General features: G+C 71.4%; 95 protein-coding genes, 1 tRNA gene and 1 riboswitch (2 of these 97 only partly in view). Of the genes, 66 read left to right on the forward strand and 30 right to left on the reverse strand.

What is annotated here, in order from left to right:
• The 5 genes from LNW73_RS19720 to LNW73_RS19740 form a co-directional block, all read left to right on the forward strand.
• Positions 1-371, forward strand: partial view of an ABC transporter ATP-binding protein gene (locus LNW73_RS19720; protein ID WP_138356083.1) — the end only. Its footprint begins 421 nt before the window's first position; only the last 371 of its 792 coding nucleotides appear in the window; the start codon falls outside the window, past its left edge; its stop codon occupies positions 369-371.
• On the forward strand, positions 368-2,935 hold the full coding sequence (locus LNW73_RS19725; RefSeq protein WP_250990807.1) for an ABC transporter permease: 2,568 nt from the start codon (positions 368-370) through the stop codon (positions 2,933-2,935). Before LNW73_RS19720 ends, LNW73_RS19725 begins: the two co-directional genes overlap by 4 nt.
• Before the next feature lie 187 nt (positions 2,936-3,122).
• Complete coding sequence (gene mfd, locus LNW73_RS19730) at positions 3,123-6,683, forward strand: transcription-repair coupling factor (protein ID WP_250990808.1); 3,561 nt, start codon at positions 3,123-3,125, stop codon at positions 6,681-6,683.
• Positions 6,684-6,847: 164 nt separating this feature from the next.
• Positions 6,848-7,861: a glycosyltransferase family 2 protein gene (locus tag LNW73_RS19735; protein WP_250976223.1), complete on the forward strand. Its 1,014-nt coding sequence runs from the start codon at positions 6,848-6,850 to the stop codon at positions 7,859-7,861.
• Positions 7,861-8,289 carry a GtrA family protein gene (locus LNW73_RS19740; RefSeq protein WP_250976222.1) on the forward strand — a complete coding sequence of 143 codons (429 nt, stop codon included), beginning with the start codon at positions 7,861-7,863 and terminating at the stop codon, positions 8,287-8,289. The genes LNW73_RS19735 and LNW73_RS19740 overlap by 1 nt, the downstream gene beginning before the upstream one ends.
• Here the strand turns inward: LNW73_RS19740 and LNW73_RS19745 are convergent.
• Positions 8,270-9,700, reverse strand: coding sequence for a DUF2079 domain-containing protein (locus LNW73_RS19745; RefSeq protein WP_250990809.1), 1,431 nt, complete (start codon positions 9,698-9,700; stop codon positions 8,270-8,272). The genes LNW73_RS19740 and LNW73_RS19745 overlap by 20 nt on opposite strands.
• 316 nt (positions 9,701-10,016) lie before the next feature.
• On the opposite strand from LNW73_RS19745, the gene LNW73_RS19750 reads away from it, so the two are divergent.
• The 15 genes from LNW73_RS19750 to LNW73_RS19825 all read left to right on the forward strand — a co-directional run bounded on the left by LNW73_RS19750 (position 10,017) and on the right by LNW73_RS19825 (position 26,250).
• Positions 10,017-10,664, forward strand: a complete 648-nt coding sequence (locus tag LNW73_RS19750) for a hypothetical protein (protein WP_250990810.1) — start codon at positions 10,017-10,019, stop codon at positions 10,662-10,664.
• Positions 10,665-10,720: 56 nt separating this feature from the next.
• On the forward strand, positions 10,721-12,226 hold the full coding sequence (locus tag LNW73_RS19755) for a protein kinase domain-containing protein (RefSeq protein WP_250992973.1): 1,506 nt from the start codon (positions 10,721-10,723) through the stop codon (positions 12,224-12,226).
• Between the two features lie 68 nt (positions 12,227-12,294).
• Positions 12,295-13,011 (forward strand): HNH endonuclease family protein, encoded by a 717-nt coding sequence (locus tag LNW73_RS19760; protein ID WP_250990811.1) that lies wholly within the window; start codon positions 12,295-12,297, stop codon positions 13,009-13,011.
• 125 nt (positions 13,012-13,136) lie between these two features.
• On the forward strand, positions 13,137-13,766 hold the full coding sequence (locus tag LNW73_RS19765; protein WP_250990812.1) for a SurA N-terminal domain-containing protein: 630 nt from the start codon (positions 13,137-13,139) through the stop codon (positions 13,764-13,766).
• Positions 13,767-13,847: 81 nt separating this feature from the next.
• Complete coding sequence (locus LNW73_RS19770) at positions 13,848-14,819, forward strand: nucleoside triphosphate pyrophosphohydrolase (RefSeq protein ID WP_250990813.1); 972 nt, start codon at positions 13,848-13,850, stop codon at positions 14,817-14,819.
• 79 nt (positions 14,820-14,898) lie between these two features.
• Positions 14,899-15,600 carry an endonuclease V gene (locus tag LNW73_RS19775; protein ID WP_250990814.1) on the forward strand — a complete coding sequence of 234 codons (702 nt, stop codon included), beginning with the start codon at positions 14,899-14,901 and terminating at the stop codon, positions 15,598-15,600.
• Positions 15,593-16,918, forward strand: a complete 1,326-nt coding sequence (locus tag LNW73_RS19780; RefSeq protein ID WP_250990815.1) for a cytochrome P450 family protein — start codon at positions 15,593-15,595, stop codon at positions 16,916-16,918. The genes LNW73_RS19775 and LNW73_RS19780 overlap by 8 nt, the downstream gene beginning before the upstream one ends.
• Positions 16,919-17,126: 208 nt before the next feature.
• Positions 17,127-18,101, forward strand: a complete 975-nt coding sequence (locus LNW73_RS36030; protein WP_285391374.1) for a LysM peptidoglycan-binding domain-containing protein — start codon at positions 17,127-17,129, stop codon at positions 18,099-18,101.
• A gap of 260 nt (positions 18,102-18,361) precedes the next feature.
• Positions 18,362-18,534: riboswitch (cyclic di-AMP (ydaO/yuaA leader) on the forward strand.
• A 4-nt stretch (positions 18,535-18,538) separates the two neighbouring features.
• Entirely contained in the window at positions 18,539-19,237 is a 699-nt protein-coding gene (locus tag LNW73_RS19795; protein WP_250990816.1) for a LysM peptidoglycan-binding domain-containing protein, read from the forward strand.
• 358 nt (positions 19,238-19,595) lie between these two features.
• Positions 19,596-20,879 carry a phosphopyruvate hydratase gene (gene eno, locus LNW73_RS19800; protein WP_138356096.1) on the forward strand — a complete coding sequence of 428 codons (1,284 nt, stop codon included), beginning with the start codon at positions 19,596-19,598 and terminating at the stop codon, positions 20,877-20,879.
• Between the two features lie 115 nt (positions 20,880-20,994).
• Positions 20,995-21,498 carry an FtsB family cell division protein gene (locus tag LNW73_RS19805; RefSeq protein WP_250990817.1) on the forward strand — a complete coding sequence of 168 codons (504 nt, stop codon included), beginning with the start codon at positions 20,995-20,997 and terminating at the stop codon, positions 21,496-21,498.
• A 94-nt stretch (positions 21,499-21,592) separates the two neighbouring features.
• Entirely contained in the window at positions 21,593-22,090 is a 498-nt protein-coding gene (locus LNW73_RS19810; RefSeq protein ID WP_250992975.1) for a DUF501 domain-containing protein, read from the forward strand.
• Positions 22,087-23,031: a Ppx/GppA phosphatase family protein gene (locus LNW73_RS19815; RefSeq protein ID WP_250990818.1), complete on the forward strand. Its 945-nt coding sequence runs from the start codon at positions 22,087-22,089 to the stop codon at positions 23,029-23,031. Before LNW73_RS19810 ends, LNW73_RS19815 begins: the two co-directional genes overlap by 4 nt.
• A 309-nt stretch (positions 23,032-23,340) precedes the next feature.
• Positions 23,341-24,750 carry an NAD(P)/FAD-dependent oxidoreductase gene (locus LNW73_RS19820; RefSeq protein WP_250976207.1) on the forward strand — a complete coding sequence of 470 codons (1,410 nt, stop codon included), beginning with the start codon at positions 23,341-23,343 and terminating at the stop codon, positions 24,748-24,750.
• 174 nt (positions 24,751-24,924) lie between these two features.
• Complete coding sequence (locus LNW73_RS19825; RefSeq protein WP_250990819.1) at positions 24,925-26,250, forward strand: class I SAM-dependent methyltransferase; 1,326 nt, start codon at positions 24,925-24,927, stop codon at positions 26,248-26,250.
• 63 nt (positions 26,251-26,313) lie between these two features.
• Here LNW73_RS19825 and LNW73_RS19830 read toward each other — a convergent pair whose 3' ends face one another.
• Positions 26,314-28,860, reverse strand: coding sequence for an ABC transporter permease (locus LNW73_RS19830; RefSeq protein ID WP_250990820.1), 2,547 nt, complete (start codon positions 28,858-28,860; stop codon positions 26,314-26,316).
• Positions 28,861-29,042: 182 nt separating this feature from the next.
• Positions 29,043-29,813, reverse strand: coding sequence for an ABC transporter ATP-binding protein (locus LNW73_RS19835; protein WP_250976204.1), 771 nt, complete (start codon positions 29,811-29,813; stop codon positions 29,043-29,045).
• Between the two features lie 424 nt (positions 29,814-30,237).
• On the opposite strand from LNW73_RS19835, the gene LNW73_RS19840 reads away from it, so the two are divergent.
• Both LNW73_RS19840 and LNW73_RS19845 read left to right on the forward strand, forming a co-directional pair.
• Positions 30,238-30,319: transfer RNA gene (locus LNW73_RS19840), tRNA-Leu, on the forward strand.
• A 117-nt stretch (positions 30,320-30,436) separates the two neighbouring features.
• Positions 30,437-31,354 carry a Bax inhibitor-1/YccA family membrane protein gene (locus LNW73_RS19845; protein WP_250990821.1) on the forward strand — a complete coding sequence of 306 codons (918 nt, stop codon included), beginning with the start codon at positions 30,437-30,439 and terminating at the stop codon, positions 31,352-31,354.
• 90 nt (positions 31,355-31,444) lie between these two features.
• Here LNW73_RS19845 and LNW73_RS19850 read toward each other — a convergent pair whose 3' ends face one another.
• A complete protein-coding gene (locus tag LNW73_RS19850) occupies positions 31,445-31,675 on the reverse strand; it encodes a DUF4287 domain-containing protein (protein WP_250976202.1) in 231 nt (76 codons plus the stop codon).
• A gap of 89 nt (positions 31,676-31,764) precedes the next feature.
• Here LNW73_RS19850 and LNW73_RS19855 point away from each other — a divergent pair, with 89 nt between their 5' ends.
• Entirely contained in the window at positions 31,765-32,124 is a 360-nt protein-coding gene (locus LNW73_RS19855; RefSeq protein ID WP_374117282.1) for a hypothetical protein, read from the forward strand.
• Positions 32,125-32,175: 51 nt separating this feature from the next.
• Here LNW73_RS19855 and LNW73_RS19860 read toward each other — a convergent pair whose 3' ends face one another.
• The 3 genes from LNW73_RS19860 to LNW73_RS19870 all read right to left on the reverse strand — a co-directional run bounded on the left by LNW73_RS19860 (position 32,176) and on the right by LNW73_RS19870 (position 35,684).
• Positions 32,176-32,988, reverse strand: coding sequence for a hypothetical protein (locus tag LNW73_RS19860; RefSeq protein WP_250990822.1), 813 nt, complete (start codon positions 32,986-32,988; stop codon positions 32,176-32,178).
• A gap of 317 nt (positions 32,989-33,305) precedes the next feature.
• Positions 33,306-34,526, reverse strand: coding sequence for an acetyl-CoA C-acetyltransferase (locus tag LNW73_RS19865; RefSeq protein ID WP_250976200.1), 1,221 nt, complete (start codon positions 34,524-34,526; stop codon positions 33,306-33,308).
• Positions 34,527-34,655: 129 nt separating this feature from the next.
• On the reverse strand, positions 34,656-35,684 hold the full coding sequence (locus LNW73_RS19870; protein WP_250990823.1) for an SGNH/GDSL hydrolase family protein: 1,029 nt from the start codon (positions 35,682-35,684) through the stop codon (positions 34,656-34,658).
• 197 nt (positions 35,685-35,881) lie between these two features.
• On the opposite strand from LNW73_RS19870, the gene LNW73_RS19875 reads away from it, so the two are divergent.
• Together LNW73_RS19875 and LNW73_RS19880 are read left to right on the forward strand one after the other, a co-directional pair.
• Positions 35,882-37,261 carry a cystathionine beta-synthase gene (locus LNW73_RS19875; RefSeq protein WP_250980187.1) on the forward strand — a complete coding sequence of 460 codons (1,380 nt, stop codon included), beginning with the start codon at positions 35,882-35,884 and terminating at the stop codon, positions 37,259-37,261.
• Positions 37,262-37,457: 196 nt separating this feature from the next.
• Positions 37,458-38,177 (forward strand): hypothetical protein, encoded by a 720-nt coding sequence (locus LNW73_RS19880; protein WP_250990824.1) that lies wholly within the window; start codon positions 37,458-37,460, stop codon positions 38,175-38,177.
• 382 nt (positions 38,178-38,559) lie between these two features.
• On the opposite strand, the gene LNW73_RS19885 is transcribed toward LNW73_RS19880, so the two are convergent.
• Entirely contained in the window at positions 38,560-38,988 is a 429-nt protein-coding gene (locus tag LNW73_RS19885; protein WP_250976197.1) for a hypothetical protein, read from the reverse strand.
• Between the two features lie 210 nt (positions 38,989-39,198).
• Here LNW73_RS19885 and LNW73_RS19890 point away from each other — a divergent pair, with 210 nt between their 5' ends.
• From LNW73_RS19890 to LNW73_RS19900, 3 genes are all read left to right on the forward strand, one after another.
• Positions 39,199-40,575 (forward strand): acyl-CoA synthetase, encoded by a 1,377-nt coding sequence (locus LNW73_RS19890; RefSeq protein ID WP_250990825.1) that lies wholly within the window; start codon positions 39,199-39,201, stop codon positions 40,573-40,575.
• A 116-nt stretch (positions 40,576-40,691) separates the two neighbouring features.
• A complete protein-coding gene (locus LNW73_RS19895; protein ID WP_250990826.1) occupies positions 40,692-41,636 on the forward strand; it encodes a MurR/RpiR family transcriptional regulator in 945 nt (314 codons plus the stop codon).
• Between the two features lie 95 nt (positions 41,637-41,731).
• Entirely contained in the window at positions 41,732-42,247 is a 516-nt protein-coding gene (locus tag LNW73_RS19900) for a hypothetical protein (protein WP_250990827.1), read from the forward strand.
• 407 nt (positions 42,248-42,654) lie between these two features.
• Here the strand turns inward: LNW73_RS19900 and LNW73_RS19905 are convergent, their stop codons facing one another.
• On the reverse strand, positions 42,655-43,989 hold the full coding sequence (locus LNW73_RS19905; RefSeq protein WP_250992976.1) for a diaminopimelate decarboxylase: 1,335 nt from the start codon (positions 43,987-43,989) through the stop codon (positions 42,655-42,657).
• A gap of 118 nt (positions 43,990-44,107) precedes the next feature.
• On the opposite strand from LNW73_RS19905, the gene hutU reads away from it, so the two are divergent.
• From hutU to hutI, 4 genes are read left to right on the forward strand one after another with little or no spacing between them, the layout of a single operon-like run.
• A complete protein-coding gene (hutU, locus tag LNW73_RS19910) occupies positions 44,108-45,772 on the forward strand; it encodes a urocanate hydratase (RefSeq protein ID WP_250990828.1) in 1,665 nt (554 codons plus the stop codon).
• Positions 45,773-45,783: 11 nt separating this feature from the next.
• Entirely contained in the window at positions 45,784-46,974 is a 1,191-nt protein-coding gene (locus tag LNW73_RS19915) for an allantoate amidohydrolase (RefSeq protein WP_250992977.1), read from the forward strand.
• Positions 46,965-48,302 carry a formimidoylglutamate deiminase gene (locus LNW73_RS19920; RefSeq protein WP_250990829.1) on the forward strand — a complete coding sequence of 446 codons (1,338 nt, stop codon included), beginning with the start codon at positions 46,965-46,967 and terminating at the stop codon, positions 48,300-48,302. The genes LNW73_RS19915 and LNW73_RS19920 overlap by 10 nt, the downstream gene beginning before the upstream one ends.
• A gap of 28 nt (positions 48,303-48,330) precedes the next feature.
• Positions 48,331-49,506: an imidazolonepropionase gene (gene hutI / locus LNW73_RS19925; protein ID WP_250990830.1), complete on the forward strand. Its 1,176-nt coding sequence runs from the start codon at positions 48,331-48,333 to the stop codon at positions 49,504-49,506.
• Between the two features lie 42 nt (positions 49,507-49,548).
• On the opposite strand, the gene LNW73_RS19930 is transcribed toward hutI, so the two are convergent.
• Positions 49,549-50,439, reverse strand: coding sequence for an RNA polymerase sigma factor SigF (locus LNW73_RS19930; protein ID WP_164296770.1), 891 nt, complete (start codon positions 50,437-50,439; stop codon positions 49,549-49,551).
• 292 nt (positions 50,440-50,731) lie between these two features.
• Between LNW73_RS19930 and LNW73_RS19935 the strand changes: the two genes are divergently transcribed.
• The 7 genes from LNW73_RS19935 (at position 50,732) to LNW73_RS19965 (ending at position 57,740) form a co-directional block, all read left to right on the forward strand.
• Positions 50,732-51,100: an STAS domain-containing protein gene (locus LNW73_RS19935; protein ID WP_250990831.1), complete on the forward strand. Its 369-nt coding sequence runs from the start codon at positions 50,732-50,734 to the stop codon at positions 51,098-51,100.
• A 123-nt stretch (positions 51,101-51,223) separates the two neighbouring features.
• On the forward strand, positions 51,224-51,703 hold the full coding sequence (locus tag LNW73_RS19940; RefSeq protein ID WP_250990832.1) for an ATP-binding protein: 480 nt from the start codon (positions 51,224-51,226) through the stop codon (positions 51,701-51,703).
• Between the two features lie 104 nt (positions 51,704-51,807).
• Positions 51,808-52,509: an LPXTG cell wall anchor domain-containing protein gene (locus LNW73_RS19945; protein ID WP_250990833.1), complete on the forward strand. Its 702-nt coding sequence runs from the start codon at positions 51,808-51,810 to the stop codon at positions 52,507-52,509.
• 238 nt (positions 52,510-52,747) lie between these two features.
• The gene (locus LNW73_RS19950; RefSeq protein WP_250990834.1) at positions 52,748-54,055 is read left to right on the forward strand and encodes a DUF4175 domain-containing protein; all 1,308 of its coding nucleotides are present in this window, start codon (positions 52,748-52,750) and stop codon (positions 54,053-54,055) included.
• A gap of 39 nt (positions 54,056-54,094) precedes the next feature.
• On the forward strand, positions 54,095-55,174 hold the full coding sequence (locus LNW73_RS19955) for a WxL protein peptidoglycan domain-containing protein (RefSeq protein ID WP_250990835.1): 1,080 nt from the start codon (positions 54,095-54,097) through the stop codon (positions 55,172-55,174).
• Between the two features lie 5 nt (positions 55,175-55,179).
• A complete protein-coding gene (locus LNW73_RS19960; RefSeq protein ID WP_250992978.1) occupies positions 55,180-56,364 on the forward strand; it encodes a hypothetical protein in 1,185 nt (394 codons plus the stop codon).
• Positions 56,361-57,740, forward strand: a complete 1,380-nt coding sequence (locus LNW73_RS19965; protein WP_250990836.1) for a hypothetical protein — start codon at positions 56,361-56,363, stop codon at positions 57,738-57,740. Before LNW73_RS19960 ends, LNW73_RS19965 begins: the two co-directional genes overlap by 4 nt.
• A gap of 83 nt (positions 57,741-57,823) precedes the next feature.
• Here LNW73_RS19965 and LNW73_RS19970 read toward each other — a convergent pair whose 3' ends face one another.
• Positions 57,824-59,353, reverse strand: a complete 1,530-nt coding sequence (locus LNW73_RS19970) for a peptide MFS transporter (RefSeq protein WP_250990837.1) — start codon at positions 59,351-59,353, stop codon at positions 57,824-57,826.
• 344 nt (positions 59,354-59,697) lie between these two features.
• Here LNW73_RS19970 and LNW73_RS19975 point away from each other — a divergent pair, with 344 nt between their 5' ends.
• Together LNW73_RS19975 and LNW73_RS19980 are read left to right on the forward strand one after the other, a co-directional pair.
• Positions 59,698-60,372, forward strand: a complete 675-nt coding sequence (locus LNW73_RS19975; RefSeq protein ID WP_138356121.1) for a response regulator transcription factor — start codon at positions 59,698-59,700, stop codon at positions 60,370-60,372.
• Positions 60,373-60,395: 23 nt separating this feature from the next.
• Positions 60,396-61,682, forward strand: a complete 1,287-nt coding sequence (locus LNW73_RS19980) for an ATP-binding protein (RefSeq protein WP_250990838.1) — start codon at positions 60,396-60,398, stop codon at positions 61,680-61,682.
• Between the two features lie 10 nt (positions 61,683-61,692).
• On the opposite strand, the gene LNW73_RS19985 is transcribed toward LNW73_RS19980, so the two are convergent.
• The gene (locus LNW73_RS19985) at positions 61,693-62,214 is read right to left on the reverse strand and encodes a GtrA family protein (protein WP_250990839.1); all 522 of its coding nucleotides are present in this window, start codon (positions 62,212-62,214) and stop codon (positions 61,693-61,695) included.
• Between the two features lie 157 nt (positions 62,215-62,371).
• Between LNW73_RS19985 and LNW73_RS19990 the strand changes: the two genes are divergently transcribed.
• Genes LNW73_RS19990 through LNW73_RS20000 form a run of 3 tightly spaced genes read left to right on the forward strand, consistent with a single transcriptional unit; the run spans position 62,372 to position 65,281 of the window.
• The gene (locus tag LNW73_RS19990; protein ID WP_250976178.1) at positions 62,372-63,511 is read left to right on the forward strand and encodes a 5-(carboxyamino)imidazole ribonucleotide synthase; all 1,140 of its coding nucleotides are present in this window, start codon (positions 62,372-62,374) and stop codon (positions 63,509-63,511) included.
• Positions 63,508-64,083, forward strand: coding sequence for a 5-(carboxyamino)imidazole ribonucleotide mutase (gene purE, locus LNW73_RS19995; protein WP_250990840.1), 576 nt, complete (start codon positions 63,508-63,510; stop codon positions 64,081-64,083). The genes LNW73_RS19990 and purE overlap by 4 nt, the downstream gene beginning before the upstream one ends.
• A gap of 13 nt (positions 64,084-64,096) precedes the next feature.
• Positions 64,097-65,281 carry a dipeptidase gene (locus tag LNW73_RS20000; RefSeq protein ID WP_250990841.1) on the forward strand — a complete coding sequence of 395 codons (1,185 nt, stop codon included), beginning with the start codon at positions 64,097-64,099 and terminating at the stop codon, positions 65,279-65,281.
• 242 nt (positions 65,282-65,523) lie between these two features.
• Here the strand turns inward: LNW73_RS20000 and LNW73_RS20005 are convergent, their stop codons facing one another.
• Positions 65,524-65,886 (reverse strand): VOC family protein, encoded by a 363-nt coding sequence (locus LNW73_RS20005; protein WP_250990842.1) that lies wholly within the window; start codon positions 65,884-65,886, stop codon positions 65,524-65,526.
• A gap of 91 nt (positions 65,887-65,977) precedes the next feature.
• Here LNW73_RS20005 and LNW73_RS20010 point away from each other — a divergent pair, with 91 nt between their 5' ends.
• Entirely contained in the window at positions 65,978-66,535 is a 558-nt protein-coding gene (locus LNW73_RS20010; protein ID WP_250990843.1) for a CGNR zinc finger domain-containing protein, read from the forward strand.
• Positions 66,536-66,562: 27 nt separating this feature from the next.
• Here LNW73_RS20010 and LNW73_RS20015 read toward each other — a convergent pair whose 3' ends face one another.
• Entirely contained in the window at positions 66,563-67,501 is a 939-nt protein-coding gene (locus LNW73_RS20015; RefSeq protein ID WP_250990844.1) for an alpha/beta hydrolase family protein, read from the reverse strand.
• A 71-nt stretch (positions 67,502-67,572) separates the two neighbouring features.
• On the opposite strand from LNW73_RS20015, the gene LNW73_RS20020 reads away from it, so the two are divergent.
• A complete protein-coding gene (locus tag LNW73_RS20020; RefSeq protein ID WP_250990845.1) occupies positions 67,573-67,956 on the forward strand; it encodes a MerR family transcriptional regulator in 384 nt (127 codons plus the stop codon).
• Positions 67,957-68,052: 96 nt separating this feature from the next.
• Here LNW73_RS20020 and LNW73_RS20025 read toward each other — a convergent pair whose 3' ends face one another.
• Positions 68,053-69,396, reverse strand: coding sequence for a UDP-glucose dehydrogenase family protein (locus LNW73_RS20025; protein ID WP_250990846.1), 1,344 nt, complete (start codon positions 69,394-69,396; stop codon positions 68,053-68,055).
• Positions 69,397-69,502: 106 nt separating this feature from the next.
• Between LNW73_RS20025 and LNW73_RS20030 the strand changes: the two genes are divergently transcribed.
• Both LNW73_RS20030 and LNW73_RS20035 read left to right on the forward strand, forming a co-directional pair.
• Positions 69,503-70,762: an LCP family protein gene (locus LNW73_RS20030; protein WP_250990847.1), complete on the forward strand. Its 1,260-nt coding sequence runs from the start codon at positions 69,503-69,505 to the stop codon at positions 70,760-70,762.
• Between the two features lie 93 nt (positions 70,763-70,855).
• Positions 70,856-72,031: an acyl-CoA dehydrogenase family protein gene (locus tag LNW73_RS20035; protein WP_285369590.1), complete on the forward strand. Its 1,176-nt coding sequence runs from the start codon at positions 70,856-70,858 to the stop codon at positions 72,029-72,031.
• An 80-nt stretch (positions 72,032-72,111) separates the two neighbouring features.
• Here the strand turns inward: LNW73_RS20035 and LNW73_RS20040 are convergent, their stop codons facing one another.
• The 3 genes from LNW73_RS20040 to LNW73_RS20050 form a co-directional block, all read right to left on the reverse strand.
• A complete protein-coding gene (locus LNW73_RS20040; RefSeq protein WP_250990848.1) occupies positions 72,112-73,356 on the reverse strand; it encodes an acyltransferase family protein in 1,245 nt (414 codons plus the stop codon).
• A gap of 204 nt (positions 73,357-73,560) precedes the next feature.
• Positions 73,561-74,769, reverse strand: coding sequence for an LCP family protein (locus LNW73_RS20045; RefSeq protein ID WP_250976169.1), 1,209 nt, complete (start codon positions 74,767-74,769; stop codon positions 73,561-73,563).
• 82 nt (positions 74,770-74,851) lie between these two features.
• The gene (locus tag LNW73_RS20050; protein WP_250990849.1) at positions 74,852-76,486 is read right to left on the reverse strand and encodes a hypothetical protein; all 1,635 of its coding nucleotides are present in this window, start codon (positions 76,484-76,486) and stop codon (positions 74,852-74,854) included.
• Between the two features lie 269 nt (positions 76,487-76,755).
• Between LNW73_RS20050 and LNW73_RS20055 the strand changes: the two genes are divergently transcribed.
• Entirely contained in the window at positions 76,756-77,988 is a 1,233-nt protein-coding gene (locus LNW73_RS20055; protein WP_250976167.1) for a cytochrome P450 family protein, read from the forward strand.
• Between the two features lie 58 nt (positions 77,989-78,046).
• Positions 78,047-78,601, forward strand: coding sequence for an acyl-CoA thioesterase (locus LNW73_RS20060; RefSeq protein WP_250990850.1), 555 nt, complete (start codon positions 78,047-78,049; stop codon positions 78,599-78,601).
• Between the two features lie 21 nt (positions 78,602-78,622).
• Here the strand turns inward: LNW73_RS20060 and LNW73_RS20065 are convergent, their stop codons facing one another.
• Complete coding sequence (locus tag LNW73_RS20065) at positions 78,623-80,164, reverse strand: LCP family protein (protein ID WP_250990851.1); 1,542 nt, start codon at positions 80,162-80,164, stop codon at positions 78,623-78,625.
• A 110-nt stretch (positions 80,165-80,274) separates the two neighbouring features.
• Here LNW73_RS20065 and LNW73_RS20070 point away from each other — a divergent pair, with 110 nt between their 5' ends.
• On the forward strand, positions 80,275-81,306 hold the full coding sequence (locus LNW73_RS20070) for a glycosyltransferase family 2 protein (RefSeq protein ID WP_250990852.1): 1,032 nt from the start codon (positions 80,275-80,277) through the stop codon (positions 81,304-81,306).
• Positions 81,307-81,365: 59 nt separating this feature from the next.
• Here LNW73_RS20070 and LNW73_RS20075 read toward each other — a convergent pair whose 3' ends face one another.
• The 5 genes from LNW73_RS20075 to LNW73_RS20095 all read right to left on the reverse strand — a co-directional run bounded on the left by LNW73_RS20075 (position 81,366) and on the right by LNW73_RS20095 (position 89,079).
• The gene (locus tag LNW73_RS20075; protein WP_250990853.1) at positions 81,366-83,111 is read right to left on the reverse strand and encodes an LCP family protein; all 1,746 of its coding nucleotides are present in this window, start codon (positions 83,109-83,111) and stop codon (positions 81,366-81,368) included.
• Positions 83,112-83,116: 5 nt separating this feature from the next.
• A complete protein-coding gene (locus LNW73_RS20080; protein ID WP_308407693.1) occupies positions 83,117-84,853 on the reverse strand; it encodes an LCP family protein in 1,737 nt (578 codons plus the stop codon).
• 92 nt (positions 84,854-84,945) lie between these two features.
• On the reverse strand, positions 84,946-86,619 hold the full coding sequence (locus tag LNW73_RS20085; RefSeq protein ID WP_250990855.1) for an LCP family protein: 1,674 nt from the start codon (positions 86,617-86,619) through the stop codon (positions 84,946-84,948).
• Positions 86,620-86,838: 219 nt separating this feature from the next.
• Positions 86,839-88,146, reverse strand: a complete 1,308-nt coding sequence (locus LNW73_RS20090) for an LCP family protein (RefSeq protein ID WP_308401958.1) — start codon at positions 88,144-88,146, stop codon at positions 86,839-86,841.
• Between the two features lie 177 nt (positions 88,147-88,323).
• Complete coding sequence (locus LNW73_RS20095; protein ID WP_250990856.1) at positions 88,324-89,079, reverse strand: TIGR03089 family protein; 756 nt, start codon at positions 89,077-89,079, stop codon at positions 88,324-88,326.
• 128 nt (positions 89,080-89,207) lie between these two features.
• Between LNW73_RS20095 and LNW73_RS20100 the strand changes: the two genes are divergently transcribed.
• From LNW73_RS20100 to LNW73_RS20110, 3 genes are all read left to right on the forward strand, one after another.
• Complete coding sequence (locus LNW73_RS20100; RefSeq protein ID WP_250990857.1) at positions 89,208-90,590, forward strand: N-acetylmuramoyl-L-alanine amidase; 1,383 nt, start codon at positions 89,208-89,210, stop codon at positions 90,588-90,590.
• A gap of 189 nt (positions 90,591-90,779) precedes the next feature.
• A complete protein-coding gene (locus LNW73_RS20105) occupies positions 90,780-91,862 on the forward strand; it encodes a sugar phosphate nucleotidyltransferase (protein ID WP_250976157.1) in 1,083 nt (360 codons plus the stop codon).
• Between the two features lie 81 nt (positions 91,863-91,943).
• A complete protein-coding gene (locus LNW73_RS20110; RefSeq protein ID WP_250990858.1) occupies positions 91,944-92,867 on the forward strand; it encodes a DNA-3-methyladenine glycosylase family protein in 924 nt (307 codons plus the stop codon).
• A gap of 202 nt (positions 92,868-93,069) precedes the next feature.
• Here LNW73_RS20110 and LNW73_RS20115 read toward each other — a convergent pair whose 3' ends face one another.
• Genes LNW73_RS20115 through LNW73_RS20125 form a run of 3 tightly spaced genes read right to left on the reverse strand, consistent with a single transcriptional unit; the run spans position 93,070 to position 95,898 of the window.
• Positions 93,070-94,398, reverse strand: a complete 1,329-nt coding sequence (locus LNW73_RS20115; RefSeq protein WP_250990859.1) for a coenzyme F420-0:L-glutamate ligase — start codon at positions 94,396-94,398, stop codon at positions 93,070-93,072.
• A complete protein-coding gene (gene cofD, locus LNW73_RS20120) occupies positions 94,395-95,351 on the reverse strand; it encodes a 2-phospho-L-lactate transferase (protein WP_250990860.1) in 957 nt (318 codons plus the stop codon). Before cofD ends, LNW73_RS20115 begins: the two co-directional genes overlap by 4 nt.
• A gap of 25 nt (positions 95,352-95,376) precedes the next feature.
• Complete coding sequence (locus LNW73_RS20125) at positions 95,377-95,898, reverse strand: cysteine dioxygenase (RefSeq protein ID WP_250976153.1); 522 nt, start codon at positions 95,896-95,898, stop codon at positions 95,377-95,379.
• A 669-nt stretch (positions 95,899-96,567) separates the two neighbouring features.
• Here LNW73_RS20125 and LNW73_RS20130 point away from each other — a divergent pair.
• The 3 genes from LNW73_RS20130 (at position 96,568) to LNW73_RS20140 (ending at position 102,403) form a co-directional block, all read left to right on the forward strand.
• Positions 96,568-96,831, forward strand: a complete 264-nt coding sequence (locus tag LNW73_RS20130) for a WhiB family transcriptional regulator (protein ID WP_093737255.1) — start codon at positions 96,568-96,570, stop codon at positions 96,829-96,831.
• 233 nt (positions 96,832-97,064) lie between these two features.
• The gene (locus LNW73_RS20135; RefSeq protein ID WP_250990861.1) at positions 97,065-100,802 is read left to right on the forward strand and encodes a glycosyltransferase; all 3,738 of its coding nucleotides are present in this window, start codon (positions 97,065-97,067) and stop codon (positions 100,800-100,802) included.
• A gap of 128 nt (positions 100,803-100,930) precedes the next feature.
• Entirely contained in the window at positions 100,931-102,403 is a 1,473-nt protein-coding gene (locus LNW73_RS20140; protein WP_250990862.1) for a DUF5719 family protein, read from the forward strand.
• 108 nt (positions 102,404-102,511) lie between these two features.
• Here LNW73_RS20140 and LNW73_RS20145 read toward each other — a convergent pair whose 3' ends face one another.
• Positions 102,512-102,973 (reverse strand): metallopeptidase family protein, encoded by a 462-nt coding sequence (locus LNW73_RS20145; RefSeq protein WP_250976150.1) that lies wholly within the window; start codon positions 102,971-102,973, stop codon positions 102,512-102,514.
• A gap of 293 nt (positions 102,974-103,266) precedes the next feature.
• Here LNW73_RS20145 and LNW73_RS20150 point away from each other — a divergent pair, with 293 nt between their 5' ends.
• From LNW73_RS20150 to LNW73_RS20175, 6 genes are all read left to right on the forward strand, one after another.
• A complete protein-coding gene (locus tag LNW73_RS20150; RefSeq protein WP_250976149.1) occupies positions 103,267-103,686 on the forward strand; it encodes a DUF3499 domain-containing protein in 420 nt (139 codons plus the stop codon).
• An 82-nt stretch (positions 103,687-103,768) separates the two neighbouring features.
• Positions 103,769-105,127 carry a phosphomannomutase/phosphoglucomutase gene (locus tag LNW73_RS20155; RefSeq protein WP_250990863.1) on the forward strand — a complete coding sequence of 453 codons (1,359 nt, stop codon included), beginning with the start codon at positions 103,769-103,771 and terminating at the stop codon, positions 105,125-105,127.
• 152 nt (positions 105,128-105,279) lie between these two features.
• Complete coding sequence (locus LNW73_RS20160) at positions 105,280-105,459, forward strand: Trm112 family protein (RefSeq protein WP_250976147.1); 180 nt, start codon at positions 105,280-105,282, stop codon at positions 105,457-105,459.
• A 105-nt stretch (positions 105,460-105,564) separates the two neighbouring features.
• Entirely contained in the window at positions 105,565-106,701 is a 1,137-nt protein-coding gene (locus tag LNW73_RS20165) for an SIS domain-containing protein (protein ID WP_250992979.1), read from the forward strand.
• A gap of 4 nt (positions 106,702-106,705) precedes the next feature.
• On the forward strand, positions 106,706-107,995 hold the full coding sequence (gene manA / locus LNW73_RS20170) for a mannose-6-phosphate isomerase, class I (RefSeq protein ID WP_250990864.1): 1,290 nt from the start codon (positions 106,706-106,708) through the stop codon (positions 107,993-107,995).
• Positions 107,996-108,079: 84 nt separating this feature from the next.
• On the forward strand, positions 108,080-109,051 hold the full coding sequence (locus LNW73_RS20175; RefSeq protein WP_250990865.1) for a cation diffusion facilitator family transporter: 972 nt from the start codon (positions 108,080-108,082) through the stop codon (positions 109,049-109,051).
• 129 nt (positions 109,052-109,180) lie between these two features.
• On the opposite strand, the gene LNW73_RS20180 is transcribed toward LNW73_RS20175, so the two are convergent.
• Complete coding sequence (locus LNW73_RS20180; RefSeq protein WP_308407694.1) at positions 109,181-111,289, reverse strand: fructose-specific PTS transporter subunit EIIC; 2,109 nt, start codon at positions 111,287-111,289, stop codon at positions 109,181-109,183.
• A 415-nt stretch (positions 111,290-111,704) separates the two neighbouring features.
• On the opposite strand from LNW73_RS20180, the gene ahcY reads away from it, so the two are divergent.
• Both ahcY and LNW73_RS20190 read left to right on the forward strand, forming a co-directional pair.
• A complete protein-coding gene (gene ahcY / locus LNW73_RS20185; RefSeq protein ID WP_250976144.1) occupies positions 111,705-113,156 on the forward strand; it encodes an adenosylhomocysteinase in 1,452 nt (483 codons plus the stop codon).
• A gap of 195 nt (positions 113,157-113,351) precedes the next feature.
• Positions 113,352-113,966, forward strand: a complete 615-nt coding sequence (locus LNW73_RS20190; RefSeq protein ID WP_250976143.1) for a hypothetical protein — start codon at positions 113,352-113,354, stop codon at positions 113,964-113,966.
• A 107-nt stretch (positions 113,967-114,073) separates the two neighbouring features.
• Here LNW73_RS20190 and LNW73_RS20195 read toward each other — a convergent pair whose 3' ends face one another.
• Positions 114,074-114,994, reverse strand: a complete 921-nt coding sequence (locus tag LNW73_RS20195) for an RDD family protein (protein ID WP_250990866.1) — start codon at positions 114,992-114,994, stop codon at positions 114,074-114,076.
• A 116-nt stretch (positions 114,995-115,110) separates the two neighbouring features.
• Between LNW73_RS20195 and LNW73_RS20200 the strand changes: the two genes are divergently transcribed.
• On the forward strand, positions 115,111-115,343 hold the start of the coding sequence (locus LNW73_RS20200; protein WP_250976141.1) for a stage II sporulation protein M. 775 nt of this gene lie beyond the right edge of the window; the window shows 233 of its 1,008 coding nt (coding positions 1-233); its start codon is at positions 115,111-115,113; its stop codon lies off the right edge, out of view.

Here is a 115,343-nt window from a genome sequence, read left to right on the forward strand (position 1 = left end):
ACCGCGTCATCGAGACCGTCGGCCTGGCCGGGCGTCTCAAGCACCGCCCGAACCAGCTCTCCGGTGGCCAGCAGCAGCGTGTCGCGGTCGCCCGCGCCCTCGCCGCCCGCCCCGAGATCATCTTCGGTGACGAGCCGACCGGAAACCTGGACTCGCGCGCCGGCGCCGAGGTGCTGGGCTTCCTGCGCCGCTCGGTCGACGAGCTCGGCCAGACGATCGTCATCGTGACCCACGACCCGGTCGCCGCCTCCTACGCGGACCGCGTCATCTACCTGGCCGACGGCCGCATCGTCGACGACATGGCGAACCCGACGGCCGACTCCGTTCTCGAGCGCATGAAGTCCTTCGACGCCCGTGGGAGGGTGTCGTGACCGTCTTCAAGACATCGATGCGCAACTTTGTCGCGCACAAGGGCCGGATGGTGCTCAGCGCCGTCGCCGTGCTCCTTTCGGTGGCGTTCGTCTGCGGCACGCTCGTCTTCACCGACACCATGACCGCGACCTTCGACAAGCTCTTCGCCTCCACGGCGTCGGACGTCTCGGTCAGCGCCAAGAAGGTCGACGACGCTCAGGAGACCGGCAAGCCGGAGACCGTTCCGGCCTCGCTGCTGGCGAAGCTGCAGCAGACCGCCGGCGTGCAGCAGGTCGAGACGCAGGTGGTCAGCGACAAGATCACCGTCGTCAACAGCAAGAACGAGAACGTCGGCTCGAAGACCGGTGCGCCCACGATCGCCATCAACTGGGACGAGCGCGACAGCAAGAAGTCGGTGGAGCTCACCTCCGGCCACGCGCCGCGCGGCCCGACCGAATCGTTGATCGACGCCGACACCGCCGCCAAGAAGAACCTGAAGATCGGCGACTCGCTCCGGGTCATCGCCACCCCCGGTGACTTCAGCACCCAGATCGTCGGCATCGCGACCTTCAAGACCACCAACCCCGGTGCCGCGCTCATCTACCTCGACACCCCGACCGCGCAGAGCAAGCTGCTCGGCACCACGGACGCGTACACGAACTTCGGCCTGACCGCCAAGAGCGGCGTCACCGACGAGCAGCTGAAGAAGGACGTCACGGCCGCGGTCGGCGCCGGCTACAAGATCCAGACGGCCGCCGAGGCCAACGCCGAGGCCAAGGACAGCATCGGTTCGTTCCTGAATCCGATGAAGTACATCATGCTCGGCTTCGCCTTCATCTCGGTGATCGTCGGCATCTTCCTCATCATCAACACCTTCTCGATGCTGGTCGCCCAGCGGACCCGCGAGATCGGCCTGATGCGGGCCATCGGCTCCAGCCGCAAGCAGATCAACCGGTCCGTGCTCTTCGAGGCGCTGATGCTCGGCGTCCTCGGCTCGGTGCTCGGCGTCGGCGGCGGCATCGGACTCGCCATCCTGCTGATGAAGCTCATGGGCAAGCTCGGCATGCACCTGGACACCTCCGAGCTGACCATCAAGGCCACCACCCCGGTCATCGGGCTCGCGATCGGTGTCATCGTCACGGTGGTTGCCGCCATGCTGCCCGCCCGGCGGGCAGGCAAGATCTCGCCGATGGCCGCCATGCGGGACGCCGGAACTCCGGCGGACGGCAAGGCAGGCAAGGTCCGCGCCACCATCGGTGTGGTGGTGGCCCTGGTCGGCGGCGCCGCCCTGGTCGCGGCGGGCAAGGCGGACAAGGCGTCCGAGGGCTCCTCGTTCCTCGGCTTCGGCGTGCTCCTCACGCTGATCGGCTTCGTGATCGTCGGCCCGCTGCTGGCCGGAGTGCTCGTCCGCGCCCTCAGCACCGTCTCGCTGCGGTTCTTCGGTCCGGTCGGCCGCCTCGCGGAGCGCAACGCGCTGCGCAACCCGCGTCGTACCGGCGCCACCGCCTCGGCGCTGATGATCGGCCTCGCGCTGGTCGCCGGACTGTCGGTGGTCGGCACCTCGATGGTGGCCTCGGCCACCGACCAGCTCGACAAGTCGGTCGGCGCGGACTTCATCCTGCAGACCGACAACCAGCAGCCGCTCAGCCCCGCGCTGGCCAAGGCCATCCACTCGGCCGGTCACCTGGACCACGTCACCGACTACACGGGCACCAACGCCAAGCTGACCACCCCGGACGGCAAGGTCTCCACCAAGCAGTTGACGGCCGCCAGCCCCACCTACGCGCAGGACCTGCGCGTCGAGGCGGTCCAGGGCAAGCTGTCCGAGGCCTACGGCGACAACTCGATGTCGGTCAACGAGGGCTTCGCCAAGGACCACGGCATCAAGATCGGCAGCGAGCTGACCGTCGCCTTCATCGGCGGCGAGACCGCGAAGCTGAAGGTCGCCGCGATCACGTCGGACGACACCACGTTCGACAAGGGCGCGATGTACACGAACATCGCCACGGCGAAGCGGTTCCTGCCGGCTGACAAGTTCCCGCCCAACCAGATCATGTTCGCCAAGGCCGTCGACGGCCAGGCCAGTGAGGCGGCCGCTTCCCTCAAGGCAGCGGTCAAGGACTACCCGCAGCTCACCGTCCGGGACCAGACCGACTACAAGGAAATGATCAAGAGCCAGGTCAACCAGCTGCTCTACATGATCTACGGCCTGCTCGGCCTCGCGATCGTCGTCGCCATCCTCGGCGTCGTGAACACGCTGGCCCTGTCGGTCGTCGAGCGGACCCGTGAGATCGGCCTGATGCGGGCGATCGGAATGTCGCGGCGCCAGCTGCGGCGGATGGTCCGCCTGGAGTCCGTGGTCATCGCCCTCTTCGGCGCCCTGGTCGGCCTCGGGCTGGGCATGGGCTGGGGCATCTCGGCGCAGCGGCTGATGGCCACCGTGGGCTTCGGAGTCCTGGAGATCCCGTGGGGGACGATCATCATCGTCTTCTTCGGATCGGCCCTCGTCGGCCTGGTGGCCGCGCTGGTCCCCGCCTTCCGGGCGGGCCGGATGAACGTGCTCAACGCGATCGCCTCCGACTAGGCAGTCTCCCCACTGCCTACTGAGGCGGCCCCGGAACGCAACCCCCCGCGTTCCGGGGCCGCCGTTTGTCGTCGTTCGTGATGAGCGGGCGGCGAGTGTCAGTGGGGAGTCGTAGGCTTGATGAACCCCGGCCCGTTTGACGTGTCGGGTCGTTCGCGTTGTCCAGCCCTGGGACGGAAACCCCTTCATGAGTCTGAACGGTCTGCTCGACGTCGTCGTGAACGATCCGGCCCTCGCCGAAGCGGTCAAGGCCGGTACCGACGGCAATCGCCCGTATGTCGACCTGGTGGGCCCCGCCGCCGCCCGGCCGCTGGTGCTGGCGGCCCTGGCCGCCCGCACCGGCCGTACGGTCCTGGCGGTGACGGCCACCGGCCGGGAGTGCGAGGACCTGGTGGCGGCGCTGCGCTCGCTGCTGCCGCCGGACTCCGTCGTGGAGTACCCGGCGTGGGAGACGCTGCCGCACGAGCGGCTGTCGCCGCGCTCCGACACCGTCGGCCGGCGGCTCGCCGTGCTGCGCAGGCTGGCGCACCCGCGGGCGGACGACCCGACGGCCGGTCCGGTGAAGATCGTCGTCGCGCCGATCCGTTCCGTGCTGCAGCCGCAGGTCAAGGGGCTGGGCGAACTGGAGCCGGTGTCGCTGCGCAGCGGGCAGAGCGCGGATCTCGGCGAGGTCGTGGACGGCCTGGCGGCCGCCGCGTACGCCCGGGTGGAGCTGGTGGAGAAGCGCGGCGAGTTCGCGGTGCGCGGCGGGATCCTCGATGTCTTCCCGCCGACCGAGGAGCACCCGCTGCGGGTGGAGTTCTGGGGCGACGACGTCGAGGAGATCCGGTACTTCAAGGTCGCCGACCAGCGGTCGCTGGAGATCGCCGAACACGGTCTGTGGGCGCCGCCGTGCCGGGAGCTGCTGCTCACCGACGAGGTACGGGCGCGCGCGGCCGAGCTGGCGATCCAGCACCCCGAGCTGAACGAACTGCTCGACAAGATCGCCGAGGGCATCGCCGTCGAAGGCATGGAATCGCTGGCTCCGGTCCTGGTGGACGACATGGAGCTGCTGCTGGACGTGCTGCCGGCCGGCAGCATGACGGTCGTCTGCGACCCGGAGCGGGTCAGGACCCGCGCCTCCGACCTGGTCGCCACGTCGCAGGAGTTCCTGGAGGCGTCCTGGGCGGCCTCCGCCGGTGGCGGAGTGGCGCCGGTCGACCTGGGCGCGGCCTCGCTGTGGTCGATCGCCGACGTACGCGACCACGCCCGGCAACTGGGCACGCCCTGGTGGTCGATCAGCCAGTTCGCCGCCGGCGAGAGTAAGCACAGCGCCGCGGAAGGGACGGACGCCGACGAGGACACCCTGCAGCTGGGCATGCACGCGCCCGAGCTGTACCGGGGGGACACCGCCCGCGCGCTCGCCGACACCAAGGGCTGGCTGGCCGACGGCTGGCGCACGGTCTACGTCACCGAGGGCCACGGCCCGGCCGCCCGCATCGTGGAGGTGCTGGGCGGCGAGGGCATCGCGGCCCGGCTGGACATGGACCTGGCCGATCTGGAGCCGTCCGTCGTCCATGTCTCGACCGGTTCGATCGAGCACGGCTTCATCGACGCGGCGCTCAAGCTGGCGGTGCTCACCGAGTCCGACCTCACCGGGCAGAAGTCCTCCACCAAGGACATGGGGCGGATGCCGTCGCGGCGCCGCAAGACCATCGACCCGCTGACCCTGCAGCCCGGCGACTACATCGTGCACGAGCAGCACGGCGTGGGCCGCTACGTCGAGATGGTGCAGCGCACCGTCCAGGGCGCCACCCGCGAGTACCTGCTGGTCGAGTACGCGCCCGCGAAGAAGGGGCAGCCCGGCGACCGGCTCTTCGTGCCGACCGACCAGCTGGAGCAGATCACCAAGTACGTCGGCGGCGAGGCCCCGACGCTGCACCGGCTCGGCGGCGCCGACTGGACGAAGACCAAGGCGCGCGCGAAGAAGGCGGTCAAGGAGATCGCCGCCGACCTCATCAAGCTCTACTCGGCGCGGATGGCGGCCCCCGGCTACACCTTCGGGCCCGACACCCCCTGGCAGCGCGAGCTGGAGGACGCCTTCCCGTACGTGGAGACGCCCGACCAGCTGACCACCATCGCCGAGGTCAAGGAGGACATGGAGAAGTCGGTCCCGATGGACCGGCTGATCTGCGGCGACGTCGGCTACGGCAAGACCGAGATCGCGGTCCGCGCCGCCTTCAAGGCGGTCCAGGACAGCAAGCAGGTCGCGGTGCTGGTCCCCACCACGCTGCTGGTGCAGCAGCACTTCACGACCTTCTCCGAGCGGTACGCCCAGTTCCCCGTGACGGTGAAGGCACTGTCGCGCTTCCAGTCCGACAGCGAGGCCAAGGCCGTCCTGGAGGGGCTGCGGGACGGCACGGTCGATGTCGTCATCGGCACCCACCGGCTGTTCTCGTCCGAGACGAAGTTCAAGGACCTGGGCCTGGTGATCGTCGACGAGGAGCAGCGGTTCGGCGTCGAGCACAAGGAGCAGCTGAAGAAGCTGCGGGCCAACGTGGACGTGCTGACGATGTCCGCCACCCCCATTCCCCGCACCCTGGAGATGGCGGTCACCGGCATCCGCGAGATGTCGACGATCACCACCCCGCCGGAGGAACGGCACCCGGTGCTGACCTTCGTCGGACCGTACGAGGAGAGGCAGATCGGCGCCGCGGTCCGGCGTGAACTGCTGCGCGAGGGCCAGGTCTTCTACATCCACAACCGGGTCGAGTCGATCGACCGGGCGGCGGCGCGGCTGCGCGAGATCGTGCCGGAGGCGCGGATCGCCACCGCGCACGGGCAGATGGGCGAGAGCGCGCTGGAACAGGTCGTCGTCGACTTCTGGGAGAAACGCTTCGACGTGCTGGTCTCCACGACGATCGTGGAGTCCGGAATCGACATCTCCAACGCGAACACCCTCATCGTGGAGCGCGGCGACAACTTCGGTCTCTCGCAGCTGCACCAGCTGCGCGGCCGCGTCGGCCGGTCGCGCGAGCGCGGCTACGCCTACTTCCTGTACCCGCCGGAGAAGCCGCTCACCGAGACCGCGCACGAGCGGCTGGCGACCATCGCGCAGCACACCGAGATGGGCGCGGGCATGTACGTCGCGATGAAGGACCTGGAGATCCGCGGCGCGGGCAACCTGCTCGGCGGCGAGCAGTCCGGGCACATCGCGGGCGTCGGCTTCGACCTCTACATCCGGATGGTCGGCGAGGCGGTCGCGGACTACCGCTCGGCCCTGGAGGACGGCGGCGAGCCCGACGAGACGCTGCTCGACGTCAAGATCGAACTGCCGGTGGACGCGCATGTCCCGCACGACTACGCGCCGGGGGAGCGGCTGCGCCTCCAGGCGTACCGCGCCATCGCCGCCGCCAACAGCCACGAGGACATCACCGCGGTCCGCGAGGAGCTGACCGACCGGTACGGCAAGCTGCCGGAGCCGGTGGAGAACCTGCTGCTGGTGGCCGGGCTGCGGCTGCTCGCCCGCAAGGTCGGGGTCAGCGACATCACCCTGGCGGGCAGCAACGTCCGGTTCGGCCCGGTCGAGCTGCGCGAGTCGCAGGAACTGCGGCTCAACCGGCTCTACCCGCGCACGGTCATGAAGAACGCGGCCCGTCAGGTCCTCGTGCCGCGCCCGACCACCGCCAAGATCGGCGGCACACCCGTCATCGGACGGGAACTCCTGCTCTGGACGTCGGAGTTCCTGACCACGATTCTCGACAACTGAGACCTGACCGACGGGCATCCGAGGGGTAACCGACACACAACCGGCGCCGCCGCGCCGTGAGTCATGTGGCGTTCAGATCGCCGTCATGTGGCCCTTGCGCGGCGGCCGCGCGGGGGTCGTGTACCGCGGGCAGCATTTCCGTGTATCCCACGGAAAGTGAATCCATGCGCCTGTCCGTTGTCGTTCCCTGTTACAACGAGGAATCCGGTGTAGAGCTTTTCGACGCGAAGATCCGGGAGACTCTCGACCTCCTCCCCGTCGAATACGAGCTCTGCTACGTGGACGACGGCAGCTCGGACGCGACGCTGGAACGCCTGCGGGGCCTGGCCGAGAAGCATGTGGGCAGCACCCGGTACGTCTCGTTCAGCCGGAACTTCGGCAAGGAGGCCGGCATGCTCGCGGGGCTCCGTGAGGCCACCGGCGACGCCGTCGTGCTGATGGACGCCGATCTGCAGCACCCGCCGGAGCTGATCGTGCGGATGCTGGAGCTGTTCAGCCGCGGCCACGACCAGGTGATAGCGCGCCGCACCAGGGAGGGCGACAAGTTCGTCCGCAGCACGGTGAGCCGGCTGTACTACCGGATGGTCAACAAGTGGGTCGACGTCGAACTGACCGACGGGGTCGGCGACTTCCGGCTGCTCTCCCGCCGCGCCGTCGACGCGCTGCTGTCGATGCCGGAGTACAACCGCTTCTCCAAGGGGCTGTTCTCCTGGATCGGCTTCGACACCGTCACCTTCGACTACCGCAACGCCGCCCGCGCCGCGGGCGAGACCAAGTGGCGGTTCGGGGCGCTGCTCAACTACGGGATCGACGGCCTGATCTCCTTCAACAACCGTCCGCTGCGGATGGGCATCCACCTCGGCCTCGCGCTGGCGGGCCTGGCCGGGCTGTACGCCGCCTGGGTCACGGTGGCCGCGGTGGTCGGCGGGGTGACCGCGCCCGGCTATGTGACACTGATCGTCGCCATCGTCGGGCTCGGCGGGCTGCAGATGATGATGCTGGGGCTGATGGGCGAGTACATCGGCCGTATCTACTACGAGTCCAAGCGGCGGCCGCACTTCCTCGTGAAGGAGACCAACGTGCCGCCCTCCACCTTCGGTGGCCCGGACAGCGCACCCGCCACCGGTGCGGCTCTGCTGACGGAGCGGCCGGCGCCCGCTTCGGAGGGCCGGCGCTGATGCCCGTACGTCTCCTCCAGGTGGTGCGCTTCGGCCTGGTGGGTGTGGTGAACACCGGCACCTTCTACGGCTGCTATCTGCTCCTGCACCGCTGGATGCCCTACTACCCGGCGTATGTCGTGGCGTTCGTGCTGAGCATGATCGGCTCGTTCTTCCTCAACACGTACTTCACCTACCGGACCCGTCCGACGTGGCGGAAGTTCCTGTTCTTCCCGCTGACCAACCTGACGAACTTCACCGTCACCTCGGTCGGCATGTACGTCCTGGTGGAGTGGTGCGGGGTGGGGGAGAAGCCCGCCCCGCTGATCGCGGCGGCCGCCGCGATCCCCGTGACGTTCCTGCTCTCCCGGCGGATCCTGCTGACCCGCGAGCAGCCGGCCCCCGTCCAGGAGCCGGCCCTCACCCCGGCTACCCGCGACGCAGGATGACGTAGCCCTCGCTGTTGGCGATCTCGGTGTAGGCCGCCGACGGATGGAGCTGGTGGGCGTACTCGACCGGGTCGGGGACCCAGCCGTCCCCGTTGTCGATCGCGATGTAGTCGGGCACCACGTTCTTGGCCCCGCCGATCCAGTAGACGGTGCAGCGGTTGACGAGCCTGCTGATCGGTCCGACGTTGGCCTCGACGCTCGCACCGTCCGGGATCTGCCGCAGCAGCTTCTCGACGGCCTTGACGTGCGCGCCGGGCCGGTACGTGGCGGTGTGCGTGAGATCCGCCAGCGGGAGGGTGGTGCTCAGCGCCAGGGCCGCGGCCGCCGCGGCGGCCGGCAACTGCGAGGCGTAGGAGCGCAGCCAGCCCCGCGGGCTGTCGCGCGACTCGTTGACGGCGTCGACGAGGGCGAGGAAGACGACGGGCATCAGCACGGCGCTGTAGTGCCAGTCCAGGCCCCAGTAGTGGTCGTCGTGGGAGATGAAGCGCCAGCCGATGGTGGGCAGGGCGGCGATCAGCAGCGGGGAGCGCAGCGCGAGCAGCCCGCTGGTCGGCAGCAGGATCCACAACAGGGTGCGCAGCGCGGTGTCCGGCGGAATGGTGCCGGCGACGGGCGCGCCGCTGCCGCCGAGCTTGTTCCAGTAGTCGTAGCCGCCGCTGTTGTTGAAGGCGGGGATGAGGACGCCGAAGGCGATGGCGGCGAAGGCGAGACCGAAGCCGATGAGCCAGATCGCGTACGACGCGGTCCGCGGATCCTCGCGCCGGGTCCGCAGCAGCACGACGACACCGATGGCGGCGACGGTCGCGCCCATGTCCTCCTTGACGAGGATCAGCGGCAGCGCCCACCACATGGCGGTCTTCCACCGCTTGCGCAGCACGGCCTCCAGGGAGAAGGCGAGCATCGGCATGGCGAAGGCGATCTCGTGGAAGTCGAACTCGATGGCCCGCTGCACCCCCCACGACAGGCCGTAGGCGACCCCGACGGCCAGCCCGCGGCCGCGGCCGAGGAAGTGCGCGCCGACCCGGGTGACCGGGACGACGGAGAGCGCGAAGAGGGCGGCCTGCACCACGAGGAGGGTGACCGGGGAGGGGAAGACCCGGTAGAAGGGGGCCACGAGGGCGGTGATGGGGCTGAAGTGGTCGCCGAGGATGTTGGTCCCGGGGCCCTTCAGATCGGCGACCGGCGCCTGGAAGTGCGCGTAGGACTTGATCGCCTGCTCGAAGATCCCGAGGTCCCAGGACATCGTCGCCATCCGCCGGAACCGGCACACCGACAGGGTGGCGTACGCGACGAAGAGCGCGCCGGCCAGCCAGTACGGGTCGATCTTCGGGCGGAAGAGGCGCTGCACGCGGGTGCCGGCGGCGGCGCTGCTCCCGTGCTGGGCGGGGATGGCCGCGGTAGCCATGTCCATGCTGCGTTCCTTTCGCACGGGAAGACGCGCGGCACCCTCGGCCGATGCACGCCCGCCACGAAAAGATACGTGAGTGGCGCGGGGGTGTGGTTCGGCCGGCCGTTCTCCGGTCACCGCAACCACGCGTATCGCAGTATGCGTCGCTCTTGGTGACAGTGGCCAGACGGTCGGCAGACGGTCGGCCGGCGGTGGCGGGGATGCGCGGTGTTCGGACGGGGTGTGGTCCGGTCCGAATTGTTGTGGCATCGCCGGACCGTGCGTCCGCCCCTGCCGATACGCTCGCTCTTCCAGCCGAGACTTTTGTTCAGGAGCAGCCATGAACGGCCCAGGCATCGTGCCGCCCCAGCCGACTGACGGCACTCGGACCGGGCTGCGAGTCCTGTTCGTGCTGCTCGCGGTGCTGTCGTGCGGAATGCTCGCCTGGGCGCCGCTGCTGCGCGTCGCCCTGCTGCGCCGGCGCAACGCCGTGGACTGGGTGCTCTGCGGCGCCAGCTTCGTCCTGACCGTCGTGCTGCTGGCGCTCCTCGGCAACGGGGGCGACAGCGGCGACAGCGGCAACAGCAACAGCCCGCGGGACAACGCGGTGGTCTCCATCCTGGTGATCCAGGCCATCGCGGTGGTGGTGTACTACCTGGTCTCCGACATCCGGCACTTCCGGGCGGTGGACGCGCAGACGGCGTCCCGCGCGTACGGCCAGCAGCAGTTCCCCTACGGCGCCGCGCAGGCGCAGCGCCAGCAGGTGCAGCCCCAGGTGCAGCAGACGCAGCTGCCCACCCCGCGCGCCGACTACAACCCGTACCGCGACACCCCCACCTCCACCCCGGCTCCCACCGCTCCGGTGGCCCCGGACCCGGCCGCGACGCCGATCCCGGGCCCGGCCGGCCCGGCCGCGCCGCGCATCGACCGGGTCCGCGCCGAGCTGGACGAGCTGAGTGACTACCTCCGCAAGGAAGAAGGCCGGTGAACGGCCGGCTCGTCGCGGGTCGGTACGAGCTGGCCACCGTCCTCGGCCAGGGCGGCATGGGCCAGGTCTGGACGGCGTACGACCGCCGCCTGGACCGCCGGGTCGCGGTGAAGCTGCTGCGCCCCGACAAGGTCGCGGGTGGCGAGAACGTCGCCGAGCTGCGCCAGCGCTTCGACCGCGAGTGCCGGGTCACCGCCCAGGTCGACCACCCCGGCCTGGTCACCGTCCATGACGCGGGCACCGACGGCGACGAGCTGTACCTCGTCATGCAGCACGTCGAGGGCCAGGACCTGGCGGACCACCTCGCCGAGCACGACCCCTACCCGTGGCCCTGGGCGGTGGCGGTCGCCGCCCAGTTGTGCGCGGCGCTCTCCGCCGTGCACGCGGTGCCGATCGTGCACCGCGACCTGAAGCCGAGCAATGTGATGGTGCGCCCGGACGGCACCGTCGTCGTGCTCGACCTCGGCGTCGCGTCCGTCATGGACACCGACACCACCCGCCTCACCCACACCGGCACACCGATCGGCAGCCCCGCGTACATGGCGCCGGAGCAGGCGATGGGCGGCGCCGTCGGACCGCGCACCGACCTGTACGCGCTCGGGGTGGTGCTGCACGAACTGCTCAGCGGCAACGTCCCGTTCCACGGCTCCACCGCGCTCGGCGTCCTGCACCGCCATCTCTACGAGGCGCCGGTCGCGCTGCGCCAGCTGCGGGCGGAGGTGCCCGCGGCGCTGGAGTCCCTCGTTCTGCGGCTGCTCGCCAAGGACCCGCAGCACCGGCCCGCCGACGCCCAGCGCGTCTACGGCGAACTCGCGTCGCTGCTCCCGTCCGCCGGGACCGCGCACGCGCAGCGCCCGCCGGGGCCGATGGATCCCACCCGCCCGTTCCTGCGCCCGCACGCCCCCTGGCCTGACCGGCCCGGCACCGGCCAGGAGGGGGTCCAGGTGCCGGCCATGCCGTCGACGCCGCCCTCCACCACCCTCCCGCCGACGCCGCCGGCGGGTCCGGACATCGCCGCCGCGGTCGACGAGGTCAGACGGCTGCTCGACGCGGGCCGCATCACCCAGGCCGTCGACATCCTCGGCGGCGTGCTGCCCGCCGCCGCCGCGAAGCACGGCGAGCACTCGCCGATCGTGCGGATGCTGCGCAAGCAGTACGCCGCCACGCTCATGGAGGACGGTCAGTTCCGCCGGGCGTTCCCCGAACTGCGCCGGCTGGCGGACGAGTTCGCCACCCAGAGCGGTCCGGCCGACCGCCAGGTCCTGCAGTTCCGCTACGAGGCGGCGCAGTGCCTCGAACAGCTCGGCGAGGCCGGCGCCGCACTCGGCGAATACCGCACGCTCCTGCCGTACTTCGAGCAGTACGCGGCCACCGACCCGGTCGTCCCGCTGGAGATCCGCCGCCGGATCGGCAACCTGCTGCTCTCCGTCGGCGACCGCGCCACCGCCCGCGAGGTGCTCGCCCGGCTCCTCTACGACGCCGACCGCGTGCACGGACCGCACCACCCGTTCTGCGTCGAGTTGCGCCGCACCCTGGCATGGCTGGGCCAAGTGCGGGCATGAGGCGAGCAGATGGGTGGTCCGGCCGGGCCGCTCCGGACGCCGGGCTGTCAACGCCATAAGGTGCGAGCATGGTCAAACGCGGGGCACGGGCACCACACATACTCCTTTGCGGGCTGGCGGTCGCCGGACTGCTCGGCGCGGCGGGCTGCAAGGCCGACACCGTGGGCGGTGCCGGGAACGGCAACGGCAGCGGACCGGGGAAGTCGGCTCCCGGCGGCAGCGCGCTGGCCGCCGTCGACTCCCTGACCGTCAAGGGGCGGGCACCGAAGACCGGTTACACCCGGGAGAAGTTCGGCAAGTCCTGGGTCGACACCGACCACAACGGCTGCGGGACGCGCGACGACATACTGAAGCGCGACCTCACCGCAGAAACGTTCCGCGCGGAGAAGGGCGGCGACTGCGTCGTCACCTCGGGGAAGCTGGACGACCCGTACACCGGGCAGCAGCTCACCTACACCCGGGGCAAGAGCACGATCGACATCGACCACGCGGTCGCGCTCTCCGACGCCTGGCAGAAGGGCGCCGGGCAGTGGACGACCGACAAGCGGGTGCAGTTCGCCAACGACCCTATGAACCTGATCGCCGCAGACGCGTCCGCCAACCGCTCCAAGGGCGACGGCGACACCGCGACATGGCTGCCGCCGAACAAGGGGTACCGGTGCGCCTACGTGGCGCGGCAGGTGGCGGTGAAGAAGAAGTACGGGGTGTGGGTCACGGCGGCCGAGAAGGACGCGATGCGCAAGCAGCTGAACACCTGCCCGAACGAGAAGCTGCCCACCAGCTGAGCCGTTCGGGATCGGGCAGACACGGCCCAGTTCGGCGGAGTGCTGGATATCGAAGCCGTCCGCTCCATATCCTCGATCTTCGCAAGGTCGAAGCACCGCCGCTCGATCCCATGCCGGGAGGCACCATGGTCCGCCGACGCACCGCCGTCTCGCTCGCCGCCGCCGCACTCGTGGCGATGACCCCTGTGATCAGCGCGTGCGGCACCCCGCACGCGGGGGCCGCCGCAGTGGTGGAGAACGAGACGATCTCCGTCTCGGACCTCCAGTCGCAGGTCAACGCCGTCCGCACCGCGCAGGAGAAATCGCCGCAGTCAGCCGCTCTCCTCGAGGGAACCAGCAAGCTGTCCCAGATGACGCTGAGCAGGTTGGTGGCGACCCGTGTGCTGGACCGGATCGCCAAGGACGCGGGGATCACGGTCACCCGCTCCGAGACCGAGCAGATGCGGAAGGGACTGGAGAGCCGGTACGGAGGAGCGGACGGGTTTCTGCAGACCTTCGGCGTCGCTCCGTCCGGCGCCGACGCCTTCAGCCGGCTCCAGGTCGAGGCGGCGAAGATCATTGTCGGCCTCCGGCTCGAGCCCGGCAGCGACGGCGGGAACACGGCCCTGTCCCAGCTCATCGCCAAGACCGCCAAGACCATGAAGATCGACGTGAACCCCCGCTACGGCACCTGGGACGCGCGGACGGGCCAGCTGGGCGACACCAAGGAGCCCTGGCTCGTCCCGGTGGCGGAGGCTCCCGTCCAGGGCGCATAGCGCCCTCGGGGCGGCCGGCGGGTCCCGGCCGCCCGGACCGGGGTGCGGGGCGCGCGGTAGGTTCGTGCGGTGGACGACTCGATGACCCCCGCGCCAGGCCGCCTCGTACTGCTCACCACCAGCCACCGGGTGGCGCCCGGTCTGCTGTCGTGGCCCGCGTGGGAACTGCTGCGCGGTGCCGACCAGGTCATCTGCGCGGACCCCGGGCATCCCCAGCTTCCGTATCTGCGGGAGGCGGGCGTGCGCGTCGTGCACGCGGCGCCGACCGGGCGGGAGCTGGTGGACGCGACCGCCGGTGAGCGGACCGTCGTCTATCTGCCGGCCGCCGACAACGACCCCGCGGTCACCGACGAACTGGCCCGCCTCGGCGGGTCGGGGCGGGTGGCGATGCCGGATCTGGAGCTGCTGCCCGGCTCCTACGACCTGCCGGGCGCGCGGCTGCTCGATCTCGTGCAGGTCATGGACCGGATCCGCGCGGAGTGCCCGTGGACCCGCGAGCAGACCCACACGGACCTCGCCAAGTACGGCATCGAGGAGATGTACGAGCTGGTCGAGGCGATCGAGCAGGGCGACCGGGAGTCGCTGCGCGAGGAGCTCGGGGACGTTCTGCTGCAGGTCGTCTTCCACTCCCGGATCGCCGAGGAGGACGCGGAGGAGCCGTTCTCGGTCGACGATGTCGCCGGCACGATCGTCGACAAGTTGATCCACCGGCACCCGCACATCTTCGGGGACGAGGTCGCCGAGACCCCCGAGGCCGTCCAGGCGAACTGGGTCCGGCTCAAGGCCGTGGAGAAGCAGCGCGACTCGGTGACGGACGGGGTGCCCGTCGGGCAGCCGGCGCTCGCGCTGGCCGCGCAGCTCAGCGGCCGGGCCCGGAGGGCCGGGCTGCCGGTGCCGGACGCCGCCGGCGTCGAGGTGCCGTCGGACCAGACGGCGCTCGGCGATCTGCTGCTGGCGCTGGCCTCCGCGGCCACCGCCGCCGGGCTCGACCCGGAATCCGCGCTGCGGGCCGCCGCCCGCCGCTACCGCGACACCCTGCGCGCGGCCGAATAGCCGGCCGGAGCGGCAGGGGATGACCGGGCGCGCGGAAACCGGGGCGACCGTCGTCCGGGCCGCAACGTAGCGTTCTGCCATGCAGATTGATGTGCCGCACGAGTGGCCCGCCGGTGAGGCGCAGGCGCTGGAGATCCAGGACCGACTGCGGGCGCGGGCGGACCACCGCGGGCCGGGGCCGCGCGAGCCGCGCTTCGTCGCCGGGCTGGACGTCGCGTACGCGGGCGACGGCAACGGCACGGGCGACCGGGTGGCCGCGGCCGTCGTCGTACTGGACGCGCGGACGCTCGCCCCGGTGGAGCAGGCGACCGCCGTAGCCGAGACCTCGTTCCCCTACATCCCGGGGCTGTTCGCGTTCCGCGAGCTGCCCACCCTGGTCGAGGCGTTGCGCAAGCTGAACACCGTCCCGGATCTGCTGGTCTGCGACGGTCACGGGCTCGCGCACCCCCGGCGGTTCGGCCTCGCCTGCCATCTCGGGGTGATCACCGGCATTCCGACGGCCGGGGTCGCGAAGACACCGTTCACCGGGAGCTACGACCCGGCCGCGCTGGGCCCGGAACGCGGGGCGTCCGCACCGCTCGACGACGGCGGGGAGACCGTGGGCCGGGTGCTGCGCACCCAACGCGGCGTCAAACCGGTCTATGTGTCGACAGGGCACCGCATCGACCTGGACACCGCGTGCCGGCACGTCCTCGCGCTGGCGCCGGAGTACCGGCTGCCGCAGACGACCCGGCTCGCCGACCGGCTCTGCCGGGACGCGCTAGCGTCAGGGGGTGCCTGACGAGACTGCCGCCACCCCCGCCGCCCCACCCGCCCCCACCCTCTTCACCTGGGAGTTCGCCGCCGATCCGTACCCGGCGTACGCCTGGCTGCGCGAGCACTCGCCGGTGCACAGGACCACCCTCCCCAGTGGCGTCGACGCCTGGCTGGTGACGCGGTACGCGGACGCGCGGCAGGCGCTGGCGGACGCGCGGCTCAGCAAGAACCGCGGCCATCACAGCGAGGGCGCCAACGCCAAGAACAAGGTGGGCATCCCCGGCGAGCGCGGCGCGGATCTGATGACGCACCTGCTGAACATCGATCCGCCGGACCACACCCGGCTGCGGCGGCTCGTCTCCAAGGCGTTCACCCCGCGCCGGATCGCGGAGTTCGCACCGCGGGTGCAGGAGCTGACCGACCGGCTCATCGACGGCCTGCAGACGGACGGGGCGGGCGCGGTGAAGTCGGAGGCGGACCTCATCCACGAGTTCGCGTTCCCGCTCCCCATCTACACGATCTGCGACCTGCTGGGCGTCCCGCCCGAGGACCAGGACGACTTCCGGGACTGGGCGGGCATGATGATCCGCCACGGCGGCGGCCCGCGCGGCGGCGTCGCCCGGTCGGTGAAGAAGATGCGGGCGTACCTGCTGGAGCTGATCCACCGCAAGCGCGCGGACCCCGGCGACGATCTGATCTCCGGGCTCATCAAGGCCAGCGACCACGGTGAGCACCTGTCGGAGAACGAGGCCGCCGCGATGGCCTTCATCCTGCTCTTCGCCGGCTTCGAGACCACCGTCAACCTCATCGGCAACGGGGTCTACACGCTGCTCCGCCATCCCGAACAGCGCGCCCAGCTCCAGGCGTCGATCGCCCGCGGTGAGACGGACCTCCTGGAGACCGCGGTGGAGGAACTGCTGCGGTACGACGGGCCGGTCGAGCTGGCGACCTGGCGGTTCGCGACCGAGTCGCTGACGATCGGCGGGCAGCGGATCGGGGAGGGCGAACCGGTGCTGGTGGTGCTGGCGGCGGCCGACCGCGACCCCGACCGGTTCGACGGGCCCGACACGCTGGACCTGGCGCGCCGCGACAACCAGCACGTCGGCTACGGGCACGGCATCCACTACTGCCTGGGCGCCCCGCTGGCCCGCCTGGAGGCGCAGTCCGCGCTCGCGACGCTGCTGACCCGGCTCCCGGACCTGCGGCTGGCGGCCGAGCCGGACGATCTGCGGTGGCGCGGCGGGCTCATCATGCGCGGGCTGCGGACGCTGCCGGTGGGCTTCACCCCGGAAGCCGGCGCCGGCGAATCCGGCGAAAGCGGAATCCCCGAATCGACGCCCTGAGTCCAGCCTTTCACACCGCTAAACCCTGATGGAACGTCAAAAATGTCCTGTACACGAGGTACGGGCTGAAATCGACCGTGACCTCAGCGTGATGCCCGCTACACCGACTTGTGATGCGATGGTCAACACCGCTACGTTCTGCGGTCATCGCAGGCTTCTCGAATATGACGCAGGGCCGTAGTCAATGTTTTTGGAGAAGGGTGACCGCATGCTGAAGTCCGGGAACGGCAGACACCGCCGACCGCGCCAGGCCCCGACCGCCATCGTGGTGGTCGCGGCGACCGGAGCGGGGATCGCACTCCCGCTGCTCGGTGCAGGCGCCGCGCAGGCGGCCGACGCCACGGTCTGGGACAAGGTGGCGGTGTGTGAGAGCGGCGGCATGTGGAGCGCCAACCACGGCAACGGCTTCTACGGTGGTCTGTCGATCACCGAGGACACCTGGGAGCAGTACGGCGGCACGGTCTACGCCGAGCGCCCCGACCTGGCGAGCCGCTCGCAGCAGATAGCCGTGGCCGAAACGCTGCTGAAGGAACTCGGGCCCGACGCCTGGCCCGGTTGCTCGGGACCCGCGGGGCTCGTGACCGGCGAAGCGCCGCCGAAGATCGACCCGGGCTCGATCCTGCCGCCGCTGGTCACCACGAAGCCGACGGCGCCCACCACGACGCCGACGACGCCCACGACACCCGCGACGCCGACGACGCCTCCGGTGTCCACGACGCCGACGTCTCCGTCGACGCCCACCGGCACTCCGACGACCGACCCGGCGGCCGACCCGACGACCGACCCTTCGGACGCCACCACGCCGGCCACCACGCCGACCGCCCCGAGCACCTCCCCGGAACTGGCGGACACCACGCCGGGGGCCGCGGGCAAGAGCCAGGGCAAGCACGCCAAGCCCGGATCGCCGGACTCCGCCGACGGGCAGAGCACCGACCGCGCCTCGCGCGACGCCGACCGGGCCGCGGGTGCCGCCGACGGTCTGAACGGTGATCAGAACACCGGGCAGGGCGACGTGGCGGCCGACGGCGACTACGTCGTCGTGCCGGGCGACAACCTCTGCGACATCGCCGCCGACCATCATCTGCAGGGCGGATGGAAGGCGCTTTATGGGGCAAATGACCAGATTGTTGGGGACAATCCCGACCTGATTCTCCCTGGACAGCACCTGGACTTGAGCTTCTGAGACCGCTCAACACGATCCCGGCACCCCGGACCTTGTGACAAGGGTCTCCGTGGCGGCCGTGCCGGCCCGCTCGCACCGCGCCGCCTTTCTCCCTTCCGACCTGCGGTTCTGTGGGTCCGTTCAGCCGGATGGGGGAGTTGCTGTACGACCCCGGGATGTTTGTCCTCGCCGGGATCGTGTGTTTAACGTCGTACTGCTCGCCACAGCGGGCCCCGCCGGTCAGGATCGCCGAGTCCTGCCGCCGACCGACGGGAACAGTCGACGCGAAAGCGCCGTAGGCAGGAGCGGGGGACCCAAGGTCTTCCGCCGGCCCGGACCCGAACTCGTGGGGGACGGACCGGCTTGGGGTGAAGCAGCACGGCGAGAGCCGCGCAGCCGGGCAACTCACGCCCGAACCCGACAGCTGACCTCGTAGGCGTCGGTGAGGATGAAACACCATGGCTAAGCACCGTCGCCCGTCCAAGTTCACCCGAATTGCCGCGATTGCCGGTGTCACCACCGCCGCGATCGCCGTTCCGCTGATGGGTGCTTCCGGCGCCTCCGCCGCTTCGGTCGCCACCTGGGACGCTGTCGCCCAGTGCGAGTCCGGCGGCAACTGGTCGATCAACACCGGTAACGGCTACTACGGCGGCCTGCAGTTCTCCCAGTCCAGCTGGGAAGCCGCCGGCGGCACCGCGTACGCCTCCCGCGCCGACCTCGCCACCAAGGACCAGCAGATCGCGGTAGCCGAGAAGCTGCTCGCCCTGCAGGGCCCGGGTGCCTGGGCCTGCGCCGGTGCCGGCAACCTGACCGCCGGTGGCCCGGCCGCCGACGTGAACACCGGTTCCGCGACGAAGAGCACCCCGTCGAAGAGCACCACCTCGCGCGACACCCCGGACACCGCCAGCCGCGGCAAGTCCGAGAACCGCGCCCCGGTCAAGAAGACCAAGCCCGCCGCCAAGCCGGCCGAGACCAAGAAGGCCGCGCCGGTCCAGCAGGGCAACGGCGAGTACAAGGTCGTCACCGGTGACAGCCTTTCCGGGATCGCCCAGGCGCACCACGTCGCCGGCGGCTGGGAGAAGCTGTTCGAGCTCAACAAGAGCATCGTCAGCGACGCCGACCTGATCTACCCGGGCCAGCAGCTGCACCTCAGCTGAGACCGATAGCCGCGGGCGCGGCCGGCCTGGTCGCCCAGGCCGCCGCCCCGCCGGCTCTCCTCCGCTGAGCCCCGACGGGATCCCGCTGGATCCTGCTGGATCCTTCTGAACCACGCTGGATCCCGTCGAACCCCAAGACTCCCCGGCCAGGCACGCACTCCCCCCGAGCGTGCCGGGCCGGGGTTTTGGCGTCCGGCACGCGGCGTAAGGCGCCGTTGGTCACCTGTTGTCAGCCTTTGGGCCCTTTTTCGTCTCAGGGGTCGGCCGATCGACGGGTCTACCCTCCCCGGGCGGTTAGGCTCGTGTCGCAAGAGCAGAGAGACACGCATCAGCTGTACACAGCCTGAAGGAGACACTCGTGCCGTCCATCGACGTCGTCGTAGCCCGGGAAATCCTCGACTCACGAGGCAACCCCACCGTCGAGGTCGAGGTCGGCCTCGACGACGGCAGCACCGGCCGTGCGGCCGTGCCGTCCGGTGCCTCGACCGGAGCCTTCGAGGCCCTGGAGCTCCGCGACGGTGACAAGAGCCGCTACATGGGCAAGGGCGTCGAGAAGGCCGTTCTCGCCGTCATCGAGCAGATCGGCCCGGAGCTCGTCGGCTACGACGCCACCGAGCAGCGGCTGATCGACCAGGCGATGTTCGACCTGGACGCCACCCCGGACAAGTCCTCGCTCGGCGCCAACGCCATCCTCGGCGTCTCGCTCGCCGTCGCGCACGCCGCCTCCGAGGCGTCCGACCTGCCGCTCTTCCGCTACCTCGGCGGCCCGAACGCGCACGTGCTGCCGGTCCCGATGATGAACATCCTGAACGGCGGGTCGCACGCCGACTCGAACGTGGACATCCAGGAGTTCATGATCGCGCCGATCGGTGCCGAGTCCTTCTCCGAGGCCCTGCGCTGGGGCGCCGAGGTCTACCACACGCTCAAGGGCGTGCTGAAGGAGCGCGGGCTGTCCACCGGTCTGGGCGACGAGGGCGGCTTCGCGCCGAACCTCGACTCCAACCGTGAGGCGCTCGACCTCATCGTCGAGGCCATCAAGAAGGCCGGCTACCAGCCGGGCCAGGACATCGCGCTCGCGCTCGACGTCGCCGCCTCCGAGTTCCACAACGAGGACGGTTCGTACGACTTCGAGGGCAAGAAGATCTCCGCCGGCGAGCTCTCCGACTACTACGCCGAGCTGGTCGCCGCGTACCCGCTGGTCTCCATCGAGGACCCGCTGAACGAGGAGGACTGGGAGGGCTGGAAGGCTCTCACCGCCAAGCTCGGCGACAAGGTCCAGATCGTCGGCGACGACCTCTTCGTCACCAACCCGGAGCGCCTGCAGCGCGGTATCGACGAGGGCTCGGCCAACGCGCTGCTCGTCAAGGTCAACCAGATCGGCTCGCTCACCGAGACCCTCGACGCGGTCGAGCTGGCCCAGCGCAACGGCTTCAAGTGCATGATGTCGCACCGTTCCGGTGAGACCGAGGACGTCACCATCGCCGACCTCGCCGTCGCCACCAACTGCGGCCAGATCAAGACCGGCGCCCCGGCCCGCTCCGAGCGCGTCGCCAAGTACAACCAGCTCCTGCGCATCGAGGAGATCCTGGACGACGCGGCGGTCTACGCCGGCCGTTCCGCGTTCCCCCGCTTCAAGGGCTGACCCGGCCGGCCCGAGGGCTGATCGGCGGCACCGCCCGCACGTCTGACCTACGTCCCCGCGCCCGGTCCCGTACCGTGGCCGGGGACGTAGGTACGTGCGGACGAGGGGAGACGGCGTGGGGGCGGATCGGTTCTCCACCGCGGCGCGGCTGAAGGCGATCGGCCAGGAGGCGCAGGCCCGCGTCTACCGCGCGGCGACCAGGCGCCCCGCCCCCCGGCGCAGCAAGCTCACCGGGCGGGCCGCGCTGCTGGCGCTCGTGCTCTGCGCGCTGATCGTCGCCCTCGCCTACCCGATGCGGCAGTACATCGCCCAGCGCTCGGACATCGCCGACCAGCGCAAGGAGGCCCAGCAGGCCAAGCAGCGCGTCGAGCAGCTGCGCGAGGAGAAGGCCCGCTGGCAGGACAACGAGTACGTGAAGACCCAGGCCCGCAAGCGGCTGCACTTCATGCTGCCCGGTGAGACCGGTTATACGGTGGTGAGCCCGACCCCGAGCGCCGCCCCCGACGGCGACGCCGCCGGCCGCCGGTCCTCGGACGAGGCCGCCGCGCACCGCCCCTGGTACGACAATTTCTGGGACAGCGTCGACCACGCCGACGCCGCCGGGTCCCCCCGGCGGTAGCCGGGCACCGCCCGCCGCTGACCTTCCACGATCGAGAACGGCTCATGACAGATCACCCCGCTCCCACCCCCGCACCACGCCGACCGAGGCCGACATCGCCGCGTTCAAGGAGCAGCTGGGCCGCCCGCCGCGCGGCCTGCGGGCCATCGCCCACCGCTGCCCGTGCGGACAGCCGGACGTGGTCGAGACCCAGCCGCGGCTGGAGGACGGTACGCCGTTCCCGACGCTGTACTACCTGACGTGCCCGCGCGCCGCGTCCGCCATCGGGACGCTGGAAGCCGACGGCGTCATGAAGGAGATGACGGCCCGGCTCGCCGAGGACCCGGAACTGGCCGCCGCCTACCGGGCCGCGCACGACGACTACATCACCCGCCGGGACGCCATCGAGGTGCTGGAGGGCTTCCCGAGCGCGGGCGGCATGCCCGACCGGGTGAAGTGCCTGCACGTCCTGGTCGGCCACTCGCTCGCCGCCGGCCCCGGGGTCAACCCGCTGGGCGACGAGGCCATCGCGATGCTGCCCGACTGGTGGCGCAAGGGCCCCTGCGTCAGCGGCGGCTGCGCCACCACGACCACCGATGAGGTGCAGAAGTGACACGCGTCGCGGCCATCGACTGCGGTACCAACTCCATCCGGCTGCTCGTCGCCGACGCCGACCCCGTCACGGGCGAGCTCAAGGACCTCGACCGGCGGATGACGATCGTCCGGCTCGGGCAGGACGTGGACCGCACCGGACGGCTGGCGCCCGAGGCGCTGGAGCGGACCTTCGCGGCCTGCCGCGAGTACGCCGCCGCCATCGGGGAACTCGGTGCGGAGCGGCTGCGCTTCGTGGCGACGTCCGCCTCGCGCGACGCCGAGAACCGCGCGGACTTCGTCCGCGGTGTGGTGGACATCCTGGGCGTCGAGCCCGAGGTGATCACCGGCGACCAGGAGGCCGAGTTCTCCTTCACCGGCGCCACCAGGGAACTGACCGGCGACGAGGGGCACGCGAAGCCCTACCTCGTGGTCGACATCGGCGGCGGCTCGACCGAGTTCGTGGTCGGCGACGACACCGTGCTCGCGGCCCGCTCCGTCGACATCGGCTGTGTGCGGATGACCGAACGGCACCTGACCGCCGACGACGGCACGATCATCGATCCGCCGACGCTCGGCCGGATCACCGCCATCAAGGCCGACATCAACGCCGCGCTGGACGAGGTGGCCGCATCCGTCCCGCTGGAGCAGGCCCGCACCCTCGTCGGGCTGGCCGGCTCCGTCACCACGATCGCCGCCGTCGCGCTGGGACTGACGGAGTACGACTCGGCCGCGATCCACCATTCGGTGATCTCCCTGGAGCAGGTCAGGGAGATCACCGGCCGGCTCCTCGCGGCCACCCACGCCGAGCGCGCGGCCATCCCCGTGATGCACCCGGGACGGGTCGACGTCATCGGCGCCGGAGCGCTCGTGCTGCTCCAGATCATGGAGCGGACCGGGGCCCGGGAGGTCGTCGTGAGCGAGCACGACATCCTCGACGGCATCGCCTGGAGCATCGCGTAGCACGAAGTTTGTGAAACTCTTCACATGAAGTTCCGGCCCTACGGCCCAGTTTTCCAAGGCCGTAGGGCCCGGAACCCCTCGGAACCCTTGTGGCGCGGTGTTTCCGCGGTGTTACAGCCCTTTGGAGACATGCCCAAAGGGCGCCGATCTTCGCTGATCAGATGGTGCGCTCAACGGCCCGTCCAGGTCTCGGGTTCCCTCGGAGGGCTGTGGGCCTGATCACGCGGCCGGGCAGTGTAGCAGAGGGTGTCCAGGACCTTGTGAAGGGGCTCACGAGCACCCCCCCATCAGGTGCTGGATACTCGAACCATGAGCACTTCGGAGCGTCCACGGATCCTCGTAGTAGGCGGCGGATACGTCGGCCTGTACGCGGCGCGCCGCATCATGAAGAAGATGCGGTACGGCGAGGCGACGGTCACTGTCGTTGACCCGCGCTCGTACATGACGTACCAGCCGTTCCTTCCCGAAGCTGCCGCCGGCAGCATCTCCCCGCGCCATGTCGTCGTCCCGCTCCGACGCGTGCTGCCCGGTGCGGAGGTGCTCACCGGCCGCGTGATGAACATCGATCAGGACCGCAAGGTCGCGTCGATCCAGCCGCTCGTGGGTGAGACCTACGAGCTGCCCTTCGACTACCTGATCATCGCGCTCGGCGCGGTCTCCCGTACCTTCCCGATCCCCGGCCTGGCCGAGAACGGCATCGGTATGAAGGGCGTCGAGGAGGCCATCGGCCTGCGCAACCACGTCCTCGAGCAGCTCGACAAGGCCGACTCCACGACGGACGAGGACGTCCGCCGCAAGGCGCTGACCTTCGTCTTCGTCGGCGGTGGCTTCGCCGGCGCGGAGACCATAGGCGAGGTCGAGGACATGGCCCGCGACGCCGCCAAGTACTACCCGAACGTCAAGCGCGAGGACATGCGCTTCATCCTCGTCGACGCCGCGGACAAGATCCTCCCCGAGGTCGGTCCGCAGCTGGGCGAGTGGGGCCTGGAGCACCTGCGCGAGCGCGGTATCGAGGTCTACCTCAGCACGTCGATGAAGTCCTGTGTCGACAAGCACGTGGTGCTCGCCAACGGCCTGGAGGTCGACGCCTCCACGATCGTGTGGACCGCCGGCGTCAAGCCGAACCCCGCGCTCGCCCGCTTCGGTCTCCCGCTCGGCCCGCGCGGCCACGTGGACACCTCGGAGAAGCTCCAGGTGCAGGGCACCGACTACATCTGGGCCGCGGGCGACAACGCCCAGGTCCCGGACATCGCCGCCCGCAAGGCCGGCGTGGAGAACGCCTGGTGCCCGCCGAACGCCCAGCACGCGCTGCGCCAGGCCAAGGTCCTCGGCGACAACGTGGTGTCGGGGATGCGCGGCTTCCCGCAGCAGACCTACGCCCACGCCAACAAGGGCGCGGTCGCCGGTCTCGGTCTGCACAAGGGCGTGGCGATGATCGTGGTCGGCAAGACCAAGATCAAGCTCAAGGGCCGGCTGGCCTGGTACATGCACCGTGGCTACCACGGCATGGCCGTCCCGACCTGGAACCGCAAGATCCGGGTCTTCGCCGACTGGACGCTGGCGATGTTCCTCAAGCGCGAGGTCGTCTCGCTCGGCGCCATGGAGAACCCCCGCGAGGAGTTCTACGAGGCGGCCCGTCCGGCCCCGGCCCCCGCGAAGGCGGCCGTCCCGGCGAACGCGGCGACCGCCGAGGCAGCCGCGAAGGCCAAGGCTTCCTGACAGCGTCGCACCGGGTTGCACCGGTGACGGCACGTCCGGTCGCACGAACGTAAGCCCGAAGGGGCGCCCGCCATCCGTGGTGCGGGCGCCCCTTCGGCGTACTCCCGCGGACGCCCGGGTGGTTGGGCCGGAAAATCACTCGCGCCGGCGGCCGTCCGTCGTACGCTCGTACGCATGGCAGATGCGGCCCGTCGCATGCGCGACCTTGCTGAAAAAGCCCTACGAGGACCGTTCCCGCTGCGCATCCGCGCATGGGACGGAAGCGAGGCCGGCCCCCCGGACGCCCCCATGCTCGTCATGCGGCGGCGCCGGGCGCTGCGCCGGCTGCTGTGGAAGCCCGGCGAGCTGGGACTGGCCCGCGCCTGGGTCGCCGGCGACCTCGACATCGAAGGCGATCTGTACGAGGCGCTGGACCTGATCGCGGGCATCGTCTGGGACACCGGCGAGGACGGCGCACCGCACCCCGGCAGGTTCCGCCGGGCGGCGGACCTGCTGCGCGACCCGCACACCTACCGGCTGGCCCGCGAGGCCTTCGTGCTCGCCGGGCCGGGGCTGCCGCCGTCGCCGCCGCCCGAGGAGGCCCGCCGCCGGTTCGGCGCGCTGCACAGCCCGGGCCGCGACCAGCAGGCCATCAGCCACCACTACGACGTCGGCAACAACTTCTACGAGCGCGTCCTCGGCCCGTCGATGGTCTACTCCTGCGCCTACTGGGAGCACCCCGACACCACCCTCGAAGAGGCCCAGCGGGCCAAACTCGACCTCGTCTGCCGCAAGTTGGCGCTCCGGCCTGATCAGACGCTGCTGGACGTCGGCTGCGGCTGGGGCTCGATGGTGCTGCACGCCGCCGAGCACTACGGGGTGCGCGCCGTCGGCATCACGCTCTCCACCGAGCAGGCCGCGTACGCCCGCAAGCGCGTCGCGGAGGCCGGGCTCACCGACCGCATCGACATCCGCGTCCAGGACTACCGGGCGGTCGCGGACGGACCGTACGACGCGATCTCGTCCATCGGCATGGCGGAGCACGTCGGGCGCGACCTGTACCGCGAGTACGCCGCCCACCTCTACGGCCTGCTGCGGCCGGGCGGCCGGCTGCTCAACCACCAGATCGCCCGCCGCCCCTGGGCGGACGAGGAGGCGTACCACGTCGACGAGTTCATCGACCGCTACGTCTTCCCGGACGGTGAGCTCGCGCCGGTCGGCTCGACCGTCTCCCGGCTGGAGGAGGCCGGATTCGAGGTGCGGGACGTCGAGGCGCTGCGGGAGCACTACGCGCTGACGCTGCGGGCCTGGGTGCGCAATCTGGAGGACCACTGGCAGGAGGCGGTGCGGCTCGCCGGTGCCGGACGGGCGCGGGTGTGGCGGCTGTACATGGCAGCCAGCGCGCTGTCCTTCGAGCAGAACCGTATCGGCGTCAACCAGGTCCTGGCCGTCAGGACCAGGCCCTCCGGGGAGGCGGGCATGCCGCCGGCCCGGCCGTGGCCCGAGCAGCCGAAGGCCTGAACAGCGCCGCGGGCCCTCCCGGACGGATCCGGGAGGGCCCGCGGCGGCGGTGGACGGAACCCGCTACTCCGCCTTGATGGCGCTGAGCATGTTGAGCCGGGCCGCGCGCCGGGCCGGCCACAGCGCGGCCAGCACCCCGACCACGGCGGCGCCGCCGAGGAAGATCGCGATCCGGTCCCACGGCAGGACCATCGTGTAGGTGTCCATGCCGCCGGAGATCAGCCGGCCCGCGGCCCAGCCGAGGAAGACCCCGAGCCCGATCCCGAGCACCGCGCCGAACAGCGAGATCAGCAGCGACTCGAACCGGACCATCCGCTTCACGTCCCGGCGGTCGAGGCCGATCGCCCGCAGCATGCCGATCTCGTGGGAGCGCTCGAAGACCGACATGGCCAGGGTGTTGATGACACCGAGGACCGCGACGATCACGGCCATCGCGAGCAGCCCGTAGAGCATGTTCAGCATCATGCTGATCATTCCGCCGGCCTCGTTGGAGATGTCGGCCTTGTCCTGCACCTTGATCGCCGGGTTGTCGCCCAGCGCCTTCTCGATGGCGTCCTTGGCGGCGGCGCTCGTGCCGTCGGCGGTCTTCACCATGACCTGGGTGTCGGAGATCTTCGACAGGTGCGGGTCGAGGGTCGCGGTGTCGACGAGGACGCCCTTGAGCATCTCGTTGCCGTGGTAGATGCCGCCGACCTTCAGCGTGCTCTTCGCGTTGTCGTCGTAGACGGTCGGCAGGGTGTCGCCGACCTTCCAGCCGCCGTCCTTGGCGGTCGTGTCGTCCACGACGACGGTGCTGCCGCCGAGAACGGCGATCGAGCCGCTGGTGAAGTCGAGGTTGACGAGCCGCGCGATGGAGCGGGGGTCGACGCCGGTCACCGCGTGGTCGTCGCCGCCGAGCTCGATCCAGGATTCCCGCATCGGGCTGGACGCGGTCACGGTGCCGAGGCCGGCGAGGGTCTTCGCCACTTCGGGGGAGAGGTCGGTACCGCGGTTGACCATGCTGATCGTGTAGTCGGCCTTGATGGAGTCCGCGGCGATCCGGTCGATGCCCTTCTGGACCGAGGTCGCGATCACCGTGAGACCGGTGATCAGCGTCAGGCCGATCATCAGCGCCGACGCGGTGGCGGCGGTGCGCCGCGGGTTGCGGACCGAGTTCTGCCGGGCGAGCTTGCCGGTGATGCCGAACGGGCGCAGCAGCGGTCCCGCGGCGGCGATGACCGGGCGCGACAGCAGCGGCGTCAGGACGAACACCCCGATCAGCAGCAGCCCGCCGCCCGCGCCCAGCGGCAGTTTGCCGCTGTCCATGCCCATGCCGACGCCGGCCAGCACCAGGGCGATGCCCGCTGCGGCCAGCAGTGCGCCGAGGGTGTTGCGCAGCACCAGGCTCCTGGTGGTGGCCGGGGCGTGCACACTGCTCATCGCGGCGACCGGCGGGATCCTGGACGCCCGGCGGGCGGGCAGCCAGGCGGCCAGCATGGTGACGGCGACACCGACGACGAGCGACGCCACGACCGTGCCGGGACCGACGACCAGCGGGCCGTCCGGCATCGTCGCGCCGGTCGAGCCGAGCAGCGAGCGCATGCCGACCGCGATCCCGATGCCCGTCACGAGGCCGACCACGGCGGCGGTCAGACCGACCACGAACGCCTCGATCAGCACCGAGCGCGTCACCTGGCGGCGGCTCGCGCCGACCGCCCGCATCAGCGCCAGCTCCTTGGTGCGCTGGGCGACCAGCATGGTGAAGGTGTTGGCGATGATGAAGATGCCGACGAACAGCGCGATGCCGGCGAAGACCAGCAGCCCGGTGTTCAGACCGCTCATCGCCTGGGAGATCTGGGTGGCCTCCTCGTCCGCCAGCTGCTGTCCTGTGACGATCTCGGTGCCCTTGGGCAGGGCCTTCTCGGCCTCGGCCTTGAGCACGGCCTGGCTGGTGCCGGGCGCCGCCTTGACGTCGAACTCGTCGTACTGGCCGGGCTTGGCGAAGAGCTTCTGCGCGGTGCCGGTGTCGAAGAGCACGAGGCTGCCGCCCGCCGCGACGTTGCCGTCGTCGGTGTCGAAGACGCCGGTGACGGTCTGGTGCATGACCGGGCCGTCGACGGACATCCGTACGGTGTCGCCGACCTGGAGCTCCGCGCGGTCGGCGGTCCTGCCGTCGATCGCGACCTCGTCCGGCTTCTGCGGGGCGCGGCCGTCCGTCAGCGCGTAACGGGCGTCGGTGCCGTCCTTGCCGGCCGAGTAGTTCGCGCCCCGGGTGGACCAGCCGTTGCCGATCAGCTTGCCGTCCTTGTCGGCGACGGCGGTGAACCCGGAGACGCTGCCGGTGGCCGAGGCCGCGCCGGGCAGCGCCCGCACGGCGTCCAGCTGCCGCTGGGTCAGCCGCGGCCGCTCGTCCTGGCCTGCCGTGCCCGTGGACCGGGCCGGGTAGCCGGGCTTCACGGCGACGGAGACGTTCTCGTAGCTCTTGGCGGAGCTCTTCTTGAAGGCGTCGCCGATGGTGTCGGTGAAGACCAGGGTGCCGGAGACGAAGGCGACGCCGAGCATGACGGCGAGCACGGTCATCAGCAGCCTGGCCTTGTGCGCGAGGACGTTGCGCAAGGCGGTGCGGAACATGGGGATCAGTCCTGGTTCGTTCGGTCGGGCGGCGGTGCGGCGGACGTGCGTGATGAGCACGACGGCAGCGCGGAGGCACGGCGGAGCGGCACCACGGCAGGGCTGCGGCGCGGGCGGCTACGGAGGGGGCGGAGGACCGGGGGCGTACGGAGGCGCGGAGGGGGCGGCGGGGTGCGCCCGGCTCAGCTGGTGCGGCCCTTGGCGTCGAAGCGCTTCATGCGCTCCAGGACGCCGTCCGAGGTCGGGTCGTGCAGTTCGTCGACGACGCGGCCGTCGGCGAGGAAGATCACCCGGTCCGCGTAGGACGCGGCGACCGGGTCGTGCGTGACCATGACGATCGTCTGGCCCAGCTCGCGCACCGAGTTCCGCAGGAAGCCGAGGATCTCGGCGCCGGAGCGCGAGTCCAGGTTGCCGGTGGGCTCGTCGGCGAAGATGATCTCCGGCTTGCTCGCCAGGGCGCGGGCCACCGCCACGCGCTGCTGCTGCCCGCCGGACAGCTGGTTCGGCCGGTGCGACAGCCGGTCGGCCAGACCCACCGTGGCGATCACCTGGGCGAGCCACTGCTTGTCGGCCTTGCGACCGGCGATGTCCATCGGGAGGGTGATGTTCTCGGCCGCGGTGAGCGTCGGCAGCAGGTTGAACGCCTGGAAGATGAAGCCGATCTTGTCGCGGCGCAACTGCGTGAGCTGCTTGTCCTTCAGCGACGCCAGTTCCGTCTCACCGATCCGCGCCGACCCGGCGGAGACCGAGTCGAGCCCCGCCATGCAGTGCATCAGCGTGGACTTGCCGGAGCCCGACGGACCCATGATCGCCGTGTACTCCGCGCGCCGGAACTCGACCGAGACACCGTCCAGAGCGACCACCCGGGTCTCTCCCTCGCCGTAGACCTTGCTGAGGTCCGTGGCGCGGGCCGCCACCGTCGAGGTGCGGGAAGTGGTTCCGGTGGAGGTCACGGGGCGGCTCCTGAAGTGGGGTGAACGACGACTACTCCATGGTGACGGCCGGATCCGCTCCCGGGATCAGCCCAGACTGCTGTTCTGAGGGCAGTCCTGGGAGGGACCCGGGAGGTCCGCTGTACTACTTGCGGATGACACCGGGCCCTGAGGCCCGGTCCGCCGTCCACCGTCCGCGCGGTCCCGGTGATGGCCCGGCGGGACTCCGGGTGGTGTCCGGGTGGCCGCCCTGCGTGATCGATTTCGCGTCATATGCGAATGACGTGTGTGCGCCATGTGAAGGCCCGGGGGCTCCCGATCCACCCCCTCAAGGCCCACTTGAGGCTGCGTCAGGTACCCCTAAAATCAGACAACATGACGCGGATCGTGCCCTGTTCGGCCCAGTAACCCCGATACGCTCGTCCTGCGTCGAGACCCCGCCCCCGCCCGGATGGTGGAACGCAGACACGGCGAGCTTAAACCTCGCTGGCCTCATGGCCGTGCCGGTTCGAGTCCGGCTCCGGGCACCTCAAAAACTCCCGTGGGGCGCCCGTCAGAAGATCCTCCTCCGGCGGTACTCCGTCTCCTTTGCTAACCCATTACTCTTGTGGCAACGCCGTAACGCGCGGCCATGGAGGAGTGAGATGAGGAGCAGCAACCCGGTCTTCTCGCGGCGAGGCTTCAGCCGCGGGGACGGATACGCGGGCTTCGGCACGCAGCAGCAGGGCGCGGCCCCGCAGGGGTCGGGGAATCCGTACGCGCAGCAGGGAAACCCGAACGCGCCGCAGGGCGGCAACCCGTACGCGCAGGGCGGCAATCCTTACGCCACGGCGGACCAGCAGCAACTCACCCCCGAGCAGCTCCAGCAGATGTACCAGGCCCCGCCGGCCGGGCCCGCGCAGACCGGGCGCATGACGATGGACGACGTCGTCATGCGAACGGGTATGACGCTGGGCACCGTGATCGTCGGTGCGGCGCTGGCGTGGACCCTGCTGCCGGTGAACATGGGCATCGCGATTGCCTTCTCGCTGGTCGCCCTGGTCTTCGGCATGATCCAGGCGTTCAAGGCGACGCCGGTGCCCGCCCTGATCCTGGCCTACGCGTTCTTCGAGGGAATCTTCCTCGGCGTGTGGAGCCACATGTACAACATCGCGTGGTCCGGAGCTCCGCTCCAGGCCGTGCTGGGCACGATGGCCGTCTTCGTCGGCATGCTGATCGCCTACAAGACCCGGCTGATCCGCGTCACCGCGCGGTACCAGCGCGTCGGCATGGCGATCGCCATCGGCTTCGTGCTGCTGATGTTCGTGAACCTGCTGTTCGTCCTGTTCGGTGCCGCCCCCGACGGTGGCCTGCGCAGTAACGGCCCGCTCGGCATCATCGTCGGCGTCATCGCCATCTGCCTGGGCGCGTTCTTCCTGTCGCTCGACTTCAAGCAGATCGAGGACGGTCTCCGCTACGGCGCTCCGCGGAACGAGTCGTGGCTGGCCGCCTTCGGCCTGACGCTCTCGCTGGTGTGGATCTACCTGGAGATGCTGCGGCTGATCGCGATCCTCAGGGATTGATCCGGCGGTAGGACTCCGTACGAGCACCTCGTACATGACGGGCCCCCAGGAGGCACTGCCTCCTGGGGGCCCGTCGTCGTACACCCGGGGCTACCGGAGATTGCGGGCTGCCCGCCTCAAGTCGTATTCGTGGACGATCGCCTTGGCATGTCCGTAGGACAGATCGTGTTCGCTGCGGAGCCAGCTGACTTTCTCGTCGAAGCGGAGGAGGGCTGGGCCGTCGTCGACTGCGCGGAGCCAGTCGCGTACCTCTCGGCCGGTGCAATGGGGGATGCGGGAGAGCAGGTTCCGGTGGGTTTCCTCGGAGAAGATCTGGGACATCGGCGCCTCCGGTATACGGTGTCCGGTCATCTCACCGTGCCTGACTGTTGGGGCGTTGGCAACCATCCATGGCAGGCGGATGTGAGTGCGTGGCCGGAACACACGCCCCCGGTACGCTCGCCGACATGCTCGACTGCACTCCTCTGCGCTCCACCGTTGACCGATTGGCGAGCCGATTTCGCGCCCTGCCCCAGAGCCGGCTGCGCGGCGGGGCCGCCGAAACCGGTCTTGAACTGGCCCGATGGCTGGCCGCGGAAGCCCAGCGGCTTGAATTCCCCGGCCGGGAACCGGCCTTGATCCCGGACGACGGTGCCTTCACCGTGGGCGACCAGATCGCGGTGGCCGGGAACGATCTGGCACTGGCGCTCGAACAGCGCCCGGAGTGCGGGGAGGTGCTCGAAGCGGCCCTCGTCCGTATCGACGGGGCCGCTCGGCGTTCGGGGGTCTGACGGGTCCGACAGGTCGGACCGGCTCCGACGGGTCCGACGGGTCGGGTGCGCTCAGAGGGAGGCGACGACCCGGTCGGCCAGGATGAAGATGCTCTCGTCGCCGTAGGTGAACGTCAGGGCGTACGCGCCGCCCACGGCGGAGCCGCCGAGGAGGACGGGGACCTCGCCGCGCTCCAGGGCCGCGGAGAGCTGCAGGGCGGTCTCGCGGTGGCCCGGGGTCATGCAGAGCGTGGTGCCGTCGGCGAAGACGTACACGTCCAGCGTGCCGAGCGGGCCCGGGCGGACGTCGGAGAGCGGTATGCGGCCCTCGGCGAGGTCGGTGAGGCGCTCGGCGGTCTGGTCCGGGTTGGCGACGACCGAGGGGCTGGGGGCGCTGTGCAGGTCCGGGAAGTCCGGGTAGTCGGCGTGGTCCTGCGCCGCCGAGGGGTGCGGGAAGAAGCCCGGCGCCGGGAGGGCGAGCTCGGACTCCAGCCCGGCCAGATCGGACTGCCGGGGCAGGAACGGCAGCACCGTCGGGATCTCGTACTCGGCGTAGTCGGTGCCCGCGGTGGGTATGCCGCCACGGAAGAACGAGGTGTCCGCGGACTCGCGGGCTTCCTGCTCGGCCCAGAAGGCCCGCGCCTCGGCGAGCTCGCGCTCCCGCTCGTCGGCGAGCGCGTCCGCGACGGCGGCGCGTATCTCGTCGGCGGGAACCGGCCGGGCGGCCGGTACGGCGGTGCTGCCGGCCGCGGTGCCGGCGAGCGCGAGATCCCCGCGCAGGGCGGCGAGCTCACGGCGCAGGCCGCGGGCGGACAGCAGGGCGGCGGAACCTAGGGCCACGGCGATGACCGCGACCACCAGCAGGATGGAGAACAGGGCGCTCACAGACGTACTCCCGACTGACGTGATCCCGAGCAGTGCCCACTGGAGAGTGGACGAAACATCCCCCACACATCACTGTGCCTGTAAACCTCTCCCCTTCGCAGTGCGGAACGTCACGAAATGGGCGGGTCTGAGGTCCTCGACCATCCGGGTGATGCCGCCCTGACCTGCGAAAACGAGCCGCCCCCGGGCTCGTATAACAACCCGGGGGCGGTTCGATTGCGACTTAGATCACACGCCGTGACGGCGAAAGAGTTGCGAGTGGATCAGCTCAGGCGCTCGATTCTGCCGGTCGCGCTGAGCTTCGCCTCCGCTGCGACTCAGCTCAGGCGCTCGATGACCATCGCCATGCCCTGGCCGCCGCCGACGCACATCGTCTCCAGGCCGAACTGCTTGTCGTGGAACTGCAGCGAGTTGATCAGCGTGCCGGTGATGCGGGCGCCGGTCATGCCGAAGGGGTGGCCCACGGCGATCGCGCCGCCGTTGATGTTCAGCCGGTCCAGGTCCACGCCGAGGTCGCGGTAGGACGGGATGACCTGCGCGGCGAACGCCTCGTTGATCTCGACCAGGTCGATGTCGCCGATGCCCAGGCCGGCCCGCTTGAGGGCCTGCTTCGACGCCTCGACCGGGCCGTAGCCCATGATCTCGGGGGAGAGGCCGGAGACACCGGTGGAGACGACGCGGGCGAGCGGGGTGATGCCCAGCTCGCGGGCCTTCACGTCGGACATGACCACGAGGGCCGCGGCGCCGTCGTTGAGCGGGCAGCAGTTGCCCGCGGTGACCGTGCCGTCGGGGCGGAAGACCGGCTTGAGGCCCTGGACGCCCTCCAGCGTGACGCCCGCGCGCGGGCCGTCGTCCTTGGAGACGACCGTGCCGTCCGGCAGCGTGACCGGGGTGATCTCGCGCTCCCAGAAGCCGTTCTTGATGGCGGCCTCGGCGAGGTTCTGCGACCGCACGCCGAACTCGTCCTGGTCGGCGCGGGTGACGCCCTTGATCGCGGCGAGGTTCTCGGCGGTCTGGCCCATCGAGATGTACGCGTCCGGGATCAGCCCGTCCTCGCGCGGGTCGTGCCACTCGCCGCCGCCCTTCTCGGCGCGGCCCAGGGTGCGCAGCTCGGCGTCGGCGAAGAGCGGGTTCTTGGTGTCCGGCAGGCCGTCGGAGCTGCCCTTGATGCTGCGCGAGACCATCTCGACACCGGCCGAGACGAAGATGTCGCCCTCGCCGGCCTTGATGGCGTGCATCGCCATCCGGGTCGTCTGGAGCGACGACGAACAGTAACGGGTGACCGTGCAGCCCGGCAGGTGGTCCATGCCCATCTGCACGGCCACGATCCGGCCGAGGTTGTAGCCCTGCTCGCCGCCTGGCAGACCGCAGCCGAGCATCAGGTCGTCGATCTGCCGCGGGTCCAGCTCCGGGACCTTCGCGAGCGCGGCCTGGATGATCGTGGCGGTCAGGTCGTCCGGGCGCAGATCCTTGAGGGATCCCTTGAAGGCGCGTCCGATGGGGGATCGGGCGGCTGAGACGATCACGGCTTCGGGCATCGCGACACACACTCCTCGTCGAGGCGGCAGGACTCTCTGGGAAGTTACCTGCACGTATCGCGAGGAGTCACGGGCTGTGGGCTGTGACACGGGACTCTTTCTGAGCGCGCGCTTAGCCCAGGCCCCTCCTCAGGCCGACGAATGCTGGCTGGCCGTCGGTTCGGCCCCGTGCGGCAGCCGCTGGCGGCGGCGGTGCTTGAGCAGCGCCCAGCGGCCACGGGGCCCGGATACGGGGTGCATCGCCGCGACGACCTCCGTACCGCCCTCCGAAGCGGCCTCCACGGCGGCCTGTGCCACCGGCAGGAAGCCCTCGCCGCGCTGTGCGTCCGGACGCTCGTCGGCTTCCGGCCACAGGCCCAGTGAGGCGCACAGCGTCGGGAGCATCGCCATGGCCGCCGTCGCGTACCCCTCCGCGGAGGGGTGGTAGTTGTCGGGGCCGAACATCTCGCGGGGATGGGCCTCGAACTCCGCTCCGAGCAGATCGCCCAGCGAGACCGAACGGCCGCCGAGCCCGACCACCCCTATGGTCTGCGCGGCGGCCAGCTGGCGGCTCATCCGGCGCGCCAGCCAGCGCAGCGGCTGATACACCGGCTCCACGGAGCCCAGGTCGGGACAGGTGCCGACGATCACCTCGCTGCCCGCCTCACGCAGCCGGCGGACCGCGTCCGACAGCAGCCGGACGGACTTGGCGGGCGGCATCCGGTGCGTGACGTCATTCGCGCCGATCATGATCACGCAGACGTCCGGGGGCGGTGCGCCCACGTCGAGCAGCAGGGCGACCTGGCGCGCCAGGTCGTTGGACTGCGCTCCGGGGTTCGCCACGTTCACCAGGGTGACGGGACGCTCCGCGACCGCCGCGAGCCCGGAGGCGAGCAGCGCGCCCGGGGTCTCGCGCGCCCGGTGCACGCCCTGCCCCGCCGCCGTCGAGTCCCCGAGGAAGCCGAGCCGGAGCGGAACTTCATCCGTTCGGTGCGAGAACGCCGACCCGTATCTGCCGTCGGCGCGCGGCGGTACGTCGTCGGAGCCGCCGACCGTCCGTTTGGCCAGGCTGACCTCGGCCAGCAGTACTCCGACGGCCGCCCCGCCGAGCAGACTGATCCCGCCACCGCCGTATGCGGCCGCGGTCGCGATCCGCCGTGCCACCCTCGCCCTCGACATCGAGCCCGCTCACCTCCCGTGCTTTTGTGCGTACAACACCTTGTTGCCCCGTGACGCGCCCACTGCAACGTGCCGTAGTGGTGATCGATCGACATTAGGGGGGAGGAAGGGAGAAGCGATCGAGGCGCGGACGAGCTGAGAGTCGGCGCGTTAGGCCATAGGCTGGCCGCACATTCACGGAGAACCCGGAGACAATGGTGCAGTTCCACGACTCGATGATCAGCCTCGTCGGCAACACCCCGCTGGTGCGGCTCAACAACGTGACCGAGGGCATCCAGGCGACCGTCCTGGCCAAGGTCGAGTACTTCAACCCCGGAGGCTCGGTCAAGGACCGCATCGCGGTCCGGATGATCGAGGCCGCGGAGCAGAGCGGCGAGCTGAAGCCCGGCGGCACGATCGTCGAGCCGACGTCCGGCAACACCGGTGTCGGCCTCGCGATCGTCGCCCAGCAGAAGGGCTACCACTGCATCTTCGTCTGCCCGGACAAGGTGTCGCTCGACAAGATCAACGTACTGCGGGCGTACGGCGCGGAGGTCGTGGTCTGCCCGACCGCCGTGGACCCCGACCACCCGGAGTCGTACTACAACGTCTCCGACCGGCTGGTGCGCGAGACCCCCAACGCGTGGAAGCCGGACCAGTACAGCAACCCGAACAACCCGCTGTCGCACTACCACTCCACCGGCCCCGAGCTGTGGGAGCAGACGGAGGGGCGGATCACGCACTTCGTCGCGGGCGTCGGCACCGGCGGCACCATCTCCGGCACCGGCCGCTACCTCAAGGACGCCAGTGACGGCCGCGTCCAGGTCATCGGCGCCGACCCCGAGGGTTCGGTGTACTCCGGCGGCTCCGGGCGTCCGTACCTGGTCGAGGGCGTCGGTGAGGACTTCTGGCCGACCGCCTACGACCGTGAGGTCGCGGACGGCATCGTCGCCGTGTCCGACAAGGACTCCTTCCAGATGACCCGCCGCCTCGCCAAGGAGGAGGGCCTGCTCGTCGGCGGCTCCTGCGGCATGGCGGTCGTCGCGGCGCTGCGCGTCGCCGAGAAGCTCGGCCCGGACGACGTCGTCGTCGTCCTGCTGCCGGACTCCGGCCGCGGCTACATGTCGAAGATCTTCAGCGACGAGTGGATGGCCTCGCACGGCTTCCTCGACGAGGGCACCGGCCAGGCCCGCGTCGCCGACGTCCTGGAGCACAAGGGCGGCGGCATCCCGCAGCTGCTGCACATGCACCCGGAGGAAACGGTCGGCGAGGCGATCGACGTGCTCCGCGAGTACGGCGTCTCCCAGATGCCCATCGTCAAGCCGGGCGCCGGCCACCCGGACGTGATGGCGGCCGAGGTCATCGGCTCCGTCATGGAACGCGACCTCCTGGACGCGCTGTTCGCCAAGCGCGCCACGCTGGCGGACCCGCTGGAGAAGCACATGAGCGGACCGCTGCCGCAGGTCGGCTCCGGCGAGCCGGTCTCCGACCTGATGAAGGTCCTGGGCACCAAGTCCGACGCGGCGATCGTCCTCGTCGAGGGCAAGCCGACCGGCGTCGTGAGCCGCCAGGACCTGCTCGCCTTCCTGGCCAAGTAACCGGCCGAGCCGTAACCGGCACCACGACGGCCCCCCTGCCCGGTCCGGGCAGGGGGGCCGTCGTGTACTTTCTGCTCGCCCGGCGCAGCGCCTCGTCCTGGACCGGGTCCTGCGTCCTCTCAACAGATCTCCAGAGATCTCCAGCAGAACGGTCCGCCATGACCCCCGCACCCCCGCCCCGCTCCGTGCTGCCGCCGTGCTGCTCCTGCCGCTGGCGCTCACCGCCTGCTCGTCCGCCACGGACTCCGCGGCCGGGACCGGTCCGGCGGTGACCGCCACGACTGCCTCCTCCGGTGCGACCACGTCACCCGCCACCACCGCCCCCGCCGCTACGGACGCCCGGCTGCTCACCGGCGACAAGCTGCGGGCCGTCCTGCTGCGGGGTGATGTGCTCCCCAAGGGGTACAAGGCCAACGCGGACGGCACTCGCGACTCCGGCCTGGATCTCGCACCCGTGGCCAAGGACGGCGCCGCCGGTGCGTGCGGGGCGCTGGAGCAGACCGGCTGGATCCGGGTCAGCGGCATCGAGAGCGCCTCGTTCGCCCAGGGCGACTTCCTCAACGCCAAGCGCGAGGAGTTCACCCAGGAGGTCGACACCTTCCGCGGCTCCGGCGCCGTGACCGCCATGACCCGCATCCAGCAGGCATTCACCCGCTGCGCGCACTTCACCGACTCCGGGAGCGGCTCTCCTGTCCCGGTGAAGGTGAAGAGCGGCCCGATAGCGGGGTCGAAGGGCCAGTCCATCAAGGCCGTGCTCACCTCGGACCAGTGGGACGGCGGCACCACCCTGGTCGCGACCCGCGTCGGCAACAGCGTGATCACGACGTTCTACGCGGTCCAGTCCGCCGATCTCGGTGCCGCCGATGTGGGGTTCACCCAGAAGATCGCGAAGAACCTCACCCGCGCCCAGCGCTGACCCGCGGAAGCGTGGAACGCCGCCCATGGCGCGCCGTTCACCCGGGGATTCGAAAGTGCTACATCCGCGTCACGCGGCCGCAGCACGCGCTTAACACGCGTCGGGCACATTGGTGTTCGCCGGGAAGAGAAGCCCGGCGACACAGGATGTGGCACCCAGGAACTCCGGAGCGGCTCCCGGACCTCTGAGGTGACCCTCCCTGGACGCGGTGTCTGGTCCTGACCCGGCCCGCGTCCGATGCGGGGACCGCCGTCGTCCCGCCCCCCGGGTGACCGGGGGTGCGGCGGTCCCCGCTCCAACTTCTTCCGCGGGGTCGCCGCGCCGTTCGGCCGGCTGCCTGCCGGCCCGTCCGTGTCCGCCCGGCTTTCCGGCGGGCCGGTGGTTACTCCCAGTCGCCGTCGGACTTCTTGCGCCGCTCGCCGCGGTCGCCCGTGAAGAGGTGGCCGAGGGACTGGGCGACGTTCACGCCCACGATGCCGGCCCAGGTGATGAACAGACCGCCGGTCCCCGCGTTGACCACACCGATCGCGGAGAGCGGGATCGCGGCGATCATGGTGAAGCCGGCGAAGCCGTAGCGGGCGAAGCGCGCGTTGGGCTCCGGCGTGCCGGGGCTGCGGCCCGCCCGGGCGAAGGAGGTCTGCTGCTCGGCCAGTTGGCGGCGGACCCGCTGCTCGACATGGCTGTCGAGGCGCTGGTCCACCTTCTCCATGAACGAGTCGACCAGTTCCGACTCGTACTCCGCACCGAGGTCCTTGCGGGCCTGAAGGGTGGCGGCGAGTTCTTTTTTGAGTTCCGGGTCGCGGGCGTCCATGACGCCACCGTACGGAGCGCGGCGGCGTCAGGCACTGGGGGAAACCCCCGATTCTTTTCGGGGGTGCCCCCTCCCAGCGGGCGATGCGTAGAGTCGCGGTGCTACTGCGCTGCGAGCGCCGTCGAGCGCCGTCGAGCCGGTCGAGCCCGGTCGAGCCCGGCGGGGCTCGGATCCCGGATCTCGGATAGAGACATTCAGAGGAGCACACCCGTGCCGCTGTCACCCGTCCCCTCCTTGCTGACGGCCCTCACCGCGTCCGACGGCGCGGACCGGCCCGACGCCGTGACCGTCGCGGGGCGGTCCTGCTCGTACGAGGAGCTGCTCGGCGCGGCGGGCGCGGTCGCGGCGCGGATGGCGGGGGCGCCGGCGTTCGCGGTGCGGGCGACGGCGTCGCTGGAGACGGTGGCCGCGGTGGTGGGCGGGCTGCTGGCCGGAGTGCCGGTGGTCCCGGTGCCGCCGGACGCGGGGCCGGCCGAGCAGAACCACATCCTGGGGGATTCCGGCGCGGCGCTGACCCCCGTCGACTTCGCCGAACGGGCCGGCTGGAGCGGGCCCGAGCCGGGGGCGAAGGAAGCCGCGCTCATCCTCTACACATCGGGAACGACCGGCCCGCCCAAGGGCGTCGTGGTCTCGCGCGGCGCGATCGCCGCCGACCTCGACGCGCTCGCCGGGGCCTGGGAGTGGACCGCGGGGGACACGCTGGTGCACGGTCTGCCGCTGTTCCATGTGCACGGCCTGGTGCTGGGCGTGCTCGGCGCGCTGCGCACCGGCAGCCGGCTGGTGCACACCGGACGGCCGACGCCGCAGGCCTACGCGGCGGCCGGTGGCAGCCTCTACTTCGGCGTGCCGACGGTCTGGTCGCGGGTGGTGCGCGACCCCGCCGCCGCACGGGCGCTGACCGGCGCCCGGCTGCTCGTCTCGGGCAGCGCCCCGCTGCCCGCGCCCGTTTTCCGGGACCTGGAGACGCTCACCGGGCAGCGCCCCGTGGAGCGGTACGGGATGACGGAGACGCTGATCACGATCAGCACGCGGGCGGCCGGTGAACGCCGCCCCGGTTCGGTCGGGCTGCCGCTGCCGGGGGTGGAGACCCGCCTGGTGGACGAGGACGGCGGGCCCGTCCCGTACGACGGCGCAACGGTCGGCGAGCTGCAGATCCGTTCCGGCACGCTCTTCGACGGCTATCTCGGCCGCACGGAGGCCACCGCCGCCTCGTACACCGCCGACGGCTGGTTCCGCACCGGCGACATGGCGATGGCGGAGCCTGACGGCATGCACCGGATCGTCGGCCGCGCCTCGACCGACCTCATCAAGTCCGGTGGCTACCGCATCGGCGCGGGCGAGGTGGAGAACGCGCTGCTCGACCACCCCGCGGTCCGGGAGGCGGCGGTGGTGGGCGCGCCGCACGAGGACCTGGGCCAGGAGATCGTCGCGTTCGTCGTCGCGGACGGGGTGAGCGAGGCCGAACTGATGGACTTCGTGGCCGGGCACCTTTCGGTGCACAAGCGGCCGCGCAAGGTCCGGTTCCTGGACGAGCTGCCGCGGAACGCGATGGGCAAGCCGCAGAAGGGGCGGCTGCCTCCGGTGTAGCCACCACGCGTAGCCACGCCGGCCGCCGGTTCTGACGCGTCCGGTGGACACTCCTTGCCAATGCTGCATGGATTCATGCAGAGTCAGCGACGACTGAATAGGCCAGGAGGACGTTGATGGGTACCACGGAGGACGGGGGCGACGCCGCGGAGGCGGGCGCGGGCGTCGGTGCGGGCCTGGGCGCGGTCCTGGGAGCGGGCCTGGGTGCGGGTGCCGGCGAGGGCGCGGCCGAGGGTGCTTCGGCGCGGCTGCTGAAGCTGTTCGAGTCGCACCGGCTCACCCCGACGCAGCGCCGGATCGCCCACTGCCTGGTGCGCCGGTCGGCCGACGCGCCGTTCCTGTCCAGCGTCGAGGTCGCCGAGCTCGCCGGGGTCAGCCAGCCGTCCGTCACCCGTTTCGCCGTCGCGCTCGGCTTCGACGGCTACCCGGCGCTCCGCCGCCACCTGCGCGAGGTCGCGCCGGTCCGGCCCGGCCCCGAGGCCGCCCCCTACAACGAGTACCAGCAGGCCGTGCACGCCGAGATCGAGAACCTCCGGCACCTCGCCGCCCTCCTCGCCGACCCCGAACCCGTCGCCCGCGCCGGCGCCGTGCTCGCCGCGTCCCGCCCGCTGCCCGTCCTCGGCCTGCGCGCGGCGGGCGCGCAGGCGCGCGGCTTCGCGTACTTCGCCGCGAAGGTCCACCCCGACGTCCGGCTGCTCGACGAGGGCGGCACGATGTTCGCCGACCGCGTCGACGGCGCGGTCCGGGCGGGCGCGAGCGCGCTGCTCTGCTTCGCGCTGCCGCGGCATCCCCGCGAGGTCGTCGAAGCCCTGACGTACGCGCGTCAGGCCGGTCTGACGGTCGTCACCGTCGCCGACAGCGCCTTCGCCCCGGTCGCCGCCTGTTCCGACCTGCTGCTGCCTGCCGCGGTGGGCACCGGGCTCGCCTTCGACACGGCCTGCGCCCCGATGCTGCTCGGACGCGTCCTGCTGGAGTCGATGTGCGATCACCTGCCGGATGCCCAGGCGAGCCTCGAGGAGTTCGACGCGCGGGCCGCTGCGCGGGGGCTGTTCACCGACTGACGCGGTTCGCCGACCGACCGGGCCCTCATGAAATTCTGAGGATCGCTGAGTACCCTCCCGTGCAACTGGACGCGGTGAATCGGAGGAGGACGGTCGTGGCACGCGGGGCTTACACGCTGGCTCGGGTGGGGGTGCTGGTGCGGGTCGCTGCGCGCTGGCTGTTGTGGCTGGGTGCGGTGGCCGCCGTGGGAGGCGTGTTCGTCCCCGGCGTGACCGGCCGCAGGATCGGGATACTCGGCGGGGCAGCCCTGTTCATCGTCGCGGCGGTCGTCGCTTTCGCGGTACGGCGCGGGCGATACGTGGCGCTCGGCGCGGACGCCACGCGGGCCGGCAAGTCCGTCTTCCTCCAGGACCGCCGGGTGACGGCGCGGATCTGGGTCCGCGGGCACCGGTGGTGGCTGCTCGCGGCGTTCGCTCTTGCCGCGGCGTCCACGCTGCTCGCTTCTTCGGCGGGCGGAATGCTGCTGGCGGGGGCCGGGGCGGGACTCTGGGTGAAGTCGCTGTGGTTCGAGCGGCTGGAGCGGGCGGGGGACGTGCGGTATTGGGTGCGGCCGGATTCGCCGTCGTCGGCGGTGGCGTACGAGACGACGGGGTTCTTGGCGGGGCGGTAGTTCACGGGCCGGGTCGGGGGCCGGGTCCTCCGGGGTGGGGCTTCGAAATCGACTATTTACGGGCGTGGCCGCCCACAAATAGCTCGGCAGCATTTCGAAACCCCACCCCTCCGGCCCCGTCCCCCGACCCTCCGAGCGTGGCCCCGTGCGGGTTCGGCGATGGCTTGAGCCCCCGGCCTGCCTCCGGCCGCGGCCCCGTGCGGATTTGGCGCCAGCTGGGGCCCCGTCCCTGCGGCCCGGGGTACCCGCGATCCGCTCTTCCTCCCTCGGGCCGTCAGGTGCCGACGCTCCTCCGTTGCCGTTGCCGTTGCCGATGGCAAAGGGCGGGGGGTGGGGAAAAGCCCGCCGCAGGCGCAACGGTGCCGCGCGGGCCGACGTACCCGTACCCCGCCGGAGGCGCGTGGCACTCACCCCTGCCCGAGACCGGTCAGAGCTTCGCTCTCATTCAAGCCGCTCTCCGCGAGAACGCTTTCCGTCGTCTGGGCCGCGCGCACCAGCGCGAACGTCACCGAGCCGTCGGCGGACGCGTGGTAGCCGTGGATGGCCGGGCGGGGGAGGGAGTTGTAGGCGAAGTGGTTGGAGAAATAGTAGGCGCCGGTGTCGAGGAGGGCGACGAGGTCGCCTGCTTCGAGGAGGGGGAGGGGGCGGGCCTCGGCGAGGAGGTCGCCGGCGAAGCAGCAGGGGCCGGCGACGTCCTGGGGGACGGGGTCGCCGCCCTTGGGGCGGCCCTTGGCGTCGAGGGCCTCGACGCGCAGCGGCCAGGCGTCGGGGACGAAGACCGTACGGGTGGCGAGCTGTGCGCCCGCGTGGGTGATCGCGATGGGCCGGCCGCCGGCCGACTTGGCGTACTCGACGCGGGCCAGCACCGTGCCGGCCTTGGCGAGGAGTGAGCGCCCGAACTCGGTGACGATCGTGTAGCGGCCGTCGAAGAGGCCGGGGACGGTGGTGCGCAGCAGCCGCGCGTAGTCGTGGAAGGTGGGCGTGACCTCGTCGGAGGTGAAGTTGACGGGGAGGCCGCCGCCGATGTCGAGGGTGGTGATCTGCCGGCGGCCGGCGGCCGTGTTGATGCGCTCGGCCAGGTCGTAGGCGGCCCGGACGCCCGCCGCCATGAGGGCGAGCGGTACGCCCTGGGAGCCGGTGTGGGTGTGCAGCCGGTTGAGCCAGGGGCGGTCGGCGTAGGCGCGCAGGATCCACTCCTCGGCGCCGTCGTCGCGCAGCGCGACGCCGAACTTCGAGGTGGCGGTGGCGGTGCTCATGGCGCCGATGCTGCCGCCGCCGATCTGCGGATTGACCCGCAGGCCGATGGGGGACGTGGTCGGGGCGGCGGCGACCAGCGCGTCGAGGCGGCCGAGTTCCTGCGGGTTGTCGGCGTTGACGGCGATGCCCAGCGCGAGTGCTTCGCGCAGTTCGGCGACGGTCTTGGCGGGGGAGTCCAGGACGATGCGGTCGGCCGGCAGGCCCGCGGCGCGGGCGATGGCGAGCTCGCCGGGGCTGGCGACCTCGGCGCCGAGGCCGAGGCCGGCGAGCAGTCGCAGGACCGGGACGAGGGCGGCGGCCTTGACGGCGAAGGTGTGGGTGACGGTGACGCCCGGGGTGGCGAAGGCGTCCTGGAGGGCGGCCGCCGTCTCGTGGACACCGGTGACGTCGAGGAGGCCGATGACCGGGTTGTGTGGAGTGAGCAGATGCAGTTCCACTGCCGCGCGCAGCGCGTGGCCCCGTCGTGCTGTCGCGTCCGGCGTCATGCCGGCCATCCCATCACCCGGTATGGGGCAATGCCACCCCACCCTGTTGACTAGATGTATTCAGCAGGACAGGATGTGAATGGATAGATCCATCGATGCACAGAGGGAGGCCGGGCCGATGTCGGGACCGAGGATCGTGCGGGCGCCGCGCGGTACGGAACTGAGCACTCAGGGTTGGCAGCAGGAAGCCGCGCTGCGGATGCTCCAGAACAACCTCGACCCGGAGGTCGCCGAGCACCCCGAGAAGCTGGTCGTCTACGGAGGCACCGGGAAGGCCGCGCGCGACTGGCGTTCGTTCGACGCCATGATCCGCACCCTCCAGACGCTGAAGCAGGACGAGACGATGCTCGTCCAGTCCGGCCGTCCCGTCGGTGTGATGCAGACGCACGAGTGGGCGCCGCGGGTGCTCATCGCCAACTCCAACCTGGTCGGCGACTGGGCCAACTGGGAGGAGTTCCGCCGCCTGGAGGCGCTGGGTCTGACCATGTACGGCCAGATGACGGCCGGCTCGTGGATCTACATCGGTACCCAGGGCATCCTCCAGGGCACCTACGAGACGTTCGCCGCGGTCGCCGCCAAGAAGTTCGGCGGCACGCTGGCCGGGACCATCACGCTCACCGCCGGGCTCGGCGGCATGGGCGGCGCCCAGCCGCTGGCCGTCACCATGAACGGCGGCGTGGTGATCTGCATCGACGTGGACCCGCGGGCGATCTCGCGCCGTATCGAGCACCGCTACCTGGACGTCAAGGCCGACTCCCTGGCGCACGCGATGCAGCTCGCCACCGAGGCCCGCGACAAGCGCGAGCCGCTGTCGATCGGGCTGCTGGGCAACGCCGCCGAGCTGCTGCCGCAGATGCTCGCCGAGGGCGCGCCGATCGACATCGTCACCGACCAGACCTCCGCGCACGACCCACTGGCCTATCTGCCGGTGGGCATCGCGTTCGACGAGATGGCCACGTACGCGGCCGAGAAGCCCGCCGACTTCACGCTGCGGGCCCGCGAGTCGATGGCCCGGCACGTCGAGGCCATGGTCGGCTTCATGGACGCCGGTGCCGAGGTCTTCGACTACGGCAACTCGATCCGCGGCGAGGCACAGCTCGCCGGGTACGAGCGGGCGTTCGACTTCCCCGGGTTCGTGCCCGCCTACATCCGGCCGCTGTTCTGCGAGGGCAAGGGCCCGTTCCGCTGGGCGGCGCTGTCCGGCGAGGCGTCCGACATCCACAAGACGGACAAGGCGATCCTCGACCTGTTCCCGGAGAACGAGTCGCTGCACCGCTGGATCAAGCTGGCGCAGGACAAGGTCCACTTCCAGGGCCTGCCCGCGCGTATCTGCTGGCTCGGCTACGGCGAGCGCGACAAGGCCGGCGAGCGCTTCAACGACATGGTCGCCAGCGGTGAGCTGGCCGCGCCGCTCGTCATCGGCCGCGACCACCTCGACTGCGGCTCGGTGGCCTCGCCGTACCGCGAGACCGAGGCCATGCTCGACGGCTCCGACGCCATCGCCGACTGGCCGCTGCTCAACGCCATGGTCAACGTCGCCTCCGGCGCGTCGTGGGTCTCCATCCACCACGGTGGCGGCGTCGGCATGGGCCGCTCCCTGCACGCCGGACAGGTCACGGTCGCGGACGGCACCGAGCTCGCGGGCGAGAAGATCCGCCGGGTGCTGACGAACGACCCGGGCATGGGCGTCATCCGGCACGTGGACGCGGGCTACGACCGCGCCGACGAGATCGCCGACGAACGCGGTGTGCGGATCCCGATGCGCGAGGGCGACTCCGAGTGAGTTTCCACAGCATGTGGACGGAGCTGCTGCCGATCGGCCGCAGCTCCGTCTCCGGGGGATACCGCCGCTACGCCTGGAGCGGCGCCGACCTGGACTGCCGGGCGTGGTTCCGGGCGCAGGCGGAAGGCCGCGGGCTGACGTACGAGGTCGACCGCAACGGCAACCAGTGGGCCTGGCTGGGCGACCCGGCCGCCGGTGACGCGGTCGTCACCGGTTCGCACCTGGACTCGGTACCGGACGGCGGCGCCTTCGACGGGCCGCTGGGCGTCGTCTCGTCCTTCGCCGCGCTCGACGAACTGCGCGAGCGCGGAGCGGCGTTCGGCAAGCCGCTGGCCATCGTCAACTTCGGTGACGAGGAGGGCGCCCGCTTCGGGCTCGCCTGCGTCGGATCGCGGCTGGCCGCCGGGCAGCTCACCAAGGACAAGGCGTACGCGCTGCGCGACGCGGACGGCGTCAGCCTGCCGCAGGCCATGGAGCAGGCCGGTTACGACCCGGCCGGCATCGGCCCCGACCCGGAGCGGCTCGCCCGCATCGGCGCGTTCGTGGAACTCCACGTCGAGCAGGGCCGGGCGCTGGACCTGAGCGGCGACGCCGTCGGCATCGCGTCCGCGATCTGGCCGCACGGCCGCTGGCGGTTCGACTTCCACGGCGAGGCCAACCACGCGGGCACCACCCGCCTGGAGGACCGCCGCGACCCGATGCTCAACTACGCCGCCACGGTGCTGGCCGCCCGCCGGGAGGCGCAGGCGGCCGGGGCACTGGCCACCTTCGGCAAGGTGAGCGTCGAGCCCAACGGCGTCAACGCCATCGCCTCGCTGGTACGCGGCTGGCTCGACTCGCGGGCCGCCGACCAGGAGACGCTGGACCGGGTGGTGGCCGGGATCGAGGCCGCCGCCGCCGAGCGGGGGGCCCGCGACGGCATCGACGTCCGCGTCACCCGTGAGTCGTTCACCCCGGTCGTCGAGTTCGAGCACGCGCTGCGCGACGAGGTCGCGAAGCTGCTCGGCGGTGTCGTCCCGGTGCTGCCGACCGGCGCGGGACACGACGCCGGGATCCTGTCGGCGAGTGCCCCGACCGCCATGCTGTTCGTACGCAACCCCACCGGCGTCTCGCACTCACCCGCCGAGACCGCCGCCGAGGACGACTGCCTCGCCGGGGTGACCGCGCTCGCCGACGTACTGGAAGGTCTCGCGTGCAGCTGACGTACTGGACGGAACACGCCTGGCTCAACGGAGTCGTCGAGCCGGGCGTGGCGATCGACACGGCCGGCGGCCGGATCACCGCAGTCAGGACCGGTGTCGACACTCCGCCGCCCGGCGCCGTCGCGCTGCGCGGATTCACCCTGCCGGGACTGGCCAACGCGCACTCGCACGCCTTCCACCGGGCGCTGCGCGGCACCGTCCAGGTCGGGTCCGGCACCTTCTGGACCTGGCGCGAGATCATGTACTCGATCGCGGCGGAGCTCGACCCCGACACCTACTTCGCGCTCGCGCGGGCGGTGTACGCGGAGATGGCGCTGGCCGGCGTCACCTGCGTCGGCGAGTTTCACTATCTGCACCACGGTCCCGGCGGCACGCCGTACGACGACCCCAACGCCATGGGCGAGGCCCTGATCGCCGCCGCGGGGGAGGCGGGCATCCGGATCACGCTGCTGGACACCGCCTACTTCTCGTCCGGATTCGGCGCGCCCCCCGACCGGCACCAGGTGCGCTTCGCCGACGCCGGCCCCGATGCCTGGGCGGAGCGCGCCGACGCCCTCAAGGACCGCGACCACGTCCGGATCGGCGCGGCGGTCCACTCGGTGCGCGCCGTGCCGCCGGCCGGGATCGCCAGGGCGGCGGAGTGGGCGGCGGCGCGGCAGGCCCCGCTGCACGTCCATCTGTCGGAGCAGCCGGCCGAGAACGAGGCCTGTCTGAAGGCCCACGGCCGCACACCGACGCGGCTGCTCGCGGACCACGGGGCGCTGGGCCCCCGGACCTCCGCCGTGCACGCCACCCACCTCACCGGCGCGGACATCCGGCTGCTCGGCGACAGCGGCACCGTCGTCTGCATGTGCCCCACCACCGAACGCGACCTCGCCGACGGCATCGGCCCGGCGCGCGAGGTCCAGCTCGCCGGCAGCCCGCTCTCGCTCGGCAGCGACAGCCACGCCGTCATCGACCTGCTCGAAGAGGCCCGCGCCATGGAACTCGACGAGCGGCTGCGCACCCGCACCCGCGGGCACTGGACCGCGGCCCAGCTGCTGCGGGCCGCCACCGCCGACGGCCATGCCTCGCTCGGCTGGGCGGACGCCGGTCAGCTCGAGACGGGCGCGCTCGCCGACTTCACCACCGTCGCCCTGGACTCGGTCCGCACCGCCGGCACGCTGCCGCGCCTCGGCGCGGAGACGGCCGTGTACGCCGCGACCGCCGCGGACGTACGGCACACCGTGGTGGGCGGGCGGCACATCGTCCGGGACGGCATCCACCAGCTGGTGCCGGACGTCCCCGCCGCGATGGGCGCGGCCGTCGCCCGTCTGCGCCGTTCCTGATCCCCTGACCTCGACGAAGGATCGCGCGATGCCCACCACCGTCATCACCAACATCGGCAGCCTGGTCACCAACGACCCGGACCTCGGCACCGGGCCGCTCGGCCTGGTCGCGGACGCGGCGGTGGTCATGGCCGACGGCCTGATCGCCTGGGTCGGCCCGGCGGACCGGGCGCCCGCCGCCGACGACGTGTACGACGCGGGCGGCCGGGCGGCACTGCCCGGATTCGTCGACTCGCACTCGCACCTGGTGTTCGGCGGCGACCGCACCCAGGAGTTCAACGCCCGGATGTCCGGCACGCCGTACACCGCCGGCGGCATCAGGACCACGGTCGCCGCGACCCGTGCCGCCAGTGACGCCGAGCTGGACGCCACCGTGGCCCGCTATGTGGCCGAGGCGCGGCGGCAGGGCACCACGACCATCGAGACGAAGTCCGGCTACGGGCTGACCGCGCAGGACGAGGCGCGCAGTCTGCGGATCGCCGCCGCGCACACCCCGGAGACCACGTACCTGGGCGCGCACATCGTCGCGCCGGAGTACGCGGACGACCCGGCCGGCTACGTCGACCTGGTCACCGGGCCGATGCTGGAGGCCTGCGCGCCGCACGCCCGCTGGGTGGACGTGTTCTGCGAGAAGGGGGCGTTCGACGGCGACCAGGCGCGGGCGATCCTCACCGCGGGCGCCCGGGCCGGACTGATCCCGCGGGTCCACGCGAACCAGCTGACCTACGGGCCCGGCGTGCAGCTGGCGGTCGAGCTGGGGGCGGCGTCCGCCGACCACTGCACGCATCTGACGGACGCTGACGTCGACGCCCTCGCGTCCAGCGGTGGCGCCACCGTGGCGACGCTGCTGCCCGGCGCCGAGTTCTCCACCCGCGCCACCTACCCCGACGCCCGCCGGCTGATCGACGCGGGCGCGGCGGTGGCGCTGTCGACGGACTGCAACCCGGGGTCGAGCTTCACCAGCTCGATGCCGTTCTGCATCGCCGTCGCCGTACGGGACATGCGGATGACGCCGGACGAGGCGGTCGCGGCCGCGACGCTCGGCGGCGCGCGGGCGCTGCGCAGGGACGACGTGGGAAGGATCACGGCGGGGGCGCGAGCGGATCTGATGCTGCTCGACGCCCCCAGCCATGTACATCTGGCCTACCGGCCGGGTGTGCCGCTGGTCAGCCGGGTGTGGCAGGGCGGGGTCCGCGCCGCCTGACCCGTGGCCGGGCGGCGCGCACCGTCACTCCTCGGCGAACCGTCACTCCTCGACGAGCAGTCCGCGCCGCAGGCGCGCCAGTGTCCGGGAGAGCAGGCGCGAGACGTGCATCTGTGAGATGCCGAGCTCCTCGCCGATCTCCGACTGGGTGAGGTTGCCGGTGAAGCGCAGCGAGAGGATCTTGCGGTCGCGCGCCGGGAGCTCGGCGATCAGCGGCTTCAGGGACTCGATGTACTCGATGCCTTCGAGGTCGTGGTCCTCGTAGCCGATGCGGTCGGTCAGCGCGCCCTCGGAGTCGTCCTCGTCGGGCTGGGCGTCGAGCGAGCTCGCGGTGTACGCGTTGCTCGCGGCCATGCCCTCGATGACCTCTTCCGCGGTGATCCGCAGCCGGGCGGCCAGCTCGGCCACGTTCGGCGAGCGGTCCAGCTGCTGGGCCAGCTCGTCGCCGGCCTTGGCCAGGTCGAGCCGCAGCTCCTGCAGCCGGCGCGGTACCCGTACCGACCAGCTGGTGTCACGGAAGAAGCGCTTGATCTCGCCGATGATCGTCGGCATCGCGAAGGTGGGGAACTCCACGCCGCGGCTGAGCTCGAAGCGGTCGATCGCCTTGATCAGGCCGATCGTGCCGACCTGGATGATGTCCTCCATCGGCTCGCTGCGGGTGCGGAACCGGGAAGCCGCGAACTTCACCAGGGCGAGATTGAGCTCCACGAGCGTGTTGCGGACGTAGGAGTATTCGTACGTGCCCTCGTCCAGCGTCTCGAGGCGCAGGAACAGTGTCTTGGACAGGGCTCGTGCGTCGACCGGACCCACCGTCTCGAACGGGGGTATCTCGGGGAGGCCCTCCAGCCCCTCCGGCTCTTCCAGGTCTTCCTGCTCAGAGCCAACGGACGGGCTGGTCGTCGTCGCGGTGATCGCGTCAGGCCGGGGTGTCATGCTCTCCTCCCTCGGTTACGGCATCAGGCTGCCGGTGCCATGCCTCTAATACGGTGTGCTGCGCCTCCGAGGCGGCCGGGTTTCGATAGGTGTTGTTCAACCCCTACCCCGTTTCACGCGTGTGGCGCAACTTCCGGCCGACCGTCCCAACGGGCGATTAGCGGGCCGCGGAGGGGGCAGGCGGGAGGCATCCGAGGGGCGTCCACCGGGCAGCTGAGGGGTCGCTTCCCCGTGATTCGGGATGCGCGTAGGGTTCGGGGTGCGCATGACCCAAGATTCCAGAGGAGCGCACATGGACCGCGGGATGGTCGGTACGGCCGGCCGGGACCGGTTGCACGTGGACGTGCGACAGCACGGCACGTACGCCGTCGTCACGCCTGCGGGCGAGCTCGACCACCACACCGCGGAGCTGCTCAGTGAGCCGCTCGAAGCGTGTGTCGCCGCGGGGTGCACCAAGCTCGTGGTGGACTGCTCCCAGCTGGATTTCTGTGATTCCACCGGATTGAACGTCCTGCTGGGCGCCCGGCTGAAGGCCGAGGCGGTCGGTGGGAAGGTCCATCTGGCGGGTATGCTGCCGGTGGTCGCTCGTGTGTTCGAGATCACGGGTGCTGAAGCCGTGTTCACCGTCCACGCAACCCTGGACGAGGCATTGCAGGAGTGACGGAAGCATCGCCGGTGGCGATCTCCCACTCCACCCTGTTTGGTAGAGCTCCCGAGGTGTCCCCGGGAATTCGTCGGGCAGGAGACTCCTGAAACTGTCGGACATCGGTGAGGTGAGGCGCTGATGAGCACCACTCGGCCCCACGCGGCGGACGACCGCGGTTCGGACCCGGGCGACACTGTCGTGCCCGAGGCCGGATCCGCGCGGGTTCTGCGGCTCCTGGGTGAGAGTGCCATCGTCCCGCGCGCCCGCGACTTCACTCGCGAGGCGCTGCAGGCCTGGGGCTGGCTGCCCGCCTCCTCGCCGGAGCGCCGGGCCGCGGCCGAGGACGTGCTGCTCGTCGTCTCGGAACTGGTCACCAACGCGTGCCTGCACGCGGACGGCCCCGATGAGCTGCGGCTGATCCACAGCCCCAAGGTGCTGCGACTCGAGGTCGCCGACAGCGGAGCCGGCGAGCCGGAGCCGCGCGTTCCGCACCGGGCGGGCCGGCCCGGCGGGCACGGCATGTTCATCGTGCAGCGGCTGTGCACGGACTGGGGCGTCGCGCGGCACCCCGAGCAGCCGGGCAAAACGGTCTGGGCCGAACTCGCAGCTCCCGCCTGATTTCCCCCTCTGCACTTCCCTTCCCTCTCCAAGATCACGGGCGTACTGTCGGCCGCCGAATCTGATGTGCCGTCAGTAACTTGTGGCGGAAGGGAGAAGAGCCGATGAAACACGTCATGAACAGCGTCCTCAGCAGAGCGGCCGCCCGCGGTGGAGTGCTGGCCCTCGCGACGGCGACCGCGGCGGGTGCGGCGCTGCTGGTCGCCCCGGCCGCACACGCCGAAACGGTGGACGTCGCCTACAGCTGTCAGTCGCCGATCGGGAAGAAGGACGCGGTGTCGCCCATCGACATCACGAGCGTCCCGTCCGGCTCCGGCTACAAACTCACGATGAGCTTCAAGAAGGGTGTCTCCTCCAGCCCGATCGAACTCGGCAAGGGGGCGATGAACCCGAGCGCGACGATCAAGGTCGGCGGTGCGGACTCCGGTTCGGTGTCGGTGGTCGGCACCGCGAACGACGCGGCGATCCCCGCCAACACCCCCATCAAGATCAACGATCTGACCGGCACCTACACGCCCAAGAAGTCGGGCAAGGTCACCTTCACGGCCGGTGTGCTCACCATCAAGGCCCTCGGCACGGTCACGACCTGCAACGCCACCAACAGCCCCAAGCCCTCGCTGTCGCTGGACGTCAAGGCGGCGGGCGGTGGCGGCGACAGCGGTGCCACGGCCCCGCCGGCCGCCACGCTGCCGCAGACCGGTCCGGCCGACAGTGCCGTGGCGCTGGGCACCTTCGGCGGCACGGTACTGCTCGCCGGGGTCGCCGGCGTGCTCTGGCTCACCCGCCGGGCCGCCAGAACCCGCTGATCCGGGCCCGTGGCACCGACTCGGGCGTCGGTGCCGCGGCCCGGCATGTCCACGGTCGCAACTGCCCTGACCAGTACGGATGTTGTATCTGACGGGCAGTCAAATCTGGTCGTCCGGCTCCATTGACTTCTTTCGGCCGTCCCGTCTCAATGTCCAGCGTCGGCGCAGAGGAAAAGGGACGCTGCGCCCGGACCGTGATCAAGGGGACAAGATGATCGCTCACGCGCGAAGATCCGTCATGCGCGGACGGAGACTGGCCGCCGTGCTCGGGGCCGCCGCACTCATGGTGGGGGGCGGCGCGGTGCTCGCGGCGCCCGCCCAGGCGGCGACGGCCGTGGACTTCCAGACGCACTGCATTCCGCCCGCCGTGGCCGGGCTGCCGCCCATCGACGGTGTGTCCAACGCGACCGTGTCGGTCGCGCCCGCCAACCCGAAGGTCGGTGACACGGTCACCGTCACCTACACCCTCACCAAGGCGGCCGCGAGCAACCCGACGGACATCGCGCTGCCCGCCGATGTCGTCACACCCCGCGCCAGCGTCGTGCTCGGCGGTGTCCAGACCGGCGCCGTCGCCGTGACCGGCCCCAAGAGCAACCCGCCGATCCCGGGCAAGGGCTCCTTCCCGCCGCTGGTCATGACCGGCACCTTCGTGGTCACCGCGCCCGGCGCCATCACCCTGTCGCCCGGTGACTACACCATCCACACCAGCTACATCCTGGAGCTGGACACCGTCTGCACCGTCACCGGCGGGCCCGCGCCGGTCTCCGAGACCGTCACCGCGAGCCCGGCGACCACCCCCAACCCGCGGACCCTCGCGCTGGGTTCGGCCCAGGGCGACCCGGGCACCGCGGTCGCCGTCACCGGCGGTCACTTCACCGCGGGTGCCACCGTCACGGTCCTGGCCATCGCCGGGTCCAACCCGACCGCGGACATGACCTCCGCGACCGCCGACGCGCAGGGCGGCTTCACCGCCTCGCTCGTCGTCAACGACCTCGCGACCACCGGCATCGTGGCCTTCGAGGGCGCGAGCTACGACCCGGCGACCGCCGCCGGGCCCGCCGCGTACAAGGTCAACGACAACACCCCGATCCCGCCGGGGAGCCAGAAGCTCAACGCCTCGGTCACCGCCGGGACGCTCTCCATGACCCAGGCCGGCGACACCGTGGAGATGACCCCGGTGAACTTCGGTGACGGCGGCGCTTCGACCGGCGCACTGCAGACGGTCACCGTCAAGGACTTCCGTGGCGGCGCCGCGGGCTGGTCCCTGACCGGTGCGGTCACCGACTTCAAGGGCCCGGGAGGCGCCGTCATCGGTGCCGACAAGCTCAGCTGGACCCCGTCCTGCACCGCCAAGGCGGGCAGCCTCAGTGTCTGCGCGGCGGGTTCGCCCGGCGCCGTGGGCACGGCCGGCGCCACGCTGGCCAGTACGTCCAACGGCACCGTGACCGGTGGTGAGTTCACCGCCGACGCGGGCCTGTCGCTGAACGTTCCGGCCTACTCCGGCCCAGGAACCTATTCCGGAGTCTTGACCCTGACCCTGACCTGACGCACAGTCAGTTAACTCGGACCGAGGGAGATGCCAGACATGTCGAGGGCCAAGGCGTGCGCAGTGCTGCTGACGGTCGCCGCGTTGCTCGGCATCGGTCTCGGTCCCGCGGCAGGACCGGCCGGCGCCGCCGACAACGGGCGCTGGTCGGTCTTCCCCGCCCCGGCGGGCGGGGCCAAGGACAAGACGAGTACCAGCCAGGAACGACAGTTCTTCACCCTGGAGGCGGGACCGGGGACCACCGTCAAGGACAAGGTCTCGGTCTCCAACCTCTCCGACGCGCCGATGCAGTTCAAGATCTACGGCGCCGACGCGTACAACACCCCGCGCGACGGCGGATTCGCCGTGCGCGGCCCCGAGGAGACCAACAAGGACATCGGCACCTGGGTGAAGCTCGCCCAGGGCAGCCTCACCGTCCCGCCCAGGACCCGCGCCGACATCCCGTTCACCCTCACCATCCCCGACACCGCCACCCCCGGCGACCACCCCGGCGCGATCGTCGCCCTCAACACCGAGACCGACAAGACCAAGGGGAGTGTCGCGGTCGGCGTCCGGCGGGCCGTCGGAGCCCGGATCTACCTCCGGGTGAGCGGCCCCAGCCTCCCCGCGCTCTCCGTGGAGAACGTCCGTATCGACCACGGCCAGCCCTGGCTGCCCGGCACCGGCGAGAGCACCGCCACCATCCACTACACCCTGGTCAACCGGGGCAACGTCTCCCTGCTGCCGCGCCTGCGGGTCAAGGCCACCGGGCTGTTCGGCAACACCCTGCTGGACCGGCAGGCCAAGGGGCTGCCGCTGGAACTCCTGCCGGGACAGCAGGTCGAGCTGACCGAGAAGTGGGCCGGGTCGCCGCAGTTCGACCGGGTGAGCGTCAAGCTCACCGTCACCACCGACCGGGGCGAGCTCAACGAGACGGCCGGTGCCTCGTTCTTCGCGGTCCCCTGGCTCGCCACCGGGGTGCTGCTCGCCGGACTGGCGCTGCTGGCCGCCTGGTTCATCGTCAGGCGCCGCAGGAACCGTCCGCCGCGGCCGGTGGAGGAGGACCCCGATCCCGATGCGGGGACGGCAGGGACAGCGGTCGGCGTGACGAGCGTGGGAAGCAGGGGCGGACAGGCGTGAGCACCATGCACAGGGAACCACTCCGGGCGACGGCGGCAGCCGTGCTCGCCGCGGCGCTGCTCGTTCTGTCCGCGCTCACCGCGCAGCCGTCGCACGCGGCGGCGCCGGTGGCGGTCCGCAACCCGGCGGCGGTCCGGGCGCCCGCCGCCGACCAGAAACCCGCGGTGGCGCTGTCGCCGCAGCAGGCCAAGCCCGGTACGGAGATCACCGTCACCGGCCGGGGCTGGAAGCCGACCACGCTGCTCACCCTCCTGGTCTGCGGGCAGAACGCGATCGGCGGCACCAACTCCTGCTCCAACGAGTCCGGCCGCGCGGTCACCACCGACGCCAAGGGCGGCTTCACCCAGAAGCTGCCGGCCGTCGCACCGCCCAAGCCCTGCCCCTGCGTCGTGCACGTCGCGACGGTGATGGGCGACTCCGTCACCGTCGACGCGCCGTTCGTCGTCACCGGGCATCCGGTCGCCGAACTGCCGCAGACGTCCGGTGCCGGGCGGCTCGCGGTGCTCACCGCCAGGCTGCAGGGCGGCGGCGGACTGCTCACCTGGTTCGGCTCCCCGCCGCAGCGCCAACTGGTCTTCACCGTCGGCAATCTCGGCTCGGGACCGGTGAAGAACCCGGTGTTCCAGGTCGGTGTCTCGCACGGCGTCTTCGCCCCGCAGTGGGAGGAGCAGCAGTGGAGCGGCAGCGTGGCGCCGGGGATGAAACAGCAGATCAAGCTGCCCGTCGAGCTGACCTCGGGGGCGCACGGCGACTACCGGGTGCAGCTCAAGTACGGCGACAAGGTGCTCGTCACCGAGCCGTGGGACGTCGGACGGCCCTGGGGCGTCACGCTCTTCTGGATCCTGCTCTGCGTCGTCGTGCCGGCCGCGGTCTTCCGGATCGGGATGGCCGTCGTGGACAAGGCGCGGCCGCGGCTGCCCGGCACGATCTACGCCTCCGGCCGCCGCCGCAAGGCCCCCTGGCGGCCCGCCGCGCTGCTCCACCTGCCGCCGCCCCGCCGTTCTGCGCCGTCCCCGTCGGCCACGTCATCGCCCAACGGCGGGCGCCCGCCGGGCTCCCGGGCCCCGGACGACACGGGCACGCTGCCCTGGTTCAGCCAGGGCACCCTGCCGCCGCCGGCCGCCGGGCCGCAGCCCCCACCGACTTCCGCACCGAGTACCGAACGTCCATCTTCGAAAGGAAGCACGTGACGAATCGACTATCGCGACCGCGGAGGAGCAGGGCCGCCACAGCGGTCGGTGTCGCGCTCATGCTCGGCGGCGGCTCGGCGCTGCTGATCGCGGCACCCGCGCAGGCCGCCGAGTCCTCGTTCGCGACCAAGTGCATACCGCCGAAGATCGCGAATCTGCCCGACATCAACGGGACGACGAAGGCGGACATCACCGCGCCGGCGACCGCCAAGGTCGGCGACACGATCGACGTGACGTGGAAGACCGTGCAGGCCGCGTCGCAGAACCCGGGCGTCGCGGATCTGCCCGCCAACTCGGTGCTGCCCACCGGCAAGGTCACGATCGGCGGTGCGCAGACCGGATCGCTGGATGTCGCGGGGACCCGGACGAATCCGGCGATCCCGAAGAACAGCCCCATGGTGCTGTCCGACATGAAGGGCAAGCTGAAGCTGACCGCTGCCGGTGACGTCACGCTCTCGCCCGGCGCGTACAACATCAACGCGAACTACATCATGTCGACCGACACCGCCTGCGCGCCGACCGGCACCGTTCCGGTCGCGGTCACGATCAAGGTGACGGGCGGCGGCACGGGCGGCACGACGACGTCCGGCGGTACGACGTCCGGCGGCACGACGACCTCGGGCACCACCGGTGGCACGACGACCTCGGGCGGCACCACGTCCGGCGGCACCACGTCGGGTGGCACCACCGGAGGCACCACCACCGGTGGTACGACGTCCGGCGGTACGACGGGTGGCGGCGGTGAGCCCAACGGCACCGAGCACAAGGGCACCCCGGTCTCCGTGACCTTCGACTGCGGGTCGTTCGGCAAGCCGACCGGCCAGGTGGCCATCGACGCCACCAAGAGCAGCGCGGGTTACAACCTCTCCGTGCGGTTCATCGGCTCGGTCATGAAGACCCCCGCACCCCTCCCCAAGGGCTTCATCACCGCGACCATGGCCGTCAAGGTGGCGGGCGCGGACAGCGGCACGGTCCAGGTCAAGGCGCCGCCCAACACCAAGGCGTTCGCCCAGAACGACCCGGTCACCCTCGATCCCCTCACCGGCGTCTACTCGCCGGGCAGGACCGGATCGGTCACGCTGCACCCGGGCGTCCTCGCCGTCCAGCTCGCGCAGGGCGGCACGCCCGTCGCGACCTGCACACCGACCAAGGCCGTCGACGCCTCGCTGACCCTCGACATCAAGGAGAAGGGCAGCGACAGCGGCGGTACCAACGGCAGCGCCGCCAACAGCGCGACCACCACCAGCGGCGGTCTCGCCCAGACCGGCGCCGACAACAACGGCTCGCTGCGCGCCCTCGGCCTCATCGCGGGCACCGTCCTCCTCCTCGGCGGCGCCGTCTTCACCTTCACCCCGTGGCGCAAGCTGCGCCACTGACCGCACCACAGGAACCCCGAACGACGAGGCCCCGGCGACCGTACGGTCACCGGGGCCTCGTCACGCGTGCGCGGGACGGAACGTCAGCGGACGTCGCCCATCAGCGCGACGACCTTCTTGCGGTACATCCAGATGGCGAAGCCGGCGAGGATGGCGAGAGCCGCTTCCAGGCCCACCATGCCGGTGCCGTTCAGATCCACACCCGCGATGGACAGCAGGCTGGTGGTGCAGTCGCCCGCGGTGACCGCGAGGAACCAGACACCCATCATCTGGCTGCCGTACTTGGCGGGGGCCATCTTCGTGGTGACCGAGAGGCCGACCGGCGAGAGACAGAGCTCACCGATGGTCTGGATCATGTAGATCGTGACCAGCCACATCGGGCTGACCTTCGAACCGTCCGAGGCCAGTCCCATCGGGACGACGAAGACGACGAACGAGGCGCCGATCAGGAACAGGCCCATGGCGAACTTCACCGTGGTGCTCGGTTCGCGGTTCTTCTTCGACAGCCAGATCCAGCCCCAGGCGATGACCGGGGCCAGCGCCATGACGAAGAGCGGGTTCACGGACTGGAACCACGAGGACGGGAAGTCGATCCCGAACATCGAGCCCTGCGTCTTCGTCTCGCCGAAGATCGACATCGTCGATCCGCCCTGGTCGTAGATCATCCAGAACACGGCGGCGGCGACGAAGAACCAGATGTAGCCGCTCATCTTGGACTGCTCGGCGGCCGACAGCTCCTTGTCCTTCTTTATCCGGACCAGGACGCCGACCGGGATGACCAGGCCGATCACGGTGATCGGCACCAGCGCCCAGTTGAGCGTGTAGTGCCCGGTGAGCACGACCACACCGTAGAAGACCGCGGCGGCGATCAGCCACAGCAGGCCCTTGCGCAGGGTGGTGTTGCGCTCCTCGACCGACAGCGGCTTCGGGACGACGCTGCTGCGCTCGCTCAGGTGGCGGGTGCCGAGCAGGAACTGGACCAGACCCAGTGCCATACCGACGGCGGCGAGGGCGAAGCCCAGGTGCCAGCTGTAGTTCTGGCCGACGGTGCCGATGATCAGCGGGGCGGCGAAGGCACCGATGTTGATGCCCATGTAGAAGACGGTGAAGCCGCCGTCCCGGCGCGGGTCGTTCGGCCCGTCGTAGAGGTGGCCGACCATCGTCGAGATGTTCGCCTTGAGCAGGCCGGAACCGAGCGCGACCAGTGCCAGGCCGACGAAGAACATCGCCTGGCCGGGGACGGCGAGCGTCAGGTGGCCGGCCATGATGATGCCCGCCGCGATGGCGACCGTCTTGCGCGGCCCCCAGACCCGGTCGCCGAACCAGCCGCCGGGCATGGCGAGCAGGTACACCATCGCCATGTAGATGGAGTAGATGGCCACGGCCGTGGCCGCCGTCATCGCGAGGCCGCCGCCCTGGGAGCCCTTCTCGGCGCCGGGGCCGCCGGCGATCAGATAGAGCGGGAGGAGGGCCTTCATGCCGTAGAAGCTGAACCGCTCCCACATCTCGGTCATGAAGAGAGTGGCCAGGCCGCGGGGGTGGCCGAAGAAGGTCTTGCCGCCCGGAGCAGGGGTCCCCTGCGGGGCGGCGTCCTTCGTCAGGCTGGACGCCATGGTCGATCCTTGTTCGCTCGGGACGCGCGACGGAACAGACCGCGCGCCCGGTGGGGGTGGCCGGCACCGACGCGCTATGGGGGCGCGCCGGGATCCACGCCCGCCGCGCGGTGCGCGCTGCGGACCCGGCCGTCAGGTCAATCACTCACTGCTGGTTTGTGCCAGCCCCGTCACAGAAGAGGCCTTCGGCGCGTGTTGTGCGCGGAAGGACCCTGAGTGCTGCTACGGGCGATTCATTACTTTATGGCAGCCCAACGCGTGGTATAGGGCGTCTTGAGACCTACCTCACAGGGCTGTTGGCACCGCTACCTCGGCGCCTGCCCACGCGGACTACCATCAAGCCCATGACCCGCGTACTTCTTGCCGAGGACGACGCATCCATCTCGGAACCGCTCGCGCGCGCCCTGCGCCGCGAGGGCTACGAGGTCGAGGTGCGTGAGGACGGGCCCACCGCGCTCGAAGCCGCCCTGCTGGGCGCCGTCGATCTGGTGGTGCTCGACCTGGGGCTGCCCGGTATGGACGGCCTCGACGTATGCCGCAGGATCCGTACCGAGGGACACACCTTCCCGGTGCTGGTGCTCACCGCCCGTGCCGACGAGGTCGACACGGTGGTCGGCCTGGACGCGGGTGCCGACGACTACGTCACCAAGCCGTTCCGGCTCGCCGAACTGCTGGCGCGGGTCCGGGCGCTGCTGCGCCGCGGCACCACCGACGCGCCGCAGCCGTCCACCCACGGGGTGCGGATCGACGTCGAGTCGCACCGCGCCTGGATGGGCGACGACGAGCTGCAGCTCACCGCGAAGGAGTTCGACCTCCTGCGGGTCCTGGTGCGCGACGCGGGCCGGGTCGTCACCCGTGAGCAGCTGATGCGCGAGGTGTGGGACACCACATGGTGGTCGTCGACCAAGACGCTCGACATGCACATCTCCTGGCTGCGCAAGAAGCTCGGCGACGACGCGACCGCGCCCCGGTACATCTCCACCGTGCGCGGTGTGGGGTTCCGGTTCGAGAAGAACTAGCCGAAGGCTGACACCCTTCACCCATGCGCCGCCGACTGATCTCCTCCACGCTCGCTGTCGTCCTCGTCGTCATCGCGGTCTTCGGGCTCTCGCTCGTCATCGTCGAGACGCGCACGATCGAGAGCAGCGCGCAGGAGAGCGTCGACTCCGAGGCGGTCCGGCTGGCGGGCAGCGTCGACAGCCGGCGGGCCAGCGGGGAGAAGGTCGACACCGGCTCGCTGGCGCAGCAGGTGGCCGCCGACCGGTTCGCGATCGTCCGGATCCCGGGCAGCGCGCCCATCGAGATCGGGACCCGGCCCTCGGGCCGGGTGATCACCTCGACCCAGAGCGGCGACGACGGCGCGAGCGTCGTCGTCGAGGAGTCCCGTTCCAAGATCAGCCAGGAGATCGGCAGGACCCTGCTGGTCATCCTGGCCGTGGCGCTGCTCGCGGTGCTGGCGGCCGTGATCCTCGCGGTGCGGCAGGCCCGCCGGCTCGGCAGCCCGCTGACCGACCTCGCGGAGACCGCCGAGCGGCTCGGCTCCGGCGACCCGCGGCCGCGGCACCGCCGCTACGGGGTGCCGGAGCTGGACCGGATCGCCGATGTCCTGGACGCGAGCGCGGAGCGGATCGGCCGGATGCTCACCGCCGAGCGGCGGCTCGCCGCCGACGCCTCGCACCAGTTGCGGACGCCCCTGACGGCGCTCTCGATGCGGCTGGAGGAGATCGTGGCCACCGCGGACGACGAGGACGCCGTCAAGGAGGAGGCGACGATCGCGCTGGGCCAGGTGGAGCGGCTCACCGATGTGGTGCAGCGGCTGCTGACCAACGCCCGGGACCCGCGCTCCGGCTCGGCGGTCGACTTCGACCTCGACGACGTGATCAAGCAGCAGATGGAGGAGTGGCGCCCGGCCTCGCAGAGCGAGGGGCGCACCATCATCCGCTCCGGCACCCAGGGCCTGCGGGCCGTCGGCACCCCCGGCGCGGTCTCCCAGGTGCTGGCCACCCTGATCGAGAACTCGCTCATGCACGGCGCCGGCACCGTCGGCCTGCACACCCGGGTGACCGGCAACCAGGCGGTCGTGGAGGTCACGGACGACGGGCCGGGCGTACCGCCCGACCTGGGCGCACGGGTCTTCGAGCGGACGGTCAGCGGCCGCAACTCCACCGGACTGGGGCTGGCCGTGGCCCGGGACCTGGCCGAGGCGGACGGTGGGCGGCTGGAGCTGCTCCAGCAGCGGCCGCCGGTCTTCGCGCTCTTCCTGGCCCAGGAGGATCCGACGGGGCGGCCGCGGCGGCCCCGAGGTGACGTCGGCGCGTCTCCCGCGTAGCGCGTGGGAGCTACTGCGTGGTGCGGCTGTGCGGCGCGGAATCGGTGTCCGCCTCCGCCGAGGCGAGGATCGACTCCGCCTGCTCCGCCACCTCACGGGCCGGCAGCGCCTTGAAGACCCAGGTCCGGTAGGACCAGAAGCGGAAGAGGGTGGCCACGCCGATGCCGGCGAACTTGAAGATGTTGCTCTGCAGCGAGCTGTCCCAGCCGAACCCGTACGTCGCCACGTAGAGCACCGCGTTCTCGATGACCAGGCCGACGGCGCTGAAGCCCAGGAAGAGGCCCAGCTCCTTCGAGCGGCTGCTCCGGTCGCGGTCACGGTAGGTGAAGTACCGGAAGCCGACGTAGTTGAAGAGAATCGATACGGCGGTGGCGATGATGCTCGCCCGGACCGTCTGCAGGCCGGTGCTGTGCCGCACCAGGTTGAAGACCCCGACGTTGACCAGGACGCCCGCGCCACCGACCACACCGAACTTGGCTACCTCGCGGTACAGGGACCCCAAACGGGACTGCACGGTCTGGCGTCCGCTCATGATGATCCGCTCGGCCCTGTCTGTCGGTGTGACCCGCCCGGGGCCCGTGGTGGCTCTTGGTCTAGTCGTACTGGCTCTTCATGCTAACCGCACGGGCCGAGGCGCTGCCCGTGGGTGGCGTCATTCGGGGGTCCGCCCGCCCGATATCCTGGGGAACGTGACATTCCCGGTAGTCGGCATGGTCGGCGGCGGCCAGCTCGCCCGTATGACCCACGAAGCGGGCATCCCGCTCGGTATCAGGTTCAAACTCCTCAGCGACACCCCGCAGGACTCGGCGGCGCAGGTGGTGAGCGATGTCGTCATCGGCGACTACCGCGATCTGGAGACCCTCCGCGCCTTCGCGCAGGGCTGCGACGTGATCACGTTCGATCACGAACATGTCCCCACCGAGCACCTGCGTGTCCTGGAGGCGGACGGCATCGCCGTCCGCCCGGGACCCGACGCCCTGCAGCACGCCCACGACAAGGGCGTCATGCGGGCGAAGCTCAGCGCGATCGGGGTGCCGTGCCCGCGGCACCGGATCGTCACGGACCCGGCGGACGTCGCGCGGTTCGCCGCGGAGGGCGACGGTTTCCCCGTCGTCCTCAAGACCGTGGTCGGCGGGTACGACGGCAAGGGCGTGTGGGTCGTGCGCGACGAGGACGGGGCCGCGGATCCCTTCCTGGCGGGCGTCCCGGTGCTCGCCGAGGAGAAGGTCGACTTCGTGCGGGAACTGGCGGCCAATGTGGTGCGCTCGCCGCACGGCCAGGCCGTCTCCTACCCGGTCGTGGAATCCGTGCAGGTCAACGGGGTGTGCGACACCGTCATCGCCCCCGCGCCCGACCTCAGCGCCGAGCTGTCGGCGCAGGCCCAGCAGCTCGCGCTGACCATCGCCGCCGAGCTGGGCGTCGTCGGGCACCTCGCGGTCGAGCTGTTCGAGACCCGGGACGGCCGGATCCTCGTCAACGAACTGGCGATGCGCCCGCACAACAGCGGCCACTGGACGCAGGACGGCGCGATGACGTCCCAGTTCGCCAACCATGTGCGCGCGGTCCTGGACCTGCCGCTCGGCGACCCGCGCCCGCGCGCGAAGTGGACCGTGATGGCCAACGTCCTCGGCGGCGACTTCCCGGACATGTACTCCGCGTACCTGCACTGCATGGCCCGCGACCCGCAGCTCAAGATCCACATGTACGGCAAGGACGTGAAGCCCGGCCGCAAGGTGGGCCACGTCAACACCTACGGCGACGACCTGGCGGATGTGCGCGAGCGCGCCCGGCACGCGGCCGACTACCTGCGAGGAACGATCACCGAATGACAGCCCACCCGTCGCCCGGCCCCCACTCCTATGGGAGCGCTGACGCGCGCACCTCTCCTGTCGTCGGCATCGTGATGGGCTCCGACTCCGACTGGCCCGTCATGGAAGCCGCCGCTCAGGCGCTGGACGAGTTCGAGATCCCGTACGAGGTCGACGTCCTCTCCGCGCACCGGATGCCGCGCGAGATGATCGCGTACGGCGAGCAGGCCGACGGCCGCGGCCTCAAGGCGATCATCGCGGGCGCGGGCGGCGCCGCCCACCTCCCCGGCATGCTCGCCTCCGTCACCCCGCTGCCGGTCATCGGCGTGCCGGTGCCGCTGAAGTACCTCGACGGCATGGACTCGCTGCTGTCCATCGTCCAGATGCCGGCCGGCGTCCCGGTCGCCACGGTGTCCGTCGCGGGCGCGCGCAACGCGGGACTGCTCGCCGTCCGCATCCTCGCCGCGCACGACCCCGAACTCCTCGGCAGGATGCGGCACTTCCAGGAAGAGCTGAACGAACAGGCCACCGACAAGGGCAAGCGGCTGCGCGCCAAGGTCCAGGGTGCGGCAGGCTTCGGGTTCGGCAAGTAACCAAGGAGACCCGATGGACCTGATCGCCCGCGCCACGGAACTGCTCGCCGCCCACCCCGTCGTGGACGGACACAACGACCTCCCGTGGGCACTGCGCGAGCAGGTCCGCTACGACCTCGACCGCCTCGACATCGGCACCGACCAGAGTGCCTCGCTGCACACCGACATCCCGCGGCTGCGCGCCGGCGGCGTCGGCGCGCAGTTCTGGTCGGTCTACGTACGCAGCGACCTGGCCGGCGACGACGCGGTCTCCGCGACCCTCGAACAGATCGACGTGGTGCGCCGGATGACGGAGCGCTACAGCGACGACCTGCGGCTCGCGCTCACCGCCGACGACATGGAGACGGCCCGCGCCGAGGGCCGGATCGCCTCCCTCATGGGTGCCGAGGGCGGCCACAGCATCAACTGCTCCCTCGCCACGCTGCGCGCCCTGCACCAGCTCGGCGTCCGCTACATGACGCTCACCCACAACGACAATCTCCCGTGGGCGGACTCGGCGACCGACGAGCCGCGCGCGGGCGGCCTCACCGCCTTCGGCGAGGAGGTCGTCCGGGAGATGAACCGCTGCGGCATGCTCGTCGACCTGTCACACGTCGCCGCCCCCACGATGCGGGATGCGCTGCGCGTCAGCGAGGCACCGGTCATCTTCTCGCACTCGTCGTCGCGCGCCGTCTGCGACCACGTCCGCAACATCCCGGACGACGTCCTGGCACTGCTGCCCGCCAACGGCGGCGTCGCGATGGCCACCTTCGTCCCGAAGTTCATCCTCACCGACGCGGTCGCCTGGACCCAGGCCGCCGACGAGAACATGCGGGCCAACGGTCTGCACCACCTCGACACCACGCCCGCGGGCATGGCCGTCCAGCGCGCCTTCGAGGCGGCGAACCCGCGCCCGGTCGCCACACCGTCCACGGTCGCGGACCACCTCGACCACATGCGCGAGGTGGCCGGCGTCGACCACCTCGGCCTCGGCGGCGACTTCGACGGCACGGCCTTCACCCCGTCGGGCCTCGACGACGTGGCCGGCTACCCGAACCTGATCGCCGAACTGCTGGGCAGGGGCTGGTCGGACGCGGACCTGGCGAAGCTGACGTGGCGGAACGCGGTGCGGGTGCTGCGCGATGCGGAAGCGGCTGCCGCCTCGGCGCAGGATAAGAGGGGTCCGTCGCTCGCGACGATCGCTGAACTGGACGGCTAGGTGCGGGTGCGTTGTGGGGTCGGGGGCCGGGTCCTCCGGGGTGGGTTTCGAAATCGACTGTTTACGGTCCCCCAACCTTCGGCCGGGGGTGCCCCCAGCGGCCCACAAATAGCTCGGCAGCATTTCGAAACCCACCCCTGCGGCCCCGGCCCCCTCACGTCACGGACACCCGTCTGCGGGTGAGCCCTCACCCTCGGGCGATTCCACTACCTGCTCCCTCCGTGAGCAGGTGCTGGGGGTGGTCAGTAGACACAGAGGCAGAAGGGGTGGCCGGCGGGGTCGGCGAAGACGCGCCAGTTGCGCTTGCCGTCGTGGTCGTCCTCAAGGAGCGTGGCGCCGAGGGCGAGTACCGCTTCCTGGGCCGCGTCCAGGTTCTCCACGGCCACGTCGATGTGGAACTGCTGCGGCCGCTGCGGGTCGGGCCACTGCGGCTCCACCAGGTGCGGGGCGCGCTGGAACGAGAGCTTGACGCCGTCGGTGGCGCGCAGCACCACCCAGTCGTCGTCGGCCTCCTCCACATCACCGCCCATCACGGCTGCGTAGAAGGCGGCGAGTGCTTTGGGGTCGGGACAGTCCAGTACCACGGAACCCAGCTTGCCGATCATGGAGCGCACCTCTCTCGATGTCGTTACCGCCATAGGCGTTCAACCGGTAACCGTTACTTCATGATGGCCCAGTGGAGGTAACGTGGCAAGGGTGGAGCAGCCCGGAGAACGCGCCCCCGCTCCTGGACTCCTCCTTCTGGTCCAGGACCTGGCGAACACCGTCGACCTGGAGTCGGCCGAGGACCAACTGCGCGTTCCCGCCGACCTCGATGCCTGGGCCCGCCAACACGCTCTGGCCGGCCTGAGCTTCGGCCCGGCCGACCTCGATGACGTGCTCGCGCTCCGCGAAGCGCTGCGGGACGCCTGCCAGGCCCACACGGGAACGCGGCTGCCGGACCCGGCCGCAGCCGAATTGGAACGGCTACTGCGCGCCGCGCCGCTGCTGCTGGCGATCGACGCGGAGGGCGGTGCCGCGGTACGTCCTGCCGACGGGCTGACCGGCGCCCCCGCCCTCACCGCCCACATCGCGGCGGGCATAGCCACCGCCGTCGCCGACGGCACCTGGCCACGCCTCAAGGCGTGCGCGTCCCACAGCTGCCGCTGGGTCTACTACGACCGCAGCCCCGCCGGCCGCAGCCGCTGGTGCACGATGGCCGTCTGCGGCAGCCGAGCCAAAATGCGCGCCTACCGGAGTCGTACAACCACCTAGTGCCGCCCATCGTTGATCCTCCGGGGGTCACTTGTCGTCCAGCCGCCCCAGCGGGTGGGCGTCGGCGAGGACGGTCCGGGCCATCTGCCAGTCGGTGTGGTCGATGCCGGTGATGTGGCGTAGGTAGGCGAGGGTGACCTGCTGGACGAGGGCGACGCGGCCGGGGTCCTCGTCGGTGGTCTCTGCTGCCCGGTAGCCGGAGATGCCGCCGAGGAAGTGCTCGCCGCCGTAGACGGTGAGCAGGCTCTTGTTGCCGCGGCTGAGGGTGTAGGGGTCGCTTGTCCAGGCGGGTCCTCGGGTGGTGAGCGGGAGGTCGTCCTTGTCGCCTGCGACCACCAGTCCGGGGGCGGTGATGTGGGAGAAGTCCTGGTCGCGGAGCCAGGGAAGGTTCTCGTAGGCGAAGGGGGTCAGTTCGTCGCCGCCCTTGCCGGCCGTGGCCAGCTGGATGCTGGCCATGACCCGGGAGTCGGACAGGTCGTCGGCGGTGCCGGTCCGGGGGTCGGTGACGCGCAGACCCACCACAATGCCCGCGGTCTGGCCTCCGAAGGAGTGGCCCGCCGCGACGATGCGGCTGTGGTCGACCCGGCCGGAGAGGCCGGGCACGGATGCCTCCAGCGGCTTGAGCTCATCCAGGATGCGCTTCATGTCCTGGACGCGGTAGCGCCACAGGTGGGGCCTGCGGGGGTCGTCCGCGGCGATGGCGACCCGCTTGGAGTCGAGGTGCGTGGCTTGGATCACCACGAAGCCATGAGACGCCCAGTGGTCGACCAGCGGTGCGTAGCCGTCCAGGTCGGAGCCGAATCCGTGTGCGAGGAGCACGATCGGCAGGCGTGTGCCGGTGAGCGGTGCGGAAACGCGTACGTGCAGGTCCTGGCCGCGCTGGGGGGCGGGCAGCACGATCGGCTTGACCGTCACGGTCGGGGTGGGAGCGGGGCCGGTGAGGCCGGTCGTCCGGTGGGTGATCATGTCAGCTACGCTAAAACTTGACGTTGACGTCAAAGGCAAGTCGTCATGGCGCAGATCACCTGGAGCTCGGAATGCGCATTGGGGAACTCGCCCGCCGCACAGGCGTCAGCACCCGGGCCCTGCGGTACTACGAGGAGCAGAACCTGCTCACCGCCGAGCGCAGCAACACCGGCCAGCGCCACTACCCGGAAACCGCGGTCGCCCGGATCCTCCTGGTCCGGGAGCTGTTCACCGCCGGCCTGTCGAGCAAGACCATCGCCGAACTCACGCCCTGCGTCATCGACGGCAAGGCCACACCCGAACTCCTCGACCGCCTGGCTGTGGAGCGCGGTCGCATCGACCAGCACATCGTCGATCTCACGCACACCCGAGACCGGCTCGACTCGGTCATCACCAGCGCCTCCGCGTCCATGGACACCGGGACCCCCTGCCGGAGGTTGGGGGACCGTGAATAGTCGATTTCGAAGCCCCGCCCCGGAGGGCCCGGCCCCCGCACCCACGACGAAGCGGCCGGGCAAGGCAAGAAGCCGCCGGCAGGCAGTTGGCAACGACTACGCCGACGGCCGGCCCATCGCCCGGAACTTCCACCCCGCCGAACGCCACGCCGCAGGCGACAGCGCGTTGCGGCCGTCGATGATGTGCCGCGTCGCCGCCACCTCGCCCAGCGCCGCCGGGTCGAGTTCACGGAACTCGCGCCATTCGGTGAGGTGCAGAACGACATCCGCGCCGCGCACCGCGTCGAGCGCCGTGGCCGCGTACCCGAGGGTGGGGAAGAGCAGCCGGGCGTTGTCCATGCCCTTGGGGTCGTAGACGGTGACCTGGCCGCCCTGGAGGTGGATCTGGCCCGCCACGTTGAGCGCGGGCGAATCCCGTACGTCGTCGGAGTCCGGCTTGAAGGCCGCGCCCAGTACCGCGATCCGCTTCCCGAGGAAGCTGTCGCCGCCGACCGCCTCGCGGGCGAGCTCGACCATGTGGCCGCGCCGCCGCATGTTGATCGAGTCGACCTCGCGGAGGAACGTCAGCGCCTGGTCGGCGCCGAGTTCGCCGGCGCGGGCCATGAACGCGCGGATGTCCTTGGGGAGGCAGCCGCCGCCGAAGCCGATGCCGGCCCGCAGGAACTTGTGGCCGATCCGGTCGTCGTGGCCGATCGCCTCGGCGAGCTTCACGACGTCGCCGTCACCGGCCTCGCAGACCTCGGCCATGGCGTTGATGAAGGAGATCTTCGTGGCGAGGAACGCGTTGGCGGCCGTCTTGACCAGCTCGGCGGTGGGGTAGTCGGCGACGACGAACGGCGTGCCTTCTGCCATCGGCGTCGCGTAAACCTCCCGCAGCAGCTTCTCGGCGTGCGCGCTCGCGACGCCGACGACGACGCGGTCGGGGTGCAGGGTGTCCTGGACGGCGAAGCCCTCCCGCAGGAACTCGGGGTTCCAGGCCACCTCGGCGTCGGCGCCGGCCGGGGCCAGTTCGGCGAGCCGGGCGGCGAGCCGGGCGGCGCTGCCCACCGGCACGGTGGACTTGCCGACGACGAGGGCGGGCCGCCGCAGATGCGGGGCGAGCAGCTCGAAGGCGCTGTCCACGTAGGACATGTCGCAGGCGTACTCGCCGTGCTTCTGCGGGGTGTTGACGCAGACGAAGTGGACATCGCCGAACTCGGCGATCTCCTCCCACGAGGTGGTGAAGCTCAGGCGTCCGGTCGATCCCGCGATACCGGCCACGTGCCGGGCGAGCAGGTCTTCGAGGCCCGGCTCGTACATCGGGACCTTGCCGGCCGACAGCAGCTCGATCTTGCGGGGGTCGATGTCCAGCCCCAGTACCTCGAAGCCGAGCTCGGCCATGGCGGCAGCGTGGGTGGCGCCGAGGTAACCGGTGCCGATGACGGTGAGCTTCAGAGGCATGCGAAGAGCATAGTCGCGTCCTGGTGTGTGAAATCCAGGGTGAGGCCATGGCCAGAGTCCACGCCGGAAGGACAGAATGCGTAGACAGTGCGAGGGGGTGGTGGCCGTGGATCGAGCCGGCCAGGGGGATGCGGTACCGAGACCCGAAACGGGTCTCTCCAAGGCAGAGGGATCCGCACCGGATCAGCGGGACGAGGGGGCGGCCGAGCGGGCCGGTCAGGCGGACGAGGCGGCGGCGCCGGGCGGGCCGGCCGGGGCCGGGACGGCCGAGCCCGAGGAGGCCGGGGGCCTGATCCCCGGGGCGGCGGAGGACCCGCAGGAGACACAGGTCCGCAGGGCCCGGCGGCGGCGCAGGACCCGTCGGGTGCTGCTCGGCGCCGTGGTGCTGCTGTGCACCGGGGCGCTGCTGATCGTCGGCACGGGCTGGTACGCGTACGAGCACTACACCGGCCGCGTCGACCGGATCCCGAACGTGTTCCCGACGAATGTGCCGGCCGCGGCGATACCCGCGCCCAGCAAGGGAGGACAAACGTTTCTCCTGGTGGGTATAGACGCGCGCTCGGACCTGCCGACGACCGGCAAGGGCGCGAAGGCGCCGGAGTGGCAGCCGGGTGCGCAGCGCAGCGACACGATGATGCTGGTGCACCTGCCGGCCGACGGGAAGCACGCGTATGTGGTCTCGCTGCCCCGTGACTCCTGGGTGGCGGTCCCGGGCCACGGCAGCGCCAAGCTGAACGCGGCCTTCTCCTGGGGCGGCCCGCCGCTGCTGATCGACACGGTGCAGCGGCTCTCCAAGGTGAAGATCGACCATCTCGCGGTCGTCGACTGGAGCGGCTTCAGGAAGCTGACCGACGCGGTCGGCGGGGTGGACATCACCGTCGACAAGACAGTCTCGCGGCGCAACGGCGCGGGGATGTGGGACGCCGGCACCCACCACATGGACGGTGACGAGGCACTGGACTACGTACGCGAGCGGTACGGCCTGCCGCGCGGCGACCTGGACCGCACCCACCGGCAGCAGAACTTCCTTCGGGCGGTGCTGAACAAGGTGCTGTCGGGGGACACCCTCAGCAACCCGCTCAAGGCGAAGCGGATGCTGGACGAGGTGACGAACTCGGTGAGCGTCGACGATTCGCTCTCGAACGGCGCGTTGCGCGATCTGATCTGGGGCATGAAGGACGTCAGGTCCTCGGACATGGCGTTCATGAACGCGCCCGTCGCCGGCTTCGACATGATCAAGGGCCAGTCGGTGGTCCTGCTCGACGGCAACGGCACGTCGGCCCTGTGGGAGGCGATGCGCAACGACACGATGGCCGACTACGTGGCGTCGAACACCCTCGACCGGCTGGGCAACAAGGTGTCGTGAAGCTCACGTGGGCCGGACGGGCCGATCGGCCGGATCCGGCCTACGATCGTAGGGTTACTTAACGGTAGTTAGCACTCGGGGAGTGAGACAGCCTTGGCCGGTTCTTCCGATTTCGACCTCTACCGGACGTCCGAGGAGCACGACATGCTCCGCGACTCGGTCCGTTCGCTCGCCGAGGCGAAGATCGCACCCTTCGCGACCGAGGTCGATGAGGAGGGCCGCTTCCCGCAGGAGGCCCTCGACGCGCTCATCGCGGCGGACCTGCACGCCGTGCACGTCCCGGAGGAGTACGGCGGCGCGGGCGCGGACGCCCTGGCCACCGTGATCGTGATCGAGGAGGTGGCCCGCGTCTGCGGGTCCTCCTCCCTCATCCCGGCCGTGAACAAGCTCGGCTCGCTCCCGGTGATCCTGTCCGGCTCCGAGGAGCTCAAGGCGAAGTACCTCGGCCCGCTGGCCAAGGGCGACGCGATGTTCTCGTACGCCCTGTCCGAGCCCGAGGCGGGCTCCGACGCGGCCGGCATGAAGACCCGCGCGGTGCGCGACGGCGACTTCTACGTCCTCAACGGCGTGAAGCGCTGGATCACCAACGCGGGCGTCAGCGAGTACTACACGGTGATGGCCGTCACCGACCCCGAGAAGCGCTCCAAGGGCATCAGCGCCTTCGTCGTCGAGAAGTCCGACGAGGGCGTCTCCTTCGGCGCCCCGGAGAAGAAGCTCGGCATCAAGGGCTCGCCCACCCGCGAGGTCTACCTCGACAACGTGCGGATCCCCGCCGACCGCATGATCGGCGCCGAGGGCACCGGATTCGCCACCGCGATGAAGACCCTCGACCACACCCGCGTCACCATCGCCGCCCAGGCGATCGGCATCGCGCAGGGCGCCCTGGACTACGCCAAGGGGTACGTCCACGAGCGCAAGCAGTTCGGCAAGGCCATCGCCGAGTTCCAGGGCGTGCAGTTCATGCTCGCCGACATGGCCATGAAGCTGGAGGCCGCCCGCCAGCTGACGTACGCGGCCGCCGCCAAGTCCGAGCGCACCTCCGGTGGCGCCAAGGACGAGGACCTGACGTTCTTCGGTGCCGCCGCCAAGTGCTTCGCCTCGGACGTCGCGATGGAGGTCACCATCGACGCCATCCAGCTGCTCGGCGGCTACGGCTACACGCGTGACTACCCGGTCGAGCGCATGATGCGCGACGCCAAGATCACCCAGATCTACGAGGGCACCAACCAGGTCCAGCGCATCGTGATGGCGCGCAACCTGCCGAAGTAACCCGCGACGACGTACGCGAAAGCCCCGGACGGATCCCGTCCGGGGCTTTCGCGTACTCCGGCCGGTCCGCCGGACGGGTCCTAGCGGTCCGCGCCCGCCAGGACGCCGGCGGTGGTCTCCCGCTCACCCGTCGCCTGCGCGGGGATCGAGGGTGTCTGGCGCTTGGACCGCAGGTCCTTCAGCCCCAGGGCCGGGTGCTCCACCAGGTGCCAGGAGAGCATGGCCGCCACCAGGGTGCCGGCACTCGCGAGACCCAGGTAGGCGGCGAATCCCCAGCGGGCGCCGCCGAGGGCGGCCAGGGACTGTTCCACCACGAAGCCGTAGATGTAGATGCCGTACGAGTAGTCGTGCTTGCGGCCCACCCGCTGGAAGGGCCGGGGCAGCCGGATCGCCAGCCAGAGCAGCAGGTAGGCGAAGGCCGGCACGCCGAGCGCGTAGAAGGCGCCGTAGTGGAGCGAGCCGAGCATCACCAGGGCGGCGAGGGCGGCGAGCGGGTCGCTGACCGGCACGTGCTCCTTGTAGAGCTCGAACAGGGCGCCGATCGCGAAGGCGAGGCCGAGGTAGACCAGCCAGTTCATGCTCAGTCCGCCCAGCATCGGGAGGTTGAGGTTCCCGCCGTGCGGTGCGTGCGGGGCACCGTCCCTGATCGGGTGCTTCAGGGCGTCGGCGACGACCAGCCAGCCCAGGACGAGGGCCACGGCCACCACGACCCGGCGCGACCGCAGCACCGAGCCGGTCAGGACGAGTACCGCCACTCCCAGGTAGCAGAAGATCTCCAGCTTGAGGGACCACAGCGCTCCGTTGAAGGAGGTGTTGTACGCCAGCCCGTGGGCCTTCGCGGTCTCCATCACGCCGGATATGGGGTACTCCCGCGAGCCCGCGCCCCAGTTCCGGTGGAGGTAGTGCAGCGGTCCGTGCGGGTGGTCCCAGAAGCCCGTCAGGTTGCTGTGCTGCCGCCAGAACAGGAACGGCGCCACCAGCAGGGCGGTGACGAGCAGACAGGCCCACAGGCCGGGGAGCAGGCGCAGCGCGCGGTGCCAGATGAACCGGCCGATGGTCAGCCGGCTGCCGCTGCGGGTCACCAGGATCCCGGACAGGACGAAGAAGCCGAAGACGGCCACGGTGCCGAGGGTGGTCTGGCCCTGCGAGAACCGCGCGAGGGGTTCCTTGTAGCCGAATCCCAGGATCAGGGAGTGCGAGACGAGGACCGAGACCGACAGCAACAGCCGCAGCAGACCCAGGCTGTTGTTCCGGCCGGAGAAGAGCTCCGCGACCGTGCCACGGGACCAGCGGAACGAACCCCGGCCCACTCGTGCGACTCCCATGACATCCCATCGCGATCGCCGTTGCGTGTATCGAGTGCCGCGTCGGCTGGTCGGAGACCAGCGGGCGCCCCCGGTCTCCCGGGGGGCGCCGCACTGTTCGTTTCGTGAGAGGTCAGTGTGAAGTTACTTTGATATGACTGTCAAAGGGGGCGCAAAGAAACCGCTCGGGACGGGGTGCTTCCGCGGCGGGCCGCGGAAGCCGCGTCACTTGGAAGTGACGGTGACCGTCTCGTCGTTCTTCAGCTGGGCGAAGAGCTGCTTCGACTTCGTGGAGTCCCACTTCACCGCGACGCCGTCGTTGCGCGTCGGCAGGTTCGCGGTGGAGATCGGAACGGTCATCGACTTGCCGTCGCCGCCGGTCACGCCCTTCATCGCCCAGAACATCGAGGTGATGTTCCACAGGCTCATGTCCTTGTCGACGATGAGGGTGTCGAGGCCGGAGCTGATCACCGGGTAGAGCGTGAACGGGTCCAGCACGGTGGCCGGCGAAGCCGCCTGGTGGGCGAGCGACGACAGGAACTTCTGCTGGTTGCGCATCCGGCCCAGGTCCTGGTCGGCCTCCTGGTGCCGCTGCCGGACGAAGGCGAGACCCTGCTTGCCGTCCAGCGTCTGGCAGCCGGCCGGGAAGTCCGCGCCCGACGCCTTGTCCTTGAGCGGCTTGTCGAGGCACATGTCGACCCCGCCGAGCGCGTCCACCAGGTTCACGAAGCCGGAGAAGCCGATCTCGGCGTAGTGGTCGATGTGCAGACCGGTGTTGTACTCGACGGTCCTGGTGAGCAGCTCGGGGCCGCCGTCCGCGTAGGCCCGGTTCAGCTTGTGGGTGGCCTCGGGGTAGCGCTTGTGGGACTGCTGGCCGGTGAAGGCCGGGATGGTGACGTAGGAGTCACGCGGCAGGCTGAGCATCGTGTTCCCGTTGTCACCGACGTGCAGCACCATCATCGAGTCGGTGCGCTTGCCCTCGGCGGCGCCGGTGTGCAGATCCTGCTCCTGCTCCTTGGAGAGCCCCTCACGGCTGTCGGAGCCGACGATGAGGTAGTTCGTGCCCTTGCCGCCGGTCGGCCGGTCCTCGACCTTGCTGAGGTCCACCTCGCGGCGCACCTTGCCGTCGGCCCAGAAGTAGGTGCTCACGGACACCACGAGCAGCGCCACGACCAGACCCAGCAACGTGAACTTCACGATGCGGGCCCGGCTGCCGGGGCGGCGTCCTGAACCCCGGCCGCGACCGCCGCCGGTGCTGGGCGGCCCGTAGCCGTCGCCGCCGGATCCGCCGCCGTACGAAGGCTGCGGGGGAACCCCGCCCGCGGCGCCCGAGCCCGCACGGGCAGCGGCCGCGCCACGGCGCGGCGACAGCTCGGGGGGCAGTGGCGGCTCGGTGCGCCGGCGCTGCTCTGCTTCGTTGGTCCATCCGCTCATAGGCAAAGTGTGCCCGCTGGAGGGCGCCCACCGGCAATCGCAGGCGGTTCTGTGGCAGACCCGATGCATTTCCGCACGGATGTCACAGAGCGGTCATCGCGAAGTCCCGGCCAGGGGTCTCCCGGCCCCCGCCGTGCCGCTCGGGACGGCCGTGCAGCCGCTCCCGGAGCGCCGCCAGGGCCCGGTGCACCCGGGGGGAGCCGATGCCCTCGACCGCCCGTCCGGCGTCGGTGGCCAGCCCCCGGGCCCGGTCCGCGGCCCCCTGGTCGAGCGCGGCCACGGCCCGCAGGACGAGGGTGCCGGCCCGGTCACGGGCCCGGCCCTCGGGCAGCGCGGCGAGGGTCCGCCGGAGCCAGTGGTCGGCGGCGGCCGGGCGGCCCAGCGCCAGCTCGCAGGCCGCGGCCTCCGCGCAGTAGTCGGCACGGTGGTCGGCGCTGCTCCGGGCGTCCGGGGTCAGGATGGCGCCCGCCGCGGCGAGCAGCCGCTGGCACACGTCGGCCTGCCCCAGTACGGCGTGGGCCCGGGCCTGCCGGGCCATGAGCAGCGCGGCGGAGTGGCGTACGGAGCCGGAGAGCTCTCCGGCGGCCGTGGCCGTGGGCGTGGCTGTGTCGGAGGTCACGGCCGGGGTGGTGGCGCGGCCGTCGCCCGCCGCTTCCCTGGCGAGGCCCGCGCGGGCGGCCCGCGCCACGGCCAGCGCCTCCTGCGGGCGCCCGGCGCTCAGGCACTGCAGGCTCATGGCGGAGAGGACCCGCGCCCCGAGCGGCCGGTCGGCGGCCGCGTGCGCGGCCGAGAGGGCGGCGCTGAAGTACCGCTCGGCCGCGGCCTCGTGCCCGGTGTCGAAACAGGCGCGGCCCGCGAGGCACGCCAGCTCGCCCGCGACCGCGAACAGCCGTCGTGCCGGGAGCTCCGCGGCGGCCGGTCCCGGCCGGGCGGCGGGCCCCCTGGCCAGCAGATCGGTGACGAGGCGCAGCTCGGCGTCGGCCACCGCGCGGACCGGTCCGCCGCCGAGCGCGGCCTCCATCCGGCGCAGCGCCGGGACCCGCTCCTCCAGAGCGCCGAGCGCGGCGAGCAGCGCGGGCGGAACGGGGTCGGCGGGAGCGTCGGGCACGGCGGACGGACCGGTGCGCTGCGCCGGTACGGAGACCGGGACGGGGACCGGCGGTACGGAGGCCGGCAGCGGAACGGAGGCCGGCAGTGGGGCGGGTCCGGACGCGGGGACGAGCAGCGGCGTGGGCGCGGGCGGCGGGGCCGTCGGCGCCGGCACGGTCGCCGGCCGGGGCCACGACAGGGGGGCGAGCGCGAGCCACCGCTGGGCCGCCGCCGCGGCGCTGCCCGCACCCGCGATCACGAACCCGCGCCGGTCGTGCAGCGCGGTGCCGGCCGTCGCGTCGAGCGCGGCCACGCAGTCCTGCGGCGTCCACGCGACGCGCGCCGCCGTACGGTCGCCCACCGGCAGCCACGCCGGCCACGGGGAGGAGGACAACAGGGCGTGCGGAACGCCCAGTTCGCTGGCCAGGGCCTGCTGGGTCTCCAGATCGGGGACGACACCGCGGTGCTCCCAGCGCCACGCCTTCTCCCGGCGCGCGGACATGTTGCCGACCCGGCGGGCCACGATGTCCACCACGTCCTGGTACGTCCAGCCGCGCTCCGCGCGTATACAGCTCAACGGGTGGCCCAAGGGCTGCTCCCCGTCGGTCACCGCGCGGTTCCCCGGCATGCGGTCACCCTCCCCGTCCTCGGCTTTCGGATGCCGCACTGTAGCGCCGCCAAATGACCGGCTGTGAAAGTTCGTTGGCGCAGTGAGGCAACAGCGAAGCTACACGGGCGCTCCGGCCGCGCCGCGGGGCCCGGATCCGGGCCCGGACGCCCGGCTTCCGCGGGGCCTTGAGTGCCACCGCCCGATGGCACCAAATGCCGTTCGCTGAACGGTTATTGACAATGGGGTGGCCGGAACGGTCAGCTTCTGCCATCCCCTTGGAGGCAACCATGACCTGCCCCGTCGACCACAGTCGCATCGCTCTCGACCCGCTCGTACGTGATCTTGTCGGGGAGGGCGCCCTGCTACGGCAGGCCGGGCCCGTGGTCGCCATCGAGGTGCCCGGCGGAGTCGAGTGCTGGGCCGTCACGCGCCACGCCGAAGCCCGCCGGCTCCTCACCGACGCGCGCCTGGTGAAGGACATCAACCGCTGGGGCGCCTGGACCCGTGGGGAGATCCCCACGACATGGCCGCTGATCGGTCTGGTGGCCCCCGGCACGAGCATGGTCACCGCTGACGGCGACGAGCACAAACGGCAGCGGCTGCTCACCGCCCAGGCACTCACCCCGCGCCGGATGGAGCGGCTGCGGCCGCGGATCGAGGAGATCACCCGCACGATCCTCGACGAGTTCGAGGCGGCCGGCGCGGGCGGCGCCGTCGTCGACTTCAAGACCGTGTTCGCGTTCAAGCTGCCGATGCGCGTCATCAGCGAGCTGATGGGCGTCGAGGCCACCGAGCACACCCGGCTGCGCGAGCTGTACGACACCTTCTTCAGCAGCGTCACCCCCGCCGACGAGGTGCGGGCGGCGATGGCCGAGCTGTTCGCGTTCTTCGCGAGCGTCGTGGCGGAGAAGAAGCGGCGGCCGGGCGACGACCTCACCAGCGCGCTGCTCGCCGCCACCGAGGGCGGCGACCGGCTGTCCGACGAGGAGCTGGTCGGCACCCTCCTGGTCATGATCGCCGCAGGTCATGAGACCACCATCAATCTGATGGTGAGCGCCGTACGCGGGCTGCTCACCCACCCCGACCAGCTGGCGCTGGTCCGCTCGGGAGCCGTCCCCTGGGCGGCGGTCGTCGAGGAGACGCTGCGCTGGTCGCCGCCGACCACCAACTTCCTGTTCCGCTACGCCACCGAGGACATCCCGGTCGGCGGCGTGGTCATCAAGGAGGGCGACGCGGTGATGATCTCCTACGGCGCGATCGGCCGGGACGAGGTGCAGCACGGGCCGACCGCCGAGGAGTTCGACATCACCCGCGACGCCGCCCGGCACCTCTCCTTCGGCTACGGCCCGCACGTCTGCCCCGGCGCGCCCCTCGGCCGGCTGGAGGCCCTGGTCGCGCTGCCCGCGCTCTTCGACCGGTTCCCCGCTCTCGCCCTGGCCGTGCCCGAGGAGCAGCTGGTGAACAATCCGTCGATCCTGGTGAACAGCCTGCGCGAGCTTCCGGTGCGGCTCTCGGTGTAGCGCGGGGGAGGAACGTGCCCGGGAGGAGCGCGTCCGGGGCCCGGCTTATGGTGGACGCATGACCACCGATCTCGCCGGCAGTACCCCGGAAGCCGGGCTTCCGGGCAAGCCGACCGCGGCAGCCCGCACGACGCTGTCGCACATCATGACGGCGCACGACACCAATCTGCTCGGCACCGTGCACGGCGGCGTGATCATGAAACTCGTCGACGACGCGGCGGGCGCCGTCGCCGGCCGGCACTCGGGCGGCCCGGCGGTCACCGCGTCGATGGACGAGATGGTCTTCCTGGAGCCGGTCCGGGTCGGTGACCTCGTCCATGTGCGCGCCCAGTGCAACTGGACCGGGCGCTCGTCCATGGAGATCGGCGTGCGCGTCATGGCCGAGCGGTGGAACGAGTCCACCCCCGCGACCCAGGTCGGCAGCGCCTACCTCGTGTTCGCCGCGGTCGACGAGTCCGGCAGGACCCGGCCGGTCCCGCCGGTGATCCCGGAGACCGAGACGGACAAGCGGCGGTACCAGGAGGCGCAGATCCGCCGGATGCACCGGCTCGCCCGGCGCGAGGCCATCAGGGAGCTCCGCGAGAAGCGCGCCGCCGAAGGATTCGACGACTAGAGCCTGTCGTGGCCCGGCGGCTCAGGCGCACACCACCTGGTCGCCGGTCACCGCGCCCGCCCCGCCACCCGTGGCCGGTGCCGGATCCTGCGCCCGGATCGTCGTGACGCCCTTGTACCCGGCGCCGATGGTCACCTTCATCAGCGGCCCCTGCCCGACGGCCGGCACCAGCTCCGCGCCGGGCAGCGCGGCCGCCAGGGACTTCGCCGAGCGGTCCCAGCGGGGGTCGAAGCGGATGACGGTGCGCGGCACGTTGTGCACGGTGGCGTTGCCGGGCGAGCCCGTCGTGGCGAAGCCGGTGGCGCGCAGCGCCTTGTCCGCCCGGTCGCCGAGGCCGGTGACGGCCGTCCCGTTGTCGACCTGGACCCGGACCGCGTGCGGATCGACGTCCACCTGGACCTTCGACTGCCGGCGCTTGGCGTCGGCCGGGGCGCGGACGGCCAGCGGCTGGTCCGCGCGGATCGCCGCCCAGAGCTTGCCTGCCTTGGCGTCGTCCCACTTCACCGTCGAGCCGATGCCCTTGACCTGGTAGCCCATGTTGCCGATCGGCACCGAGGTGAACTCCGACGAGCCGGGGGTGAAGCCGCGCAGGCCCTGGGCCAGCGAGATCAGGTCCTTCGGCTTGAGGTCCTGGTCGGCGCGGACCGATCCGAGCACGGTGGAGGCGACCCGGCTGAGCTTGACCGGGTCGGTGAGCAGACCACCACTGGTGATCTTGTGGATGATCTGGGCGAGGAAGCGCTGCTGGCGCTGCATCCGCCCCAGGTCGGAGGCGCCGTCGAGGTGGCGGGAGCGGACGTACTGCAGGGCCGCGCCGCCGTTCAGCTGGGAGGTGCCGACCGGCAGGTTGAGGCCGGTGTACGAGTCCTTCAGCGGGCGGACCGTGCAGACCTGGACACCGCCGAGGACGTCCACCGTCTTCATGAAGCTGATGAAGTCGATCTCCAGGTAGTGGTCGATGTGCACCCCGGTCATCTTCTCGACCGTGGCGACGGTGAGCCGCGGGCCGCCGTCCGCGTAGGCCGCGTTGATCTTCGCGGCGTGGCTGACGTGCTTGGCGCCGCTGAACGCGTCGTCGTGCGGCGGCAGCATGACGTAGCTGTCGCGCGGGATGCTGACGACGCTCACCCGGGAACGGTCCTCCGACAGATGCACCAGCATGATCGTGTCGGTGCAGTGGCAGGGCGCTCCGCCGAGGTGGTAGCGCTCCTTGTCGGCCGGTTTCAGCCCGTCCCGCCCGTCGGTGCCGACCAGCAGGAAGTTGATGCCCTTGGTGCTGCCGGGGCGGTCCCGCATCCCGCCGAACGCGTCCACCCGGCCGATGCTGTCGCCCACTCCGCTGACCACGGCGTGGCCGACGCCGCTGGTCGTGATGATCGCCAGGGCCAGCCCGCCGGCGATCCGGGTGCTCCAGCGCACCTGCCGTCCGCCGGACCGTCCGCCGGACCGCGGTCCCGGCCGCGTGCCCGGTCGCGGCCGCGGTCCCGGTCGCCGGGCGGGATTCACCGGTGGGCGGGGCCTGCGGGGCGGGGTGGCGGGCGGGCGAGCGGGTGGAACCGTCATCGGGGCGCACCTCCGCGGGAGACAGGGGACCCGGTCAGGCTAGACAAAACGGACAGTATTCAAAGCCCCCCACACGCCGGGGTCCCCCATTCGCGGTAACGTTTCCCGCGATGAACGCTGCCAACGACCCCGCCACCCCCGCTGTCTCCGTGATCATGCCGGTGCTCAACGAGGAACGTCACCTGCGCGACTCCGTCCGGCACATCCTGGAGCAGGACTACCCAGGTGAGCTCGAGGTCGTCATCGCGCTCGGCCCCTCCGCGGACCGTACGGACGAGATCGCCGCCGAGCTGGTCGCGGAGGACCCGCGGGTCCACACCGTGCCCAACCCGACCGGCCGCACCCCCGCCGCGCTGAACGCCGCGATCAAGGCGTCCCGGCACCCGGTCGTGGTCCGTGTCGACGGGCACGGGATGCTCTCGCCGGACTACATCGCCACCGCCGTGCGGCTGCTGGCCGAGACCGGCGCGGCCAACGTCGGCGGCATCATGCACGCCGAGGGCGAGAACGCCTGGGAGGACGCGGTGGCCGCCGCCATGACGTCCAAGGTCGGCGTCGGCAACGCGGCCTTCCACACCGGCGGTGTCGCGGCCCCGGCCGACACCGTCTACCTCGGCGTCTTCCGCCGTGAGGTGCTGGAACAGCAGGGCGGCTACAACGAGGAGTTCATCCGCGCCCAGGACTGGGAGCTGAACTACCGGATCCGTGAGGCCGGCCACCTCATCTGGTTCTCGCCCGAGCTGCGCGTCTCCTACCGGCCCCGGCCGAACGTGCGCGAGCTGGCGAAGCAGTACAAGAACTACGGCCGCTGGCGCCATGTCGTCGCCCGCTACCACCGCGGTTCTGTCAACGTCCGCTACCTCGCGCCCCCGGCCGCCGTTCTCGCCATCGCGGCGGGCGCCGTGGTGGGCGCGGCCGTCACCCCGTGGGGCTTCGTAGTCCCGGCCGGTTACCTCGCCGCCATCGGACTCGGCTCCGTCCCGGCGGGCAAGGGCCTGTCGTTCGCCGCCCGGGTGCGGATCCCGGTCGCGCTCGCGACCATGCACATGTGCTGGGGCTGGGGCTTCCTCACCAGCCCGCGGTCCCTGGCGAGCAAGGTCATCGCCAGCCGGCGTCCCAGTGTGACGACGGCCGGCGTCTGAACGCACCGCGCCGGCCCGGACCGCTGTCGGTCCGGGCCGGCGCCATGTCCGGGGGTCCGCTACCAGACGTAGTGGGCGCCCGGGTACGTGTTCACCTTCATGCACGCCGAGGTGTCGGCGCCGTTGAGCGCGGACGAGGTGGACGGCGCCTTGTCCGGGGCTCCGGAGCCCGAACCGCCCGCGGTCTTCGGGTACGTGGTGCCCGTACGCCAGTCGGAGCCGATGACCACCGTCACCTTGGTCACGCTCTTGGAGCTCCGTACCGCGCTGTCCGGCAGCCCCAGTGCCTTGGCCACCGCCTGTGCGTCGCCCTTCAGGGTGGCGCTCGGGTAGCTGACCGTGGTGTCGGCCTGCGGCTGCGGGGTGGTGTCGGGGGCGGCCCGGGTGAAGCCGAGGGTGCTGAGCCGGCCGACGATGGTCTTGGCACGGCCGCTGACCGCCGCCTGTGACGCGGTGGCGGTGCCGTTCCGCACCGAGACGTCGATCTCGCCCTTCGGCGCCGCCGGGTCGGCGGGCGAGGCGGTCGCGGTGGCGGCTGCCCCGGGCGTCGGCGCCTTGGCCTTGCCGTCGACCGGGTTGTCCGCGCGCACCAGCGCGAAGAGCTTGTCGGCGTCACCCGGCTTCGGGATGACGTGCGCCTTGTTCTTGGGGTCCCAGTCCCACGGCATGGTGGTCATGGTGATCCGGTCGGCGGGCACCTTCTTCAGCTCGTTGCCCAGGTCGTACAGCTTCTTGACGGTGCCGAGGCCGGTGTCGACGGTGACCGACTTGGTCGCCGCCTCGGCGAGGCCGGTGAGCTGTCCGGGGTCGGTGAGCTTCGCGCCCTTCTTGAGCTCGCGGATCATCGAGTTCATGTACAGGTGCTGCGCGTGCGTACGGCCGAGGTCGGTGCCGTCCTCGAAGCCGTGCCGGGTGCGCAGCCACTGCAGGGCCTGCTCGTCCTTGATGGTCGAGGTGCCGGCCTTGAGCTTCAGCCCGGACTGCTTGTCGTAGATGTTCTTGTCCACGCAGACCGGGACGCCGCCGATGGCGTCGGCCATCTTCACCACTCCGGCGAAGTCGACCATCATGAAGTGGTCGATGGAGATGCCGGTCATCTGCTCCCACGTGGCGACCGTGCAGCCGGGACCGCCGTGCGTGAGGCTGGCGTTGATGATGTCCTCGGACTTCTGGTAGACCGTGCCGTCGTGCGGGTCGGTGCACTTGGGGATGGCCACCCGGGTGTCGCGCGGGATGCTGATGACCGTCATGTTGCTGCGGTCGGCCGACAGGTGCAGCAGCATCTGGACGTCGGCACGGGGCTTCTCGCCCCGGGTGTCCGCGGCGCCGCCCAGCTTGACGTTCTCGTCGGAGTTCCGGCTGTCGGAGCCCATCAGCAGGATGTTGAGCGGCGTCTCGCCCTCGGCGTTGGCCTGCGGCTTGGAGAGCTTCGCGTCGCTGAGGTTGAGCTCGTCCTTCTTGATGTTCGCGTTGAGGTGCTCGTAGTACGCCCAGCCCGCGCCGGCCGTGCCGAGCACCGCCACCGCGGTGCCGATCCCGATCCAGCGCAGGGCCCGGCGCCGGCCGCTCCGCGGCGCCTTGCGGGACCGGGAGCCACCCCGGCGGTGCCCGCTGCCCGCTGCCTGCCGAGACGTTTCTGCGGACGGCGAGCCAGGAGTCCGCGACGTGTCGTCCGCGTACGGATCCGCGCCGGCCCCGCCGGCGTCCGACCGGTACAGACTGTCGTCCCAGCCCAGTTCGGAGGGGCTGTTCTGCGCGGGAACGTCGCTCCGCGTCGCCGCGCCTCTGGTTCGCCGATGCTCCACGTCCTCTACTTCCACTGGTAGGGCTTGTAGACGTCCATGCAGCCCTTGTCGGTGCCGTTCAGCGCGTCCGCGTTGGTCGGGACGGAGCCGGCGCCCGGAGCCGTCTTGCCGTAGTCGGTGCCCGTGGTCCAGTCCGCACCGACGATGACGACGACGCCCGTCACATCGGCGGAGGCCTTCACCGCGGCGGCCGGGATCTTCAGGGCGGCGGCGACGGACAGCGCGTCGGCCCTGCCCTGCTCACCGGCGCTCGTCGGGTAGTTGACGACCGTGCCCTTGCTGGGGTTCGCGGACTGACTGGCCTTCGCCTTCGTGAAGCCGCCCGTGACCAGTGCCTTGGAGACGCTGGACGCGCGGTTCCCGACGGCCGAGCCGTTCTTGTCGCCCGCGGTGCCGTTCACGACGCTGACCGCGATGGTGGCCGGGGCCGCGGCGGCCGGGCCCGACTTGGTCGGAGCCGGCTTCGGGGTGTTCGCGGCGGTGCCGTTGGCGTCCATGGCGACGTCGTTGCGCAGCAGCGTCCAGATCTTCGCCGCGTCCGCCTTGGCCGGGACGTAGTGGGCGTCGGGGTTCAGCGGGTCGGCGAGGTGCGGCATCGTCAGCATCGTCATCCGGTTGGCCGGCACGCTCTTGAGCTCCATGCCGAGGTCGTAGAGCTTCTTCGGCGTGCCGATCTCCTTCGAGACCCGGAACGCCTCCATCGCCTTCGTCGCCAGGTTGTTGAGGCGGGCCGGGTTGGTGAACAGGCTCTGGCTCTGCAGATTGCGCATCATCGAGTTGAGGTACATGTGCTGCGCCTTGGCGCGGCCCGCGTCGTCACCGAAGGCGTGCCTGGTGCGCAGCCACTGCAGCGCCTGCTGGCCCTTGACCGGCCAGGTGCCGGCCTTCATCTTCAGACCGGAGCCGCCCTTCTGGGCCGGGGTCGGATGGTCCCAGATGTTCTGCTTGACGCAGACCTCGACATTGCCGACGGCGTCGGCCATCTTCACCACGCCGGCGAAGTCGACGGTCATCCAGTGGTCGATGTAGACGCCGGTCAGGTTCTGGATCGCCGCGCGCGTGCAGCCGGCGCCACCGCGGCCCAGCGACTCGTTGATGATGTCGTTCTCGGTCGCCTTGAACACCTTGCCGGTGGTGGTGTCCGTGCACTCCGGGATGGGCATCCGGGTGTCGCGGGGAATGCTGACCACCGACATGTTGCTGCGGTCGGCCGATATGTGGAGCAGCATGATGACGTCGGCGCGGGGCGGTTCGCCCGCCGTGTCGCGGGCGCCGCCCAGATCCTTGTTGGCCTCGGAGTCGCGGGCGTCGGAGCCGAGCACCAGGACGTTCAGCGGGGTGTCGCCGTTCGCGTTCGCCTTGGACGGCGCCACATCGCTCTTGCCGTTGTTCAGGTCACCGGTGCGGATCTTTCCGGCGAGGTACTCGTAGTACGCGTAGCCCGCGCCGGCGCCGGCGAGGATGAGCAGCGAGAGCGTGCCCGCCACCCAGCGGAATATCCTGCTCTTCCGGCTGCGCGGCTGCCGCCGGCCACCGGCGCGGCGGTGTCCGCCGCCCCCGCCGGTACCGCCGTTCCGCTGCCCGGGTACCGCGGCCGTGCCGGCGCCGACCAGCGAGGGGTCGGTGACGGCGCCCGTGACGGTGCCCGCGCCGGGGCTCGGATGGGAGCCCGTACGCGAGGCGGTGCCGTCACCGGATCCGTCCCGGCCCTGGCCCCCGCCCTGGTCCCGGTCCTGGTACAAGCTCTCGTCCCAGCCGGGATCTCCCGGCCCTCGGGCGTCTCGCGCCCCACCGCCCCGTACACCGCTGTCCCGCATGGCCCCCCCTGGATACGTCATTTCGCGCAGACGCTCTTGTCGTCCGCCACGACCTTCTGAATTCCCTCCGGCGCCGAAGTCGGCGCGGCTATCGGTGTTCCCGCTCCCTTGAAGTCCTTGCCAAGGGTGAGCGTCATGTTGGCCTTGGCCGCCGCGTCGGCGGTCCCCGGCTGCAGCGCGGACGCCGGCAGCCCCATCATCGCGGCCAGGGCGCGCGCCTGGTCGGCCTGGTTCGGCGCGTAGACGAGCGTGGTCGTCGCCACCGTTCCGGCCGGGGCGTTGCCGCCGTTGGTGGAGCGGTTGACGGCCTTGTTGTTCTGCAGCCAGTTGATGGTGTCCTGCGCGGCCCCGGTCACGCCACTGCCGTTGAACACCTTGACGCGAACCTGTGACGCGGGGGCCTTGGAGCCGGACAGTCTGTCCGGGGCCTTGGAGGCGTCCGGGGTGCCCGGCTTCTTCGCCACCTCGGTCAGCGAGATGTCGCTCTTCACCATCGAGAAGACCTGCTGGGCCTTGGTCGGGTCGAGGATGACCGTCTTGTGGACCTTGCCGTCCGCCGGGTTGTCGATGACCGGGACGGTGGCGAAGGTGATGTTCTTGGTGTCGACCGCGCTGAGGTCCTTCGCCAGGTCGGACAGCTTCGAGATGCTGCCGATGGCACTGTCGACGGTGAGCGCCTTGGTGGCCGCGTTCGCCAGCTTCCACAGCTTGCTGGGGCTGGTGAGGGTGTCACCGGACTTCATCTGGCGGATCATCGAGCCCAGGAACTGCTGCTGAAGCTTGATGCGGTCCAGGTCGCCGCCGAAGCCGACCGCGTGCCGGGTCCGTACGAAGGCCAGCGCCTCTTCGCCCGCGACCTTGTGGTGGCCCTTGCCGAGGTCGAGGTGCGAGTCGGGGTCCTTGATCGGCTTGGCCAGGCAGATGTCGACGCCGCCGACGGCGGTCGACAGGTCCTTGACCGCGGTGAAGTTGGCCATCATGAAGTGGTCCACGCTCACCCCGGTCAGCGCCTTCACCGCGCGCATCGTGCACCCGGGGTCGCGGCCCGCCTGGCCGAGGCTGGTGTTGAAGCGGACGTTCTTCTCACCGGGGACGGTCTTCGTCGAGCCGTCCTTCTGTTTCGTCGGGCAGTCCGGAATGTTGGTGATCAGGTCGCGCGGAATGCTCAACGCGGTCGCGTTCGTGCGGTCCTTGGAGACATGGAACAGGATCGTGGTGTCGGCATGGCCGACGCTGCCCACGTCGCCGTACTGCTTGCCGAGCCCCTCACGGCTGTCGGTGCCGATCACGAGGATGTTCACCGGACCGTCGGCGGTGACGTCCTTGTTGCCCGCGTCGCCGACGTCGACGGTGGTGATGTTGTTGTTGAAGTGCTGGTAGACCAGATAGCCGCCGATGGAGCCGGCGACCAGCACGAAGCCGACCGTGGCCGCGGTCCAGACGAGGACCTTCTTCTTGCGGGACTTCCGGGGCTTGGCCTTGCGGCGGCTCGACCGGTTCGGTGCGTCCGAGGGGTTCGACGGGGCGCTGCGGGTGCCCTGCTGTTCGCGGCGCTCACGCCTGCCGCCCTGTGCGGACACGCTGGGTGACGGAGGCTGTTCGGGATCTATCCGCAGCACGTAGCTGCCCGTCTCCGGATCAAGGACCCACTGGTCTGCCGGGTCGATGTTCCTGTGGCCTTGCGTGTCCACGGTTGCTCGGGTCCTCCGTCGGTGCCACGCGGCGCCTGCCCCCTGGGCGCTCGATCTTCTGGTCTTCCGTGTGAATGCGGGCCGGTTGACCATCCTCCGGGTCCGGCCGGATCGCTCACACTAGCCCCACACTTCAGCGTCTAGTCACGTGCGTGACAAATTCCACTCCCCTACAACTGGACAAACCATCCAATCCAACCGGCCTGTTGGCCATACCTTTTATTGCGCTTTACCACAGATGTCTTGGTCGGCCGTCGTGCCCGGAAACGTCGGTTCGCCCCCGCTCGGCACCGGAGTCGCCTTCGTACCCCGCGACTTGCCGTCCTCCCCGCTGCCGGTGTCCGTCGGTTCGGCGACCGCCGTGGGGCCGGCGGTCGCTGGTGCGGTGGTCGCCGGCGCGGTGGGCTTCGGCGTTTCGGTCGTCCCCGAGACCCCGACCGGCTGGTCCGCGCGGAGCGTGGCGAAGAGCTGATTCGCCTCGGGCTGCATGAGTTCGTCCCGGTCGTTGTTGTTGATGTACGGCTGGCGCGGCGCGGTCAGGAAGCGCACCGCACTCGTCGGGGTGTTCTCCAGACTGCGGACGAGGTCGTACAGCTCGCCCAGCGAGTCCAGGCCCGGGTCCGCGGTCAGCGACGACGTCGCCGCCGAGAGCAGCGGGTACAGCTTGGTCGGGTTGAGCAGCACACCGTCGCTGCGGATCTTGTTCACCAGCGAGGCCAGGAAGTCCTGCTGGCGGTTCATCCGCTGGGTGTCGCTGCCGTCGCCGATGCTGTACCTGGCGCGCACATAGCCCAGCGCCTGCTCGCCGTAGAGCGTCTGCTTCCCGGCCGGGAGGTTCAGATGCGCCTCCGGGTCGCGGATCGCCTTCGGCACGCACACCTCCACTCCGTCCACCGCGTCGACCATCTTCTTGAAGCCGCTGAAGTCCACGATCAGATGGTGGTCGATGCGGATACCCGTCATCCGCTCGACGGTACGGATCGTGCAGGCCGCCCCGCCGAACTGGAACGCCCAGTTGAACTGGACGTACTTCTCCTGGGTCATGGTTCCGTTCGCCTGTGTGCAACTGGGCACATGGGCCATCAGGTCGCGCGGGATGCTGACCGCGGTGGCGCTGCTGCGGTCGGCGGACAGGTGCAGCAGGATCGTGGTGTCGGAGCGCTGGGTGCCGCTGTCCTTGCCGTACTCGGTGTTGCCGTTGCCGCGGTTGTCCGACCCGATGAGCAGGATGTTCTCGGCCGAGGTCGGACCGGGGGTGGGCCGTTCCGCCTGGATGCGCTCCAGCTCGTTGGCGGTCCTGAAGTCGGTCTTGATGTTTCCGTCGAGCTGCTTGTACAGGTACCAGGCGGTCCCGGTGCCCACGAGCAGCAGGAGGACGGTGGAGCCGCCGAGCACCCGCAGCCAGCGACGCCCCTTGCGCGCCGCGGGTGCGGCGGGCGGGGTGTCAGCGCCCTCGGCGCCGTCCCCGGCAGGCGACACGTCCTCCGGTTCCGGCGGCGGGGCGGGCGTGCCTCCTTGCGTGGTCACGTCTGCGCCCATCCCTCGGTGAGTCACTCGGTGCCGGACTCCTCAGGCGGTGAAGCCCGACCGGCACCCGTTCAGACAGCCGATTCCCGTTCATGGTTGCGTGACTTCGCTCTTCCCTTGGTCGGTGATCAACCCAGCATCCCCCAGGACGGCGCGGAGGGCCCGGGGGAGGGGTCGTCACTGGGCCGTGTGGGTGACGCGCTCGCTCTTCTCCCGTTGTGCCAGCTGGTCTGTGGGAAGCCGGTCGAGGTGCCGGCACAGGACGACCGAACCGTCCGCGGCCAGCGGTGCCAGCAGGCCGGCGGCCAGCCCGTCCCAGTCGTCGAAGGAGCGGCCGGAGAGCAGCCGGGATCCCGGGCCGAGGCCCAGCCCCGCGGCGCTCTCGCGGGCCCGGCCGACCACCTCGGCGGCCGTCAGCAGCGAGCCGTCCGGGAGCTGGAGCGCGGGTGCGTCCGGGCCGACCGGGGCGTACGGCGCGAAGCGGTCGCCCTGGCTGGGCACCTCGACGGCGTAGTCGGCGAAGCCGGCCGGCGGCTGCGGGAAGCGGCCGCCGAGCGGGCGCAGCGCGAGCGCGACCCGCTCGCCGTCGCAGGCCAGGGCGGCATCGAGCGTCTCCGGTCCGCTGACCACCAGGTCCGCGGCGGCCGGATCGCCGCCGGGGACGACGACCACTCCGGCGGAGAAACAGGCGAGCAGCCAGACCGCGGTCTGCCAGTGCGCGGGCAGCAGCAGCGCGAGCCGGTCACCGGGCTGCGCGCCGAGGTCGTCCTGGATCAGGTTGGCGGTCTTCGCCACCCAATTGCCGAACGTGGCCACGGAGAGTTCGACGCGTTCGCCGGTGGCGTCGTCGTAGAAGGTCACCAGCGGGCGGGCGGGCTCCGTCCGGAGGGCGTAATCCAGCAGGCCGGCGGGGGTGTTGGCGGTAGCGGTCACCCGGCTCAGGCTACCCGCCGCCGGGCCGGCGGCCCTCGCCCGGACGGGCGAGGGCGGAGGGTCGTTCCGGCGGACTGCCCGTCAGATCTCGACTGGACATACATGAGGCTTATGTAACGATCTGTCCTATGCGTGCATTCCTAGCCACCACCATCGGCGTCGCGTGCACGGCCGCGCTGGCGCTTCCGTTCGCCGTTCCCACGGGCGCCGCCGCACAGAGCGGGCGTTCCGCGCGGCCGGCCCACACGACGGCCTCCCACCTCCCGGGCGGCACCCGCAACCTTCCGCTGGTGCCGCTCACCGCCCCCACCGTCACCCATGGAACCGACCGTGCGCCCGGCGCCCCCGCCGAGCAGGGTCTGTCCGCCCGTCAGGTCGCCCCGTTCTCCCTGCTCGGCGTCACCTGGGACAACCCGGCGGCCGATCTCGATGCCGCCGTCCAGGTCCGCACCCGGGCGGCCGGCACCGGCACCTGGTCGGGCTGGCGGGACGTACAGGCGCACAACGACGACGCCCCCGACCCGGCCGGCCGGACCGGCCGCGGTGCCACCGCCCCGCTGTGGGTCGGGGCCTCTGACGGTGTCCAGGTCCGCGTCCAGCCGGCCGCCGGCGGTGACCGCGGCGCCGGCTCCGCCGCCAAGGCGGTGCCACTGCCCGGCGGGCTGCGGCTGGAGATGGTCGACCCGGGCGACGACGGCCCGGTCACCCCGGCCACCGCGCCGGGTGCCCCCGTCACCGATCCGAGCGCACCGGACACCACTCCCGCCACCACCCCGGTCACCACCCCCGCCACCACCCCGGTCCTGGACGACCGCGGTGTGGAGTCGGCTCCGGGCGCAGCTCCGGTCACCGAGCTCCCCGCGCTCACCAAGGCCGAGACCGAGGCCGCGGCGGGCGGCGCGTCCTACGTCGGCGCACGTCCCCGGATCGTCACCCGGGCCGGCTGGGGCGCCGACGAGGGGCTGCGTGAGGCGGGCTTCGTCTACACCAACACGGTGAAGGTGGTCTTCGTCCACCACACCGCCACCGGCAACGACTACACCTGCTCGGGGGCGCCCGCCCTCATCCGCAGCATCTACCGCTACCACGTGGAGAGCAGCGGCTGGCGGGACATCGGCTACAACTTCCTCGTCGACAAGTGCGGAAACATCTACGAGGGCCGCGCCGGCGGCGTCGCCAAGCCGGTCATGGGCGCTCACACCATGGGCTTCAACACCGACAGCGCGGGCGTCGCGGTGCTCGGCACGTTCACCTCCAGCTCGGCTCCCGCCGCGGCCGTGAAGGCGGTGTCGCAGCTGGCCGCCTGGAAGCTCGGGCTGCACGGCGGCAACCCGACCGGCACCACGCACCTCACGTCCGCCGGCGCCAACCTGTACACGAAGGGCACCAGCGTCAAGCTCAACGTCATCTCCGGGCACCGCGACGGCTTCGCCACCGAGTGCCCCGGCACCAAGCTCTACGGCCAACTCGGCACCGCCCGTAAGACGGCAGCCGATCTGCAGGGCCGCTGATCCTCCGTCCACCCCTCCCTTCCGCGGCCCCGGCGACCACTGCGTCCCGGGGCCGCGGAACTCGTGCGTCCAGGGGTCGTGGAGCGCCGGGTTCCGCGTGTCCGGCGGTGCGAGTGGTCAGCTCATCCGTTCATCTGCCTAAGATTGCCGCCCACCGGCCCGCCCACCAGGAAGCAGAGAAGAACCCAGGTGACTGAAGCGATCCTCTTGGTCGGCGGCAAGGGCACGAGACTGCGCCCGCTGACGGTGCACACGCCCAAGCCCATGGTCCCGGCGGCCGGTGTGCCGTTCCTGACCCACCAGCTCGCCCGCGCCCGCGCGGCCGGCGTCGAGCACATCGTGCTCGCCACGTCCTACCTCGCCGAGGTCTTCGAACCGCACTTCGGCGACGGCTCCGAGCTCGGCCTGCACCTGGAGTACGTCACCGAGGACGAGCCGCTCGGCACCGGCGGCGCCATCCGCAACGTCGCGTCCCGGCTCCGGTCCGCCCCCGGCGAGCCGGTCCTCATCTTCAACGGCGACATCCTCACCGGCCTCGACATCCGCGCCCTCGTCGACAACCACCGCACCACCGGCGCCGACGTCTCCCTGCACCTCACCAAGGTCGCGGACCCGCGCGCGTTCGGCCTCGTCCCCACCGACCCCTCCGGGCGCGTCACGGCCTTCCTCGAGAAGCCGCAGACCCCCGAGGAGATCGTCACGGACCAGATCAACGCGGGCGCGTACGTGTTCAACCGCTCGGTGATCGACAGCATCCCGGCGGGCCGGCCGGTCTCGGTCGAACGGGAGACGTTCCCCGGCCTCCTGGCGGCCGGCGCGCATCTGCAGGGCATGGTCGACTCCACGTACTGGCTCGACCTCGGCACCCCGCAGGCCTTCGTCCGCGGCTCCGCCGACCTCGTCCTCGGCCGCGCTCCGTCCCCGGCCGTCCCCGGCCGCCGGGGCGAGCGGCTCGTCCTGGAGGGCGCGGTCATCGGTGAGGGCACCAAGCTCACCGGCGGCACCTCCATCGGCGCCGGAGCCCGGATCGGCGCCGACGCCAGCATCGACGGCAGCCTCGTGCTGGACGGCGCCGTCGTCGAGGACGGCGCGGTCATCCGCGACTCCCTCATCGGCACCGGCGCCACCATCGGTGCCCGCACCGTGCTGGACGGCGCGGTCATCGGCGACGGCGCCACCGTCGGCGCGGACAACGAGCTGCTGCACGGCGCCCGCGTCTGGTGCTCCGCCCGGATCCCGGCGGCCTCGATCCGCTTCTCGTCCGACCAGTAGCTGCGTCCGACCAGTAACGGCCGTCCGACCAGTAGTGGCAGGCGGGCGGGCCTGTCCGAGGGGGCGGCTACGCTCGGTCGCGTGCGCACGAGCATCCGCAGCTGGACCCCCGAGGGCCGGCCCGACCTCCGCCTGACGCTGGGCCCGCTGGGCCGCGGCCCGGGCGATCCGGCGTTCCGGATGACGCCCGACGGCGCGATCTGGCGGGCGGCCCGCACTCCGCAGGGCCCCGGCACGCTGCGGATCACCGCGGCCGACGGCGTCGTACGGGCGCAGGCCTGGGGCGATGGGCGGGACTGGCTCCTGGAGGCGCTGCCCGGGCTGCTCGGCGCCGGCGACGACCCGACGCCGTTCACCCCGCGCCACCGCGTCGTGCACGAGGCGCACCGGCGGAACCCGGGCCTGCGGCTGACCAGGACCGGTCTCGTCCTCGAATCGCTGATCCCCGCGATCCTGGAACAGAAGGTCACCTCCGACGAGGCGTACCGCGCATGGCGGCTGCTCCTGCGCCGGCACGGCGAACCGGCCCCCGGCCCGGCCACCGGCGGCCCGGACGGCGGGATGTACGTCATGCCCGCCCCGCGCCAGTGGTCCCTCATCCCGTCCTGGGAGTGGCACCGGGCCGGGGTCGACAACAAGCGGTCCTCGACGATCCTGCGCGCGGTCCGGGTGGCCGCGCGGATGGAGGAGGCCGCCACGATGGACCTGGCGTCGGCCACCGCCCGGCTGACGGTGATCCCGGGCATCGGCCCCTGGACCGCCGCCGAGACGCTGCAGCGCAGCAACGGGGACCCGGACGCCCTGACCGTCGGCGACCTGCACCTGCCGAACATCATCGGCTTCGCCCTCACGGGAGCGTTGCGCACTGACGACGCCGCTATGTGCGCCCTGCTGGCCCCGTACGAGGGCCAGCGGCACCGGGCGGCGCGGCTGATCCTGCTCAGCGGCCGGGTGCCGCCTCGGCGTGCGCCGCGCTTTTCGCCGCGTGACATCAGCCGGATCTGAGCGGGCCGCGCCGTCGCGGGGTGGGGGAACCAACGGCGGCGAGGGGGACGGGATCGCAGGCGTAGGGGTCCGAAATGCTGCCGAGCGATTTGTGAGCCGCTGGGGGCACCCCCGGCCGAAGGTTGGGGGATCGTAAATAGTCGATTTCGGACTCCTGCGCCGGAGAGCCCGGCCCCCGCACCCACGACGCACCGACCACAACTCAGCGGACCGTGATGAACCCCTCCGCGGTCCGCTCCGGGCGAGCCGGAGGCGCAGCCGACGCGTGGCCGACGGCGACCGCGCCCATCGGGTCCCAGTCGGCCGGCAGTCCGAGGACGTCCCGGACGACGTCGCGGCAGAACATCGTCGAGGACACCCACGCGGAGCCGAGCTGCTCGCCCGCCAGGGCGACCAGCAGGTTCTGGACGGCGGCGCCGACCGCGACGACGAACATCTCGCGTTCCGCGCCCGCCCGCCGCGCGTCCGGATACGCGTGCGCGCCGTCGGCGACCAGGCAGGGAACGATCAGATAGGGCGCGCGCCGCAGCACGTCGCCGCGCCGCAGCCGGCGGGTGATGTTCTCCTCGGGGAAGCCGTCGGCCCGCAGGTCCGCCTCCCAGGCGTCCCGCATGGCGTCGAGCAGCCGCGTCCTGGACTCCGCGGATTCCAGGAGGACGAACCGCCAGGGCGTCGTGTGGTGCGGGGCCGGTGCGGTGACGGCCAGGGCGACGGCGCGGCGGACCGCGGACCCGTCCACCGGCTCCGTCGTGAAGTCCCGGACCGTGCGGCGGGCCGCGACCGCCTCGCGGACGGCCTCCGACGTGCCGAGCCGGAACATGTCCGTGCCCGCGTCCCGGACGAGGGCACGGGCGCCCGGTCCGTCGTCCGCCGTCACCAGGTGGCCGAGACCGCGAATGACGGCGACCGGCAGTCCGGCCGACTTGCCCTTGACGAGGTCCCCGGCGGCGGCGAGTTCGTCCCCGGTGGCGGTCACCGTCATGCTCAGGGCGTTGCCGTGCGAGTCGGTGCCGCCGCGCAGATCCTCCAGGACCCGCAGCCCGGCGGCGCCGATGGCGACGTCGGTGAGCCCCTCGCGCCACGGCCGTCCGAAGGTGTCGGTGACCACGACCGCGACCTCGACGCCGAGCGCCGCGCGCAGCCCCTCCCGGATCCCGCGGGCGGACGCGTCCGGGTCCTCGGGCAGCAGCAGTACGGTGCCGGGCGCGGTGTTGGAGGCGTCGACGCCGGCCGCGGCCATGACGAAGCCGTGCCGGGTCTCGACGATCCGGGTGGGTCCGCGCCGCGCGACCAGCCGCACCATCTCGGCGTCGATCGCGGCCTCGCGGTCGTCGGCGCGGATGATCCGGCCCTCGGCCTTGCTGACGATCTTCGACGTCACCAGCAGCACGTCGCCGTCGGCGAGCGCGGGATCCGCGGCGGCGATCAGTTTGGCGAGGTCGTCGCCGGGCTGCACCTCGGGAATCCCGGAGACGGCCAGCACCTGGAAGGACGGGGTGGCCGCGTCCGCCGGGAAGGACGGAGCCGTCACGTGCGGACCTCCTCCGCCAGCGCCAGCGCTTCGCGCGCCATGGCGGTGGTGGCTTCGAGGTCGGTCATCATCAGCGGCACGGCCCGGCAGCGGATGCCCGCGGACTCGATCCCCTCGACCGCCGCGGCGTCCACGGTGTCGACGAGCCAGCCGTCGAGCAGCCCGGAGCCGTAGTGGGCGGCGACCGCGGCGGCGGTGGTCTCGACCCCGACGGCCTCCAGGACCTTGTCCGCCATACCGCGCACCGGCGCGTCACCGACGATGGGCGACAGCCCGACGACCGGGACGCCCGCCTCGGCGATGGCCTCGCGGATGCCCGGCACGGCCAGGATGGTGCCGATGCTGACGACGGGGTTGGACGGCGGGAAGACGATGACGTCTGCTTCCGCGATGGCCTCCAGGACACCGGGGGCCGGCTTCGCCTGTTCCGCGCCGACCGGCACCACGGCGTGCGCCTCGACGGAGGCGTGCAGCCGCACCCAGTACTCCTGGAAGTGCACGGCCTTGCGCTCGCCGTCGACGTCCACGAGGACATGCGTCTCGACGCGGTCGTCCGACATGGGGATGAGCCGGACACCCGGCTGCCAGCGCTCGCACAGCGCCTCGGTGACGGCGCTGAGCGGATAGCCCGCGCCGATCATCTGGGTGCGCACGATGTGGGTCGCGAAGTCGCGGTCGCCGAGCCCGAACCACTCCGGTCCCACGCCGTACGCCGCGAGTTCGGCCTTGACGGTGAAGGTCTCGTCGGACCGGCCCCAGCCCTGTTCCTCGTGGATGCCGCCGCCGAGGGTGTACATCACGGTGTCGAGGTCGGGACAGACCTTGAGTCCGAACAGGTGGATGTCGTCACCGGTGTTGCCGATGACGGTGATCTCCGCATCCGGTGCCGCTGCTTTGAGGCCGCGCAGGAAACGGGCCCCCCCGATGCCTCCGGCCAATACCACGATTCGCATGGGGACAGTCTGTCAGCCCGGTCCGTCAGCCCCGCACGGACTCCTGCGCCGGCTCCTGCGCGGAGGGCGCGGTGCAGGCGGCGTAGGGGGTCATCGCGGTGAGGCCGGGGAAGTAGACGTGCAGGCTGACGGCCGGTTCCAGGGAGTCGTTGACGACCTCGTGGAGGTAGCCGGGCGCGAAGGCGCGCTGGCCGCCCGGCACCAGGGTGCGCCGGACCTCGGCCGAGCCGGCGGACAGCGCGCGCTCGGTCAGTTCGCCCTGGAGGACGGTGAGCACACCGGAGGAGCGGCCGTGGTCGTGCAGCCCGCTGCTCTGCCCGGGTACCCAGCTGAGCAGCCACACCTCGTAGCCGGGGCCGGTTTGCAGCCGGGCGTACCAGCGCGTGGTGGCGTCGTAGCGGACCAGCGGTGCCCAGCGGGCGCGGTCGGCCGCGATGGAACGGGCCAGGCCGGCGAACTCGGCGACGGTGCCGGGGTGCTGGGGCACCGGGGGCAGCAGGTGGGGGAGGGCGAGCGGATCGCCGGCGATCGAGACATCGCTGTACATGTGCGGAGGTTCCTTGCCGGAAGCTGCGGAGGGCGGCGGACGCGACACCGGGCGATCAGGAGAGAGCGCTCAGTGGTCCAGGAATCAGGACTCAGCGGCAACAACGGGAACGACGACAGCGGACCGGCACAGCGCGGTGGGACTCGCGACGGCGAGTCCGAACGGGCGCATGGGTCACTGCTGGCATGGGTATAGGAGACCGGTCTCTTCGACGGCTTGTCAACCTCTTGTCCGTTATGTCCGAAATCTTTCACCTGAACCGGTCGAGCGAGGTGGTGAAAGGTTTGTGCGGAGAGATGTGCGGATAGGTGGCGCAGCAACCGCACATGGGAGCGTCGTCCTTCTCGGCGCCGCCGCGACCCCGTGGCCGGATTGTGATCCACAACGCTTCATTCCGCGAGGCGGAACGTGGCCCGGCGCTGCGACGTCTGACGAGGTGTGGGCAGTGGATCACGGTGGATCAACTGGAGCAGGGTTGACAGATGCTGGCGTTTGGGATGATTTCCACACTTTCTGCCAACCCTTGGTTCAGCGGAGTGAATAACGGACCCAATAGCAGATCTCGGCTTGACTGGCCCGTATCGGCACACTTGTAATTTCACTCGTGTCGTTCAGCCGCTACTGGTAACGGCAACATCACGGGGAAGCAAAGACAGACGAGGGGCGCGCATGACCGAGCAGTTCCAGCTTCTGCTGGCCGAGGAGGCTGACGAGGAACTCGGGTGGCAGGAGCGCGCGCTCTGTGCGCAGACCGATCCCGAATCGTTCTTCCCCGAAAAGGGCGGATCCACTCGCGAGGCGAAAAAGGTCTGTCTCGCCTGTGAAGTCCGCTCCGACTGCCTCGACTACGCACTCGCCAACGACGAACGCTTCGGAATCTGGGGCGGACTGTCGGAACGCGAACGACGACGTCTCAAGAAGGGCGTGGTCTGAGACCCGTCCACCGCGCAGGGTCCGCACGGCCCGCCTCCCGGCCTCATCCGCCGGGAGGCGGGCCGTTGTTGTGTCCGGTGCCGGTGTCCCGCACCGGTGCGGCGGCGGTTATCCACAGGCGCCGGGAAGGGCCGGGGGCGTGAGCCGTTAGTGTGGGGGCCCGTCCGAGGCGCGCCGTCCACCCCAGTGGTCACAGCGTCCACCGCAGTCCAGCGAACCGGGGCCCGAACCGGATGTCCGTGAACAGCCAAGCGTCGGCCTTTTTCCCGGCCGCCCCAGAGTTGCCGCGCCATGTCGTCACCGCCGTGCTCGTCGCGCACGACGGCGCCCGCTGGCTGCCCAACGCGCTCTCGGGCCTCCTTGCCCAGGACCGTCCGGTCCAGGACGTCATCGCCGCCGACACCGGCAGCGCCGACGACTCCGCCCAGCTCCTCGCCGGCTCCCTCGGTGCCCAGCGGGTGCTCCACCTCGCCCGCCGCACCAGCTTCGGCGCCGCCGTGGACGAGGCGGCCCGCGCCGCCGGCCGGCTCACCGCCGAGCAGCTGCCCTATCTCCAGCGCGCCAGCGGATGGGACCCCGTCAGCCGCAGCTGGAACGACGACGCGTACGACGAGCCCGACCACCCGCACGGCGAGCCGGTCGAATGGCTCTGGCTGCTGCACGACGACTGCGAGCCGGAACCCGGCGCCCTCGCCGCCCTGCTGCGCACCGCCGACTCCTCGCCCTCCGCGGCGGTCATCGGCCCCAAGCTGCTCAGCTGGTACGACGCCCGGCAGCTGCTGGAGGTCGGGGTCAGCATCGCCCGCAGCGGCCGCCGCTGGACCGGGCTGGAACGCCGCGAGCAGGACCAGGGACAGCACGACCAGATCCGTCAGGTCCTCTCCGTGTCCAGCGCCGGCATGCTGGTCCGCCGGGACGTGTGGGACGAGCTGGGCGGCTTCGACCGCCATGTGCCGCTCATGCGGGACGACGTCGACTTCTGCTGGCGCGCCCAGGCCGCCGGCCACACCGTCCTGGTCGCCCCGGACGCCGTGATGCGGCATGCCGAGGCCGCCTCCCGTGAGCGCCGCCCGGTGGACTGCGCCGGCCGCTCCGCCGTCAACCCGCACCGCGTCGACAAGGCCGGTGCCGTCTACACACTGCTGGCCAACACCCGCGGTCCGCTGCTGCCCTACGTGATCCTGCGCATCGTCCTCGGCACCCTGCTGCGCACGCTCGCCTACCTCGTCGGCAAGGTGCCGGTACAGGCCGTCGACGAGATCGTCGGGCTGCTGCGCGTGCTGGTGCGCCCCGGCCGGGTGCTCGGCGCGCGCCGCCGCCGCGGCCAGGGCGCCGTCCCGCCGTCCGAACTGCGACCGCTCTTCCCGCCGCCGGGCGCGACCGTGCGGGCCACCGTCGACCAGGTCGTCAGCAACTTCTCCGGACGCTCGGAGGCCGCCGCCGCGGCCGCCGGCCGGCACGGCGGCGGCATCGAGTCCGGGCCCGGCGACGAGGACGGCGAGTACATCGAGGTCGAGCAGTTCGCCCGGCTCAAGCGCATCGCCCGCAAACCGGGACCGATGCTCTTCGCCGTGCTGCTGGTTGTCTCGCTGGCCGCCTGCCGCTCGCTGCTCGGCTCCGGATCGCTGCTCGGCGGCGCGCTGCTGCCCGCCGCCCCCGGCGCCTCCGACCTCTGGGCCTCGTACAGCGGCGCCTGGCACGCCCTGGGCACCGGCGGCACCCAGCCCGCCCCGCCCTACCTCGCGGTCCTGGCGCTCTTCTCGACCGTCCTGTTCGGCAGCACCGGGCTCACCCTGACCGTGCTGCTGGTCGCCTCCGTCCCACTGGCTGGCGTCACCGCGTACTTCGCGTCCCGGCCGCTGGTCGAGTCCCGCCTGCTGCGCGCCTGGGCCAGCGTCGCCTACGCGTTCCTGCCCGCCGCCACCGGTGCGCTGGCCGGCGGCCGGCTCGGCACCGCGGTCCTCGCGATCCTGCTGCCGCTCATGGCCCGCACCGCGATCGCCACCGCCGGACTGCAACTGACCGACGGCGCCATCGAGCGCGGCGCCCGGCCCAGCTGGCGCGCCACCTGGGCGCTCGCCCTGATGCTCACCTTCACGACCGCGTTCACCCCGCTGGTCTGGCCGGTCGCCCTGGTGCTGTGCGCGGGGGTGCTCGCGCTGCGCGTGGTGAGCGGCCGGCAGCGGCTGCTCGTTCCGCACCTGCTGCGCTTCGCCGCGCTGATCGTCACCCCGGTCGTGCTCCTCGCGCCTTGGTCGCTGTCGCTGCTCACGCATCCCGGACGTTTCCTGCACGAGGCGGGCCTGCCCTACGGCATCAAGGCCGCCTCGGCCGTCGACCTGCTGATGATCAGCCCCGGCGGGCCGAACGGCTCCGGCGGACTGCTGCTCATCGGCCTCGTCCTCGCCGCACTCGCCGCCCTGATGCGTTCAGAACGCCGGCTGGCGGTCCTCACCGCCTGGGCGGTCGCGCTGACCGGACTGCTCTTCGCCATCCTGGAGAACGGCAAGGCGTGGGCCGGCCCCGCCACCCTCGTCTACGGCCTCGCGCTGCTGTCGGCCGCCGCGATCGGCGCCGAGGGCGCCAAGGACCGCATCGCCGCCAAGGGCTTCGGCTGGCGGCAGCCCGTCGCCGCGCTGATCGCCCTGGCCGCCGCCGCGGCCCCGCTGCTGGCCGCCTTCACCTGGGTCTCGGACGGCGCCAACGGTCCGCTCAAGCGGCATGACCCGGTGCAGGTCCCCGCGTTCGTCGCGGAGGAGAGCAGCAGCAGCGACCAGGCCCGCACCCTGGTGCTCGACGGCAAGCCGACGGGCGTCTCGTACGTCCTGGTCCGTGGCGCCGGCGCGCGGCTGGGCGACGCGGAACTCGCCGCCGAGGCGGGCCGCGACAGCCGCCTGGACGACACGGTCGCCAACCTCGTGGCAGGCTCCGGCGCCGACCAGGCGACCCGCCTCACCGGCTACGCCGTCCGCTACGTCCTCGTACAGCCCGGCGCCCCGCGCGAGATGGGCCGGGTGCTCGACAGCACCCCGGGCCTGACGCGCGTCAGCCAGGCCGACGGCAGCGCCCTGTGGCGCGTCGACACCGCCGTCTCCCGGATGGCCATCGTCAGCAAGGACGCACCGCCGGTGCCCGTCCCGGCCTGGCGGGTCGAGGCGCACGCCAAGATCCCGGCCGGCGGCGCGGGGCGCGTCCTGCGCCTCGCCGACGCGGCCTCCGCCGGCTGGCAGGCGACCCTCGACGGCCGGCCGCTCAAGGCCACCAAGGTCGACGAGTGGGCGCAGGGCTTCGAACTGCCCGCGGACGGCGGCCGGCTCGACGTCACGTACCAGGACCCGGTCGCCCACACCGGCTGGCTGTGGGCGCAGGGCTTCCTCCTGCTCGTGGTGGTCGTCCTGGCGCTGCCGGGCCGCCGCCGGCAGATCGACGACGACCTGCCGGAGCAGGAAGCGGTCGCCGCGGACATGTCCGCCTCCGGGATCCCGGCGCAGGCGTCCGGCGAGGGCCGCCGCGCCCGCCGCCTCCAGGCCGCCGCGGACGCCGAGGCCGCCGCCGAGGCGGGCCCCGACGACGACGGGAGCGACCCGGACGGGACGGCCCCGGCCGCGGCGATCCCGGACCAGTACGACCCGTACGCGGCACCCGAACCGGTCGACCCGGGCGGCGACCCGTACGCCGCCGTCCCGCAACAGGATCCGTACGGTCAGCAGTGGGACGGCTACCAGTACGCCGCCCCCGCGGACCCCGCCGGCTACGACCAGAACAACGGCTACGACCAGCAGAACAACGGCTACGGCCAGCAGCAGAACCAGAACGGCGGCTACGACCAGAACAACGGCGGCTACGCCGACCCGTACACGTACGGCCAGCAGCCGCCGCCGGCCTACGACCCGTACCGGCAGGACGAGGACGGCAACGGGTACTACCCCGACGGCGACCAGCACCGCGACGGGGGCAGCCGGCAGCCCTGAGCACCGCGACCCGGCGGCACCGCAGAACCCGTCCGCCGGGTCCCCCACACCAGGTACGTCACGCACGTCACGCCGGCCGTGACCAGGCCGACCGGCCGGCCCCGGGCAACACCGCGAGGTGAAAGTCAGTGAACCGCAGCATCATCTCCCTGGCGGGAGCGACCGCAGCACTCGCCGCCCTCACCGGCGCGGCCGTGCTCACCGGAGCCGGCGACCCGGCCGCCGCGCCCGTGGGCTCCGCCGCCCGGCAGCCGGTGCAGCGGTCGGCGCTCGTCTGCCCGGCGCCGTCGGGCTCCGAGCTGGCGTCCACCACGTACACCTCGTTCACGCCCAAGGGCGCCCGGACGGGCAAGCAGGGCACCGCCCAGCTGCTGCCCGCCATCGGGGACGCGAGCGCCAAGGCCAAGCCGCTCGCCCCGCTCACCCAGCCGGGTGCGCCCGCCACCGCCAAGGTGGAGAAGGCCGACAGCCCGGCGCTGATCGGCACCGCCGAGGGCGGCCTGGCGCCCGGCTGGAGCGTTCAGCAGACCACCGTGGTCAGTGCGGGTCCCGGCCGCGCCGTGCTCGGCACGTCCTGCGTCGCCCCGGACAGTGAGTTCTGGTTCCCGGCCGCGAGCACCGCCGCCGACCGCCAGGACTTCCTGCACCTGGTGAACCCCGACGAGCTGGACGCCGTCGTCGACGTCGAACTGTTCGGCAAGGACGGCGCGCTGAAGGCCACGACCGGCGACGGCGTCTCCGTCCCGTCGCAGGGCAGCACGTCGATCCTGCTCTCCACCCTCGTCACGGAGAAGGTCCAGGACCTGACCGTGCACGTCACCGTCCGCAGCGGCCGGGTCGGCGCGGCCGTCCAGGCCGTGGACGGCAAGGCCGGCGCGGACTGGCTGCCCGCCGCCGCGGACCCGGCCGCCGGCCTGGTCTTCCCCGGCATCCCCGCCGACGCCACATCCGTGCGGCTCGTCGCGTACGCCACTGGCCAGGACGACGCGGACCTGAAGGTGCGGCTCGCCGCCCCGACCGGCTCGATCACCCCGGCCGGACACGAGACGCTGCACGTCAAGAGCGGTATGACGACCACGATCGAGCTCGGGGACGTCACCAAGGGCGAGGCCGGATCCCTGCTGCTGACCCCGAGCGACGCGCACGGGGCCGCGCCGATCGTCGCCGCCCTGCGCATCACCCGCGGCACCGGCGCCAAGCAGGAGACGGCCTTCCTGCCGGCCACCCCGAAGATCGACGAACGGGCCACCGTCGCCGACAACCGGATCAAGGCGTCGACGCTGTCCCTGGTCGCACCGGACAAGGAGGCGGTCGTGAAGGTCACCACCTCGGCGGCCACCGACGGCGGAGCACCGGTCAGCAAGAACGTCACCGTCAAGGCCGGCACCAGCCTGGCGATCGAGCCGCCCGAGCCCTCGTCGGGCAAGGGCGCCTTCGCGGTGACCGTCGAGCCGGTCTCCGGCGGACCGGTCTACGCCTCGCGCATGCTGTCGCTGCCGCTCAACGGCATCCCGATGTTCACCATCCAGCCGATGCCGGACGACCGGGGCACGGTCGTGGTCCCGAAGGTCCAGCCGGACCTGACGATCCTCGACGACTGACGGTCCCCGACCGCTGACGATTCCGGACCGCTGACGCTTCCCGGCCGCTGACGGTTCCCGGCAACCGGCGATCAGGGGCCGTCCGGCCGGGCGCGTGTCCGGCCGGGCTTATTCCTGCCCGTACTTGGGGTCCACGTTCTCCGGGGAGAGCCCCAGGAGCTCGGCCACCTGCTCGACGACGACCTCGTGCACGAGCATCGCCCGCTCGTCGTGGCTCTTGGCCCGGATCTCCACCGGGCGGCGGTAGACCACGATGCGGTTGGGGGCGTCCTTGCGGCCGCTGATCAGCCGGCCGAGCGGCACGCTGCCGTCGGCGGAGTCATCCGGCGTCGCCGGTTTCCCCGCGTCGGAGACGAGCGGCACCTCCTGCACGGCGAACTCGACGTCGGCCAGCTGCGGCCAGCGCCTCTCCAGCCGGTCGGCGGCGTCCCGTACGAGATCGTCGAAGGCGTCGGCGCGCGTGAGCGCGAGCGGCACCTGCGGGGGCGCGATGGGGCCGCGCATGCCGCGGCCATGGCGGTCGCGACGACGCGGACGGGGGTCTGAAGAGGGAGGTACGGGGCTGTCCATCGCCTTTGAGCCTAGTCCTCCCGGGGCCCCGGTACACCGCGGACGCCGGGTGGCGCGCCATCCGCCGCGGCTGCCGCGGGACGCCCCTTGACACGCCGTCCGGGAGTGTCCACCGTGGCGAGCCGGGGCCGGGCCAGGGGCGCGGCGGAGCGGCATCCGCGCTGTGCCTGGGCCGGGCCAGGGCCCGGATCGCCGCGGGGAAACCGCCCCGCAGGTGCCTCCCCGCAGGTCAGCCCGTGATCACGGTTATCAGGCGTTCCCGGCGAACCGGGACGACACGACAGGGTGAGGTCATGGAGAGTCGTCGCGGCCCGCTCAAGAGTGCGGTAGCGTCCAACGTCGTGAGCCCTGTACGTCGCTGTTCGCGGACCGCTTGCGGCCGACCCGCCGTCGCGACGCTGACGTACGTCTACGCGGACTCGACCGCCGTACTCGGCCCGCTCGCGACCTACGCCGAGCCGCACTGCTACGACCTCTGCCACGAGCACTCCGAGCGCCTCACCGCCCCGCGCGGCTGGGAGGTCGTCCGGCTCGCCGTGGACAGCGGCCCGGTGCTCCCCAGCGGTGACGACCTCGAAGCGCTCGCCAACGCGGTGCGCGAGGCGGCCCGCCCGCCGGAACGCCCCGCGAACGCCTCCCGGGGCCGCGAGGCGGACCCCATGGAGGTCGCCCGCAGGGGTCATCTGAGGGTGCTGCGCTCCCCGGAGCCCTGACCGGACCGATCACCCCGCCGGGGTAGGTTGAGCGGGAGTTTTCCGCGCGCCGCCGTCCGGCGCTGTTCAACAGGGGTGTGCTGTGTCCGACTTGTCGCAGATCGTCAAGGCCTACGACATTCGCGGCGTGGTCCCGGACCAGTGGGACGAGCCGCTCGCCGAGCTCTTCGGCGCCGCCTTCGTCACCGTCACCGCGGCCGACGCGATCGTCGTCGGCCATGACATGCGCCCCTCCTCGCCCGGACTGTCCCGCGCCTTCGCGCGCGGCGCGGCCGCCCTCGGCGCGGCCGTCACCGAGATCGGCCTGTGCTCGACGGACGAGCTGTACTTCGCCAGCGGCCAACTCGACCTGCCCGGCGCGATGTTCACCGCCAGCCACAACCCCGCGCAGTACAACGGCATCAAGATGTGCCACAAGGGCGCCGCCCCCGTGGGCCAGGACACCGGCCTGGCCGACATCCGCGCGCTGGCCGAGCGGTGGAGCGAGCAGGGCGCGCCGGAGCCCGCCGCCACCGCCGGGGTGATCACCCAGCGGGACGTGCTGGCCGACTACGCCGGCTATCTGCGGGGCCTGGTCGACCTCGGTGCGATCCGCCGGCTGAAGGTCGTGGTCGACGCGGGCAACGGGATGGGCGGCCACACCGTCCCCACCGTCTTCGCCGGGCTGCCGCTGGAACTGGTGCCGCTCTACTTCGAGCTGGACGGCACGTTCCCCAACCACGAGGCGAACCCGCTCGACCCGAAGAACCTGGTCGACCTGCAGGCGAAGGTCCTGGAGACCGGTGCCGACCTGGGGCTGGCCTTCGACGGCGACGCCGACCGCTGCTTCGCGGTCGACGAGCGCGGCGAGCCGGTGTCGCCCTCGGCGATCACCGCCCTGGTCGCGGCCCGCGAGCTGGCCAAGCACCCCGGCGGCACGATCATCCACAACCTCATCACGTCCTGGTCCGTGCCCGAGGTCGTCGCGGAGCACGGCGGCAAGGCGGTGCGCACCCGCGTCGGCCACTCCTTCATCAAGCAGGAGATGGCCCGCACCGGCGCGATCTTCGGCGGCGAGCACTCCGCGCACTACTACTTCCGCGAGTTCTGGAACGCCGACACCGGCATGCTCGCCGCCCTGCACGTGCTGGCCGCGCTCGGCGCCCAGGACGGGACGCTCTCCGAACTGGTCGCCGAGTACGACCGCTACGCCGCCTCCGGCGAGATCAACAGCACCGTCGCCGACCAGGCGGGCCGGGTGGCCGCGATCCGCGCCGCGTACGGGAGCCGCCCGGGCGTCACCTTCGACGAACTCGACGGCCTCACGGTCACCACGGCCGACTGGTGGTTCAACGTCCGCGCCTCCAACACCGAGCCGCTGCTCCGCCTCAACGTCGAGGCGCGCGACGCGGCCACCGTCGCCCGCGTCCGCGACGAAGCCCTCGCCGTCATCCGCGCCTGACGCGGCCCCTCGCCGTCATCCGGGCCTGACGCGGCCCCACACGGCACCGCCCCGGCGTTAGGCTGATCACGCGGTATGCCGCTGCCGCGGCACCGGAACGCAGCTGTCGAAGACCACCGTCCGAACCACGCCGTCCGAAAGGACCCGCCACCATGTCGCTCGTCGAAGCCAGCCTCCTGGAGATCCTCGCCTGCCCGGCGTGCCACGCCCCGCTCCGGGAGGACATCGAAGCGAACGAGCTCGTCTGCACCGCGGACAGCTGCGGCCTCGCCTACCCGGTACGCGACGAGATTCCCGTCCTGCTCATCGACGAGGCCCGCCGCCCCGCCTGAAAGGCCTGACGGCCGACACGGCCGGACCGGGCCCCCGGGACGGGGACCCGTGACCTCCCGGGGCAGGACGTGCCCGGGGTGACGGACCAGGACCCGGAGGTCCCGATGCTCGACGAGTCGCTGCTTGACGACCCCGACGCCCTCGCCCGCGCCGACACCCGCGGACTGCTGCTCGGCGCCGCGGCCGCCGGCGCCCGCGTGCGGACCGCCGCGCGGCTCACGCAGGAGGCGGGCGTCCAGGACCTGCGCCCCGACGGGCGGCCGCGCACCGTGCTCGTCGCCGGCTCCGGCCCGGAAGCCGCGGCCGTGGCCGATGTGCTCGGCGCGCTCGGTGCCGGCAGCTGCCCCGTCATACCCCTGCGGTCGGCCGGACCGACCCCGTACGAACCGCGGTGGACGCTCCCCGGCTGGACCGGCCCGCTCGACCTGGTGCTGCTCACCACCGCGAGCGGCAGGGAGGCCGGCCTCGTCGGGCTCGTCGAGCAGGCCTACCGGCGCGGCTGCACCGTCGCCGCCGTGGCGCCCGCCAGATCGCCCCTCGCCGAGGCACTGGAGCAGGCGCGCGGCATGACGATCCCGTTCGCCGGGCCCGCGTCGCCGCTTCCCACCGGACCGTCCGGCGCTCCCGCGGAGGACCCCGGCGCGCTGTGGGCACTGCTCACCCCGCTGTTCACGCTCGCCGACCGCATCGGGCTGTTCACCGCCCCGCCGACCGCGGTGCAGGCCGTGGCCGACCGGCTCGACGAGGTCGCCGCACGCTGCGGGCCGGCCATCGCGACGTACAACAACCCCGCCAAGACGCTGGCCACCGAACTGGCCGACGCCCTGCCGCTGCTGTGGAGCACCGGACCGAACGCCGCCCCGGCCGCCCGCCGCTTCGCCGCCGTCCTCGCCACCAGGACCGGCCGCCCCGCGCTCGCCGCCGAACTGCCCGAGGCGCTCGCGGCCCACGGCGCGCTGCTCGCCGGAACCCTCTCGCCGGGAGCCGACCCCGACGACTTCTTCCGCGACCGCGTCGAGGACCACCAGGCCATGCGGCTGCGCGTCGTCCTGCTGCGGGAGGCCGCCGGGCAGCAGGCCGTGTCCGCGCCCGCCGCCCGTGAGCTGGCCTACGCGCACGACACCCCGCTGAGCGAGATCGCCGCGGCCGACGGCGGCGTCCTGGAAACCACCGCCGAACTGCTCGCCCTGACAGATTTCGCCTCGGTTTACCTCGCCGTCGCCTCCGCCGAGAGATCATGACGCCATGGACCGTCTGACCAACACCGTGCGTCCCTACGCCTGGGGCTCCACCACCGCCATCCCCGAACTGCTCGGCACCGCCCCCACCGGCGAGCCGCAGGCCGAACTGTGGATGGGCGCGCACCCGGGAGCACCCTCCCGGATCGACCGGGGCGCGGGGCCGGTCCCGCTGAACGAGGCGATCGACGCCGATCCGCTCGCGGAGCTCGGCGAGCCGGCCGTGCTGCGCTTCGGCCCCCGGCTGCCGTTCCTGTTCAAGATCCTCGCGGCCGGCGCACCCCTGTCGCTCCAGGTCCACCCCGACCTCGCGCAGGCGCGGGCGGGCTTCGCGGACGAGGAGGCGCGCGGCATCCCCGTCGACGCCCCGCACCGCAACTACAAGGACGCGAACCACAAGCCCGAGGCCATCGTCGCGCTCACCCCCTTCGACGGGCTGTGCGGCTTCCGGCACCCCGCCGAGGCCGCGGAGCTCCTCGAAGCCCTCGGCGTGGACTCGCTCAAGCCGTACGCGGACATCCTGCGCGCCCGGCCCGAGACCGACGCGCTGCGCGAGGTCCTCGCCGCCGTACTCACCGCCGACCGCGACGCGATGGCGGAAACGGTCGACGAGGCCGCCCAGGCCGCCGCCCGGCTCGCCGAACAGGACGGGCGGGACGGTCGGAACACCGCCGACTTCGCCGCCTACGCCACCACGGCCCACAACTTCCCCGGCGACCCCGGCGTCATCGCAGCCATGCTCCTCAACCACGTGACGCTGCAGCCCGGCGAAGCCCTCTACCTCGGCGCCGGCGTCCCGCACGCCTACCTCGACGGCCTCGGCGTCGAGATCATGGCCAACTCCGACAACGTGCTGCGCTGCGGCCTGACCCCCAAGCACGTGGACGTGCCGGAACTGCTCCGCATCGTCCGCTTCGAGGCCACCGACCCGGGCGTCCTGCGCCCCGAGGTCTCCTCGAACGGCGAAGAGGTCTACGCGACGCCCATCGACGAGTTCCGGCTCTCGCGCTACGTACTCGCCCCCGGCGGCGAGGCCCGCACCCCCGACGCCCGCACCCCGCAGATCCTGCTCTGCACCGACGGCGCCGCGCGGCTGCGCTCCCCGCACGGGGAGCTGACCCTGGAGCGCGGCGAGTCCGCCTTCGTCCCGGCGGGCGAACAGGTGGAACTGACGTGCCCGGCCGGCATCGCCGGCAGCATCGGGAACACCGCTGGAGGCGGCACCGGAAGCACCGCCGGAAGCACCACCGGAAGCACGACCGGAGGGACCGTCTTCCGCGCCACAGTGGTGGCCTGACGCGCCGTCCGCGGGGCAGCCTGCAAGAATGACCGGCCAGTGGCCGGGGCCGGACCGAAGGACCGAAGGGACGAACCAACACCTATGAGCGCGTCAGGCGGAACCAAGGCGATCGTCGCCGCATTGAGCGCCAACCTCGCCATCGCCGTGGCGAAGTTCGTGGCATTCGCGTTCAGCGGATCGTCGTCCATGCTCGCCGAAGGCGTGCACTCCCTCGCCGACTCGGGCAACCAGGCGCTGCTCCTCGTCGGGGGAAAGAAGGCCAAGCGCGAGGCGAACGACGAGCACCCGTTCGGCTACGGCCGCGAGCGCTACATCTACGCCTTCCTGGTGTCGATCGTGCTGTTCAGCGTCGGTGGCATGTTCGCGCTCTACGAGGGCTACGAGAAGATCAAGCACCCGCACCCGATCGAGCACTGGTACTGGCCGATCGGCGTCCTGGTCTTCGCGATCATCGCGGAGAGCTTCTCCTTCCGCACCGCCATCGTCGAGTCCAACCAGACCCGCGGCAAGCTCTCCTGGACCGAGTTCATCCGCCGGTCCAAGGCCCCGGAACTGCCCGTCGTCCTGCTGGAGGACTTCGGCGCGCTCGTCGGCCTCGTCCTCGCCCTCTGCGGTGTCGGCATCGCGCTGGCCACCGGTGACGGCGTCTGGGACGGCATCGGCACCCTCTGCATCGGGATCCTGCTCATCGTGATCGCCCTCGTGCTCGCCGCCGAGACCAAGTCACTGCTCCTCGGCGAGGGCGCGGGCGCCGAATCGGTGGCCATGATCCGCGAGGCCATCGTCGACGGGGACACCGTCACCGGCGTCATCCACATGCGCACCCTCCACCTGGGTCCCGAGGAGCTGCTGGTCGCGGCGAAGATCGCCGTCCGGCACGACGACACCGCCGCCGAGGTCGCCCGCGCGATCGACGCCGCCGAGGCCCGGATCCGCGAGGCCGTGCCGATCGCCCGCGTCATCTACCTCGAACCCGACATCTACAGCGAGGCCGCCGCGGCGGCCGGTCCCGACCCGACCCAGACCCCGGGCGGCGACCCGCACCCCCACTGAGGACGCGAAGCACGGAGGAAGGGCCCCGCACCGATCGGTGCGGGGCCCTTCCCTTGCGCTGATGGTGTTGGCGGCTGGCGGTGTTGACGGTGCTGGCGGCCGATGGTGCTGACGGTGCCGCCGTCAGGACTACTCGATCTCGGCCAGCACCTGGAGGATGCCGTCCCGGCCCTCGGCCTTCTGCAGCCGGTCCCGGAAGCCGGTGTCCATCAGCTTGCGCGAGAGCTGCGCTAGGATCCGCAGATGCTCGTCACCGGCCGCCGCCTCCGGCACGGAGATCATGAAGACCAGCTTGGCCTTCGTCCCGTCCAGCGAACCCCAGTCGATGCCGTCGGCCGACCGCGCGAAGCCCACCAGCGGAGACGTCACCGCGTCCGTCTTGGCGTGCGGGATGGCGATCTCCTCGCCGAGGCCGGTCGTGCCCTGCGCCTCCCGCGCCAGCGCCACGGCCACCAGGGCGTCGACATCCGCGACCTTCCCGGTGGTCGCCAGCATCTCCGCCATCTCGCGGATCGCGGACTCCTTGTCGGAGGCGTCGAGCTGTTCCTTGACGGTCTGCCCGGTGAGATAGCCGGAGAGGACCTCGGCGACCTCGGTGACCTCGGCGACCTCGGCTACCTCGGGAGTGGCGGAGGATGCCGCCGTACGGGCGGGCGCTGCCGCGACGCCTGCCGGGGCACCGACGGCGCCGACGCCGGCCAGCACCGGTTCGAGCGCCGGCTGGGGCACCAGGGCCTTCGCCGCGCCGCCCGCCCGCCGCTCCTTGATGTCGATCAGCGCGTTGGTCGTGAACGCCGTGACCACGGTGCCGATCGCGATGGCCAGGAAGAACACCGGCACTCCGCCGACCGCTCCGAGGACCGCCACGATGGGACCGCCGTGCGGCACCGAGTCCTTCACCGAAGCCATGCCCGCGATGGCACCGGCCACCGCGCCACCGAGCATGTTCGCGGGGATGACCTGCGCGGGCCGTGCCGCGGCGAACGGGATCGCACCCTCCGAGATGCCGAAGCAGCCCATGAACAGGGCCGCCATCCCGGTCTCGCGCTCCTGCTCGGAGTAGAGCTTGCGGCGCAGCACGGTCGCCAGTCCCTGGCCCAGCGGCATGACGGGGATCGCGGCCGCGCACATGCCCATGACGGTCAGGTTGCCCGAACCGATCAGGCCGGCGCCGAAGAGGAACGCGGTCTTGTTGACCGGGCCGCCCATGTCGAACGCGATCATCAGGCCGAGGATCGCGCCGAGCAGGATGGCGCTCGATCCGGTCATCCCGCTCAGGAAGTCGGTGAGGTGCTCGAAGACCCACGAGATCGGCTTCCCGATGACGTAGATGAAGAACAGCCCGAGCGAGGTCGTCGCGACGATGGGGATCACGATGATCGGCATGATCGGCTGGACGAACTTCGGGACCTGGACCTTCTTGATCCACAACACCAGATAGCCGGCCAGGAAGCCGGTCACGATGGCACCGATGAAGCCCGCACCGGCCTTGGAGTCGTACAGCGATCCGGTGTTGGCGATCCAGCCGCCGATCATGCCCGGGACGAGCGCGGGCCGGTCACCGATCGCGTAGGCGATGTACCCGGACAGGATCGGGACCATCAACGTGAAGCCGATGACGCCGATGTCGTTGACGTGCTTCCAGAAGGTCCCGTCCGGGATGACCAGGCCGCCCTCGGGGTTGGTGTGCCCGCCCAGCGCCAGCGAGATGGCGATCAGCAGCCCGCCGACCACCACGAACGGAATCATGTACGAGACGCCGTTCATCAGCGCCTTGTAGCCGACGCTGCGCTGCTTGCCCGCGCCGCCGCTGTTCCCGCTTCCGCTGCCGCCGCCGCTTCCGCCGCCGAGCGAGTCGGCGCCGCCGCGGCCGTCCCCGCCGTGCACCGGGGCGCTGCGTACCTGCTCGATCAGCCGCTCCGGGTGGCTGATGCCCTCGGAGACCCCGACGGACAGCACCCTCTTCCCGGCGAAGCGGCTGAGATCGACGTCCTTGTCGGCCGCGATGATGATCCCGTCAGCAGCTCTGACATCGTTGTCAGACAAGACGTTCTCAGCGCCGATGGACCCTTGCGTCTCCACTTTCATGTCGACGCCGAGCGCCTCGGCGGCCTGGGCGAGCTTCTCCGCGGCCATGTACGTGTGAGCGATGCCGGTGGGGCATGCGGTCACCGCGAGCAGCTTCAGCCGCTGTGTCGTGGTCCCCGCTGCATCGCGGGGGTCGGCCGGACTGGTCACGTGATCGTCTCCTTCAGCCATTCGGCCGCAAACGGGCGCGAGTCCGCAAGAGTGTTGCTGCCCTGATCGAATCGTGCAACATTCCGGAACCGCAGCGGACGTGACATTGGTCCCTTATGTACCCTCCGGTCGGCCTGTCCTTCCTGCTCCCTTCTTGCCTCCGCCCACTGGCCGAAACCGGTACGAGGTGGGGAGCGCGGGGCCGTCCGGTGTAGGTTCGTCTGTAGCCAGACGTCGCTGCTGATGGCGGTCGGGCGGCACCGCGGAAGTGGTTGCCGGCCGAGGGAGAGAGGGCCTCCGACGGAATGCGCTGCTGCAAGGGGACGGGTGTGTCCGCTCAAGGGCGCTGTCTCGTCAGCCTGCGGCTGCGTCAATTCCCCGTCCACCTCGACGCATTCAGCGAGGAGCAGCCCGTATGACCACCACCGCAACTGACTTCAAGGTCGCCGACATCTCCCAGGCCGCTTACGGCCGCAAGGAGATCACGCTGGCCGAGCACGAGATGCCCGGCCTGATGTCGATCCGTGCCGAGTACGCCGAGGCGCAGCCGCTGGCCGGCGCCCGCATCACCGGCTCGCTGCACATGACGATCCAGACCGCCGTCCTCATCGAGACGCTGGTCGCGCTCGGCGCGGACGTCCGCTGGGCGTCCTGCAACATCTTCTCCACCCAGGACCACGCCGCCGCCGCCATCGCGGTCGGCCCGAACGGCACCCCCGAGAACCCGCAGGGTGTGCCGGTCTTCGCCTGGAAGGGCGAGTCCCTCGAAGAGTACTGGTGGTGCACGGAGCAGGCGCTGACTTGGCCGAACACCCCCACCGGCGGCCCGAACATGATCCTGGACGACGGCGGCGACGCCACGCTCCTCGTACACAAGGGCGTCGAGTTCGAGAAGGCCGGCGCGGCTCCGGACCCGTCCACCGCGGACAGCGAGGAGTACGGCTACATCCTCCGCGTGCTGAACCGCACCCTCTCCGAGAGCCCCCAGAAGTGGACCCAGCTGTCGTCGGAGATCCGCGGCGTCACCGAGGAGACCACCACCGGTGTCCACCGCCTCTACGAGATGATGCAGGAAGGCTCGCTGCTCTTCCCGGCCATCAACGTCAATGACGCGGTCACCAAGTCGAAGTTCGACAACAAGTACGGCTGCCGCCACTCCCTGATCGACGGCATCAACCGCGCCACCGACGTCCTCATCGGCGGCAAGGTCGCCGTCGTCCTGGGTTACGGCGACGTCGGCAAGGGCTGTGCGGAGTCGCTGCGCGGCCAGGGCGCCCGAGTCGTCATCACCGAGATCGACCCGATCTGCGCACTGCAGGCGGCGATGGACGGCTACCAGGTCGCCACCCTCGACGACGTCGTCGAGAGCGCCGACATCTTCATCACCACGACCGGCAACAAGGACATCATCATGGCCGCCGACATGGCCAAGATGAAGCACCAGGCCATCGTGGGCAACATCGGCCACTTCGACAACGAGATCGACATGGCCGGCCTGGCCAAGATCCCGGGCATCGTCAAGGACGAGGTCAAGCCCCAGGTCCACACCTGGAAGTTCACCGACGGCAAGGTCCTGATCGTCCTCTCCGAGGGCCGTCTGCTGAACCTCGGCAACGCGACCGGTCACCCCTCGTTCGTCATGTCCAACTCCTTCGCGGACCAGACCCTGGCCCAGATCGAGCTGTTCACCAAGCAGAGCGAGTACCCCACCGGCGTCTACGTGCTCCCGAAGCACCTGGACGAGAAGGTCGCCCGTCTGCACCTGGACGCCCTCGGCGTCCGGCTGACGACGCTGCGCCCGGAGCAGGCCGCCTACATCGGCGTCCCGGTCGAGGGCCCGTACAAGGCGGACCACTACCGCTACTGATCCACCCGGTCCGGGATCGCCGCGGCTGACCGCGGCGATCCACAGCGGTTGATCCAGCGGTCGATCCACAGCGGTGGAGACCCACAGCGGTCGATCCACTGCGGTAGAGATCGACTGCGGTTGATCCACTGAGCGTCACGAGCGTCGCCCCCGCCGTTTTCCGCGGCGGGGGCTTCGCCGTTTAAGGTCCCCACCATGCCCCGAGGCCGTTACTCGTTCTACGACACGCATGACCACACCCCCCTGGGTGCCGAACACTTCCACTGCGCCACCGGCCCCTCCGGCTGGCGCTACGTCTCCCAGCTCACCGCCCCCTCGGGTGACCACTCCGGCTCCGTCGACCTCACCATCGACGACCTCGGCCGCCCCATCCGCCTCGAACTGAACGCGTCCAGCTGGCAGGTCCGCGGCGCGGCCATCGACGGCGTCACGTGGGTCCGTACCGACCCCGCCGGGGAGCAGGCGCAGGAGGGCAACGTCCCCGCCCATGCCTTCACCGGGGCCTCGCCCGCGTTTCTGATCGCCACCGCACGCCTGCTGCGCCTCGAACCGGGCACCCCCGCCACCCGCGTACGCCTCGTCGCCTTCGCACCCCCCGTGCTCGCGCCCCGCACCCTGGACCAGTCCTGGGCTCTGCTGAACAGGACAACACACGACACCGACAGCGGCCCGCTGCCTGTGGACGAGTACCAGGTGACCGAGCTCGACACCGGCGAGCAGCGGCAGATCCACATCGCGGGCGACGTCGTGCTCTCCGCCCCGGGCATCGAACTCGAAGAGCTCGAATCACCCCCGTCGGCGTTCGCCTGACACCGTCCGTCCCCAGGGATGCGGGGCCCGGCGCGGCCCGGTCCGGCCCGGTCCCGTTCGGCTCGGCCCGGTCCGGTTCGGTCCGGTTCGGTTCGGTTCGGTCCGGCTTATGCCGGGGGAGCGAACCCGGTGCGCGGCGGCTCCGGCGCGGCGGGCTTCGACAGCACCGCCGGCGCAGGCTGGACGGGTTGAACAGCCTGAACCGGCTGGGGAGGTGGCATGACCGGCGACGTCATCACGGGTGGCTGCGCGCCCCCGAAGGGACCGGCCGGAGGCCCGCCCGCGCCGAACATCCGCCGGGCGTCCCGCGACTGCCGTTCCGCCACCACCGCGGCGAGGAACGCCGCCGGCGGGGTCCCCTGGGGCACCCGCGCCCCCGTGCACGCGGCGACATCCGCCGCCAGCCGCTCCGCCATCGACCAGCCGACCTGCGGATCCAGCTGCCACATCCGTGAGAGGTACTGCCGTACGGCGAGCCACAGCCCTTCCGGCACACCTGAGAGGTCCACCCCGGCGAGCTGCGCCGCCAGCCACGGCGGGGCGGGCGGCATCAGCTGCGAGTGCTGCACCGGGACGCGTTCGCGGACGACCAGGGTCCCGCCGAAGACGTCCCCCAGCCGGCGCCCGCGCACCGACACCAGGGACGCGATGCACGCGATGACGCCCAGCGACAGCTGGATCTCGACGACACCGACGGCCCCGCGCACCAGCGCGTGCCGGAAGCGGATCGGACCGCCGTCGTCCCGCACCACCCGCAGCCCGCAGGCCAGCTTGCCCAGCGACCGCCCACGGGTGAGGGTCTCGACGGCTATGGGTATGCCGACCAGGATGAGCAGCAGCGCGCCGATCGACACCGCCGCGACCGCGGCGTCGTCGAGCGACGAGGTCGCCGCGGCGAGCAGGAACATCAGCCCGATGAAGCCCGTCCAGTAGACGACGAGGTCGATCGTCGTCGCGAGCGCGCGGCTCGGCAGCTTGGCCGGGTCCATCCCCAGCGCCACTGCCTCGCCCGTCACCAGTCCACTCACGCGCGAACCCCTCCCACCGCCGTCCGAACCCTTGCCCGAACAGTCTGCCCGGTCTGCCAAGCTGGGGCCTCCCACCGTCCGGCCCCCTTCCGCCAGGAGCACAGGAGCAGCAGCCCATGGACCTCGACGTCTTCGCCGCCGCCCACCGGCACGAGTGGGACCGGCTCGAAGAGCTGCTGGGACGCCGTCGCCGGCTCACCGGTGACGAGGCCGATGAACTCGTCGGCCTCTACCAGCGCACGGCGACCCATCTGTCCCTCGTCCAGTCCAGCGCCCCGGACCCGGCGCTCATCGGCCGGCTGACCACCCTGGTGGCCCGTGCGCGCAGCGCGGTCGCGGGCGCCCGTAC

It is taken from the genome of Streptomyces sp. RKAG337 (genome assembly GCF_023701715.1).
Taxonomy (GTDB): Bacteria; Actinomycetota; Actinomycetes; order Streptomycetales; family Streptomycetaceae; genus Actinacidiphila.

Excerpts from the sequence above, each read along its gene's own strand:
- mfd (WP_250990808.1), top strand. The coding sequence starts at position 3,123 with ATGAGTCTGAACGGTCTGCTCGACGTCGTCGTGAACGATCCGGCCCTC.
- LNW73_RS19735 (WP_250976223.1), top strand. The coding sequence starts at position 6,848 with ATGCGCCTGTCCGTTGTCGTTCCCTGTTACAACGAGGAATCCGGTGTA.
- LNW73_RS19740 (WP_250976222.1), top strand. The coding sequence starts at position 7,861 with ATGCCCGTACGTCTCCTCCAGGTGGTGCGCTTCGGCCTGGTGGGTGTG.
- LNW73_RS19745 (WP_250990809.1), bottom strand. The coding sequence starts at position 9,700 with ATGGACATGGCTACCGCGGCCATCCCCGCCCAGCACGGGAGCAGCGCC.
- LNW73_RS19750 (WP_250990810.1), top strand. The coding sequence starts at position 10,017 with ATGAACGGCCCAGGCATCGTGCCGCCCCAGCCGACTGACGGCACTCGG.
- LNW73_RS19755 (WP_250992973.1), top strand. The coding sequence starts at position 10,721 with ATGGGCCAGGTCTGGACGGCGTACGACCGCCGCCTGGACCGCCGGGTC.
- LNW73_RS19760 (WP_250990811.1), top strand. The coding sequence starts at position 12,295 with ATGGTCAAACGCGGGGCACGGGCACCACACATACTCCTTTGCGGGCTG.
- LNW73_RS19765 (WP_250990812.1), top strand. The coding sequence starts at position 13,137 with ATGGTCCGCCGACGCACCGCCGTCTCGCTCGCCGCCGCCGCACTCGTG.
- LNW73_RS19770 (WP_250990813.1), top strand. The coding sequence starts at position 13,848 with ATGACCCCCGCGCCAGGCCGCCTCGTACTGCTCACCACCAGCCACCGG.
- LNW73_RS19775 (WP_250990814.1), top strand. The coding sequence starts at position 14,899 with ATGCAGATTGATGTGCCGCACGAGTGGCCCGCCGGTGAGGCGCAGGCG.
- LNW73_RS36030 (WP_285391374.1), top strand. The coding sequence starts at position 17,127 with ATGCTGAAGTCCGGGAACGGCAGACACCGCCGACCGCGCCAGGCCCCG.
- LNW73_RS19795 (WP_250990816.1), top strand. The coding sequence starts at position 18,539 with ATGGCTAAGCACCGTCGCCCGTCCAAGTTCACCCGAATTGCCGCGATT.
- LNW73_RS19820 (WP_250976207.1), top strand. The coding sequence starts at position 23,341 with ATGAGCACTTCGGAGCGTCCACGGATCCTCGTAGTAGGCGGCGGATAC.
- LNW73_RS19825 (WP_250990819.1), top strand. The coding sequence starts at position 24,925 with ATGGCAGATGCGGCCCGTCGCATGCGCGACCTTGCTGAAAAAGCCCTA.
- LNW73_RS19830 (WP_250990820.1), bottom strand. The coding sequence starts at position 28,860 with ATGTTCCGCACCGCCTTGCGCAACGTCCTCGCGCACAAGGCCAGGCTG.
- LNW73_RS19845 (WP_250990821.1), top strand. The coding sequence starts at position 30,437 with ATGAGGAGCAGCAACCCGGTCTTCTCGCGGCGAGGCTTCAGCCGCGGG.
- LNW73_RS19850 (WP_250976202.1), bottom strand. The coding sequence starts at position 31,675 with ATGTCCCAGATCTTCTCCGAGGAAACCCACCGGAACCTGCTCTCCCGC.
- LNW73_RS19865 (WP_250976200.1), bottom strand. The coding sequence starts at position 34,526 with ATGCCCGAAGCCGTGATCGTCTCAGCCGCCCGATCCCCCATCGGACGC.
- LNW73_RS19870 (WP_250990823.1), bottom strand. The coding sequence starts at position 35,684 with ATGTCGAGGGCGAGGGTGGCACGGCGGATCGCGACCGCGGCCGCATAC.
- LNW73_RS19885 (WP_250976197.1), bottom strand. The coding sequence starts at position 38,988 with ATGGACGCCCGCGACCCGGAACTCAAAAAAGAACTCGCCGCCACCCTT.
- LNW73_RS19895 (WP_250990826.1), top strand. The coding sequence starts at position 40,692 with ATGGGTACCACGGAGGACGGGGGCGACGCCGCGGAGGCGGGCGCGGGC.
- LNW73_RS19905 (WP_250992976.1), bottom strand. The coding sequence starts at position 43,989 with ATGACGCCGGACGCGACAGCACGACGGGGCCACGCGCTGCGCGCGGCA.
- hutU (WP_250990828.1), top strand. The coding sequence starts at position 44,108 with ATGTCGGGACCGAGGATCGTGCGGGCGCCGCGCGGTACGGAACTGAGC.
- LNW73_RS19915 (WP_250992977.1), top strand. The coding sequence starts at position 45,784 with ATGTGGACGGAGCTGCTGCCGATCGGCCGCAGCTCCGTCTCCGGGGGA.
- hutI (WP_250990830.1), top strand. The coding sequence starts at position 48,331 with ATGCCCACCACCGTCATCACCAACATCGGCAGCCTGGTCACCAACGAC.
- LNW73_RS19930 (WP_164296770.1), bottom strand. The coding sequence starts at position 50,439 with ATGACACCCCGGCCTGACGCGATCACCGCGACGACGACCAGCCCGTCC.
- LNW73_RS19935 (WP_250990831.1), top strand. The coding sequence starts at position 50,732 with ATGGACCGCGGGATGGTCGGTACGGCCGGCCGGGACCGGTTGCACGTG.
- LNW73_RS19940 (WP_250990832.1), top strand. The coding sequence starts at position 51,224 with ATGAGCACCACTCGGCCCCACGCGGCGGACGACCGCGGTTCGGACCCG.
- LNW73_RS19945 (WP_250990833.1), top strand. The coding sequence starts at position 51,808 with ATGAAACACGTCATGAACAGCGTCCTCAGCAGAGCGGCCGCCCGCGGT.
- LNW73_RS19950 (WP_250990834.1), top strand. The coding sequence starts at position 52,748 with ATGCGCGGACGGAGACTGGCCGCCGTGCTCGGGGCCGCCGCACTCATG.
- LNW73_RS19955 (WP_250990835.1), top strand. The coding sequence starts at position 54,095 with ATGTCGAGGGCCAAGGCGTGCGCAGTGCTGCTGACGGTCGCCGCGTTG.
- LNW73_RS19960 (WP_250992978.1), top strand. The coding sequence starts at position 55,180 with ATGCACAGGGAACCACTCCGGGCGACGGCGGCAGCCGTGCTCGCCGCG.
- LNW73_RS19970 (WP_250990837.1), bottom strand. The coding sequence starts at position 59,353 with ATGGCGTCCAGCCTGACGAAGGACGCCGCCCCGCAGGGGACCCCTGCT.
- LNW73_RS19975 (WP_138356121.1), top strand. The coding sequence starts at position 59,698 with ATGACCCGCGTACTTCTTGCCGAGGACGACGCATCCATCTCGGAACCG.
- LNW73_RS19980 (WP_250990838.1), top strand. The coding sequence starts at position 60,396 with ATGCGCCGCCGACTGATCTCCTCCACGCTCGCTGTCGTCCTCGTCGTC.
- LNW73_RS19985 (WP_250990839.1), bottom strand. The coding sequence starts at position 62,214 with ATGAGCGGACGCCAGACCGTGCAGTCCCGTTTGGGGTCCCTGTACCGC.
- purE (WP_250990840.1), top strand. The coding sequence starts at position 63,508 with ATGACAGCCCACCCGTCGCCCGGCCCCCACTCCTATGGGAGCGCTGAC.
- LNW73_RS20000 (WP_250990841.1), top strand. The coding sequence starts at position 64,097 with ATGGACCTGATCGCCCGCGCCACGGAACTGCTCGCCGCCCACCCCGTC.
- LNW73_RS20005 (WP_250990842.1), bottom strand. The coding sequence starts at position 65,886 with ATGATCGGCAAGCTGGGTTCCGTGGTACTGGACTGTCCCGACCCCAAA.
- LNW73_RS20015 (WP_250990844.1), bottom strand. The coding sequence starts at position 67,501 with ATGATCACCCACCGGACGACCGGCCTCACCGGCCCCGCTCCCACCCCG.
- LNW73_RS20020 (WP_250990845.1), top strand. The coding sequence starts at position 67,573 with ATGCGCATTGGGGAACTCGCCCGCCGCACAGGCGTCAGCACCCGGGCC.
- LNW73_RS20025 (WP_250990846.1), bottom strand. The coding sequence starts at position 69,396 with ATGCCTCTGAAGCTCACCGTCATCGGCACCGGTTACCTCGGCGCCACC.
- LNW73_RS20040 (WP_250990848.1), bottom strand. The coding sequence starts at position 73,356 with ATGGGAGTCGCACGAGTGGGCCGGGGTTCGTTCCGCTGGTCCCGTGGC.
- LNW73_RS20045 (WP_250976169.1), bottom strand. The coding sequence starts at position 74,769 with ATGAGCGGATGGACCAACGAAGCAGAGCAGCGCCGGCGCACCGAGCCG.
- LNW73_RS20050 (WP_250990849.1), bottom strand. The coding sequence starts at position 76,486 with ATGCCGGGGAACCGCGCGGTGACCGACGGGGAGCAGCCCTTGGGCCAC.
- LNW73_RS20055 (WP_250976167.1), top strand. The coding sequence starts at position 76,756 with ATGACCTGCCCCGTCGACCACAGTCGCATCGCTCTCGACCCGCTCGTA.
- LNW73_RS20060 (WP_250990850.1), top strand. The coding sequence starts at position 78,047 with ATGACCACCGATCTCGCCGGCAGTACCCCGGAAGCCGGGCTTCCGGGC.
- LNW73_RS20065 (WP_250990851.1), bottom strand. The coding sequence starts at position 80,164 with ATGACGGTTCCACCCGCTCGCCCGCCCGCCACCCCGCCCCGCAGGCCC.
- LNW73_RS20070 (WP_250990852.1), top strand. The coding sequence starts at position 80,275 with ATGAACGCTGCCAACGACCCCGCCACCCCCGCTGTCTCCGTGATCATG.
- LNW73_RS20100 (WP_250990857.1), top strand. The coding sequence starts at position 89,208 with ATGCGTGCATTCCTAGCCACCACCATCGGCGTCGCGTGCACGGCCGCG.
- cofD (WP_250990860.1), bottom strand. The coding sequence starts at position 95,351 with ATGCGAATCGTGGTATTGGCCGGAGGCATCGGGGGGGCCCGTTTCCTG.
- LNW73_RS20125 (WP_250976153.1), bottom strand. The coding sequence starts at position 95,898 with ATGTACAGCGATGTCTCGATCGCCGGCGATCCGCTCGCCCTCCCCCAC.
- LNW73_RS20130 (WP_093737255.1), top strand. The coding sequence starts at position 96,568 with ATGACCGAGCAGTTCCAGCTTCTGCTGGCCGAGGAGGCTGACGAGGAA.
- LNW73_RS20135 (WP_250990861.1), top strand. The coding sequence starts at position 97,065 with ATGTCCGTGAACAGCCAAGCGTCGGCCTTTTTCCCGGCCGCCCCAGAG.
- LNW73_RS20145 (WP_250976150.1), bottom strand. The coding sequence starts at position 102,973 with ATGGACAGCCCCGTACCTCCCTCTTCAGACCCCCGTCCGCGTCGTCGC.
- LNW73_RS20150 (WP_250976149.1), top strand. The coding sequence starts at position 103,267 with ATGGAGAGTCGTCGCGGCCCGCTCAAGAGTGCGGTAGCGTCCAACGTC.
- LNW73_RS20160 (WP_250976147.1), top strand. The coding sequence starts at position 105,280 with ATGTCGCTCGTCGAAGCCAGCCTCCTGGAGATCCTCGCCTGCCCGGCG.
- LNW73_RS20165 (WP_250992979.1), top strand. The coding sequence starts at position 105,565 with ATGCTCGACGAGTCGCTGCTTGACGACCCCGACGCCCTCGCCCGCGCC.
- manA (WP_250990864.1), top strand. The coding sequence starts at position 106,706 with ATGGACCGTCTGACCAACACCGTGCGTCCCTACGCCTGGGGCTCCACC.
- LNW73_RS20175 (WP_250990865.1), top strand. The coding sequence starts at position 108,080 with ATGAGCGCGTCAGGCGGAACCAAGGCGATCGTCGCCGCATTGAGCGCC.
- ahcY (WP_250976144.1), top strand. The coding sequence starts at position 111,705 with ATGACCACCACCGCAACTGACTTCAAGGTCGCCGACATCTCCCAGGCC.
- LNW73_RS20190 (WP_250976143.1), top strand. The coding sequence starts at position 113,352 with ATGCCCCGAGGCCGTTACTCGTTCTACGACACGCATGACCACACCCCC.